General features: G+C 69.3%; 88 protein-coding genes, 1 tRNA gene and 2 pseudogenes (2 of these 91 only partly in view). 61 read left to right on the top strand and 30 right to left on the bottom strand.

Annotated features, from left to right (window positions below):
* Positions 1-603, top strand: partial view of a dephospho-CoA kinase gene (gene coaE / locus H7J89_RS01385; RefSeq protein ID WP_264035774.1) — the 3' end only. The gene continues 612 nt to the left of window position 1, outside the view; 603 of the gene's 1,215 nt are visible here — the last part of the coding sequence; the start codon falls outside the window, past its left edge; it ends in the stop codon at positions 601-603.
* A 6-nt stretch (positions 604-609) separates the two neighbouring features.
* Here the strand turns inward: coaE and H7J89_RS01380 are convergent, their stop codons facing one another.
* A complete protein-coding gene (locus tag H7J89_RS01380) occupies positions 610-1,026 on the bottom strand; it encodes a hypothetical protein (RefSeq protein ID WP_264035953.1) in 417 nt (138 codons plus the stop codon).
* Between the two features lie 41 nt (positions 1,027-1,067).
* A complete protein-coding gene (ligD, locus tag H7J89_RS01375) occupies positions 1,068-2,072 on the bottom strand; it encodes a non-homologous end-joining DNA ligase (protein WP_264035773.1) in 1,005 nt (334 codons plus the stop codon).
* A 134-nt stretch (positions 2,073-2,206) separates the two neighbouring features.
* Between ligD and H7J89_RS01370 the strand changes: the two genes are divergently transcribed.
* Complete coding sequence (locus tag H7J89_RS01370) at positions 2,207-2,608, top strand: toll/interleukin-1 receptor domain-containing protein (RefSeq protein ID WP_264035772.1); 402 nt, start codon at positions 2,207-2,209, stop codon at positions 2,606-2,608.
* A gap of 28 nt (positions 2,609-2,636) precedes the next feature.
* Complete coding sequence (locus tag H7J89_RS01365) at positions 2,637-3,896, top strand: WD40 repeat domain-containing protein (protein ID WP_264035951.1); 1,260 nt, start codon at positions 2,637-2,639, stop codon at positions 3,894-3,896.
* Here the strand turns inward: H7J89_RS01365 and H7J89_RS01360 are convergent.
* The 3 genes from H7J89_RS01360 to H7J89_RS01350 form a co-directional block, all read right to left on the bottom strand.
* Positions 3,893-5,581, bottom strand: a complete 1,689-nt coding sequence (locus H7J89_RS01360) for an HAD hydrolase family protein (RefSeq protein ID WP_264035771.1) — start codon at positions 5,579-5,581, stop codon at positions 3,893-3,895. The two genes, H7J89_RS01365 and H7J89_RS01360, sit on opposite strands and share 4 nt — an antisense overlap.
* A gap of 116 nt (positions 5,582-5,697) precedes the next feature.
* A complete protein-coding gene (locus H7J89_RS01355; RefSeq protein WP_264035770.1) occupies positions 5,698-6,138 on the bottom strand; it encodes a ribonuclease FAU-1 family protein in 441 nt (146 codons plus the stop codon).
* A gap of 75 nt (positions 6,139-6,213) precedes the next feature.
* On the bottom strand, positions 6,214-8,874 hold the full coding sequence (locus H7J89_RS01350; RefSeq protein WP_264035769.1) for an FHA domain-containing protein: 2,661 nt from the start codon (positions 8,872-8,874) through the stop codon (positions 6,214-6,216).
* Positions 8,875-9,155: 281 nt separating this feature from the next.
* Here H7J89_RS01350 and H7J89_RS01345 point away from each other — a divergent pair, with 281 nt between their 5' ends.
* From H7J89_RS01345 to H7J89_RS01335, 3 genes are all read left to right on the top strand, one after another.
* Positions 9,156-11,213, top strand: coding sequence for a serine/threonine-protein kinase (locus H7J89_RS01345; protein ID WP_264035768.1), 2,058 nt, complete (start codon positions 9,156-9,158; stop codon positions 11,211-11,213).
* Positions 11,214-11,298: 85 nt separating this feature from the next.
* The gene (uvrB, locus tag H7J89_RS01340) at positions 11,299-13,464 is read left to right on the top strand and encodes an excinuclease ABC subunit UvrB (protein ID WP_264035767.1); all 2,166 of its coding nucleotides are present in this window, start codon (positions 11,299-11,301) and stop codon (positions 13,462-13,464) included.
* Positions 13,465-13,521: 57 nt separating this feature from the next.
* Positions 13,522-14,931: an MFS transporter gene (locus tag H7J89_RS01335; RefSeq protein ID WP_264035766.1), complete on the top strand. Its 1,410-nt coding sequence runs from the start codon at positions 13,522-13,524 to the stop codon at positions 14,929-14,931.
* A gap of 124 nt (positions 14,932-15,055) precedes the next feature.
* Here H7J89_RS01335 and H7J89_RS01330 read toward each other — a convergent pair whose 3' ends face one another.
* Positions 15,056-16,627: a mannosyltransferase gene (locus H7J89_RS01330; RefSeq protein ID WP_264035765.1), complete on the bottom strand. Its 1,572-nt coding sequence runs from the start codon at positions 16,625-16,627 to the stop codon at positions 15,056-15,058.
* 285 nt (positions 16,628-16,912) lie between these two features.
* On the opposite strand from H7J89_RS01330, the gene H7J89_RS01325 reads away from it, so the two are divergent.
* Positions 16,913-17,356, top strand: coding sequence for a universal stress protein (locus H7J89_RS01325; protein WP_066953138.1), 444 nt, complete (start codon positions 16,913-16,915; stop codon positions 17,354-17,356).
* Between the two features lie 9 nt (positions 17,357-17,365).
* On the opposite strand, the gene H7J89_RS01320 is transcribed toward H7J89_RS01325, so the two are convergent.
* Positions 17,366-18,052: an MBL fold metallo-hydrolase gene (locus H7J89_RS01320; protein WP_264035764.1), complete on the bottom strand. Its 687-nt coding sequence runs from the start codon at positions 18,050-18,052 to the stop codon at positions 17,366-17,368.
* A 111-nt stretch (positions 18,053-18,163) separates the two neighbouring features.
* Here H7J89_RS01320 and uvrA point away from each other — a divergent pair, with 111 nt between their 5' ends.
* Positions 18,164-21,070, top strand: coding sequence for an excinuclease ABC subunit UvrA (uvrA, locus tag H7J89_RS01315; protein WP_264035763.1), 2,907 nt, complete (start codon positions 18,164-18,166; stop codon positions 21,068-21,070).
* A gap of 7 nt (positions 21,071-21,077) precedes the next feature.
* Here the strand turns inward: uvrA and H7J89_RS01310 are convergent, their stop codons facing one another.
* From H7J89_RS01310 to lysX, 5 genes are all read right to left on the bottom strand, one after another.
* Positions 21,078-22,817, bottom strand: a complete 1,740-nt coding sequence (locus tag H7J89_RS01310; RefSeq protein ID WP_264035762.1) for a serine/threonine-protein kinase PknH/PknJ — start codon at positions 22,815-22,817, stop codon at positions 21,078-21,080.
* Positions 22,818-22,847: 30 nt separating this feature from the next.
* The gene (locus H7J89_RS01305) at positions 22,848-23,081 is read right to left on the bottom strand and encodes a hypothetical protein (RefSeq protein WP_264035761.1); all 234 of its coding nucleotides are present in this window, start codon (positions 23,079-23,081) and stop codon (positions 22,848-22,850) included.
* Positions 23,082-23,094: 13 nt separating this feature from the next.
* On the bottom strand, positions 23,095-23,523 hold the full coding sequence (locus H7J89_RS01300; RefSeq protein ID WP_264035760.1) for a DUF6653 family protein: 429 nt from the start codon (positions 23,521-23,523) through the stop codon (positions 23,095-23,097).
* A gap of 7 nt (positions 23,524-23,530) precedes the next feature.
* Positions 23,531-25,012: an alpha/beta hydrolase gene (locus tag H7J89_RS01295; protein ID WP_264035759.1), complete on the bottom strand. Its 1,482-nt coding sequence runs from the start codon at positions 25,010-25,012 to the stop codon at positions 23,531-23,533.
* Between the two features lie 76 nt (positions 25,013-25,088).
* Positions 25,089-28,424 (bottom strand): bifunctional lysylphosphatidylglycerol synthetase/lysine--tRNA ligase LysX, encoded by a 3,336-nt coding sequence (lysX, locus tag H7J89_RS01290; RefSeq protein WP_264035758.1) that lies wholly within the window; start codon positions 28,422-28,424, stop codon positions 25,089-25,091.
* 437 nt (positions 28,425-28,861) lie between these two features.
* Between lysX and infC the strand changes: the two genes are divergently transcribed.
* The 4 genes from infC to H7J89_RS01270 all read left to right on the top strand — a co-directional run bounded on the left by infC (position 28,862) and on the right by H7J89_RS01270 (position 30,985).
* Positions 28,862-29,467: a translation initiation factor IF-3 gene (gene infC, locus H7J89_RS01285; RefSeq protein WP_082939437.1), complete on the top strand. Its 606-nt coding sequence runs from the start codon at positions 28,862-28,864 to the stop codon at positions 29,465-29,467.
* A gap of 40 nt (positions 29,468-29,507) precedes the next feature.
* A complete protein-coding gene (gene rpmI, locus H7J89_RS01280; protein WP_066953125.1) occupies positions 29,508-29,702 on the top strand; it encodes a 50S ribosomal protein L35 in 195 nt (64 codons plus the stop codon).
* 77 nt (positions 29,703-29,779) lie between these two features.
* Positions 29,780-30,175: a 50S ribosomal protein L20 gene (gene rplT / locus H7J89_RS01275; protein ID WP_046184507.1), complete on the top strand. Its 396-nt coding sequence runs from the start codon at positions 29,780-29,782 to the stop codon at positions 30,173-30,175.
* A gap of 18 nt (positions 30,176-30,193) precedes the next feature.
* A complete protein-coding gene (locus tag H7J89_RS01270; protein WP_264035948.1) occupies positions 30,194-30,985 on the top strand; it encodes a TrmH family RNA methyltransferase in 792 nt (263 codons plus the stop codon).
* Here H7J89_RS01270 and H7J89_RS01265 read toward each other — a convergent pair.
* Positions 30,972-32,015, bottom strand: coding sequence for an oxygenase MpaB family protein (locus H7J89_RS01265; protein ID WP_264035757.1), 1,044 nt, complete (start codon positions 32,013-32,015; stop codon positions 30,972-30,974). The two genes, H7J89_RS01270 and H7J89_RS01265, sit on opposite strands and share 14 nt — an antisense overlap.
* 191 nt (positions 32,016-32,206) lie before the next feature.
* On the opposite strand from H7J89_RS01265, the gene H7J89_RS01260 reads away from it, so the two are divergent.
* The 17 genes and pseudogenes from H7J89_RS01260 to H7J89_RS01180 all read left to right on the top strand — a co-directional run bounded on the left by H7J89_RS01260 (position 32,207) and on the right by H7J89_RS01180 (position 64,343).
* Positions 32,207-33,097: an adenylate/guanylate cyclase domain-containing protein gene (locus H7J89_RS01260; protein ID WP_264035756.1), complete on the top strand. Its 891-nt coding sequence runs from the start codon at positions 32,207-32,209 to the stop codon at positions 33,095-33,097.
* Between the two features lie 17 nt (positions 33,098-33,114).
* A complete protein-coding gene (locus tag H7J89_RS01255; protein WP_264035755.1) occupies positions 33,115-33,921 on the top strand; it encodes a rhomboid-like protein in 807 nt (268 codons plus the stop codon).
* 123 nt (positions 33,922-34,044) lie between these two features.
* Positions 34,045-35,088, top strand: a complete 1,044-nt coding sequence (gene pheS, locus H7J89_RS01250; protein WP_264035754.1) for a phenylalanine--tRNA ligase subunit alpha — start codon at positions 34,045-34,047, stop codon at positions 35,086-35,088.
* The gene (gene pheT, locus H7J89_RS01245) at positions 35,088-37,574 is read left to right on the top strand and encodes a phenylalanine--tRNA ligase subunit beta (protein WP_264035753.1); all 2,487 of its coding nucleotides are present in this window, start codon (positions 35,088-35,090) and stop codon (positions 37,572-37,574) included. Before pheS ends, pheT begins: the two co-directional genes overlap by 1 nt.
* 40 nt (positions 37,575-37,614) lie before the next feature.
* Positions 37,615-38,674 (top strand): annotated as a pseudogene (gene argC, locus H7J89_RS01240) (N-acetyl-gamma-glutamyl-phosphate reductase).
* A complete protein-coding gene (gene argJ, locus H7J89_RS01235; protein ID WP_276041546.1) occupies positions 38,629-39,882 on the top strand; it encodes a bifunctional glutamate N-acetyltransferase/amino-acid acetyltransferase ArgJ in 1,254 nt (417 codons plus the stop codon). The pseudogene argC and the gene argJ overlap by 46 nt, the downstream one beginning before the upstream one ends.
* A gap of 77 nt (positions 39,883-39,959) precedes the next feature.
* Complete coding sequence (gene argB / locus H7J89_RS01230) at positions 39,960-40,841, top strand: acetylglutamate kinase (protein ID WP_372513684.1); 882 nt, start codon at positions 39,960-39,962, stop codon at positions 40,839-40,841.
* A complete protein-coding gene (locus tag H7J89_RS01225; RefSeq protein ID WP_264035750.1) occupies positions 40,838-42,031 on the top strand; it encodes an acetylornithine transaminase in 1,194 nt (397 codons plus the stop codon). Before argB ends, H7J89_RS01225 begins: the two co-directional genes overlap by 4 nt.
* On the top strand, positions 42,028-42,957 hold the full coding sequence (argF, locus tag H7J89_RS01220) for an ornithine carbamoyltransferase (RefSeq protein WP_264035749.1): 930 nt from the start codon (positions 42,028-42,030) through the stop codon (positions 42,955-42,957). Before H7J89_RS01225 ends, argF begins: the two co-directional genes overlap by 4 nt.
* A gap of 73 nt (positions 42,958-43,030) precedes the next feature.
* Positions 43,031-43,525, top strand: a complete 495-nt coding sequence (locus H7J89_RS01215; protein ID WP_264035748.1) for an arginine repressor — start codon at positions 43,031-43,033, stop codon at positions 43,523-43,525.
* Between the two features lie 16 nt (positions 43,526-43,541).
* The gene (locus tag H7J89_RS01210; protein WP_067210198.1) at positions 43,542-44,750 is read left to right on the top strand and encodes an argininosuccinate synthase; all 1,209 of its coding nucleotides are present in this window, start codon (positions 43,542-43,544) and stop codon (positions 44,748-44,750) included.
* Positions 44,747-46,165 carry an argininosuccinate lyase gene (gene argH, locus H7J89_RS01205; protein ID WP_264035746.1) on the top strand — a complete coding sequence of 473 codons (1,419 nt, stop codon included), beginning with the start codon at positions 44,747-44,749 and terminating at the stop codon, positions 46,163-46,165. Before H7J89_RS01210 ends, argH begins: the two co-directional genes overlap by 4 nt.
* Before the next feature lie 109 nt (positions 46,166-46,274).
* A complete protein-coding gene (locus tag H7J89_RS01200) occupies positions 46,275-47,336 on the top strand; it encodes a type III polyketide synthase (protein WP_264035745.1) in 1,062 nt (353 codons plus the stop codon).
* Positions 47,337-47,387: 51 nt separating this feature from the next.
* The gene (locus H7J89_RS01195) at positions 47,388-53,759 is read left to right on the top strand and encodes a type I polyketide synthase (protein WP_264035744.1); all 6,372 of its coding nucleotides are present in this window, start codon (positions 47,388-47,390) and stop codon (positions 53,757-53,759) included.
* A 7-nt stretch (positions 53,760-53,766) separates the two neighbouring features.
* Positions 53,767-60,105 carry a type I polyketide synthase gene (locus H7J89_RS01190; RefSeq protein WP_264035743.1) on the top strand — a complete coding sequence of 2,113 codons (6,339 nt, stop codon included), beginning with the start codon at positions 53,767-53,769 and terminating at the stop codon, positions 60,103-60,105.
* Between the two features lies 1 nt (position 60,106).
* Positions 60,107-63,154: a type I polyketide synthase gene (locus H7J89_RS01185; RefSeq protein ID WP_264035742.1), complete on the top strand. Its 3,048-nt coding sequence runs from the start codon at positions 60,107-60,109 to the stop codon at positions 63,152-63,154.
* A gap of 127 nt (positions 63,155-63,281) precedes the next feature.
* Entirely contained in the window at positions 63,282-64,343 is a 1,062-nt protein-coding gene (locus tag H7J89_RS01180) for a type III polyketide synthase (protein ID WP_264035741.1), read from the top strand.
* A 9-nt stretch (positions 64,344-64,352) separates the two neighbouring features.
* Here H7J89_RS01180 and H7J89_RS01175 read toward each other — a convergent pair whose 3' ends face one another.
* From H7J89_RS01175 to H7J89_RS01140, 8 genes are all read right to left on the bottom strand, one after another.
* The gene (locus H7J89_RS01175) at positions 64,353-66,131 is read right to left on the bottom strand and encodes an ABC-F family ATP-binding cassette domain-containing protein (protein ID WP_264035740.1); all 1,779 of its coding nucleotides are present in this window, start codon (positions 66,129-66,131) and stop codon (positions 64,353-64,355) included.
* A 19-nt stretch (positions 66,132-66,150) separates the two neighbouring features.
* Positions 66,151-66,879, bottom strand: a complete 729-nt coding sequence (locus tag H7J89_RS01170; protein ID WP_264035739.1) for a PAS and ANTAR domain-containing protein — start codon at positions 66,877-66,879, stop codon at positions 66,151-66,153.
* A 75-nt stretch (positions 66,880-66,954) separates the two neighbouring features.
* Positions 66,955-68,061, bottom strand: coding sequence for an enolase C-terminal domain-like protein (locus H7J89_RS01165; protein ID WP_264035738.1), 1,107 nt, complete (start codon positions 68,059-68,061; stop codon positions 66,955-66,957).
* Positions 68,058-69,065 carry an SDR family oxidoreductase gene (locus H7J89_RS01160; RefSeq protein WP_264035737.1) on the bottom strand — a complete coding sequence of 336 codons (1,008 nt, stop codon included), beginning with the start codon at positions 69,063-69,065 and terminating at the stop codon, positions 68,058-68,060. The genes H7J89_RS01165 and H7J89_RS01160 overlap by 4 nt, the downstream gene beginning before the upstream one ends.
* A gap of 19 nt (positions 69,066-69,084) precedes the next feature.
* A complete protein-coding gene (locus H7J89_RS01155) occupies positions 69,085-70,878 on the bottom strand; it encodes a glycoside hydrolase family 15 protein (RefSeq protein ID WP_264035736.1) in 1,794 nt (597 codons plus the stop codon).
* Positions 70,871-72,574: a GMC family oxidoreductase gene (locus H7J89_RS01150; protein ID WP_264035735.1), complete on the bottom strand. Its 1,704-nt coding sequence runs from the start codon at positions 72,572-72,574 to the stop codon at positions 70,871-70,873. The genes H7J89_RS01155 and H7J89_RS01150 overlap by 8 nt, the downstream gene beginning before the upstream one ends.
* Positions 72,574-73,320, bottom strand: coding sequence for a gluconate 2-dehydrogenase subunit 3 family protein (locus tag H7J89_RS01145; RefSeq protein ID WP_264035734.1), 747 nt, complete (start codon positions 73,318-73,320; stop codon positions 72,574-72,576). The genes H7J89_RS01150 and H7J89_RS01145 overlap by 1 nt, the downstream gene beginning before the upstream one ends.
* A gap of 5 nt (positions 73,321-73,325) precedes the next feature.
* Positions 73,326-73,805, bottom strand: a complete 480-nt coding sequence (locus tag H7J89_RS01140; RefSeq protein ID WP_264035733.1) for a hypothetical protein — start codon at positions 73,803-73,805, stop codon at positions 73,326-73,328.
* 410 nt (positions 73,806-74,215) lie between these two features.
* Between H7J89_RS01140 and H7J89_RS01135 the strand changes: the two are divergent.
* Positions 74,216-75,744, top strand: a pseudogene (locus tag H7J89_RS01135) (HNH endonuclease signature motif containing protein).
* A gap of 5 nt (positions 75,745-75,749) precedes the next feature.
* On the opposite strand, the gene H7J89_RS01130 reads toward H7J89_RS01135, so the two are convergent.
* A complete protein-coding gene (locus H7J89_RS01130; RefSeq protein ID WP_264035943.1) occupies positions 75,750-76,430 on the bottom strand; it encodes an MspA family porin in 681 nt (226 codons plus the stop codon).
* Between the two features lie 391 nt (positions 76,431-76,821).
* Between H7J89_RS01130 and H7J89_RS01125 the strand changes: the two genes are divergently transcribed.
* Together H7J89_RS01125 and H7J89_RS01120 are read left to right on the top strand one after the other, a co-directional pair.
* Positions 76,822-79,809 carry an acyl-CoA synthetase gene (locus tag H7J89_RS01125; RefSeq protein WP_264035732.1) on the top strand — a complete coding sequence of 996 codons (2,988 nt, stop codon included), beginning with the start codon at positions 76,822-76,824 and terminating at the stop codon, positions 79,807-79,809.
* Positions 79,802-80,017 (top strand): Trm112 family protein, encoded by a 216-nt coding sequence (locus H7J89_RS01120; RefSeq protein ID WP_264035731.1) that lies wholly within the window; start codon positions 79,802-79,804, stop codon positions 80,015-80,017. The genes H7J89_RS01125 and H7J89_RS01120 overlap by 8 nt, the downstream gene beginning before the upstream one ends.
* Here the strand turns inward: H7J89_RS01120 and H7J89_RS01115 are convergent.
* From H7J89_RS01115 to H7J89_RS01100, 4 genes are all read right to left on the bottom strand, one after another.
* A complete protein-coding gene (locus H7J89_RS01115) occupies positions 79,983-80,606 on the bottom strand; it encodes a TetR/AcrR family transcriptional regulator (RefSeq protein ID WP_264035730.1) in 624 nt (207 codons plus the stop codon). The genes H7J89_RS01120 and H7J89_RS01115 overlap by 35 nt on opposite strands.
* Positions 80,607-80,676: 70 nt before the next feature.
* A complete protein-coding gene (locus H7J89_RS01110; RefSeq protein ID WP_264035729.1) occupies positions 80,677-81,495 on the bottom strand; it encodes an ABC transporter permease in 819 nt (272 codons plus the stop codon).
* On the bottom strand, positions 81,429-82,184 hold the full coding sequence (locus H7J89_RS01105; protein WP_264035728.1) for an ABC transporter ATP-binding protein: 756 nt from the start codon (positions 82,182-82,184) through the stop codon (positions 81,429-81,431). Before H7J89_RS01105 ends, H7J89_RS01110 begins: the two co-directional genes overlap by 67 nt.
* A gap of 39 nt (positions 82,185-82,223) precedes the next feature.
* Positions 82,224-83,501, bottom strand: a complete 1,278-nt coding sequence (locus tag H7J89_RS01100; protein ID WP_264035727.1) for an ammonium transporter — start codon at positions 83,499-83,501, stop codon at positions 82,224-82,226.
* 71 nt (positions 83,502-83,572) lie between these two features.
* On the opposite strand from H7J89_RS01100, the gene H7J89_RS01095 reads away from it, so the two are divergent.
* The gene (locus H7J89_RS01095) at positions 83,573-84,184 is read left to right on the top strand and encodes a DNA-3-methyladenine glycosylase (RefSeq protein WP_264035726.1); all 612 of its coding nucleotides are present in this window, start codon (positions 83,573-83,575) and stop codon (positions 84,182-84,184) included.
* A gap of 51 nt (positions 84,185-84,235) precedes the next feature.
* Here the strand turns inward: H7J89_RS01095 and H7J89_RS01090 are convergent, their stop codons facing one another.
* Positions 84,236-85,126, bottom strand: coding sequence for a bile acid:sodium symporter family protein (locus H7J89_RS01090; RefSeq protein ID WP_264035725.1), 891 nt, complete (start codon positions 85,124-85,126; stop codon positions 84,236-84,238).
* Positions 85,127-85,254: 128 nt separating this feature from the next.
* Between H7J89_RS01090 and tyrS the strand changes: the two genes are divergently transcribed.
* The 14 genes from tyrS to H7J89_RS01020 all read left to right on the top strand — a co-directional run bounded on the left by tyrS (position 85,255) and on the right by H7J89_RS01020 (position 98,578).
* The gene (tyrS, locus tag H7J89_RS01085) at positions 85,255-86,535 is read left to right on the top strand and encodes a tyrosine--tRNA ligase (protein ID WP_264035724.1); all 1,281 of its coding nucleotides are present in this window, start codon (positions 85,255-85,257) and stop codon (positions 86,533-86,535) included.
* A 75-nt stretch (positions 86,536-86,610) separates the two neighbouring features.
* The gene (locus H7J89_RS01080; protein WP_264035723.1) at positions 86,611-86,985 is read left to right on the top strand and encodes a DUF732 domain-containing protein; all 375 of its coding nucleotides are present in this window, start codon (positions 86,611-86,613) and stop codon (positions 86,983-86,985) included.
* A 28-nt stretch (positions 86,986-87,013) separates the two neighbouring features.
* The gene (locus H7J89_RS01075; RefSeq protein WP_264035722.1) at positions 87,014-87,796 is read left to right on the top strand and encodes a tetratricopeptide repeat protein; all 783 of its coding nucleotides are present in this window, start codon (positions 87,014-87,016) and stop codon (positions 87,794-87,796) included.
* 1 nt (position 87,797) lies between these two features.
* The gene (locus tag H7J89_RS01070; RefSeq protein WP_264035721.1) at positions 87,798-88,808 is read left to right on the top strand and encodes an HAD-IIA family hydrolase; all 1,011 of its coding nucleotides are present in this window, start codon (positions 87,798-87,800) and stop codon (positions 88,806-88,808) included.
* Positions 88,809-88,831: 23 nt separating this feature from the next.
* Complete coding sequence (locus tag H7J89_RS01065) at positions 88,832-89,014, top strand: hypothetical protein (protein ID WP_264035720.1); 183 nt, start codon at positions 88,832-88,834, stop codon at positions 89,012-89,014.
* Between the two features lie 8 nt (positions 89,015-89,022).
* A complete protein-coding gene (locus H7J89_RS01060) occupies positions 89,023-89,826 on the top strand; it encodes a TlyA family RNA methyltransferase (protein WP_264035719.1) in 804 nt (267 codons plus the stop codon).
* Positions 89,823-90,755, top strand: a complete 933-nt coding sequence (locus tag H7J89_RS01055) for an NAD kinase (RefSeq protein ID WP_264035718.1) — start codon at positions 89,823-89,825, stop codon at positions 90,753-90,755. The genes H7J89_RS01060 and H7J89_RS01055 overlap by 4 nt, the downstream gene beginning before the upstream one ends.
* Entirely contained in the window at positions 90,756-92,522 is a 1,767-nt protein-coding gene (recN, locus tag H7J89_RS01050; RefSeq protein ID WP_264035717.1) for a DNA repair protein RecN, read from the top strand.
* A 113-nt stretch (positions 92,523-92,635) separates the two neighbouring features.
* Positions 92,636-93,817 carry a putative cytokinetic ring protein SteA gene (gene steA / locus H7J89_RS01045; RefSeq protein ID WP_264035716.1) on the top strand — a complete coding sequence of 394 codons (1,182 nt, stop codon included), beginning with the start codon at positions 92,636-92,638 and terminating at the stop codon, positions 93,815-93,817.
* Between the two features lie 9 nt (positions 93,818-93,826).
* Positions 93,827-94,771 (top strand): copper transporter, encoded by a 945-nt coding sequence (locus H7J89_RS01040; protein WP_264035715.1) that lies wholly within the window; start codon positions 93,827-93,829, stop codon positions 94,769-94,771.
* Positions 94,772-94,891: 120 nt separating this feature from the next.
* Positions 94,892-96,643: a CTP synthase gene (gene pyrG / locus H7J89_RS01035; RefSeq protein WP_264035714.1), complete on the top strand. Its 1,752-nt coding sequence runs from the start codon at positions 94,892-94,894 to the stop codon at positions 96,641-96,643.
* Complete coding sequence (locus H7J89_RS01030; RefSeq protein ID WP_264035713.1) at positions 96,636-97,259, top strand: NUDIX domain-containing protein; 624 nt, start codon at positions 96,636-96,638, stop codon at positions 97,257-97,259. Before pyrG ends, H7J89_RS01030 begins: the two co-directional genes overlap by 8 nt.
* Entirely contained in the window at positions 97,256-98,197 is a 942-nt protein-coding gene (gene xerD / locus H7J89_RS01025; RefSeq protein WP_264035712.1) for a site-specific tyrosine recombinase XerD, read from the top strand. Before H7J89_RS01030 ends, xerD begins: the two co-directional genes overlap by 4 nt.
* Positions 98,198-98,365: 168 nt before the next feature.
* Positions 98,366-98,578: a hypothetical protein gene (locus tag H7J89_RS01020; RefSeq protein WP_264035711.1), complete on the top strand. Its 213-nt coding sequence runs from the start codon at positions 98,366-98,368 to the stop codon at positions 98,576-98,578.
* 12 nt (positions 98,579-98,590) lie between these two features.
* Here H7J89_RS01020 and H7J89_RS01015 read toward each other — a convergent pair whose 3' ends face one another.
* A complete protein-coding gene (locus H7J89_RS01015) occupies positions 98,591-99,343 on the bottom strand; it encodes an O-methyltransferase (RefSeq protein ID WP_264035710.1) in 753 nt (250 codons plus the stop codon).
* A gap of 172 nt (positions 99,344-99,515) precedes the next feature.
* Here H7J89_RS01015 and H7J89_RS01010 point away from each other — a divergent pair, with 172 nt between their 5' ends.
* From H7J89_RS01010 to H7J89_RS00950, 13 genes are all read left to right on the top strand, one after another.
* Positions 99,516-100,379, top strand: a complete 864-nt coding sequence (locus H7J89_RS01010; protein ID WP_067206001.1) for a ParA family protein — start codon at positions 99,516-99,518, stop codon at positions 100,377-100,379.
* A complete protein-coding gene (locus H7J89_RS01005) occupies positions 100,376-101,191 on the top strand; it encodes a segregation/condensation protein A (protein ID WP_264035709.1) in 816 nt (271 codons plus the stop codon). The genes H7J89_RS01010 and H7J89_RS01005 overlap by 4 nt, the downstream gene beginning before the upstream one ends.
* Positions 101,192-101,887, top strand: coding sequence for an SMC-Scp complex subunit ScpB (gene scpB / locus H7J89_RS01000; protein ID WP_264035707.1), 696 nt, complete (start codon positions 101,192-101,194; stop codon positions 101,885-101,887). It begins immediately after the preceding gene.
* Complete coding sequence (locus H7J89_RS00995) at positions 101,887-102,630, top strand: pseudouridine synthase (RefSeq protein ID WP_264035706.1); 744 nt, start codon at positions 101,887-101,889, stop codon at positions 102,628-102,630. The genes scpB and H7J89_RS00995 overlap by 1 nt, the downstream gene beginning before the upstream one ends.
* Entirely contained in the window at positions 102,627-103,310 is a 684-nt protein-coding gene (gene cmk, locus H7J89_RS00990; protein ID WP_264035705.1) for a (d)CMP kinase, read from the top strand. The genes H7J89_RS00995 and cmk overlap by 4 nt, the downstream gene beginning before the upstream one ends.
* Positions 103,307-104,707, top strand: coding sequence for a ribosome biogenesis GTPase Der (gene der, locus H7J89_RS00985; RefSeq protein WP_264035704.1), 1,401 nt, complete (start codon positions 103,307-103,309; stop codon positions 104,705-104,707). The genes cmk and der overlap by 4 nt, the downstream gene beginning before the upstream one ends.
* 202 nt (positions 104,708-104,909) lie before the next feature.
* Positions 104,910-105,695 carry an SDR family NAD(P)-dependent oxidoreductase gene (locus tag H7J89_RS00980; protein ID WP_372513682.1) on the top strand — a complete coding sequence of 262 codons (786 nt, stop codon included), beginning with the start codon at positions 104,910-104,912 and terminating at the stop codon, positions 105,693-105,695.
* 11 nt (positions 105,696-105,706) lie between these two features.
* Positions 105,707-106,537: a cyclase family protein gene (locus H7J89_RS00975; protein WP_264035702.1), complete on the top strand. Its 831-nt coding sequence runs from the start codon at positions 105,707-105,709 to the stop codon at positions 106,535-106,537.
* Positions 106,534-107,277 carry an IclR family transcriptional regulator gene (locus tag H7J89_RS00970; protein ID WP_264035701.1) on the top strand — a complete coding sequence of 248 codons (744 nt, stop codon included), beginning with the start codon at positions 106,534-106,536 and terminating at the stop codon, positions 107,275-107,277. The genes H7J89_RS00975 and H7J89_RS00970 overlap by 4 nt, the downstream gene beginning before the upstream one ends.
* Before the next feature lie 60 nt (positions 107,278-107,337).
* Positions 107,338-107,411, top strand: a tRNA-Pro gene (locus H7J89_RS00965).
* Positions 107,412-108,182: 771 nt separating this feature from the next.
* Positions 108,183-108,413 (top strand): DUF6400 family protein, encoded by a 231-nt coding sequence (locus tag H7J89_RS00960; RefSeq protein ID WP_264035700.1) that lies wholly within the window; start codon positions 108,183-108,185, stop codon positions 108,411-108,413.
* A gap of 268 nt (positions 108,414-108,681) precedes the next feature.
* Entirely contained in the window at positions 108,682-109,584 is a 903-nt protein-coding gene (locus tag H7J89_RS00955) for an alpha/beta fold hydrolase (RefSeq protein WP_264035699.1), read from the top strand.
* A gap of 651 nt (positions 109,585-110,235) precedes the next feature.
* On the top strand, positions 110,236-111,000 hold the full coding sequence (locus tag H7J89_RS00950; RefSeq protein ID WP_264035698.1) for an nSTAND1 domain-containing NTPase: 765 nt from the start codon (positions 110,236-110,238) through the stop codon (positions 110,998-111,000).
* Between the two features lie 137 nt (positions 111,001-111,137).
* On the opposite strand, the gene istB is transcribed toward H7J89_RS00950, so the two are convergent.
* Both istB and istA read right to left on the bottom strand, forming a co-directional pair.
* Entirely contained in the window at positions 111,138-111,944 is an 807-nt protein-coding gene (istB, locus tag H7J89_RS00945) for an IS21-like element helper ATPase IstB (RefSeq protein WP_264035697.1), read from the bottom strand.
* A complete protein-coding gene (istA, locus tag H7J89_RS00940) occupies positions 111,941-113,176 on the bottom strand; it encodes an IS21 family transposase (RefSeq protein WP_264035696.1) in 1,236 nt (411 codons plus the stop codon). Before istA ends, istB begins: the two co-directional genes overlap by 4 nt.
* A gap of 119 nt (positions 113,177-113,295) precedes the next feature.
* Here istA and H7J89_RS00935 point away from each other — a divergent pair, with 119 nt between their 5' ends.
* Positions 113,296-115,343, top strand: the 5' portion of a protein-coding gene (locus tag H7J89_RS00935) for an nSTAND1 domain-containing NTPase (protein WP_264035695.1). It continues 1,642 nt past the right edge of the window; only the first 2,048 of its 3,690 coding nucleotides appear in the window; its start codon is at positions 113,296-113,298; its stop codon lies off the right edge, out of view.

The raw sequence follows: 115,343 nt of genomic DNA, 5'->3' as shown, positions 1-115,343 counted from the left end.
CAGGTCGCGCGGGCGCCGGCGCGGTTGGTGCCGCCCGACCCGAGTTGGCAGGAGCAGGCGCGGCGGATCGTCAACCGGTTGCAGACCGCCTGCGGCCACCGGGCGATTCGCGTGGACCACATCGGATCGACCGCCGTCCCGGACTTTCCCGCCAAGGACGTGATCGACGTGCAGATCACCGTCGAATCCTTGGCGGCCGCCGACGAACTCGTCGAGCCCCTGCTGGGTGCCGGCTACCCCCGCATCGAGCGCATCACCTCCGATGTGGCCAAGCCCGATGCGCGCAGCGCGGTCGAGCGCTACAACCACAGTGACGATGCGGCGCTGTGGGACAAGCGGATTCACGCCTCGGCCGACCCGGGTCGCCCGACCAACGTGCATATCCGGGTCGATGGCTGGCCCAACCAGCAGTTCGCGCTGCTGTTCGTCGCCTGGCTGTCGGCCAGCCCCGAGGCGCGGGCCGACTACCTGTCCGTCAAGCAGTCGGCCGAAGCTCAGGCCGGCGGCGACACCGCATCCTATGTCGAGGCCAAGGAGTCGTGGTTCCTCGACGCCTACCGGCGCGCCTGGGAGTGGGCGGATTCGACGGGCTGGAAGCCCTAGCCCGGATCAGCCGGGCAGGGGTGCGCCGCACTGCAGCGCGCCGTTGTTGGGGTCGGCATTTCCGGGCGCCGGTTTGACCACTTGGTCGGCCTGGGTGAAAACGTTGTCGTCGACGTCGATCTCGCAGTGCACATTCGCCGAATACGGGAAACGAAGCACTATCCGCATGCCGGCCTGCTGCGGGTCGGGCAGCACCGTGTTGGCCTCGAATGCATTGCCGGGCATGGACGGAAGGTTGGTGGTGTTCGTCTGGCCGCCGTTGATGATGAAGGTGGCCTGACTGCCGGTGGTGAGTGCGTCGATGCGGGCGCGGTAGGTGATGTTATGCAGGTCCGCCCGCGCGGTCGCCGGACTCAGTTGGGAGCCAACGGCGATGATCGTCACCGCGGTGATGGGCAGCAGCCTGCGGCCGGTGCAGCTCATAGTTGCCGACATTACGTCAACGTTATCGATGGGCCAAGCGGTCAGGCCCCGGTCTCCCGTACCACCTCGCCGGCGTCCTTGTCGGTGCGGACACCGAGGTAACGCGGGTGGCGCAGCTTCCCGTCACGGGTCCACTCGGTGAAACCGATCTGCACCACCAGTTCGGGGCGCGCCCAATGGGCGCCGGCTTCGCGGACCAGGCCGCGGGTGAAGGGCGGCGTCTCCCGGGTGATCGCCGAGAGCCGCTCGTGCAGCCGGTGCAGCGTGGCCTCGTCGAAGCCCGTACCCACCTTGCCGGCGTAGACCAGTTCGCGGCCCTCGTAGTAGCCCAGCAGCAGCGCGCCCAACTCGATCCGGCTGCCCTTGGGGCTGGTGTAGCCGCCCACCACGAATTCCTGGTCGCGCACGCACTTGAACTTCAACCAATTCTTCGACCGCCCGCCGTCGTAGGTCGACTCGGCCAGCTTCGCGATCACCCCTTCGTCGCCTCGCTCGCAGGCCGCGCGGTAGGCGGCCAGGCCGTCGGTAACCCGGTGCGGCGTGTAGCGCAGCGGGCCGCCGAATTCAATCGCATTGCGTAGCAGCCGCTTCCGCCACAACAGCGGCGCGTCAACCGTCGACTTCCCGTCGAGGTGCAACAGGTCGAAAACGTAATAGAAGACGCGGACCGGCGATGCGCGCGCCAGCTCGGGGTCGGTGATGCCCAGGCGGCCCTGCAGCCGGGCGAAGCTGGTGCGGCGACCCTCGAACGCCACCACCTCGCCGTCCAGCACGAAGCGGGTGGTGTGCTGAGCCGCGAGCGCGTCGACCAGTTCCGGGTAGGTCCCGTTGAGCGGCTGGCGATTTCGCGACAGCAGCCGCACCCGGGCGCCGTCACGAAACGCCAGGCAGCGCATCCCGTCGAACTTGCGCTCGAAGACCCACCGCGGATCGGAGAACCGCTTGTCGGTCAGGGTGGCCAGCGTGGGAGGTCGCCAGTCTGGCACCGGCTCGTCGTGCAGGAGGCTTCGAACCTCGTCGGGCAGGGCCCAATCCGGAGCGGCCATGATTTTCGTCCTTGCGTCGCGCGCCGTTTCGATGGCGGCACTGAGACCGCCGCATTCGGGTCGAAAGACCCTGTTCTCGGTCGACCGATGCGATCGAACATACAGCAGCAGCCCGTCGATATTGGGGGTCCGAAATGCCCATCGGCAGCGCACTACGTGCAGAGCCGCCAACTCGGCGTCACGAAGCGTCGTTCACCTATGACGCCTTCCTGTCCTACAGCCATCGTGACGGGGAGGCCGTGGCCGGGATCCAGAAGGGCTTGCACCACATCGGTCGTCGCGTGGGCCAGCTGAACGCGCTACGGGTGTTTCGGGATAGCACCGACCTGGCCGCCAATCCGAACTTGTGGGGCAAGGTCAGCAACGCGATGGACCAATCGCGCTATCTGATCGTGGTGCTTTCGTCGTCGGCGGCGGGCTCTCATTGGGTCAACCAGGAGGTCGCCTACTGGCTGGAGCGGCGCGGTCCCGACCAGCTGTTGGTGGTGGTGGTGGAAGGGCCAGCTGTGCTGGGACGGCGACAACCGCCGGTTTGATCCCGGCCGGTCGGATGTTGCGTTGCCAGTGCTGACCCAGCCTGGGGTGCTGCCCGCGGAACCGCTTTATGTCGACATCAGCGGCGACGCGCCATGGGATCCGCACGGGCACGCCTTCCGGGACAAGGTCACCGATCTCGCCGCCCCGATCCACGGGAAGTCCAAGTACGAGCTGGCCAGCGACGATCTGCGCGAACAGCGGCGCTTCCGGCGCTTTCGCCGAGCCGCGATCGCGGGACTGGTTTTCCTTACCATCCTCGCGGTGGTAGCGGCGTCAATCGCGGTCGTGAAACAACGAGAAGCGAATCACCAACGACAAGAAGCCCTACTCCAGCGCAACCAGGCGATAGCTCAGCGCAACCAAGCGATAGCACTCAAATTGACCTCGCAAGGACAGTCCATGCTTGCCGGTGTCGAGGGTGGCGGTGATGTGCGGGCGCTGCAGCAGATCCTGGCCGCGCCGCGCGTCTCGCCGAATGCCGACACCGGCGCGCTGTTCACCGGAGTGGTCGCGCAGCGCAGCACCGCCAAGATCATCCAGACGGCCGGCTTCGTGATCAGTGTGGCGTTCAGCCCGGATGGGCGGCGCATCGTCTCCGGCAGCCGCGACAAGACACTGCGATTGTGGGATGCCGGCACCGGCGCGCCGATCGGCACACCGCTGACCGGGCACACCGGCGGGGTGCTCAGTGTGGTGTTCAGCCCGGACGGGCGGCGCATCGTCTCCGGCAGCTGGGACAACACGCTGCGGTTGTGGGATGCCGGCACCGGCCAGCCGATCGGCGCGCCGCTCACCGGGCACACCGACTGGGTGCGAAGCGTGGCGTTCAGCCCGGATGGGCGGCGAATCGTCTCCGGCGGCGACGACACGACGGTGCGGTTGTGGGATGCGGCCACCGGCCAGCCGATCGGCGCCCCGCTGGCCGGGCACGCCGGCGCAGTAGAAAGTGTGGCGTTCAGCCCGGATGGGCGGCGAATCGTCTCCGGCGGCGACGACACGACGGTGCGGTTGTGGGATGCGGCCACCGGCCAGCCGATCGGCGCCCCGCTGACCGGCCACACCGACGCGGTATTCGGCGTGGCGTTCAGCCCCGACGGGCAGCGCATCGTCTCCGGCAGCCACGACAGGACGCTGCGGCTGTGGCCCGCGCCGCCCGAAGCGGACTGGGCCGCCCTGCTATGCGACAAGCTCGCCGCGAACATGAGCCACCGGCAGTGGAACGACTGGGTCTCACCGGATGTCCCCTACATCGCGGTCTGCCCCGGCCTCCCGGTCGCGCCGGACTAGCCGCTCCCCGGAGCGGGTGGCTGGTGACCCTCGGTGGCGTCGTGCAGCAGATACCGTTCTTCCACCGCGCGGATCAGTTCGTGTCGGATGTGTTCCACGTCGGCGGCGCGGCGGGCCAGCACCTCGTCCTCCCAGGCTGCGACCTGCTTTGCCAAGTCCCTGTCGGTAATGGTCGAGGCGAGCCAGCGGGAGAAATCCCCGCGTTCGAGATGATACTGCAGCGCCTCGTAATCGATATGGCTTATCGCGGAACGGAATTCGTGCATCGTCGCAGCCGGCCGGACGAATCGGTCATTGATGGTGTGGAAGTAGAACCGGCGTTCATCCGGAAGCCGGACATCGGCATATTTGTGGCGGTGCCGCACGTGGCCGGTCTGGCGGTCAGCGATGGTGAATGCCCGGGACGGCCCGCCGCCGAAGCTGACCGTGGCCCGTCGCACCGCGGTCAGGGCTGCGGTGTCGCCACTGGCGGTGAGGGTCAGCACCACGTCGCTGTTGTCGATCTCCTGGGCGGGCAGTGCGGCGGGCGTGAACGACGACAACACATAGCCGCCGCGTCGTGCCCAGCGTGCTTCCTCGGTGGTGCCGAGGAGTTGCGCCTCGTCGTAGATCACCCAATGCGGGAATCCGTGTTCTTCACGGTGCGCCTCCGCGGTCGATCGCAGCAGGTGCAAGTACTCGGCCTTGGCGGGCTCGGTGATCCCGGACATGTCCACCACCACACTGGAATGCGGGTTGAGCCTGTTGACCAATTCGGTGGGTTCGGGAAGGTGGCTGCGGCCATCGATCACCTCGACCCCGTTGAGTTCCCGTAGTTGCGAGTGGTCGCCTTCGGGATCGATGACCAGGACGCAGTAGCCGGCCGAAATCCATCGCTCAGCCAGCAGGCCGACGAGGTAGCTCTTTCCCGAGCCGGCAGGGCCGGTCACGAGGATGCGGCCCTGGCTGCCCGGCACCCGGGTGGGGGTGTGGTCGTCGAAGGTGCCGATGTCGATCCATCGTCGCGGCGGGCACCAGCGTTGCGCCCCACTGAGGTACGGCCCGGTCAGCAGCTCGACGACGCCGGCGCCGTCCGGTTCGGCAAGCACGAGATCGGCCCGGCGGCGCACGGACGAAATGGCATTAGCCACCGCGGCGCCGATCTCCGCGACGCCGAACAGCGACAAGTCGTTCTCCGCATCGCCGATAGCGACGGTGTTGTGCGGTGACATGTTCAGTTTGGCCAGCACCGCGCGTAGCCCGGTGCCTTTGGTGACACCCGCCGGCAGCACCATGAGTGCGGACCGGTTCCGGATGACCTGGCAGTCCAGTTCCAGTTCGCCGATCACGTCCAGGACGGTCGAGGCGTGCTCACCGTCGGTGGCGACCATGACCTCGCCCCGGCGGGACGGCACCCATCGTTCACCGAGCGCGTCGTCAAGGCTGCTGTCCACCGGCTCGGCCAACCTCGACGTGCGCCCGTTGACCACCATCACGGCACCGTTTTCCAGCACCAGCGCGTCGAAGTGGTCCGCGATGTGAGGGAATTCCGCCTGCAGTTCAGTTCCGATGCGGCCGGTGACCAGGACGGCGGTCAATCCTTTGCGCCGAGCACCGTAGATGGCGTCCAGCGTTTGGGGTGACAGCTGGCCGTCCAATGTCAATGTGCCGTCGAGATCGACTGCTATCACTTGGAAAAACGCCACGGCTTCCTCAGATCCGTTCGCCGGACGTCGGCGTTTGTCGGCTGGCACTGCCGAAATTAGGGCCGTCGGCGCCCCCACGCTAGGGCCGTTAGGCCTTGGTTCAGCGTGGCCGCCGCTTACCTCTCACGCCAGGTGAGTTCCATCCCGTGGCCGGCCAGCCAGCGGGACAGGTCATAACCGTTGCGGGCCAAACCCGCCACGGCGTCCACGGCGCGCCGCACCGCCCGCTCGGCGTCGTGCGGGGTCAGCAAGCCGTGCCGGACGGCATCCAGCAACTCGTCGACGTCGGTCAGGTCGGCGCCGTCGCCGGTGCGGACCTCGATGTCGAGGTAGTGATCTTCGGAACGCCAGACGTCGGGGCCGGGCGTGTACTCACCGACATCGAGGTAGTAGTCGTGGTCGCGCTCATGGCCCGGGTTGAAGTAAAAGACCGTGGCGCGCAAGCCGAGCGACGGCAGCAGCCACGACTCCAGGTAGCGGAACTGGGCGCGGCCGGGAGTGGGCCGGGCCACGTAGAGGCCCCAGGGCCGCACGACGTACTCGTCGACGGCCCGCACGATGCCCTTGGGATCGGTGTTGGTGCGGGCGATGAGGTCGAACGTCTCGTGCTTCGGCGGATGGATGATGCAACTCTATCGCCGCAGCCGGATTCTCCACCGCACGAAACCGGCATAGAACAGCGACAACGCCGCGAGCATGCCCATGTCGAGCAGCCAGACCTTCGACGTGTGCTGCCAGAACCGGTCCTGGGACAGCAGCGAACCGGGCACCAGGTGCCGCAGGTCGACCGTCGACGCCGCCGCGGCGTAGCCCCACCGCGCGGGCATCCCGAAGGACAGCTGGTCCAGCCCGAGCCGGCCGGTCACGGGGACCATGCCGCCGCACAGCACCAGCTGAGCCATCACCGTCACCACGAACAGCGGCATGATCTGCTCGCTCGAGCGGACCAGCGACGAAATCGCCAGGCCGAGAATCGCCGAGGCCACACAGGTCGCCGCCACGGTGGCGAACAGTTCGACCGTCGCGCCGATGGTCGAATGGCCGAGCAGGACGCCGCCGCGCGTCGGAGCGCTCTTGCCGATCACCACGATCGCGGTGATGATCGCCGACTGCAGGACCGCGAACCCGCAGTACACGGTGGTCTTCGCGAGCAGATAGGCCGTGGTCGACAGCCCCACCGCTTGCTCGCGCTGGAAGATCGGGCGTTCGCCGACCAGGTCGCGGATGGTCAGTGCGGTGCCCATGAACGCCGCGGCCGGCATCAGCAGGGCGAGGATCTGCGCCGCTTCGTCGGGTGTCCCGGCGTTCACGCTGGGCAGATGGAAACCGTTGCTGCCGGGAACGGTCAGGGACAGCGAGCCCAGGATGAACGGCAACAGCGCCAGGAAGATGAAGTATGCCCGGTCGGCGACCACCAAGCGGATCTGCCGGCGGGCGACCGTCGAAATCTGGCGCCGCACACTGGTATGCACCGGTTCGCCCAGGGCCCCAGGCTCATCGGCCTTGTCCGGCAACAGTTTCTGCGGCCGCCTCTCGGCGTCACGTTGCTCCACGAAGCGCCGGTTGGCCTCTTCGGGGTCGGCGCCCACCTTCGTGAAGATCTTCGCCCAGTTGGTGGTTCCCATGGCCTCGCCGATCTGGTCCGGCGGGCCGCAATAGGCGGTCTTGCCGCCCGGGGCCACCAACAGCAGCTGGTCGCAGGTCTCCAGGTAGGACAGCATGTGCGTCACCACGATCACCACCCGACCGGCGTCGGCCAGCTGCCGCAGCATCATCATGACCTGGTGATCGAGCGCCGGGTCGAGGCCGGAAGTCGGCTCGTCGAGGATCAACAGCGATGGGCCGGTGAGCAACTCGAGCGCCACCGAGGCGCGCTTGCGCTGACCGCCGGACAGCTTGTCCACCCGGGTGTCGGCGTGTTTGGTCAGGTCGAGCTCTTCGAGGACCTGAGCGACGATCTTCGCGCGGTCGGATTTGCTGGTGTCGGGTGGCAGGCGCAGTTCGGCGGCGTAGCCGAGCGCCTGGTTGATCGTCAGCTGCCGGTGCACCACGTCGTCCTGCGGGACCATGCCGATGCGGCTGCGCAGCGACGCGTACTCGGTGTGAATGTCGTGGCCCTCGAACGTAACCGAGCCGGAGCTGGGGGTGGTGTAGCCGGCGATGAGCCTGGCCAGGGTGCTCTTGCCGGCGCCTGACCCGCCGATGACGGCGGTCAGCGTGCCGGGTCGCGCGATCAGCGAGATGTCGTCCAGCAGTTGTTTGCCGTTGTCGACGACGTACTTGACGTTGCGCACCTCGAGACCGCCGGTGCGCGTCGCGGCCTCGCTGCGTGGGGTCAGGGTGCCGTCACGGAAAACGAGGTCGACGTTGCCGATGGTGACGACGTCGTCATCGGACAGGATCGCCGACCCTACCCGGGTGCCGTTGACGAAGGTTCCGTTGATGCTGTTGTCCCGGATTTCGGTGCCGAGCGGCGTCTGCACCAACGTCGCATGCTGGCGTGAGGCCAGCACGTCGGAAACCACGATGTCGCTCTCCGCGGCCCGGCCGATCGTCATGGCGCCCGGGGTGCCCGCGGCGGCCGACGAGCGCGGTGAGAGCAGCTTCACAAACCGCGTCGCGAGGTTCGACACGTCGGCCGTCTTGGCGTCGACCACGGTGAGTTCGGTGGGCGGCGTCGCGACCGGCTGGGGTGCCGCGGCGTGCACGACGGTCCGCTCGTCGAGCGGTGTGCCGCGGACGCCGGGCGCGGGCACGGGCCTGCGCGGCACCTGACGGGATGGCGAAACCGGCTGGCGCGGCGGCGAATTCGGCGGCCCCCCTGACGGCCTGGGCGGCACCGGCCGCGCGGGCGCCGCGTTCGCGCCGCCCCGGCCCGGATTCCTGACCGGATTCGTTTGCTCGGGAAGCGCCGACCACGCCAGCGTCGGCGGCCCGGCCTCCGGGCTCGGCCGCGACCTGCCCGGCCGGTCGGTGTAGCCCCGCTGCGGCCCGATGGCGAAGGTCAGCCGCGGTCCGCGCGGATTGCCGACGTGAATGCTCTGCCCGTCGTGGATGTCGATGACCGGCATCCGGTAGCCGTTGAGATAGGTGCCGTTCAGCGACCCGTTGTCTATTGCCAGCCAGCGGCCTTGGTCGAAACGTAGGATCAGGTGGGCCCGCGAGATCCGTGGATCGGCGATGCGCACGTCGGCCTGGTCGTCGCGGCCGATGACGACCTCGTGGCCGGCCGCGAAGGATCGTTGGGACCCGTCGTGCCGAATCGTCAGGATGGGCGGGGCGGGTCGAGTCACTCCACAAGTATCGGTGCGTCGGGTGAGTGGTCTCTATTGGGATCGCCTGTGATTTCCCTATGTTTCGGTTCGGCCACTCATAACCGTTTCATAGCTTGCTGAGGCGAACCCCCCACCGGGATCCGGCATGATCTGAACGTAGGGGGAGTTTCGGGGCGCGCCGGGCACACCGTGGTGCCGGCCCGCAGCGCCGAGGCGACGCACGGCCCCAATCGTGATGCAGGTGCCCAGGAGGCGCGCCGCGTCGGAGGCCGGAGCAGCGGAGAGGGACGAGGGGATAGATGGATGAACACAAGGGGACTACCCGGCGCATCGGCGCCGGGCGCCGGCTGCTGAGCAACCCACGTCAGGCCGGTGCCGCGGTGCGCGCGGGCTTTCACTCGCTGCCCGCGGTGACGATCGCCCATCTGTTCCGCCGCGTTCCCCCGGTCAGCTCGAGCCCTAGCATCGACCCCGAGGCCGCGCGGCGGGACGACGGGTCCCGCCCGTCGATAACCGGCGGGGCGCCGTTCGCGGGCTACACGATTCTGCGGCAGCTGGGCGCCGGGGGCATGGCCGAGGTTTATCTGGCCCTGCACCCCCGGTTGCCGCGCCGCGACGTGATCAAGGTGCTGGCGGAGGCGGTCACGGCCGATCCCGAATTCCGCGAAAGGTTCAACCGCGAGGCCGATCTCGCCGCGACGCTGTGGCATCCCCACATCGTCGGCGTGCATGACCGCGGCGAATTCAACGGCCACCTTTGGATTTCCATGGACTACGTCGAGGGCACCGACGCCTCCCGGCTGGTGAAAGAGCGCTACCAGGACGGGATGCCGATCCAGGAGGTGTGCGCCATTGTCCAGGCCGTCGCGGGCGCTCTCGACTACGCCCATGACCGCGGGCTGCTGCACCGCGACGTCAAACCGGCCAACATCCTGCTCACCCATCCGGAAGACGGTGAACGCCGAATCCTGTTGGCGGACTTCGGTGTCGCACGTCACCTGGGCGACATCAGCGGAATTACCGAGACCAACGTCGCCGTGGGGACGGTGGCCTACGCCGCGCCGGAGCAGTTGACGGGAGCCAACATCGACGGGCGCGCAGACCAATATGCCTTGGCCGCAACGGCTTTCCATCTGCTCACCGGAACCCCGCCGTTTCAGCACTCGAATCCGATCGCGGTGATCAGCCAGCACCTGCACGAGAATCCGCCCCGGCTCAGCGATTACCGCCCGGAGCTGGCGCATCTCGATGAGGTGTTCCACCAGGCCCTGGCCAAGCAACCCGGGGACAGGTTCCAGCGGTGCCGCGCGTTTGCCGCCGCCGTCAGCGAGGGATCAGACGGTGTCGCCCAAGCCGGCACCGGGGCCCGGCCCCGAACCGCGGCGTTGACGGCTCCTCAGCGCGGCCCGCGCGTCGTCGCTGCGGCGATGAACCACCGGCTCTCGTCGCGGACGCGGTGGGCGGTCGGGTTGGTGTGCGCGATGCTGATCGCCGTGGCGGCCACCTGGTCGGTGTTGTATTCGTTCGAGCCGGACACCCCGCCGGGCAACCCGGCCCTCGCGTCCAAGCCGTCCGTCCCCGCGCCGAGTGCCGCGCCGGCCAGGTCCGGCGGACCGGTGCTCAACGGGAGCTACAAGCTGGACTACGACCAGAGCAAGCGCACCACCAACGGCGTCGCGATCCGTCACGACGGCCCCGCCACCGGCTGGTGGGCTTTCCGCTCGGCGTGCACCACCAACGGATGCGCGGCCACCGGGACCCGGCTGGACAACGCCACCCACCAAACGGCCGACGGGGGCAAGACGGACACGCTGCACTTTGTCGGCGGCTATTGGCAGGGCGCCCCCCAACAGGACCGGCTGGGCTGCACCCAACCGAACGGCCAGGCCAAGGCCACCCAGCAGGAGACGCTCGCCTGGTCGCTGGCACCCCAGGCCGACGGCACCCTGCGCGGCACCGTGACCGAGACCGTGCTCAGCAACGAGTGCGGTGCGCAGGGCGCGGTGGTGCGGGTGCCCGTGGTGGCGACCCGGGTCGGCGACGTGCCGGCCGGCGTGAACCTGAGCGACCCCGCCCAGGCGGTCAGCACCTCGACGGCCGCATCGGCCCCGGTACCGCCCGTGCTCGGCGGGCTGTGCAGCGACATCGGCAAGCTGGCCTACGACCCCACCAACAGCGAGCAGATCGTGTGCGAGGGCAACAGCTGGGCCAAGGCCCCGATCACAATGGGCGTGCACGCTTCCGGCAGCTCGTGCGACCGACCGGGCACTTCGGTGTTCGCCATGACCACCTCGAACGACGGCTACCTGCTGCAGTGCGACCCCGTCACCCGCACCTGGACCCGCCCGGCGGGGTAGCGGCGCGCGCGGCGTGTGCCCCGCCGCTACGGAAATCCGCTATAAGCGATCTGCTCTTGTCGGTGGACGGTTCTACCCTGGTGGCATGGCTTTCGCCACGGAACATCCGGTACTCGCCCATTCGGAATACCGCGCGGTCGACGAGGTCGTGCGCGTCGGCGGCCACTTCGAGGTGGTCAGCCCGCACGCGCCCGCCGGCGACCAGCCGGCCGCCATCGACGAGCTGGAACGCCGCATCAGGGCGGGGGAGCGCGACGTGGTGCTGCTCGGCGCCACCGGCACGGGGAAGTCGGCCACCACCGCCTGGCTCATCGAGCGGCTGCAGCGGCCCACGCTGGTCATGGCGCCGAACAAGACGTTGGCCGCCCAGCTGGCCAATGAACTGCGAGAGATGTTGCCGCACAACGCTGTTGAGTACTTCGTGTCGTACTACGACTATTACCAGCCCGAGGCGTACATCGCGCAGACCGACACCTACATCGAGAAGGACAGCTCGATCAACGACGACGTGGAGCGGCTGAGGCATTCCGCGACGTCGTCACTGTTGTCGCGGCGCGACGTCGTCGTGGTGGCCTCGGTCTCGTGCATCTACGGCCTCGGCACGCCGCAGTCGTATCTGGACCGCTCCGTCGAACTGAGCGTGGGTACCGAGGTGCCCCGCGACGCGCTGCTGCGGCTGCTGGTCGACGTGCAGTACACCCGCAACGACCTGTCCTTCACGCGCGGCTCGTTCCGGGTGCGCGGCGACACCGTCGAGATCATCCCGTCCTACGAGGAGCTGGCGGTGCGCATCGAGTTCTTCGGCGACGAGGTGGAGGCGCTGTACTACCTGCACCCGCTGACCGGCGACGTTATCCGCCAGGTCGACTCGCTGCGGATCTTCCCGGCGACCCACTACGTCGCGGGCCCGGAGCGGATGGCCCACGCGATCTCCACGATCGAGGAGGAGCTGGCGGCGCGGCTGGCCGAGCTGGAGGGCCAGGGCAAGCTGCTGGAGGCGCAGCGGCTGCGGATGCGCACCAACTACGACATCGAGATGATGCGCCAGGTCGGCTTCTGCTCGGGCATCGAGAACTACTCGCGGCACATCGACGGTCGCGGCCCGGGCTCGCCACCGGCGACCCTGCTCGACTACTTCCCGGACGACTTTCTGCTCGTCATCGACGAGTCGCACGTCACGGTGCCGCAGATCGGCGGCATGTACGAGGGCGACATGTCCCGCAAGCGCAACCTGGTCGAGTACGGCTTCCGGCTGCCCTCCGCGTGCGATAACCGCCCGCTGACGTGGGAGGAGTTCGCCGACCGGATCGGGCAGACGGTGTACCTGTCGGCCACCCCCGGTCCGTACGAACTCAGCCAGGCCGGTGGCGAGTTCGTCGAGCAGGTGATCCGGCCGACCGGACTGGTGGACCCGAAGGTGGTGGTCAAGCCGACCAAGGGGCAGATCGACGACCTGATCGGGGAGATCCGCAAGCGCACCGCGGCCGACGAGCGGGTGCTGGTCACGACGCTGACCAAGAAGATGGCCGAAGACCTCACCGATTACCTCCTGGAAATGGGCATCCGGGTGCGCTATCTGCACTCCGAGGTCGACACCCTGCGCCGGGTGGAACTACTGCGCCAGCTGCGGCTGGGCGACTACGACGTGCTCGTCGGCATCAACCTGCTCCGGGAGGGTCTGGACCTTCCCGAGGTGTCGTTGGTGGCGATCCTGGACGCCGACAAGGAGGGCTTCCTGCGGTCCTCGCGCAGCCTGATCCAGACCATCGGCCGGGCCGCCCGCAATGTCTCCGGCGAAGTGCACATGTACGCGGACTCCATCACGGATTCGATGAAGGAGGCGATCGACGAGACCGAACGCCGTCGGGCCAAGCAGGTCGCCTACAACGAGGCTCACGGCATCGACCCGCAGCCGCTGCGCAAAAAGATCGCCGACATCCTCGACCAGGTCTATCGCGAGGCCGCTGATACTGGGGCCACCGAGGTGGGGATTGGCGGCTCCGGACGCAACTCCTCCCGGGGCCGGCGCGCCCAGGGCGAGCCGGGCCGCGCCGTCAGCGCCGGCGTGTTCGAGGGCCGCGACACGACCAGCATGCCGCGCGCCGAACTGGCAGACCTCATCAAGGACCTCACCGCGCAGATGATGGCCGCCGCGCGCGACTTGCAATTCGAGCTGGCCGCGCGCTTCCGCGACGAGATCGCCGACCTGAAGAAGGAACTGCGGGGGATGGACGCCGCCGGCCTGAAATGAGTTTGCTGGCAGCGGATCTCGGATCATCACTCTCGCGATACCCCATACGGTAGAGGGGTGACCGACACCGCGACCGTCACCGGCGGCTGGGATCAGCTGCTGGGAGCCAGGTATCGGAGGACTTCCATCCTGCTGGCCGGCGGCGTGGCCCTGTACGCGACCAACGAGTTCCTGACCACCAGCTTGTTGCCCAACACCATCGCCGAAATCGGCGGCAGCCGGCTCTACGCCTGGGTGACGACCTTGTACCTGGTCGGGTCGGTGGTCGCGGCGGCGATGGTCAATCCGATGCTGCTGCGCGCGGGGGCGCGCTCGTCCTACCTGACCGGACTCGCCGTGTTCGGTCTCTCCAGCCTGGTTTGCGCGGCGGCGCCGAACATGCAGGTTTTGATAGCTGGGCGCGCCCTGCAGGGCGTGGCCGGTGGGCTGCTGGCCGGCCTCGGATACGCCCTGATCAATTCCGCCCTGCCGCGCGCCCTGTGGACGCGTGGTTCGGCACTGGTGTCGGCGATGTGGGGCGTGGCGACGGTGGTCGGCCCCACGACGGGTGGTTTGTTCGCGCAGCTCGGCTTGTGGCGCTGGGCCTTCGTGGCGATGGCGGTGCTGACCGGCCTGATGGCCATGTTGGTGCCGGTCGCGCTGGCCCGTGTCGAGCCCAGCACCGCCATGCCGTCGAAAAAGGTGCCGGTGCGGTCGCTGCTGCTGATCGGTGCTGCCGCGCTGGCGGTCAGCGTCGCCCAGATTCCCCGCAACACGCTGGCGACGTTCGCGTTGCTCGCGGCCGGCATCGCGCTGGTGGGGGTGTTCGTGGTCGTCGACTGGCGGACGCACGCGGCGATATTGCCACCCAGCGTGTTCGGTCCCGGGCCGTTGAAGTGGATCTACCTGACCATGGGCGCGTTGATGGGCGCCGCGATGGTGAACACCTACGTGCCGCTGTTCGGCCAGCGGTTGGCGCATCTGACCCCCATCGCGGCCGGGTTCCTGGGAGCCGCGCTGGCGCTCGGCTGGACGGTCAGCGAGATCGTCAGCGCGTCGTGGGAGAGCCCGCGCATGATCGCGCGGGTGATTGTGGCGGCGCCTGTCGTCGCCGCGTCCGGCCTGGCCCTGGCCGCGGTCGCACGGCGCGGCGACACGACCCCGTGGACGGCCGCGTTGTGGGCGGTGGCGCTGCTGGTGGCCGGGACCGGGATCGGCATGGCCTGGCCGCATTTGTCGGCGCGCGCGATGGCCTCGGTCGACGACCCCGCCGAGGGCAGCGCCGCCTCGGCGGCCATCAACACCGTCCAGCTGATTTCCGCGGCGATCGCCGCCGGTCTGGCGGGGGTGGTGGTCAACACCGCAAAGGGCGGCGACGGGATGGCGGCACACTGGCTGTTCACGGTGTTCACCGCGCTCAGCGCCGCCGGTGTGGCGGTTTCCTACCGCGCCACCCGCGGCGTGCGCGAGGCGCTGCCGGTCGGCTAGTCCGCGCCGAACAGTTCGACGAGGTGCCGGATAGCCTTGTACGTTGCGCCCGGGCGCGGCGCGGCCAGCCGGCTCTGCATACCCACCCAACAATTGGCGGTTCACGCCGTCGGCAAAGCGGCAATCACCGCGTGGACTTCACCACCTGCGAGTAATGGAACTGCCAACGTTCGACAATCCGGAAACCGAGATAACTCGGAAACCGATAAGCCGGTGCGCGCCCGAATGCGGGTCCCGGCGGCAAAGACGGTCCGGATTGATGGTCGGGCAGTGATGGTTCTTTATTGGTAATTGTCCAGATCGTGGGACATTTGTTGATTTTGGCCGTCGTCAGCCACACGGCGACGTGGCCGTCCCACAGCGACCCCACCTTCGGGCCGTAGGCGCCGCGTTCGACATCGATGAGCGACCGGAAGGCCGTGGGCCGGGTGGCCAGCAGGGCGCGGATCGGCCCGGGCCGCCACGGCACGGTGTTGTCCACCAGCAGGCAGTCGCCCGGGGCGGCATGGGAGCTGATCAGATCGGCCACCTGGCTGTAGTCCCAGCCCTCTTTGGCGTACGGCCAGCGCTGGACGAACAGGTAGTTCGGCACCGCGGCGACCGCGCAGGCCAGCACCACTCCGGCGATGGGCCAGGGTTTGCGGGCGATCGTCACAATGCAAACGGCCAGGACGACGGCCATCGCGGGCGCGGTGAAGATCAGGTAGCGCGGGTAGTAGATCGGCTCGCTGACGGCCGAATAGATGACCACGAGCGCGGTGGGGATGACCAGCCACGCCGAGCAGATGATCAAGAGCCGACGCGTGTCGCCGGCCGGGGGCCGGACGCCGGCCAGCCGGACCGCGACCGCCGCCACGATGAGGACGGCGGACAGGATGGCGAACGGGACGCTGTGGTCGAAATACTGGCGCAGAATGATGTCGAACGCGTAATGCCAGCTGACCGGGTAAATCCAGTTGACCTGCCATACCTGCGCGTGGGCGAACACGATGAACGGCGTCATGGCCGCGACCGCGACGGACGAGCTGATCGCCCACCGAATAGTCGCGGATTTGCGCGCCTGCTCGGGCGCCAACAGCGGCACCATTACGGCGTAAACCGGCACCAACAGCACCATGTTCAGATTGAGCAGAATCGAGAGCATCAAGGCCAGCGCGTAGCAAACCCACAGTCGCGATCTGTTGCGCCGGGCGGCGACGACGAGCAATACGGTCAGCCAGGCCGCCGCGGCGGCCGCGAAGGCGTAGGGCCGCGCTTCCATGCCCGCCCAGGTGGTGCGCGGCAGGATGGCGAATATGACACCCGCGCAGACCGCGGCCGGCCGTGTCGAAAACTGCCTGGTGAATACCGTGACGCCCGCGGCGGCGGCGCCCACCGCCAGGGCACTGGGCGCTCGCGACCAGAACTCCGTCGGCGGGAACAGCGCGAACCATCCGTGCATCAGCAGGTAATAGAGCCCGTGCACGGCGTCGATGTGGCCCAGCAGCCGCCACAACTCCGCCAGGGTCCGGCTCCCGGCGGCCGAGATCGTCGCCCCCTCGTCGAACCACAGGGAGGGCCTGCAGGCCCACGCGCCGCTGACCACGGCCGCGAACGCGGCGATCGCCCACGGATCGAGCAACCGCCCGGGCGAACGCGCGGGCGCGGGCTCCTCGACTCCGTCCGCGACGCGCTGCTCGACGGTGGGCATGGACATGATGCTTGTCACTGTAAAGCGCAATCGCGGGGCCGGCTCACAAATCGCCTCCCGCCCATTCGCCCCGGGCGCTCTCATTCGGCGAAAAGCTGCGTTATGCAACGCTTTCCGCCTCGGGCCCGAGCATTTGATTGTTTTGCCATCGGCGATATTGTCCGCTGGCGCGGCATAGCCCCGCAAATTGTCGACACGCCGCGCCACGCGGTGTCGCTAATCTGTTCCCTCTGCAACGGGCAAACGCGATAGTGTCTTGGGTTGGCTGGCCAACCGAAACTGGGAGGGTTAATGGGCGCCTATCAGACTGTAGTGGTGGGAACCGACGGCTCGGACTCGTCAATGCGTGCGGTGGACAAGGCGGCGCAGATCGCCGGGCCGGACGCCAGGCTGATCGTCGCTTCGGCGTACCTGCCCCAGCATGAGGACAGCCGGGCCGCCGACGCACTCCGCAACGAGAGCTACAAGGTGTCGGGCACCGCGCCGATCTACGCGATCCTGCAGGACGCCAAGGAGCGGGCGCACAAGGCCGGGGCCAAGAACGTCGAGGAGCGCCCGATCGAAGGCGCCCCGGTCGACGCGCTGGTCAAGCTGGCCGAGGACGAGAAGGCCGACCTGCTGGTCGTCGGAAACGTCGGCCTGAGCACGATCGCGGGCCGGCTGCTCGGATCGGTGCCGGCCAACGTGTCGCGGCGCGCCAAGGTGGACGTGCTGATCGTGCACACCACGTCGTAGCGCAGGGCCTCACCAGCCTCGTTCGCGCCATTCGCCCAGGTGAGGGCGTTCGGCGCCGAGCACCGTGTCGTCGCCGTGGCCGGGGTAGATGACGGTGGAGTCGTCGTACACGTCGAACACCCGGGTGGTGACGTCGTCCAGTAGCTGCGCGAAATCGCCAGGCTGCCAGGTCTTGCCGACGCCGCCCGGGAACAGGCAGTCGCCGGTGAACAGCTGGGTGACCCCGCCCGCGGCGGGCCCGTCGAGGGCGAGCGCGATCGAGCCGGGCGTGTGCCCGCGCAGGTGGATGACGTTGAACTGCAGCTCGCCGATCTGCACGGTGTCGCCGCCCGCCAGCAAACGGTCCGGTTTGACCGGCAGCGCCTCGGCGTCGATCTCGTTGGCGGCGGTCGGCGCACCGGTGGCCGCGGCGACGGCCTCCAGCGCCTGCCAGTGGTCGAAGTGCTGATGGCTGGTCACGATCAGCGACACCCTGGGTGCGTTCTGCCGGATCAGACCGATCAGGACGTCGGCGTCGTTGGCGGCGTCGATCAACAACGTCTCCCCGGTCGCGGAACACGTCACCAGATACGCATTGTTGTCCATAGGGCCCACCGACACCTTTAGGATCGTGGCGCCGGGTAGGGTCCGGCGGGCCGCAGTGCCAGGGTCGACGTGTCCGGTGTAGTTGTCGCTCACCTTGTCGGGGGCAGTCATAGCGGCCACGTTACTGGTCAAACGTCTCTTGTCGGTACGGGCACATAGCATGGAATGCGCCGTGCGCATTACCGGCTGCAGTACCTAAAAGATCCACTGAGAGAGGGCAGCGTGGCTGACCGCCTGATCGTCAAGGGCGCCCGCGAACACAACCTGCGGGGCGTCGACCTCGACCTACCGCGTGATGCGCTGATCGTCTTCACCGGGCTGTCGGGCTCCGGCAAATCGTCGCTCGCGTTCGACACGATTTTCGCCGAGGGCCAGCGCCGGTACGTCGAGTCGCTGTCCGCCTACGCCCGCCAGTTCCTGGGCCAGATGGACAAACCGGACGTCGACTTCATCGAGGGTCTGTCCCCGGCGGTGTCGATCGACCAGAAGTCGACCAACCGCAATCCCCGGTCGACCGTCGGGACGATCACCGAGGTGTACGACTACCTGCGGCTGCTCTACGCGCGCGCCGGCACGCCGCACTGCCCGGTCTGCGGCGAGCGGATCGCCCGCCAGACGCCCCAGCAAATCGTCGACCAGGTGCTGGTGATGCCGGAAGGTACCCGCTTCCTGGTGCTCGCCCCGGTGGTGCGCACCCGCAAGGGCGAGTTCGCCGACCTGTTCGAGAAGCTGAACGCGCAGGGCTACAGCCGGGTCCGGGTTGACGGCGTGGTGCACTCGCTGACCGATCCGCCGAAGCTCAAGAAGCAGGAAAAGCACGACATCGAGGTGGTGGTCGACCGCCTCACCGTCAAGGCCAGCGCCAAGCAGCGGCTCACCGATTCCGTGGAGACCGCGCTGAACCTGGCCGACGGCATCGTGGTGCTGGAGTTCGTCGACCACGAGCACGACGCGCACAACCGGGAGCAGCGGTTCTCCGAGAAGCTGGCCTGCCCCAACGGGCACGCGCTGGCGGTCGACGATCTGGAGCCGCGATCGTTCTCGTTCAACTCGCCCTACGGCGCCTGCCCGGAGTGCACCGGCCTGGGGATCCGCAAGGAGGTCGACCCCGACCTGGTGGTGCCCGATCCCGAACGCACGCTGGCCGAGGGTGCGGTCGCCCCATGGTCGACGGGCCACACCGCGGAGTACTTCACCCGGATGATGGCCGGGCTCGGCGACGAGCTGGGCTTCGACGTCGACACGCCCTGGCGCAAGCTGCCGGCCAAGGCGCGCAAGGCGATCCTGGAGGGCTCCGACCATCAGGTGCACGTGCGCTACCGCAACCGGTACGGCCGAACCCGTTCGTACTACGCCGATTTCGAGGGTGTGCTGGCGTTCCTGCAGCGCAAGATGGCCCAGACCGAATCCGAGCAGATGAAGGAACGCTACGAGGGCTTCATGCGTGACGTGCCCTGCCCGGAGTGTGAGGGCACCCGGCTCAAGCCGGAGATCCTGGCGGTCACGCTGGCCGCCGCGGGAGACCGGGGCGCCAAGTCCATCGCCGAGGTCTCCGAGCTGTCGATCTCGGACTGCGCGGACTTCCTCAACGCACTCACCCTGGGTCACCGCGAGCAGGCGATCGCCGGGCAGGTGCTCAAGGAAATCCAGTCGCGGCTCGGCTTTCTGCTCGACGTGGGGCTGGACTACCTGTCGTTGTCGCGTGCGGCGGCCACGCTGTCCGGCGGTGAGGCGCAGCGCATCCGGCTGGCCACCCAGATCGGGTCCGGCCTGGTGGGCGTGCTCTACGTGCTCGACGAGCCGTCGATCGGGCTGCACCAGCGTGACAACCGTCGCCTCATCGAAACCCTCACGCGGCTAAGGGATTTGGGCAACACGCTGATCGTCGTCGAGCACGACGAGGACACCATCGCGCACGCCGACTGGATCGTCGACATCGGTCCGCGGGCCGGTGAGCACGGCGGCGAGATCGTGCACAGCGGGACGTACGCCGAGCTGCTGGCCAACAAGGACTCGATCACCGGCGCCTTCCTGTCGGGCAAGGAGGCCATCGAGATGCCGGCGATCCGGCGTCCCGTCGACCGCAAGCGTCAGCTCACCGTTGTGGGCGCGCGCGAGCACAACCTGCGCGGCATCGACGTCTCGTTCCCGCTCGGCGTGCTCACCTCGGTGACCGGCGTGTCCGGCTCCGGGAAGTCGACGCTGGTCAACGACATCCTGGCCACGGTGCTGGCCAACCGGCTCAACGGTGCCCGGCTGGTCCCGGGCCGGCACACCCGGGTGACGGGCCTGGACCACCTGGACAAGCTGGTGCGGGTCGACCAGTCGCCGATCGGTCGCACGCCGCGGTCCAACCCGGCCACCTACACCGGCGTGTTCGACAAGATCCGGACCCTGTTCGCGGCCACCACGGAGGCCAAAGTCCGTGGCTACCAACCGGGCCGGTTCTCGTTCAACGTCAAGGGCGGCCGCTGCGAGGCGTGCACCGGTGACGGCACCATCAAGATCGAGATGAACTTCCTGCCCGACGTGTACGTCCCCTGCGAGGTCTGCCACGGTGCGCGCTACAACCGCGAAACCCTGGAAGTGCACTACAAGGGCAAGACCATCTCCGAGGTACTGGACATGTCGATCGAGGAGGCGGCGGAGTTCTTCGAGCCCATCACCGGCATCCACCGCTACCTGCGCACGCTCGTCGACGTCGGCCTGGGCTACGTCCGGCTGGGCCAGCCCGCCCCGACGTTGTCCGGTGGCGAGGCGCAGCGCGTCAAGCTGGCCGCCGAACTGCAGAAGCGCTCGACAGGGCGGACGGTCTACATCCTCGATGAGCCCACCACCGGGCTGCATTTCGACGACATCCGCAAGCTGCTGACCGTCATCAACGGGCTGGTGGACAAGGGCAATACGGTCATCGTCATCGAGCACAACCTGGACGTCATCAAGACGTCGGACTGGATCGTCGACATGGGGCCCGAGGGTGGCGCCGAGGGCGGAACCGTTGTCGCCGAGGGCACTCCGGAGGACATCGCCGCGGTGCCGGAAAGCTACACCGGGAAATTCCTCGCCGAGGTCATCGGACGCGCGGCCCCGCCGCGGCGGTCGACCCGGCGGCGCAAAGCCACCGCCTGAGCGGCCCTCAGCCGGGAATCTTGGTCGCCATCTGGTTGGCGATCAGCCTGGCCTGGTTGATGGTTCCCGGTGCGCAGACGTTGACGTCGAGGACCACGTTGGACACCGCCTGCATGACGTGCTGGCACACCACCGCGGTGTTGGCCAGCGTGCGCTGCAGGGCGATGTTGGGCGGGTTGCCGCTCAGCTGCCCGAAGGTCCATTCGAACGGGGCCTTGTCGCCGGGCTGGGTCACGGATTTCCCCGCGCAGTCCCGCCATCGGTTCGACTGGTCGTTCACGAATCCCCGGGCCTGGTCGGCGGAGGCGAAGATCACCGCGCCCTGGGCGACGACGTAGGCCGGATTGCTTTGCGGCTTCTTCATCAGCTGGGCGAGCATCGCGGTGTAGCCGCTGCTTTTGTAGGTCCGGGTTTGGAAACCGATCAGCGCTCCGAGGCACTTGTCGTCCGACAGCGTGTTGCCCGGGCCGGGGTCGGTCATCTCGGTCACGTTGTGGTCGACGATGATCCCGGTGGTGCCGACCAGCGTGTTGATCTGGTCGACCGGAAGCAGAAGCGAATCCAATTGTGCGGGAACCACTGTCGGGGCGGCGCTGCTGGTCACGGTGCTCGTGGTGGAGGGAGCGACGGTGGCCGTCGTTGAGGAGGCGTCGGGCGGGGAATCACCGGACTTGCTGACTGCCAACCACACCCCGGTGCCCGCGATGACCGCGACGATGAGCGCGAGAGCGCCGATGACCAGCCCCAGCCTGCGCTTGGGTGGGGTGGGCGGCGCCCAGGGCGGCGCGGGCGGAGTGGCGACCCAGGCCGGATGGGCCGGCGCGGGCTGGGGCCGGAACTGCTCCACCCGCGGCGGCGGCGCGAAATGCCGGCTGTGCTCGATCAGCTCGGTCGCCTGGTGTCGCTCGGGCGTACTCAGCGCCTGCAGGGCCGCTTTCGCGAGATCGCCCGCCGTGACGTAACGGTCGCCTGCGTCCTTGGCCATCCCCCGCGCGATGACCTCGTCGAAAGCCGCCGGGACGGCGGGATTGCGTTGGCTGGGGCGCGGGATGGGCTCGACCAGGTGTGCAGCCATCAGCGCGCTGAGGCTGGTGGTTTGGAAAGGCCTTGTGCCCGTGAGGCATTCGAATAGCAGGCAGGCCAGTGCGTAGATGTCGACGCGGTAGGTGATCTCGTCGTCGCCGAACCGCTCGGGGGCCATGTAGTTCCAGCTGCCGATGGCTGCGCCGGTCTTGGTCAGCCGTTGATCGGTGGCCGCCGCGGCGATGCCGAAATCGACCAGATAGGCGAAGTCGCCCTCGGTGAGCAGGATGTTCTCGGGTTTGATGTCGCGGTGAACGACGCCGGCGCGGTGCGCTGCGTCGAGCGCGGCGGCGACTTGTTCGACGATCGCGACCGCGCGCGGGGGTGGCAACGGCCCGGTGCGGCTCAGCACGGTGCCCACATCCCGCCCATCGATGAAGCGCATGTCGATGAACACCTGGCCGTCGAGTTCGCCGTAATCGTGTATCGGCACGATGTGCGGTTCCTGCAGCCGGCCCGCGGTCCTGGCCTCGCGTTGCATGCGCAGGCGAAAGGAGTCATCGGAGCTGACTTGCTCGGAGACCAGCTTGAGCGCCACCACGCGATCCTTGACGGTGTCGTAGGCCTCGTAGACCTCGCCCATTCCGCCGCGGCCCAGCAGTCGGCGCAGTCGATAGGGCCCGACCTGGCTCCCGATCCGCGAACCGGGCTGCGTTTCACTCATCGACGTCCCCCCGACGCTAAGCCGGCTGCCCTAGTCCTCATCCGTGCGCATCGACTCGCGGATCTCGGCCAACCGTTCGGCCGCAGCGCGCTCGCGCTCGTCGTATTGCTCGGTGACAGAGCGGCCCTCGGGCGATTCGGCATCCAATTCCGCGTCGCCCAAGGATGTCGCGTAGCGGTTTTCGATCTTCTCGCGGACGGATTCGAAGGTCGGCACACCGGCGCTGTCGTACCCCGGATCGGGTGGGGTTGGTTCGTCGGGCATGGAGGTCACGCTACTAAAGGCCCGCCCGCCGCTCGCGCTCCAGATAGCGCACCATTTGCTCCCAGTACACCAGCGTCAACGCCATCTGCACCGCGATGGCAGTCGCCGCGGGCAGCAGGCGACGGCGGCGCGCGGCGACGACGGCGCCGAGCGCGGCCACCGATGTCAGGGCGCTGACCACCATGGCCGCGTCGTGGGGGCGACGGCTGATCCACAACTCCTCGCCCAGCATCGCCCGCGTCGACCACGCCCGCTCGTGCGCCGGCTTGCCGAAAACGAACGGGTTGACGGCCAGCCACAGCCCGATCCACGCCGCATGGCTCCAGCGCCGCGTCCACGGTGGCACCAGGATCAGCGGGGTGCTCGCCCAGCGGGTCCCGGCGCTCCACGGATTGCAGTGCCGCGCAAAGATCGCGCGCCGGACCCGCGCAACGGAAAACACCGGCGGGCTACCGCCTGGCGGGCGAATGGTCGGCCGGGATGATGACCGGGGTGGCGGGCGCGGGCGAGGCGGCACCGGGCAACGCGGTCCGCGGGATTCCCGGCGTGCCCAGCCGGCCGGCCAGCCATGGCAGCGCGGCGGCGAAGACCCGGTCGGCGAACGGCCAATCGTGTTTGCCCGGCTGCGCCAGCACCGCGCAGTCGATCCCGTTGGCGCGTCCGAGTGCGCACAGCGAGTACGCGGCCGCCGTCTGGTTGCCGGGGTCGGCGGCCGCTTCCCGGCTGGCGAGACGGATCGCGCCGCTGTCGGTCATCATCGGGTCGTGGCCCGTGGCGGGCGGGCGGTCGGAGGAGATGGCGAACCAGCCGGCGACGTCGCTATAGGGGCCGTGCCGGCTGATCACCGTGGTTGGGTCGAATGCCGCCCACGCGTCGGCGTTCCCGCCGAAGAGCCGCGCGATGGTTTGGGTCCGGTTTCCGGCGTTGGGGAAGAAGTCGCCCGCGACGTCGACGAACGCGCTGAACATGTCGGGGTGCATGACGGTCAGGTCGACCGCGCAGGTGCCGCCCATCGACCAGCCCGCGACGCCCCAGTGCGACCGGTCGCGGCTGACGCCGAACTTGGAAACCAGGTACGGCACAACGTCTTTGGTCAAATGGTCGGCGGCGTTACCGCGGACGCCGTTGACGCATTCGGTGTCGTTGTTGAAGGCCCCGCCGGAGTCGACGAAGACCAGCACCGGGGCCTTGCCGCCGTGGGCGGCCGCGAAGTCGTCGATCGTCTTGACCGCGTTGCCCGCCCGGGTCCAGTCGGCCGGGGTGTTGAACTGGCCGCCGATCATCATGACCGTTGGCAGCGCCGGCGGCGGGCTGCTGGTGAACCACTCGGGCGGCAGGTAAACCAGCTCACCGCGGTGCTTGAAATGCGAGGCGTCAGAGGGGATCACCACCGGAACCACGCTGCCGTGCGGTGGCCGCGCCCGTTTGGCGGCCATCGCGGTGACGGTGGCCGGGTCGGTCTGGTCGGGCAGGGGACCGGAGGTGATCTGGTTCCACGCGGCCTGCACGGTGGGGAAGTAGCCGACCCACAGGTTGAGCACCAGCGCGGCACACAGCGCGCACAACGGCACGGCCAGCAGCCCTGCCCCGCGCCGCCAGCGGCGAGCGCCGCGCCACCCCAGGACCAGCACCGCCACCGCCGTGCCGGTCAACGTGATCCAGAGCCACAGTGCCACCGGCGCGGGTTCGTCGGACAGGCCGCGGTCGACGATGTACCAGTGCGTCAGGTAGGCCACGGCAGCACCGGCCAGCGCAGCCGCCGGCAACCACACGGTCCGCCAGCGACGCGACCGCCAGCCGACGGCCAGGGTCAGCACGACCGCGGTCACCACCTGGATCGTGGTGGGCACCCAGCCGTGCATCAGCGAGGTGTGGCTACTTGCCAGCAACTGCGTCGTGGCATTGATCGTCGACGCGGTCACGGCATTCATTGTGATCCATTGTTAACCGGCCTGGAACATATTCACCGAATGTTCGCCATGGGACCGCCCGCGCGTCGCGGGCCGCCTAATGGGGCTTGGCCAGCGGAAATGGCAGGGTTTCGCGGATGCTTCGGCCGGTTATGAGCATGACGAGCCGATCGATGCCCATGCCGAGCCCGCCGGTGGGCGGCATCGCGTACTCCATGGCCTGCAGGAAGTCCTCGTCGAGCTCCATGGCCTCGGGGTCGCCGCCGGCGGCCAGCAGCGACTGCTCCTGCAGGCGGCGGCGCTGCTCCACCGGGTCGGTGAGCTCGCTGTACGCGGTCCCCAGCTCGACCCCCCAGGCCACCAGGTCCCACCGCTCGGCGACGCCGCGCCGGCTGCGGTGCGGCCGGGTCAACGGTGAGACGGACGTCGGGAAGTCGATGTAGAAGGTCGGCCGCTCGGTCCGGTCCTCGACCAGGTGCTCGTAGAGCTCGAGCACCACCGCGCCGGCGTCCCACTGCGCCCGATACGGAATGTGGGCGGCGTCGGAGAATTTGCGCAAAACGGACAACGGGGTGTTGGGATCGATGTGTTCCCCGAGCGCCTCGGACACCGCGTCGTGCACGGTCTTCACCGGCCAGTCTCCGGAGATGTCGACCGGTTCCAGGCGGCCGTCGGCGCCGGGCCGCAGCACGGTCTGCTCGCCGTGGGCGGCCTGCGCGGCGTTTTGAATGAGCTCCCGGCTGCCGTCGATCCACACCATGTAGTCGGCATGCGCCTGGTAGGCCTCCAGCAGCGTGAACTCCGGGTTGTGGCTGAAGTCGACCCCCTCGTTGCGGAAGGCCCGGCCCAGCTCGAACACCCGCTCCACGCCGCCGACGCACAACCGCTTCAGGTACAGCTCCGGCGCGATCCGCAGGAACAGGTCCATGTCGTAGGTGTTGATGTGGGTGACGAACGGGCGGGCGGTGGCTCCGCCGTGGATCTGCTGCAGGATCGGCGTCTCGACCTCGATGAACCCCTTGGCGAACAACGTTTCCCGGACGGAGCGCAGGACGCTGCTGCGGGCCGTGACCAGCTCGCGCGACTCGGGATTGACCGCCAGGTCGACGTAGCGGGTCCGCACCCGCGCCTCGGGGTCGGTCAGCCCCTTCCACTTGTTCGGCAGCGGCCGCAGGCATTTACCGATCATCCGCCAGTCGCGCACGATCAACGAGCGGGTTCCGTTCTTGGAAAAGCCCATGTGCCCGGCCATCTCGACCAGGTCGCCGAGGTCGATTGCCGCGGTGAAGTCCGCGGTGCGGCCGTGCTCCAGGCGTGAATTGTCCAGCAGCACCTGCAATTCGCCCGACCAGTCCCGCAGCTGGGCGAACAGCACCCCGCCGTAGTCGCGTATCCGCAATATCCGGCCCGCCACGGAGACCGTTTCCTGATCGTCGGCGTCCAACGCACGGGAGACGGTGTGGCTGGGTGGGGATCCCACCGGGTAGGCATCAATGCCGTTGCGCCGCAATATCTTCAGTTTGGCCAGGCGCACCCGCACCTGCTCGGGCAAGCGGGCCCTGGACTCCTCGAGTTCCGCGTCGTCGCGTCGTTGTTGCAGCTCGCTGACGTCGGGCGCCGAGCCGTCGTGGTGCAGCAGGCCCGACTCCGCCAGCCTGGGCGGCACGGCGGGGTGATGGCCGGTGTGCACCTTGTCGCGCCGGGTGAACGGCAGCACCAGGAAGCCCTCGGCGATCACCGAGGCGACGCCGACCCGGGGGATCAGGCGCGCGTCCTCATAGCAGGCGTAGCGCGGAACCCATTCCGGTTGGTACTTCATGTTCGACCGGTACAGCGTCTCCAGCTGCCACCACCGCGAGAAGAACAGGAGCAGCCCCCGCCACAGCCGGGCGACCGGGCCTGCGCCGAGTTGCGCGCCCTGTTCGAAAGCCGAGCGGAACATCGCGAAGTTCAACGAAATGCGGCTGATGCCAAGGGTTTCGGCGGTCAGGGCGAGCTCGCTGACCATGAGCTCGATGGTGCCGTTGGGGGATTGCGGCGAGCGGCGCATCAAGTCCAGGGAGACCCCGGTGGTTCCCCACGGGACCAGTGAGAGCATCGCGACGACGGCGCCGTCGCGGTCCAGCGCTTCGACCAGCAGGCAATCCCCATCCGCCGGATCGCCGAGCCGGCCCAGCGCCATGGAAAAGCCGCGCTCGGTCTGGGTGTCGCGCCAGGCGTCCGCGCGGGTGATGGTCTGGGCCATCTCCTCGGCCGAGATGTCGCGGTGCCGGCGGATGCGCAGGGTCAGCCCGGCCCGGCGCGCCCGGGTGACGGCTTGGCGCACCCCGCGCATGTCGGGACCGGACAGCCGGAAATCGGCGGTCCGCAGGATCGCCTCGTCGCCCAACTCGAGCGCGTTCAGCCCGGCCTCCCGGTAGACGCGCGCCCCCTGCGTGCTGGCGCCCATGACGCCCGGCGCCCAGCCGTACGCCTGGCACAGCCCCAGCCAGGAGTCGATGGCCTGCGGCCACGCCCGCGGGTCGCCGATCGGGTCACCACTGGCCAGGCATACGCCGACCTCGACGCGGTAGGTGATGGCGGCGCGGCCGCTCTGCGCGAACACCACCGACTTGTCGCGGCGGGTCGCGAAGTATCCGAGCGAGTCGTGCTTGCCGTACAGCTCGAGCAGCCCGCGGATGGCCGACTCGTCCTCGCCGGTGAGCGCATTCTCGGCACGCTGGGATTGGAAGAGCACGATGGTTGCCAGGATCAGCGCCAGCGCTCCGAACAGGCCGAAGATCGCGTTGAGGAACACGTGCGGCTTGCCGGTGAACAGATCCGGATCGGCCAGGGCGAATCCGACGACCCGGTTGGCCACGTAGGGCAGGCGGTCCGGGCGCGCCAGCGTTCCGGGCCACAACTCCACCAGACCCCACGAGACCAGGATTCCGACCACGTCCCCCGCGACCAGCACCGCGGCCGCCTTGACCATGGCGCCTTTGCGCACCTTGGCCCAGAACTCCCGGTATGCCAGCACCAGCAGCACGATCGCGACGATGTGCACCGCGAAGCCGAGGTTCTCCCCGAAGGTCTCGGCCGCGGTGTTGTCGCCCGCGGCCATGTCGGCGACGTTCAGGCCGGCGGCAAGGATCATCTGGCCGAGCAACACCAGCCAGGCGATCCGTTTCCGGGCGGTCAGGGCCGCGGCGAGCAATGCGAGCACGAACGACCACGCGATGCTGGTGTCGGGGAAGTTGAACAGGTAGTTGTTGATGAACTCGCGGGGGACCTTGATCAGCCACCGGATAGCCGGGGACACGCTGGCCAGCAGGGACACGGTGGCGATGACGCCCACGATCCACCCGGCCGCCGCCGGTACCCAGCGATACCGGGATTGCGACCGGCCGCGAGCCCCCGAACGGGACCCCGAACGAGATGAAGCGAGTGTCACAGACCGCGAGGATATGCCCTCAATCCGTGAAAAGCTTGGCGAAGCGCGAAGAGGGGCTGGCAATAATCGGTCCGGTCGCGCAAGCGTGCTCGTACGCGCCGGACGGGGCTGGGGCGAAGTGCAAAAAGCCGCCCCGTGGCTGCTAAACTTGCGTCCGCGACCATCCCGGCGAAGGCCAGGAACAGTAAGTGGAGTCCCACTCCCACCGCGTGCCACGAAGTTTTCTTCAAGGCTTGGCGGTCCGGTCACAGGCATCGCGCATGTCTGTTCCGCGGGCAACGCGGGCGGCTTGACCAGTTGCAAGCCGTGATCGGTCGGCATTGGGCCCTGCTATTGCAGGGCTTTTCTGCTGGTGGTGTGGTGTTTCCGCCGCTGACTCCCGACCCAGACCCTGGCCGCGAGCGCAGGATATCTATAAGCCCAACAAGGGAGGCCCCATCAGCACTGAGACCCGCGTCAACGAGCGCATCCGCGTACCTGAAGTCAGATTGATCGGCCCCGGGGGAGAGCAGGTAGGCATAGTGCGCATCGAAGACGCACTTCGCGTCGCTGCGGATGCCGATCTCGACCTTGTCGAAGTTGCCCCGAACGCCAGACCCCCGGTCTGCAAGATCATGGACTACGGCAAGTTCAAATACGAGGCGGCGCAAAAGGCGCGCGAATCCCGCCGGAACCAGCAGCAGACCGTCGTCAAAGAGCAAAAACTGCGACCGAAGATCGACGATCACGATTACGAGACCAAGAAGGGTCACGTAATCCGCTTCCTGGAGGCGGGTTCGAAGGTGAAGGTCACCATCATGTTCCGCGGACGTGAGCAGTCGCGGCCCGAGTTGGGCTACCGCCTGTTGCAGCGGCTGGGCGCGGACGTCGCCGAATACGGCTTCGTCGAGACGTCCGCCAAGCAGGACGGCCGCAACATGACGATGGTGCTGGCCCCGCACCGCGGCGCGAAGACTCGTGCCAGGGCGCGGCACCCCGAAGGACCCGGGGACGGCGCCGCATCGGACGCCGACGCGGGCGCCGACACCCCTTCACCCAACTGACCTGAGACCAAATAGCGAGAATTTGAGAAGTAGAGGAAACATGCCCAAGGCCAAGACCCACAGCGGGGCTTCGAAGCGGTTCCGGCGCACCGGAACCGGCAAGATCCTGCGCGAAAAGGCGAACCGTCGACACCTGTTAGAGCACAAGCCGTCCACCCGGACTCGCCGGCTGGAAGGCCGCACGACCGTGGCGGCCAACGACACCAAGCGGATTAACAAGCTGCTGAACGGCTGATCTTCAACAAGCCGAGCGCCGGGACCCGTCGGTGCCGGCACCCGACCCATTGACTTAGAACGAGAGTAGGAACCCCCATGGCACGCGTGAAGCGGGCGGTCAACGCCCACAAGAAGAGGCGCAGCATTCTCAAGGCCTCGAAGGGCTATCGCGGCCAGCGCTCGCGGCTCTACCGCAAAGCCAAAGAGCAGCAGCTGCATTCGTTGAACTACGCCTACCGCGACCGCCGCGCGCGCAAGGGCGAGTTCCGCAAACTGTGGATCTCGCGGATCAATGCGGCGGCCCGCGCCAACGACATCACCTACAACCGGCTGATCCAGGGTTTGAAGGCCGCCGGTGTGGAAGTGGACCGCAAGAACCTGGCCGACATCGCGATCACCGATCCCGCGGCATTCACCGCGCTGGTCGACGTCGCCCGGGCCGCACTGCCCGAGGACGTGAACGCGCCCTCGGATTCCGGAGAGGCCGCCTAAACCGGCTTCCGGGTGCAGGTGCTGACCGAACGCTCGGCCCGGGTCGCCGCGGCGGCCAAACTGCATCGCCACGTCGGCCGGCGGCGGGCGGGCCGATTCCTGGCCGAAGGCCCCAACCTGGTCGAGGCGGCGGCCGCTCGCGGTCTGGTCCGCGACGTCTTCGTCACCGAAGCCGCGTCGCAGCGGTATGCGGCTTTGCTTGGCGCGCAGCGCTGTCCGGTCCATCTGGTCAGCGAGCGGGCCGCAAAGGCGCTGTCCGACACGGTCACCCCCGCCGGACTGGTCGCCGTCTGCGAAATGCCGGCGACCGGCCTGGCGGACGTGCTGGCCGGTTCGCCCCGGCTGATCGCGGTCGCCGTCGAGATCAGCGAGCCGGGCAACGCCGGCACGGTCATTCGCATCGCCGACGCCATGGGCGCGCAGGGCGTGATCCTCGGCGGGCACAGCGTCGATCCGTACAACAGCAAGTGTCTGCGCGCATCGACCGGCAGCATCTTCTCGATTCCGGTGGTCGCCGCGCCTGACCCGGCCGCCGCGCTGGCCGCCGTGCGCGCCGCCGGGCTGCAGGTGCTGGCGACCACAGTGGACGGCGAGACGCGCCTCGACGACGCCGCGGCACTGCTCGCCAGGCCGACCGCGTGGTTATTCGGGCCCGAATCGCAGGGTCTGCCAACCCAAATCGCGGCGGGGGCCGATCACCGCATGCGCATCCCGATGGCCGGCGGTGTCGAGAGTCTGAACGTGGCCTCCGCCGCGGCCATCTGCCTCTACCAGAGCGCGCAGGCGCTGGGCATGTTCAAGCGGCCCTGACGCGACCCCGGGCGGGCCGCAGACCCGCCAGCGACAGCGTCCCGTGCACCAGCGAGCCGGCGCGTTCCATGAGGGCCTTCGCGGGGTCGAGCGGCGACCGCGGACGGGGAGGGAAGTAATGCATGGGCAGGCCGCGGCGGTCGCGCGGCGGCGCCATGAACGGCGGAGCCTCCACCAACGGCGCGTTTCGGGGCAGCCGCCCCTCGGCCCGGCGGTACGCGGCCAGCGCGCGGGGGTGCAGCCGAATCTCGTCGGGAACCGCCAGGAAGGCCAGTTCGACGAACTTGCCGAACAGGCGCAGCAGCACCTCGTCTCCGGGCGTCCAGCGCATGCCCGCCTTCTCGCGAACCGCGGGCTCGAACAGGCCCGCCGCGATCCAGCGCTGGCCGGCGACAAGCGGCCTGAACATCTGGTCCCAGATCGGCGTCGGCACCAGCACGAATTTCGGCTTGGGGATCCGGATTTGGAAGATGTCCAGTGTCGCCTGGTTGATTTCCAATTCCTCGCGGCAGACCCGATCCCAGTACTCGCAGAACTCCTCCCAGGAGGTGGGCACCGGTCGCATGCTCATCCCGTACATCCGGTACCACCGCACGTGCTCGTCGAACAGCTGCCGCTTCTCGGCCTCGGTCAAGCCCCCGCAGAAGTACTCGGCCACCTTGATCACCAGCATGAAGAAGGTGGCGTGGGCCCAATAGAAGGTTTCGGGGTTCAGCGCGTGATACCGGCGGCCGGACGCGTCGACGCCCTTGATGGTGTGGTGGTAGCTCTTGATCTGCCGCCCCGTCTGGGCCGCCCGGTCACCGTCGTAGACGACGCCCATGATCGGGTACACCGAGCGGGCCACCCGCTGCAGGGGCTCGCGCAGCAGGATCGAATGTTCCTCGACGCCCGCGCCCAACTCCGGATACATGTTCTGGATCGCGCCGATCCAGACGCCCATCATTCCCGTGCGTAGATCGCCGAAGTACTTCCAGGTCAGGGATTCGGGTCCGAGCGGATCGTCGGATCTCGTTGGAATGGCAGTCATCTCGGCCTCCTCGGCTCACGATAACTTTGACAACGCGCGTTGTCTACGATTTCCGGCGTACGCGCCGGCGGGTGTTATGCAGCGTCCATAGCGGTGTGGCGTCCCTGTGATCAGGCGATACGTTGCGAGCTGTGACACAAACCGTGGGGCCTTCATTGCCCGGCTCCGCAGGAACCAAATAACCTGGCCAGGTGGAACTCGCGCGTCGCGACTCGGACTCGGGCGAGCCCGATTCGCCGCCGCAGTCCGCGGTCTCGGCGCACGGCGCCTCGCACTGGTTGCACAACCGGAATCACAGTCCCGGCGCGGTGGCGTTCATCCGCCGGGCGCGGCGTCTGCTACCCGGGGATCCCGAGTTCGGCGACCCGCTGTCCACGGCCGGCGAGGGTGGACCGCGCGCCGCGGCGCGAGCCGCCGACCGGCTGCTGGGGGATCGCGACGCGGTGTCGCGTGAAGTCAGCCTCGGGCTGTTGCAGGTGTGGCAGGCGCTGACCGAGTCGGTCGCCCGACGTCCCGCGAATCCCGAGGTGACATTGGTGTTCACCGACCTGGTCGGCTTCTCGTCGTGGTCCTTGCAGGCCGGTGACGAGGCGGCGCTCACCCTGTTGCGACAGGTGGCGCGGGCCGTCGAGCCGCCGCTGCTGGACGCCGGCGGTCACATCGTCAAACGAATGGGTGACGGCCTGATGGCCGTCTTCGGCGATCCCACCGTCGCGGTGCGGGCCGTCCTGGCCGCCAAGGAGGCGTTGAAGTCGGTCGAGGTGGCGGGCTACACGCCGCGGATGCGGGTCGGGATCCACACCGGGCGGCCCCAGCGGATGGCGGCGGACTGGCTCGGTGTCGACGTCAACATCGCCGCGCGGGTGATGGAACGGGCCACCAAGGGCGGGGTCATGGTGTCAGGTTCGACACTCGACCTGATCGCCCAGAGCGAACTGGACGCGATGGGCGTCGTCGCCAAACGTGCACGTAAACCGGTGTTTGCGGGCAAGACCCCTGGCGTCCCGGCCGACTTGGCGATATATCGTTTGCGCACTCATAGGGAGTTGACAGCGCCCGATCACACTTCCGAAACAAATTAGCCGACATAATGGAGGCAATGTTCGGGGGCATCTTCGCCCGGCTCGCCCGGGTCCAGTTCACGGTGGGATACGTGGCGATGCTGCTTGCCGTCAGCGGTGCCATCGTGGCGCTCGGGCCGCACGCGCATGACGTGCTCGTCGAGCGGGCCAGCACCAACCTGCACAACCTGGCCCATGGCCACGTGGGCACGCTGCTGGGCAGCGCGCTGGTGGTCGACGCCGGGCCGCTCTACTTCTGGTTACCGTTCCTGACCTGCCTGCTCGCGCTCGGCGAGCTACACCTGCGCACCATCCGGCTGGTGGTCGCGTTCCTTGTCGGTCACATCGGCGCGACGCTGCTCGTGGCCGCCGCCCTGGCCGCCGCGGTCGAGTTCGAGTGGATGCCGGTGTCGATCACCCGGGCCAGCGATGTCGGGATGAGCTACGGCGCCCTGGCGGTGCTGGGGGCGATGACGGCGGTGATTCCCCAGCGCTGGCGGGCCGCCTGGGTCGGCTGGTGGGTGTCGGCCGGCATTGCCTCGGCGATCATCGGCGGCGATTTCACCGACGCCGGGCACACCGTCGCCGTGGTGTTGGGCGTGCTGGTCTCCGCCCGGCTCCGCCAGCCCATCCACTGGACGCCGGTGCGCATCATGATGCTGGCCGCCTCGTCGGGCTTCGGCTTCCTGCTGCTGGCCCACCACTGGGGAACGATGGCCGCGGCGCCCGCCTTCGGCGTCCTGGGCGCGCTGGCCGCGCACAAGCTCGTGCAGTTCGTCACCGGGCGCAGCGCGGTGCTGGACGAGCACGCGCTGACCGGTGCGCAGCCCGTCACAACCGGCTAAGCGAGCCGCCCGCCGTTAGTCCGAAGCGCCCGCCGGGCTGCACGCACCGCATCACTATGATCGGCACTTGCCGCTGGGCAAGCTTCCTCCCCAGCCCTTCATCAGCAAGGAGAGTGTCGCCGCGTGGGTGCTCAGCCCGTCGACCTGTCACCGGACGCCTTGGCCACGGCGGTCGGCGCCGCCCGGGAGGCGATCGCGCTCGCCGGCGATCTGGACGCGCTGGCGCGCGTGAAGACCGAGCACCTCGGTGACCGCTCACCGCTGGCGCTGGCCCGCCAGGCGCTGGGCACCGTCCCCAAGGACGAGCGGGCCGATGCCGGCAAGCGGGTCAATTCCGCGCGAACCGAAGTCCAGCGCAGCTACGAGGATCGACTGGCGGCGCTGCGCGCCGAACGCGATGCGGCGGTGCTGGCCGCGGAGGGCATCGACGTCACCCTGCCGTCGAGCCGGCAGCCGATCGGCGCCCGGCACCCGATCACCCAGCTCGCCGACCACATCGCCGACACCTTCGTCGCGATGGGGTGGGAGCTGGCCGAGGGGCCGGAAGTCGAGACGGAGCAGTTCAACTTCGACGCCCTCAACTTCCCCGCGGACCACCCGGCGCGCAGCGAGCAGGACACCTTCTACATCGCGCCGGACGACTCCCGGCAGCTGCTGCGCACCCACACCTCGCCGGTGCAGGTGCGCACCCTGCTGGCCCACGAGCTGCCCGTCTACATCATCTCGATCGGCCGCACCTTCCGCACCGACGAGCTCGACGCCACCCACACGCCGGTCTTCCACCAGGTCGAGGGGCTGGCGGTGGACCGGGGATTGTCCATGGCGCATCTGCGGGGCACCCTCGACGCGTTCGCCCGGGCCGAGTTCGGCCCGGAGGCGCGCACCCGGATCCGCCCGCACTTCTTCCCGTTCACCGAGCCCTCCGCCGAGGTCGACGTGTGGTTCGTCGGCAAGAAGGGCGGCGCCGGCTGGGTGGAGTGGGGCGGCTGCGGCATGGTGCACCCGAACGTATTGCGGGCCGCGGGGATTGACCCGGACGTCTACTCCGGATTCGCGTTCGGCATGGGCCTGGAACGCACCCTGCAGTTCCGCAACGGCATACCCGACATGCGCGACATGGTCGAGGGCGATGTCCGGTTCTCGTTGCCGTTCGGGGTGGGTGCCTGATGCGCATCCCCTACAGCTGGCTGCGGGAAGTGGTAGCGGCGGGCTCGCCGGGCTGGGACGTCGCCCCCGGTGATCTCGAGCAGGCGCTGGTGCGCATCGGCCACGAGGTCGAGGAGGTCGTCACCCTCGGCGCGGTCGACGGGCCGCTGACGGTGGGACGGGTGACGAGCATCGAGGAGCTCACCGGCTTCAAGAAGCCGATCCGCGCCTGCCGGGTCGATGTCGGCGGCGGCGCGGAGCACGACATCGTGTGCGGAGCAACGAATTTCGTTGTCGATGATCTGGTGGTCGTGGCGTTGCCCGGCACCACACTGCCGGGCGGGTTCGCCATCACGGCGCGCAAGACCTACGGCCGCGACTCGGACGGCATGATCTGCTCGGCGGCCGAACTCGGCTTGGGCGCTGATCATTCCGGGATCCTGGTGCTGCCGGCCGGCACGGCCGAACCGGGCGCCGACGGCGCCACGGTGCTCGGGTTGGACGACGTGGTCTTTCACCTGGCGATCACCCCCGACCGGGGCTACGGCATGTCGGTGCGCGGGCTGGCCCGCGAGATCGCCTGCGCCTACGACCTGAACTTCGTCGACCCCGCGGACATCAAGCCGTTGCCGGCCGAAGGGGAGGCGTGGCCGCTCGCGGTGGACGCCGAGACCGGCGTGCGCCGGTTCGCCCTGCGGCCCGTCACCGGGATCGACCCCGCGGCGGTGTCGCCGTGGTGGCTGCAACGGCGGCTGCTGCTGGCCGGCATCCGCGCGACGTCGCCGGCGGTGGACGTCACCAACTACGTGATGCTCGAACTCGGTCACCCCATGCACGCGCATGACTGCGACCGCATCTCCGGGGGCCTGGTCGTGCGGTTCGCGCGGGCCGGCGAGACGGTCGTCACCCTGGACGACGTCGAGCGCCGGCTCGATCCGGCCGACGTCCTGATCGTCGACGACCGGGCGACCGCGGCGATCGGCGGCGTGATGGGCGCGGCGAGCACCGAGGTACGCGCCGACTCCACCGAAGTGCTGCTGGAGGCCGCCGTCTGGGACCCGGCGGCCGTCTCGCGCACCCAGCGCCGGTTGCACCTGCCCAGCGAGGCCGCCCGGCGCTACGAGCGCGGGGTGGACCCGGCCGTCTCGGTGGCCGCACTGGACCGCTGCGCGGCGCTGCTCGTCGAGATCGCCGGGGGAGCGGTATCGGAGAAGCTGACCGATTGGCGGGGCGACCCGCCGACCGACGACTGGTCGCTACCGCCGATCCGGATCCCCGCCGACCTGCCCGACCGCGTCGCCGGGGTGGCCTACCCGCCGGGCACCACCGCGCGGCGCCTGACACAGATCGGGTGTTGCGTGACCGGCGACGGCGACACGTTGACCGTGACGCCGCCGAGCTGGCGACCCGACCTGCTGCAGCCCGCCGACCTGGTCGAGGAGGTGCTGCGGCTGGAGGGGCTGGAGGCCATCCCGTCGGTGCTGCCCGCGGCCCCGGCGGGCCGCGGCCTCACCGCTGGGCAGAAGCGTCGCCGCGCCATCGGCAAGTCGCTCGCGCAGTCGGGGTACGTCGAGATCCTGCCGACGCCGTTCCTGCCCGCGGGCGTGTTCGACCTGTGGGGCCTGCCGGAAGACGACCCGCGACGCGCCACCACGCAGGTGCTCAACCCGCTGGAGGCCGACCGCCCGCACCTGGCCACCACGCTGCTGCCCGCGCTGCTGGAAGCGTTGGTGCGCAACGTATCCCGCGGGCTGGTGGACGTCGCGCTGTATGCCCTGGCGCAGGTGGTGCAACCGACCGAGCAAACCCGCGGCGTGCAGCCCATTCCGGTGCACCGCCGGCCCACCGATCACGAGATCGCCCTGCTGGACGCCTCGCTGCCCCGGCAGCCGCAACATGTCGCGGTGGTGCTGGCGGGCCTGCGCGAACGGCGCGGCCCCTGGGGTCCCGGCCGCCGGGCCGAAGCCGCCGACGCGTTCGAAGCGGCGCGCATCATCGCCCGCGCCAGCGGCGTCGAGGTGAGCCTGCGGGCGGCCCAGCGCCTGCCATGGCACCCGGGGCGGTGCGCCGAGGTGCTCGTCGGGGAGACCGTCGTCGGTCACGCCGGGCAACTGCACCCCGCCGTGATCGAGCGGTCCAACCTGCCGAAGGGCACCTGCGCCGTCGAACTGAACCTCGACGCGATCCCCATCGTCCAGGCGTTGCCGGCGCCCAGGGTGTCGCCGTTCCCGGCCGTCTTCCAGGACCTCAGCCTGGTGGTGCCCGCGCACGTGCCCGCCCAGGCGGTGGCCGACGCCGTCCGGGACGGCGCCGGCGCGCTGCTGGAAGACCTGCAACTTTTCGACGTCTTCACCGGCCCGCAACTCGGGGAGGACCGCAAATCGCTGACCTTCGCCCTGCGTTTCCGCGCCCCGGACCGCACGCTGACCGAGGACGACGCCAGCGCGGCCCGCGATGCCGCGGTGCGACGCGCCGCCGAGGCGGTCGGTGCCGAACTGCGCGGCTAGCGATCCGCATTGGAATGGATTTGCAAAGCAATGCATAACCATGCAGAATCGGCGGAATGGCCGACGTATTGAGGGTGGCGATCGCCGGGGCCAGCGGCTATGCGGGCGGTGAAATCCTGCGGCTGTTGCTCGGGCATCCGGCCTACGCCGACGGCCGCCTCGTCATCGGTTCGCTGACAGCCGCGACCAGCGCCGGCAGCATGCTCGGCGAGCACCATCCGCACCTGACGCCGCTGGCCCAGCGCGTGGTCGAGCCGACCGAACTCGCCGTGCTGGCCGGCCACGACGTGGTGTTCCTGGCCCTGCCGCACGGGCATTCGGCGGCGCTGGCCGCACAACTCGGCCCCGACACCTTGATCATCGACTGCGGCGCCGACTTCCGGCTCACCGACGCCGGCGCCTGGGAACGGTTCTACGGCTCCCCGCACGCCGGCAGCTGGCCCTACGGGCTGCCCGAACTGCCCGGCGCGCGCGAGCGGTTGCGCGGGGCGCGCCGCATCGCCGTCCCGGGTTGCTATCCGACCGCGGCGCTACTGGCGTTGCTGCCCGCGGTGGCCGAGGACCTGATCGAGCCCGCCGTCACGGTGGTCGCCGTCAGCGGCACCTCCGGGGCCGGCCGCGCCGCCAAGACCGATCTGCTCGGCTCCGAGGTCATCGGATCCGCGCGGGCCTACAACATCGCGGGCGCCCACCGGCACACCCCCGAGATCGCCCAGGGCCTGCGGGCCGTCACCGACCGCGACGTCACGGTGTCGTTCACCCCGGTACTCATCCCGACCTCGCGCGGCATCTTGGCCACCTGCACCGCGCGCACCCGTACGCCGCTGTCGCAGCTACGGGCCGCCTACGAAAAGGCTTACGACGCCGAACCTTTCATCCACCTGCTACCCGAGGGTCAGCTGCCCCGCACCGGATCGGTGATCGGCAGCAACGCGGCGCACCTGGCCGTCGCGGTGGACGAGGCCGCGGAGACCTTCGTGGCCATCGCCGCCATCGACAACCTGGTCAAGGGCACCGGCGGCGCGGCGGTGCAGTCGATGAACCTGGCGCTGGGATGGCCGGAGACACAAGGCCTTTCGATGGTCGGGGTGGCACCGTGACCCGCACCACCGAGGCTCGCCTGGTGCGCGAACAGGGCGTCACCGCGCCGGCCGGGTTCCGGGCCGCCGGCATCGCCGCGGGCATCAAGGCGTCGGGCAACCGCGACCTGGCCCTGGTTTTCAGCGAGGGGCCCGACTACGCGGCGGCCGGCGTGTTCACCCGCAACAAGGTCAAGGCCGCGCCGGTGCTGTGGACCCAGCAGGTGCTGACCACCGGGGCGCTACGCGCCGTGATCCTCAACTCCGGCGGTGCCAACGCCTGCACGGGGCCGGGTGGCTTCCAGGACGCCCACGCCACCGCCGAGGCGGTCGCGGCCGCGTTGTCCCACTGGGGGACCGAGACCGGCGCCGTCGAGGTCGCGGTCTGCTCCACCGGGTTGATCGGCGACCGGTTGCCGATGGACAAGGTGCTCGCCGGGGTGCGGACCATCGTGCAGGACATGGCCGGTGGGCTCGGCGGCGGTGACGAGGCCGCCCGCGCGATCATGACGACCGACACGGTGCCGAAACAGGTTGCGCTGCACCACCCGGGCAACTGGACGGTCGGTGGGATGGCCAAGGGCGCGGGGATGCTGGCGCCGTCGCTGGCCACCATGCTCTGTGTGCTCACCACCGACGCGGCCGCCGAACCGGCCGCGCTCGACCGCGCGCTGCGCCGCGCCACCGCGCTCACCTTCGACCGGCTCGACATCGACGGTAGCTGTTCGACCAACGACACGGTGCTACTGCTGGCCTCCGGGGCCAGCGGGATCGCCCCCGCGCAGGCGGATCTCGACGACGCCGTGCTGCGGGTGTGCGACGACCTGTGCGCGCAGCTGCAGGCCGATGCCGAAGGCGTGACCAAGCGCGTCACCGTCACCGTCACCGGGGCCGCCTCCGACGACGACGCGCTGACCGCGGCGCGGGTGATCGCCCGCGACAGCCTGGTCAAGACCGCGGTGTTCGGGTCCGACCCCAACTGGGGGCGCGTGCTGGCCGCCGTCGGGATGGCGCCGGTCACGCTCGATCCGGATCGGATCACTGTGTCGTTCAACGGCTTTGCCGTTTGCGTCGACGGGGTCGGGGCGCCGGGCGCGCGCGAGGTGGACCTGTCCGGCGCGGACATCGACATCACCGTCGACCTCGGCGTGGGTGGCGGCTCCGCGGCCGTGCGCACCACCGACCTGTCGCACGCCTACGTCGAAGAGAACTCGGCATACAGCTCATGAGCAGCACCGGCGACGATGCAGAACGCAGTGATGAGGTGGGGGCACCTCCCGCTTGCGGGGGAGAGCGGCGCATATCCGTGCGCACGCAAGGGCTGCCGACCGGGGTCAAAGCCCAGGTGCTGGCCGAAGCGCTGCCCTGGCTCAAGCAGCTGTACGGCAAGATCGTCGTCATCAAGTACGGCGGCAACGCCATGACCGACGACACGCTGCGGCACGCCTTCGCCGCCGACATGGCCTTCCTGCGCAACTGCGGCGTCCACCCCGTCGTCGTGCACGGCGGCGGCCCGCAGATCACCGCCATGCTGCGGCGCCTCGGCATCGCGGGAGACTTCAAGGGCGGCTTCCGGGTCACCACGCCCGAGGTGCTCGACGTGGCGCGGATGGTGCTGTTCGGCCAGGTGGGCCGCGAACTGGTCAACCTGATCAACGCGCACGGCCCCTACGCCGTCGGCATCACCGGCGAGGACGCGCAACTGTTCACCGCCGTGCGGCGCAGCGTCACCGTGGACGGCGTGGCGACCGACATCGGTTTGGTCGGGGACGTCGAGCGGGTCAACACCGCCGCGGTGCTGGATTTGATTGCGGCGGGCCGCATTCCGGTGGTGTCGACGCTCGCCCCGGACGCCGGGGGCGTGGTGCACAACATCAACGCCGACACCGCCGCGGCGGCGCTCGCCGAGGCCCTGCGGGCCGAAAAGCTGTTGATGCTCACCGATGTCGAGGGTCTCTACACCAGCTGGCCGGACCGCGAATCGCTGGTCAGCGAAATCGACACCGCCACACTCGCGCAACTGCTACCCACCCTGGAGGCGGGCATGATCCCCAAGGTCGAAGCGTGCCTGCGGGCCGTGACAGCGGGTGTGCCCAGCGCGCACGTCATCGACGGCAGGGTCGAACACTGCGTACTGGTCGAGCTTTTCACCGATGCGGGCACCGGCACCAAGGTGGTGAGCCAATGAGTGAATCCGAAGCGATCAAGCAGCGCTGGGAAGCCGTGATGATGAACAACTACGGCACCCCGCCGCTTGCGCTGGCCAGCGGTGACGGCGTCGTGGTCACCGACGTGGACGGCAACACGTACCTGGACCTGCTCGGCGGCATCGCGGTCAACGTCCTCGGCCATCGCCACCCCGCGGTCATCGAGGCCGTCACGCGGCAGATGACGACGCTGGGCCACACCTCCAACCTGTATGCGAGCGAACCGGGTATCGCGCTGGCCGAGGAGCTGGCGGCCCTGCTGGGCTCCGACAAGACCGGCGCGCCGCCGCGGGTCTTCTTCTGCAACTCCGGGACCGAGGCCAACGAGGTGGCGTTCAAGCTGTCGCGGCTGACCGGACGCACCAAACTCGTTGCGGCGCAGGGTGGTTTCCACGGCCGCACCATGGGCGCGCTGGCGCTGACCGGTCAGCCGAGCAAGCGGGCGCCGTTCGAGCCGCTGCCGGGTTACGTCACGCATGTGCCCTACGGCGACACGGAGGCGCTGGCCGCCGCGGTCGACGACGCCACCGCCGCGGTGTTCCTCGAACCGATCATGGGGGAGGGCGGCGTCGTCGTCCCGCCCGAGGGCTATCTGACCGCCGCCCGCGAGATCACCGCGCGGCACGGCGCGCTGCTGGTCCTGGACGAGGTGCAGACCGGGATGGGCCGCACCGGAGCGTTTTTCGCCCATCAGCATGACGGCATCACCCCGGACGTCGTGACCATGGCCAAGGGGCTGGGCGGCGGGCTGCCCATCGGCGCGTGCCTGGCCGTCGGGCGGGCCGCGGACCTGATGGCGCCCGGCCTGCACGGCAGCACGTTCGGCGGCAACCCGATCTGCGCGGCGGCGGCGCGGGCGGTGCTGCGGGTGATCGCCGACGAGGACCTGGTCCGGCACGCCGACGTATTGGGCAAGTCGGTGCGCCACGGCATCGAATCCCTGAACCACCCGCTGATCGACCACGTGCGTGGACGTGGCCTGCTGCAAGGCATGGTGCTGACCGCGCCACGCGCCAAGGAAGCCGAAAACGCCGCGCGGGAAGCCGGTTTCCTGGTCAACGCCGCCGCACCCGAGGTCATCCGGCTGGCACCGCCACTGATCGTCACCGAAGCCCAGCTCGAAACCTTCGTCGCCGCGCTGCCGGGCATCCTGGACAGGGCCGCCGAATGACCCCCCGCCACTTTCTGCGCGACGACGACCTGTCGCCCCAGGAGCAGGCCGAGGTGCTGCAGCTGGCCGCCGACCTGAAGAAGGACCCGTTCAGCTGCCGGCCGCTGGAGGGGCCCCGCGGCGTCGCGGTGCTCTTCGACAAGAACTCCACCCGCACCCGGTTCTCCTTCGAGGTGGGCATCGCCCAGCTCGGCGGGCACGCCGTCGTCGTCGACGCCCGCAGCACGCAGCTGGGCCGCGACGAGACGCTGCAGGACACCGCGCGGGTGCTGTCCCGCTACGTCGAGGCCATCGTGTGGCGGACATTCGAGCAGGACCGACTCGAGGCCATGGCCGAGGTGGCCACCGTGCCGGTGGTCAACGCGCTCTCCGACGAGTTCCACCCCTGCCAGGTGCTCGCCGACCTACAGACCATCGCCGAACGCAAGGGATCGCTTGCCGGACTGCGGATGTCCTACTTCGGCGACGGCGCCAACAACATGGCCCACTCGCTCCTGCTCGGCGGCGTGACCGCCGGCATCCACGTCACCATCGCCGCGCCGGACGGCTTCGCCCCCGCCCCCGCCTTCACGGCGGCGGCACGCGAGCGCGCCGACACCACCGGCGGCTCGGTCACCCTCACCACGGACGCCGACGCAGCCGCGACCGGTGCCGACGTCCTGGTGACCGACACGTGGACGTCGATGGGGCAGGAGGGCGACGGCCTGGACCGCCTCACCCCGTTCCGGCCGTTCCAGGTCAACCAGCGACTGCTGGGCCTCGCCGATCCGGAAGCCATTGTGCTGCACTGTCTTCCGGCCCACCGCGGCGACGAGATCACCGACGAGGTGATGGACGGGCCGGCCAGCGTGGTGTGGGACGAGGCCGAGAACCGGCTACACGCCCAGAAGGCGCTGCTGGTGTGGCTGCTGGAGCGGCGCTCATGACCCCCGGCCGCGACGATGCAGTGGGGGCACCTCCCGCTTGCGGGGGACGCAGCGATGAGGAGGAGCGGGCGCAATGACCCGCAGCAAGACCACCCCCGAGACCACCCGGGCCGGCCGGCAGGACCGCATCGTGGCGATCCTGTCGTCGGCGGCGATCAGCAGCCAGAGCGAGCTGGCGGCCCGGTTGGCCGACGAGGGCATCGAGGTCACCCAGGCCACGCTGTCGCGCGACCTCGAGGAGCTGGGCGCGGTGAAGCTGCGCGGCGCCGACGGCGGCGTGGGCGTCTACATCGTTCCCGAGGACGGCAGCCCGGTGCGCGGCGTCTCCGGCGGCACCGCGCGGCTGTCCCGGCTGCTTAGTGAACTCCTGGTCTCCGCCGACGCGAGCGCCAATCTCGCGGTGCTGCGCACCCCGCCCGGCGGCGCCAACTATTTGGCCAGCGCGATCGACCGCGCGGCGTTACCGTACGTCGTCGGCACCATTGCCGGCGACGACACGGTCTTCGTGGCCGCCCGAGAGCCGATGACCGGCGCCGAGCTGGCCCGCACCCTAGAAGAGCTCACCTAAAAAAGGAGATTGGTTCATGTCAGATCGCGTCATTCTGGCGTATTCCGGCGGTCTGGACACCTCGGTCGCGATCAGCTGGATCGGCAAGGAGACCGGCCGCGAGGTGGTGGCGGTGGCGATCGACCTCGGCCAGGGCGGCGAGGACATGGAGGTCGTCCGCCAGCGGGCCCTGGACTGCGGCGCGGTCGAGGCCGTCGTCGTCGACGCCCGCGACGAGTTCGCCGAGGGATTCTGCCTGCCCACCATCATGAACAACGCGCTGTACATGGACCGCTACCCGCTGGTGTCGGCCATCAGCCGGCCGCTGATCGCCAAGCACCTGGTGGCTGCCGCCCGCGAACACGGCGGCAGCATCGTCGCGCACGGCTGCACCGGCAAGGGCAACGATCAGGTCCGGTTCGAGGTCGGATTCGCTTCGCTGGCACCGGATTTGGAGGTGCTGGCGCCGGTCCGCGACTACGCGTGGACGCGGGAGAAGGCGATCGCGTTCGCCGAGGAGAACGCCATCCCGATCAACGTCACCAAACGTTCGCCGTTCTCCATCGACCAGAACGTATGGGGCCGTGCGGTGGAAACCGGTTTCCTGGAACACCTTTGGAACGCGCCCACCAAGGACATCTACTCCTACACCGAAGACCCGACCATCAACTGGAACACGCCCGACGAAGTGATCGTCGGGTTCGAGCGCGGCGTTCCGGTGTCCATCGACGGCAAACCGGTGTCCGTGCTGGCTGCCATCGAGGAACTCAACCGCCGCGCGGGCTGCCAGGGGGTGGGGCGCCTGGACGTGGTCGAGGACCGGCTGGTGGGCATCAAGAGCCGCGAGATCTACGAGGCGCCCGGGGCGATGGTGCTGATCACCGCCCACACCGAGCTCGAGCACGTCACGCTGGAGCGCGAACTGGGCCGCTTCAAGCGCCACACCGACCAGCGCTGGGCCGAGCTCGTCTACGACGGCCTCTGGTACTCGCCGCTGAAAACCGCGCTGGAAGCCTTCGTCGCGAAGACCCAGGAGCACGTCACCGGCGAGATCCGAATGGTGTTGCACGGCGGCCACATCGCCGTCAACGGCAGGCGCAGCGCGCAGTCGCTCTACGACTTCAATCTGGCCACTTACGACGAGGGCGACAGCTTCGACCAGTCGGCCGCCAAGGGCTTCGTCTACGTGCACGGGCTGTCGTCCAAGATCGCGTCCCGCCGGGACCTGGCTGCCGACGAAGCGTGAGCACGCGCGAGGGCTCGTTGTGGGGCGGGCGGTTCGCCGACGGCCCGTCGGACGCGCTGGCCGCCCTGAGCAAGTCCACCCACTTCGACTGGGTCCTGGCCCCCTACGACATCGTCGCCTCGCGGGCCCACACCGTGATCCTGTTTCACGCGGGACTGCTCGATGAGGAGCAGCGTGACGGGCTGCTGGCCGGCCTGGACAGCCTCGCCGAGGACGTGGCCGATGGCAGCTTCACCCCGCTGGTGACCGACGAGGACGTGCATGCCGCGCTGGAGCGCGGGCTGATCGACCGGGTCGGCCCCGACCTGGGCGGCCGGCTGCGGGCCGGGCGGTCGCGCAACGACCAGGTGGCCACCCTGTTCCGGATGTGGCTGCGCGACGCGGTGCGCCGAGTGGCCGACGGGGCGCTGGAGGTGGTGGCCGCGCTGGCCGGCCAGGCCGCCGAGCACCCGACGGCGATCATGCCGGGCAAGACGCATCTGCAGTCCGCGCAGCCGGTCCTGCTGGCCCACCACCTGCTCGCACACGCGCACCCGCTGCTGCGCGACGTCGACCGCATCGTCGACTTCGACCGGCGCGCCGCGGTGTCCCCGTACGGCTCGGGGGCGCTGGCCGGCTCGTCGCTGGGGCTGGACCCGGACGCCATCGCCGCCAAGCTGGGTTTCGCGGAGGCCGCCGACAACTCCATCGACGCGACCGCTGCCCGGGATTTCGCCGCCGAGGCCGCCTTCATCTTCGCGATGATCGCCGTCGACCTGTCGCGGCTGGCCGAGGACATCATCCTGTGGAGTTCGACGGAGTTCGGCTACGTCAGGCTGCACGACTCGTGGTCCACCGGCAGCTCGATCATGCCGCAGAAGAAGAACCCGGACATCGCCGAGCTGGCCCGCGGCAAGTCCGGGCGGCTGATCGGCAACCTGGCCGGGCTGCTGGCGACCCTGAAGGCCCAGCCGCTGGCGTATAACCGCGACCTGCAGGAGGACAAGGAGCCGGTGTTCGACTCGGTCGCCCAGCTGGAGCTGGTGCTGCCGGCGATGGCCGGCCTGGTGGCCAGCCTGACGTTCGACGTCGAGCGGATGGCGGCCCTGGCTCCGGCCGGCTACACGCTGGCCACCGACATCGCCGAATGGCTGGTGCGCCGGGGAGTGCCGTTCCGGGCTGCGCACGAGGCCGCCGGGGCCGCCGTGCGGGCGGCCGAGGGCCGCTCGGTCGGGCTCGACGAGCTGACCGACGACGAGCTGGCCGCGATCAGCCCCGAGCTGACGCCGCAGGTCCGTGAGGTGTTGACGATCGAGGGGTCGGTGGCGTCGCGCGACCGGCGGGGCGGCACCGCGCCGGTCCGGGTCGCCGAGCAGCTCGAAGCCGTCCTCGCCGAGTCCGAGGAGCTCAAATCGCGGCTCGGCGGCAGGGAATGAGAGGACTTTGGTTTCTGTGCCGGGCGATGGCATCCCGACTAAACTGCCCGCAGAAAGTGATCCGGGTGAACATTTCGGGGCTGATCTTCGTCGTCAAGGGGTGGGAGCAATGAGCGTCGTCGCGGGCGTATCCGGCGCCTTGCCGCCGTATCGCTACTCCCAGCGCGAGCTCACCGACTTCTTCGTCAGCATCCCGGAGTTCGAGGGCTACGAGGACATCGTCCGGCAGTTGCACGCCAGCTCGAAGGTCAACAGCCGGCACCTGGTGTTGCCGCTGGAGCGTTATCCCTCCCTGACCGACTTCGGCCTGGCCAACCGGATCTTCATCGAAAACGCGGTCAACCTGGGCTGCGAGGCCCTCTCGGGCGCGCTCGACGAGGCCGGCCTGCGGCCGCAGGACCTGGACGTGCTGATCACCACGACGGTCACCGGCCTGGCCGTGCCCTCCCTGGACGCCCGGATCGCCGGGCGGCTGGGGCTGCGCGAGGACGTGCGCCGGGTGCCGCTGTTCGGCCTGGGCTGTGTTGCCGGCGCCGCGGGCGTGGCCCGGCTCAACGACTACCTGCGGGGGGCGCCCGACGCCGCCGCGGCCCTGATCTCGGTCGAGCTCTGCTCGCTCACTTACCCGGGCTACAAGCCGTCGCTGCCGGGGCTGGTCGGCAGCGCGCTGTTCGCCGACGGGGCCGGTTCCGTGGTCGCCGTCGGCGAGCGCCGCGCCGAACGGATGGGCGCCGGCGGGCCCGCCATCCTCGATTCGCGCAGCACGCTCTATCCCGATTCGCTGCGGACCATGGGCTACGACGTCGGCGCCGCCGGATTCGAGCTCGTGCTGGCCAAGGACCTGGCCCAAGTGGTCGAGGAGCACATCGAGCGGGACGTCACGGGGTTCCTCGGTGCGCACGGGCTGACGACGAGCGACATCGGGGCGTGGGTGAGCCATCCCGGCGGTCCGAAGATCATCGATGCGATCAACGCGAGCCTGAGCCTGCCGCCGGATGCGCTGGAACTGACGTGGCGCTCGCTGGGTGAGATCGGCAATCTCTCGTCCGCGTCCGTGCTGCACGTGTTGCGGGACACCCGGGCCAAGCCGCCACCCAGCGGCAGCCCCGGCTTGATGATCGCGATGGGTCCCGGATTCTGTTCCGAACTCGTATTGTTGCGCTGGCACTGAGCTAAGGCATCGCCTCTTGCACCCCGTAATTTCTCGCCCAGGCCGTGTCCCGTGAGCAGCAACCCCGAGGATCTCGTCAGGGCCCTCCGCGCATCGCTGAAGGAAAACGAGCGCCTGAAGCGCGAGGCCCGCGAATACCTCGCCGCGGCAACCGAACCCGTGGCGGTGGTCGGTATGGGTTGCCGGTATCCCGGGGGAGTGGATTCCCCGGAGGCCCTGTGGCAGATGGTGGTTGAGGGCCGCGACGTGGTCTCCGATTTCCCCGCGGACCGCGGCTGGAACCTGTCCGGGCTGTTCGATCCCGACCCCGACGCGGTGGGGAAGTCCTACGCCCGGTCGGGCGGCTTCCTGGCCGATGTGGCCGACTTCGACGCCGCGTTCTTCGGCATCGCACCCAGCGAGGCGCTGGCGATGGACCCGCAGCAACGTTTGTTGCTGGAGGTGTCCTGGGAGGCGTTGGAGCGGGCCGGGATTGACCCCGCCGACCTGCGGGGCTCGGCGACGGGTGTGTTCGCGGGAATCTTTCACGGTTCGTACGGCGGCCAGGGGCGGGTGCCGGGACACCTGGAGCGCTACGGGCTACGCGGGTCGACGCTGAGCGTGGCCTCGGGCCGGGTGGCCTACGCGCTGGGTTTGGAGGGTCCGGCCGTGTCGGTCGACACGGCCTGTTCGTCGTCGCTGGTGGCCATGCATCTGGCGGCCCGGTCGCTGCGCGCCGGCGAATGTGACCTGGCGCTGGCCGGCGGCGTGACGGTGATGGCGACGCCGGCGATGTTCATCGAGTTCAGCCGGCAGCGGGCGCTGGCCTCCGACGGGCGGTGCAAGGCCTACGCGGGCGCCGCCGACGGGACGGGTTTCTCCGAAGGCGTCGGCGTGCTGGTGCTGGAAAGGCTTTCCGACGCGCGTCGTCTGGGGCATCCGGTGCTGGCGCTGCTGCGCGGGTCCGCGGTCAATCAGGACGGCGCCTCGAACGGGCTGGCGACACCCAACGGGCCGTCGCAGCAGCGGGTTATCCGCGCCGCGCTGGCCGATGCGCGGCTGCGCACGGCCGACGTGGATCTGGTCGAGGGGCATGGCACGGGTACCACCCTCGGGGATCCGATTGAGGCGCAAGCGGTTCTGGCGACGTATGGGCAGGACCGGCCGGCGGACCGGCCGCTGTGGCTGGGGTCGATCAAGTCCAACATGGGCCACACCTCGGCGGCCGCGGGCGCCGGCGGCGTGATCAAGATGGTGCAGGCGCTCCGGCACGGCGTCATGCCCAAGACGCTGCACGTGGATGTGCCCACGCCGCATGTGGATTGGTCGGCGGGCGCGGTGTCGCTGCTGACCGAGGCGCGGGAGTGGCCGGCGCAGGACCGGCCGCGCCGCGCGGGGGTGTCGTCGTTCGGGATCAGCGGCACCAACGCTCACGTCATCGTGGAGCAGCCGCCGCTGGAGCCCGAAAGCCCCGCGCCCGCGGGCGATGACGCGCCGGCGCCGTGGGTGCTGTCGGCCCGATCGGCCGACGCCCTGGCCAACCAGGCGTCCCGGCTCCTGGCGCGGGTGAACGACGACCCGGGTCTGCGGGCGGTCGACGTCGCGTGGTCGCTGGTCTCGACGCGGTCGCTGTTCGAACACCGGGCCGTGCTGGTTGGCGCGGACCGCGAGCGCCTGCTGGCGGAGCTGGCCGGGGTGGCCGCCGGCGCGCCGGGCGCGGGCGCGGTGGTGGGCCGGGCGCAACCGGTGGGTAAGACGGTGTTCGTGTTTCCCGGGCAGGGCTCGCAATGGCTCGGCATGGGCGCCGAATTGCTGGACAGTTCGGCGGTTTTCGCCGAACACCTGCAGCGCTGCGAGAAGGCGCTCGCCGAACACGTGGAGTGGTCGTTGGTCGACGTCCTCCGCGGGGCGCCGGGTGCGCCCGGGTTGGACCGGGTGGACGTGGTGCAGCCGGTGTTGTGGGCGGTGATGGTGTCGCTGGCCGAGTTGTGGCGTTCGGTGGGCGTGGTCCCCGATGCGGTGATCGGTCACTCGCAGGGCGAGATCGCGGCGGCCTACGTGGCGGGCGGGCTTTCGCTGGAGGACGCCGCCAGGGTGGTGGCGCTGCGGAGCCGGCTGCTGGTGGGATTGTCGGGTGCGGGCGGCATGGTGTCGCTTGCCTGCGGCGCGGCCCGCGCCGAGGAATTGATCGCCGAATGGGGCGATCGGCTGAATATCGCTGCGGTCAACGGTGTTTCCGCGGTGGTGGTGTCCGGCGAGGTGGATGCGCTCGACGAAGTGATGCGGCACTGCGAGGCCGGCGGCGTGCGCGCCCGCAGGATCGACGTCGACTACGCCTCCCACTCCCGGCACGTCGACGCGATCCGCGCGGAGCTGGCCGAGGCGCTGGCCGGCATCGCGCCGCGGACGTCCCCGGTTGCCCTGTTCTCCACCGTGACCGGTGACCCGCTGGACACCGCGGGCCTGGACGCCGACTACTGGTACCGAAGCATCCGGCAACCGGTCCAGTTCGAACGGGCGGTGCGCAATGCGTGCGGCGCCGGGTATGGCGTGTTCGTCGAATGCAGCCCGCACCCCGTGCTGCTCGCCGCCGTCGAAGAGACGGTGGCCGATTGCGGCGGCGACGCGTTCGTGGTCCCGTCGCTGGGCCGCGATGACGGTTCGCTACAACGATTTTGGCTCTCGGCGGGCCAGGCCCACGTGGCCGGAGTGCCGGTCGACTGGCGGGCCGCCATAGCCGGCCTCGGCGGACGGCGCGTGGACTTGCCGACGTACGGGTTTGTGCGGCAGCGATTTTGGCTACCGGGAGGATCGACGGGTTCGGGCGACGTGGCCACCCTCGGGCTGGCCGGGGCGCGGCACGCCCTGCTGGGCGCGGTGGTGCAGCGGCCCGATTCCGGCGGGGTGGTCCTGACGGGCCGGCTGTCGACGGCCGCGCAGCCGTGGCTGGCCGACCACGCGGTCGGCGGCACGGTGTTGTTCCCCGGTGCGGGATTCGTGGAACTGGCCATCCGCGCCGGTGACGAGGTCGGATGTGCGGCGCTCGAGGAGCTGACGTTGTCGGCCCCGCTGGTGCTGGCGGCGGCGGACGGCGTGCAGGTGCAGGTGGTGGTCGGCGCCGCGGCCGGATCGGGACAGCGCGAGTTATCGGTGTATTCGGCCGGCGCCCAGTCGGACTGGGTGCTGCACGCCCAGGGCCTGGTGCGGCCAGCGGCGGTGCCACCGGCCGGGGATCTGTCGATGTGGCCGCCGGTGGGGGCGACACCGGTGGACGTGGCCGACGCGTACGCGCGGCTCGCGGAGCGGGGCTATGAGTATGGCCGGGCCTTCCGCGGCCTGCGGGCGATGTGGCGTCGGGGCGAGGAGATCTTCGCCGACGTCGCGCTGCCGGACGACGCCGGCGCGCAAGACGGTGGCTTCGGCATCCACCCGGTGTTGTTGGACGCCGCGCTGCACGCGCTAGGCGTCGCCGCGGGACAGGGCCAGACCGTGTTGCCGTTCTCCTGGCAAGGGGTGTCGTTGCACGCGGCGGGCGCATCGCGGGCGCGGGTCCGGCTGGCGCCCACCGGCGCCGGGGCGGTGTCGGTGGAATTGGCCGACGGCGGCGGGCTGCCGGTGTTGTCGGTGCGCTCGTTGGCGATGCGCCCCGTCTCGGCCGGGCAGCTGTCGCTCGCGGCCGCGCCCACCGAAGGGTTGTTCGAGGTGGCGTGGTCACCGATACCGTTGACCGGCAACGACATCGATCACGAAGCTACGCTGTGGGAGCCGGGCGCCCACGGCGACGATGTGGTGCGGTCGGTGCACGCGGCCACCACCGAGGCTTTGGGCGAGCTGCAATCCTGGTTGCGCGACGAGGGATCCGGGACGCTGGCGGTGCAGACCCGCGGGGCGGTCGCGCTCGCCGGTGAGGACGTCGCGGACCTGGCCGGTGCGGCGGTGTGGGGGCTGGTGCGATCCGCCCAGGCCGAGCATCCGGGCCGGGTGGTGCTCATCGACTCCGACGGATCGCTGGACGCCCGCGCGGTGATCGGCTGCGGCGAAACGCAATTGGCGGTCCGCGCCGGTGTGGCCTACGCCGCCCGGATGCGGCCGGCGCGACGGGCAGCGGTGCTGCGGCTGCCGTCGGGGGGCTGGCGGCTGGACGCCGGCGGCGGGGGCACGCTGGAGGACCTGGTGGTCAGCCCGTGCCCGCCGGTGGAACTGGAGGCCGGGCACGTCCGGGTGGCCGTGGCCGCGGTCGGGGTGAACTTCCGGGATGTGTTGGTGGCCTTGGGCATGTATCCCGGCGGTGGTCAGTTGGGGGCCGAGGGCGCGGGCGTGGTCGTCGAGGTCGGGCCCGGCGTGACGGGCCTGACGGTCGGCGATGCGGTGATGGGGCTGCTGGGGGTGGTCGGTTCCGAGGCGGTGGTGGATCAGCGGTTGGTCACCCGGGTACCGGAAGGCTGGTCGCTGGTCACGGCCGCGGGAGTGCCCGTGGTGTTCCTCACCGCGCTCTACGGGTTGTCGGTATTGGCCGGGCTGCGCGCCGGTGAGCGTGTGCTGGTGCACGCCGCCACCGGCGGGGTGGGCATGGCCGCGGTCCAGCTCGCGCGGCACTGGGGCGCCGAGGTCTTCGCCACCGCGAGCCGCGGCAAGTGGGACACCTTGCGCGCGATGGGATTCGACGAGGACCACATCGGCGATTCGCGGACGCTGGACTTCGAGGAGAAGTTCTCGTCGGCTACCGGCGGGGCCGGGGTCGACGTGGTGCTCAATTCCCTGGCCGGAGAGTTCACCGACGCGTCGCTGCGGCTGCTGGCCCCCGGTGGGCGGTTCATCGAGATGGGCAAGACCGACGTCCGCGATCCGGACGTCATCGCCGAACGATATCGGGGCGCGCGGTATTGCGCCTTCGATCTGTTGGAAGCCGGCGCCGACCGCACCGCGGCGATGCTGACGCAGATCGTCGGGCTGCTGCGGGACGGCGCCTTGACGCCCCTGCCGCTCAAGACCTTTGATGTGCGATGCGCCTCGGCCGCGTACCGGTTCGTCAGCCAGGCCCGCCACATCGGCAAGGTCGCGCTGACCATCCCGTCGGGGCCCGGGGCGGTGCTGAGCGGGTGCGGCGGGCTGGCCGGCGGCAGCGTGGTGATCACCGGTGGCACCGGCATGGCCGGCTCGGCGCTGGGCCATCACCTCGTCGACCGCTATCGCGTCGCCCATGTGGTTCTCGCCAGCCGCGCCGGCGCTGAGGCCGCGGGGGTGGCGGATGTGGTAGATCGCCTGCAGGAGGCCGGGGCCGAGGTGTCGGTGGTGGCGTGCGACGTCTCCGACCGCGACGCGGTCGCGGCGATGCTGGCGCAGATACCGGCGCAGTATCCGCTGCGCGGTGTGGTGCACGCGGCCGGCATCCTCGACGACGGGTTGGTCTTGTCACTGACGCCCGACCGGGTGGACGCGGTGCTGAGGGCCAAGGTCGACGGGGCCTGGCACCTGCACGAGCTGACCCGGGAGCTGGATTTGTCCGCGTTCGTGGTGTTTTCGTCGATGGCCGGCATCGTCGGCACCCCGGGCCAGGCCAATTACGCGGCGGCCAACAGTTTCCTCGACGGGCTGGTCGCGTACCGGCGGTCGCACGGGCTTCCGGGCCTGTCGCTGGCGTGGGGTCTGTGGGAGCAGGCCTCGGCGATGACGGCCCACCTCGGGGAGCGCGACAAGGCCCGAATGAGCAGGCTCGGCATCGCGCCGCTGTCCACCGAGCAGGCGCTGGAGTCGTTCGATGCCGCCATGCTGGTCGATGCCCCGGTGCTGATGGCCGCCCGGGTGGATCGGGTTGCCTTGTCCGACAACGCAGCCGCGCTGCCCCCGCTGCTGAGCGAGCTGGCCGCTCGCACCACCCGGCGCGTCATCGACGACGCCGATACCACCGCCCTGATGACCGGTCTCGCCGCGCGGCTGCACGGCCTGGCCCCGGACGCGCGCCACCGTGAGCTGACCGACCTGGTCTGCGGCAACGCGGCGACGGTGCTGGGGCTGCCCAACCCCGCCGACATCAACCCCGCCCGCGCATTCGGTGACCTGGGCTTCGATTCGCTGACCGCCGTCGAACTGCGCAACCGGCTGAAAACGGCCACCGGGCTGACGCTTTCGCCCACGCTGATCTTCGACTATCCGACGCCGGTGGTGCTGGCCGGGCACCTGGACACCCAACTGGCCGGCACGGGGGCGAGCGACCAGCCGGACCTGATGGCCCGCTTCACCGACATCACCCGGGAATTGCAGGCGCTACTGAGCCAACCCGACTGGGCTGCGGGCGACAAATCGGCGCTGCGGGCCCGCCTGCACAACCTGCTCGCCGCCCTGGGCCCCGCCGACCACCCCGCCCCGGACGGCCTCGACGCCGACCTCGATGCCGCCAGCGAAAGCGAACTCTTTGCCATCCTCGACGAAGAACTCGGCCACTGAGACCACGATGCCGGATACCTCGCAGCACGTCGACTACCTGAAGCGCCTGACGGCGGATCTCAGGCGGGCCCGGCGACGCGTCTCGGAGCTGGAAGGCCGGCTGTCCGAACCGATCGCGGTGGTGGGCATGGCGTGCCGCTACGCGGGTGGGGTCGATTCGCCGGAGACCCTGTGGGACATGGTCAATGAGGGCCGCGACGCCGTGTCGGACTTCCCGGCGGACCGCGGCTGGGATGTCGAGGGGCTGTACGACCCGGACCCCGACGCGGCCGGCAAGATGTACACCCGCCAAGGCAGCTTCCTGCGCGATGCGGCGGACTTCGACGCCGGATTCTTCGGGGTCGGGCCCAGCGAGGCCCTGGCGATGGATCCCCAGCAGCGGCTGATGCTGGAGATCTCGTGGGAAGCGTTGGAGCGGGGGGGTATTGACCCGCTGGGGCTGCGCGGCTCGGCGACCGGGGTTTTCGCCGGTGTCATCCACGCCGGCTACGGCGGCGAGGTCAAGGGCGAACTGGAGGGCTACGGGCTGACCGGCTCCACCCTGAGCGTGGCCTCGGGCCGGGTGTCCTACGTGTTGGGCCTGGAAGGCCCCGCGGTGTCAGTGGATACGGCGTGTTCGTCGTCGTTGGTGGCCATGCATCTGGCGGCGCAGTCGCTGCGTTCCGGGGAGTGCGACCTCGCGCTGGCCGGTGGTGTGACCGTGATGGCCACGCCCGCCGCGTTCGTCGAGTTCAGCCGGCAGCGGGCACTGGCCCCGGACGGCCGGTGCAAGGTGTACGCCGGCGCCGCGGACGGGACGTCGTGGTCGGAAGGCGCGGGGGTCCTGGTGCTGGAGCGGCTGGCCGACGCGCGGCGACTGGGCCATCCGGTGGTCGCGGTGCTGCGCGGTTCCGCGGTGAACCAGGACGGCGCCTCCAACGGGCTGACCGCGCCCAACGGGCCGTCGCAGCAGCGGGTGATCCGTGCCGCGCTGGCCAACGCCGGGTTGACCGCGGCGGACGTCGACGTGGTCGAGGGCCACGGCACGGGAACGGTTTTGGGCGACCCCATCGAGGCCCAGGCCCTGCTGGCGACGTACGGGCAGGACCGGCCGGCGGACCGGCCGCTCTGGCTGGGATCGATCAAATCCAACATCGGTCACACGTCGGCCGCGGCGGGAGTGGCCGGAGTGATCAAGATGGTGCAGGCGATGCGGCACGGGGTGATGCCCAAGACGCTGCACGTGGACGTGCCGTCGCCGCACGTGGATTGGTCGGCGGGCGCGGTGTCGGTGTTGACCGAACCCCAGCCCTGGCCATGCGATCCGGCGCGGGACGGGCAGCGCCGCGCGGGGGTGTCGTCGTTCGGGATCAGCGGGACGAATGCCCACGTCATCGTCGAGCAGCCGCCGGCGGAGCCGGAACATCCTGCGCCGCAAGGTGATCGCTGCGATGCGGTGATCCCGTGGGTGGTATCGGCCCGGTCGGCCGACGCGCTGACCGCCCAGGCGGAGCGGCTGCTGGCGCACCTCGAGGCCGAGGCGGAGCTGCGTGCCGTGGACGTGGGCTGGTCGCTGGCCACCACCCGGGCGGCTCTCGAGCACCGCGCGGTGGTGGTGGGGAGCGATCGTGACACCCTGACGGCCGGGCTGGCCGGGGTGGCTTCCGGGGAACCGGGCCCGGGCGTGGTCGTCGGGCGCAGCCGCCCGGTCGGCAAGCGTGCGTTCGTGTTTCCCGGTCAGGGGTCGCAGCGGCTCGGGATGGGACGGGAACTGTATCAGCGCTTTCCGGTGTTCGCCGGGGCCTTCGACGAGGCCGTCGCGGCGGTGGATACCCATGCGCGGTTGCCGCTGCGCGAGGTGATGTGGGGCACCGACCCGGAGTTGCTGGAGAGCACCGAGTTTGCGCAGCCGGCGCTGTTCGTGCTCGAGGTCGCCCTGGCGGCGCTGTGGCAGTCCTGGGGTGTGACGCCCGATGTGGTGATCGGCCATTCGGTGGGGGAGATCGCCGCGGCCTGTGTGGCCGGGGTGCTGTCACTGGCCGACGCCGCGCGGGTGGTGGCGGCCCGTGGGCGGCTGATGGCGGCGCTGCCGGCGGGCGGGGTCATGGTCGCGGTGACGGCGAACGAGGCCGAGGTCGCACCGTTGCTGAACGACAACGTGAGCGTCGCGGCGGTCAACGGCCCCGACGCGGTCGTGCTGTCGGGCGAGCGGGCCGCCGTGACGGCCGCGGCAGATCGGCTGGCCGACTGCGGGAGGCGGGTGCGGCAGCTGGCCGTCTCGCACGCGTTCCACTCGCCGCTGATGGAGCCCATGATCGAGGAGTTCTCCGCAATGCTGGCCGGGGTGTCACCCGGTGCGCCGCGAATCGACTTGATTTCCAACGTGACCGGGCAGTTGGCCGGACCCGGATACGGGTCCGCCGGCTACTGGGTCGAGCACGTGCGCCGGCCGGTGCGGTTCGTCGACGGGGTGCGGTCGGCCGAATCGCTGGGTGCCGGAGCGTTCCTCGAAGTGGGGCCCGGCGCGGCGTTGACCGCCGCGGTGGAACAGTCCCTGGCGACCGAGCCGGCCGTTTCGGCGGTGTCGATGGCCAAGGACCGCCCCGAAGTCGAGTCGCTGCTGCTGGCGGCCGGGCGGCTGTTCGCGTCCGGCGCCGACGTGGACTGGGCCGCGGTCTTCGACGGCCTGGACGCGCGCCGGGTCGGCCTGCCGACGTATGCCTTTCAGCGGCGCAGGTTTTGGCTGCCGACCGAGTCGGTGGGCGCGCGGGACACCGCCGGCCTGGGTCTGGCCGCGGCCGGGCATGCGCTGTTGGGCGCCGTGGTCGAACGCCCCGATTCGGGCGGGGTGGTGCTCACGGGCCGGCTGTCGACGGCGGCCCAGCCGTGGCTGGCCGATCACGCGGTGACCGGCACGGTGTTGTTCCCGGGTGCCGGGTTTGTGGAGCTGATGCTGCGGGCCGGCGACGAGGTCGGCTGTCCGGTGATCGAGGAGCTGACGCTGTCGGCCCCGTTGGCGCTGCCGAGCAGCGGCGCGGTGCGCGTGCAGGTGGTGGTGGACGCCGCCGGCGAGGACGGATCCCGGGCGGCCGCGGTGTACTCGCAGGCCGGCCTGGACTGGACGCTGCATGCCCAGGGGGTGTTGGGCGAAGGCTCGCCGTCGCCGGACGCGGATCTCTCGGTGTGGCCGCCGGTCGGTGCCACGGCGGTCGATGTGGCCGGCGCCTACGACGATTTGGCGGCGCGCGGCTATGGGTATGGCCCGGCCTTCCGGGGGCTGCGCAAGGTGTGGCGCCGGGGTGACGAGACCTTCGCGGAGGTCGAGGCCCCGCAGCACGCCGGTGTGACGGTGGGCGGCTTCGGAATTCATCCGGTGGTGCTGGACGCGGCCCTGCACGCACTGGGGGTGGCCGACGAGCGGGCCGAGACCGTCCTGCCGTTCTCCTGGCAAGGGGTCTGTCTGCACGCGGCCGGGGCGTCGCGGGTCCGGGTTCGGCTGGCGCCGGTGGGCAAGGGCGCCGTGTCGGTCGAGGTGGCCGACTCGTCGGGTTTGCCCGTGCTGTCGGTCCGCGAGGTGGTGACGCGTCCGGTCTCGGCCGCGCAGCTGTCGGCGGCCGCCGCGGCGCGCGCCGGTGGCGGCGAACTGCTGGAGGCGGTGTGGTCCCCGGTTGCGTTGTCGGACAACGGTATCGACGTGTCCCCCGAGGTGTGGCAGCCGCCGGCGAGCGGCCCGGGCGTGGTCGGATCGGTCTACGCCGCCACGCATGAGGCGTTGGGCGTGTTGCAGTCCCGGGGTGACGGGTCCGGGCCGTTGGTGGTGCTGACCAGCGGGGCGGTGGCGCTGCCCGGTGAGGACGTGTCGGACCTGGCCGGTGCGGCGGTGTGGGGGCTGGTGCGGTCGGCGCAGGCCGAGCATCCCGGCCGGGCGGTTTTGGTCGACTCCGACGGCTCCCTCGACCTCCGGTCCGTAATCGGCTGCGGTGAACCGCAATTGATCGTGCGGGAGGGCGTCGCCTACGGTGCCCGGCTGAAGCCGGTCAAGGCGCACCCGGTGTTGCGGTTGCCCGAAGCGCCGTCGGTCTGGCGGCTGGCCGCCGGTGACGCCGGGACGCTGGAGGACCTGGCGGTGGTATCCGGGCCGGCGGCGGAACTGGCCGCCGGTCAGGTGCGGGTGGCGGTGGCCGCGGCCGGGGTGAACTTCCGCGACGTGCTGGTGGCCCTGGGCATGTATCCGGGTCTCGCGCAGTTGGGCGCCGAAGGCGCCGGACTGGTGACCGAGATCGGCCCCGGCGTCACCGATTTGGCCGTCGGGGACGCGGTCATGGGCATCCTGGGCCTGACGGGGTCGGAGGCGGCCGTCGATCGGCGGCTGGTGACCCGGGTGCCGCCGGGCTGGTCGTTCGCCGCGGCGGCGGGTGTGCCGGTGGTGTTCCTGACGGCGTATTACGGGCTGTCGGACCTCGGCGGCCTGCGGGCCGGCGAGCGGGTACTGGTGCACGCCGCCACCGGCGGGGTGGGCATGGCTGCGGTGCAGCTGGCCCGGCATTGGGGCGCCGAGGTCTTCGCGACGGCCAGCCGCGGAAAGTGGGACACCCTGCGCGCCATGGGCTTCGACGACGACCACATCGCGGATTCGCGAACCCTGGACTTCGAGGAAAAGTTCTCCGCCGCGACGGGCGGCGCCGGCATGGACGTCGTGCTCAACTCGCTGGCCGGTGACTTCACCGACGCCTCGCTGCGGTTGCTGAGTCCCGGCGGGCGCTTCATCGAGATGGGCAAGACCGACCTGCGTGACCCGGGCGCGATCGCCCAAACCTACCGTGCGTTCGATCTGATGGAGGCGGGCCCGGACCGCATCGCGGAGATGTCGGCGGAATTGGTGCGGCTGTTCGCGGCCGGAGCTTTGAAGCCATTGCCCGTCAAGGCCTTCGATGTGCGTTGCGCCGCGGACGCTTACCGGTTTGTCAGCCAGGCCCGCCACATCGGCAAGGTCGTGCTCACCATGCCCGACGGGCCGGCCGGGCTGTCCGGCGGCACCGCATTGATCACCGGTGGGACCGGCATGGCCGGCTCGGCGGTGGCCCGGCATCTGGTCGAGCGCTATCGCGTGCCACACGTCATGTTGGTCAGCCGCGGCGGTGAGCAGGCGGATGGCGTGCCCGCGTTGGTCGCCGAGCTGCGCGAGGCCGGGGCCGAGGTGTGCGTGCTGGCCTGCGATGTCGGTGACCGCGACGCCCTGGCGTGGTTGCTGGCGCAGGTGCCGGCTCGTTTCCCGCTGCGCGGCGTGTTCCATGCCGCCGGGGTGCTCGACGACGCGGTGATCGCGTCGCTGACGCCGGAGCGCATCGACACGGTGCTGCGGTCCAAGGTCGACGGGGCGTGGCACCTGCACGAGCTGACCCGGGAGCTGGATCTGTCGGCGTTCGTGATGTTTTCGTCGATGGCGGGGATCGTGGGCGCCCCGGGCCAGGGCAACTACGCGGCCGCCAACAGCTTCCTCGACGCCCTGGCGGCGTTCCGCCACGCCCACCGCCTGCCCGGCTTGTCGATCGCCTGGGGGATGTGGGAACAGGAGTCGGCCATGACCCGCAACCTCGGCGACCGCGACAAGGCACGGATGGGCCGCGCCGGGCTGGCCCCGCTGTCCACGCGCCAGGCGCTCGACCTGCTCGACGCCGCGCTGCCGGCCGAACCGCCCGTCGTCGTGGCCACCCGCCTCGATACCGTCGCGCTGGCGCACGGCGGCGCCTCGCTACCGCCACTGTTGAGCCAGCTGGCCACCCGGCCGGCGCGGCGGGTCCTCGACCCGACCGACATGGTGTCGCTGACGGGCCTGCGGGCGCGGCTGGAAGGCCTGGCCCCCGAGCAGCGGCGGCGCGAGCTGGTGGAGCTGGTCTGCGGCAACGCCGCCACGGTGTTGGGCCACAGCACCGCGGACGTCAACGGCGAGCAGGCCTTTCAAGACCTCGGCTTCGACTCGCTGACCGCGGTGGAGCTGCGGAACAGGCTCAAAATCGCGACCGGACTGACCCTTTCGCCCACGCTGATCTTCGATTACCCCACCCCGGCGGCCCTGGCCGAGCACCTCGACGCCCAGCTGACCACCGGGGCAAGCGGCGAGCCGCCCGACCGCATGGCCCGCTTCAACGACGTGGCCCGCGAATTGCAGGCACTGCTCGGCCAATCCGGCTGGAGCCCCGGCGACAGGGCGCAGCTCGTCACCCGGCTGGAAGGCCTGCTGAACAGCCTGACCGGCCCGGCGGAAGTCCCCTACCCGGAGCATCCCGACGACCCGTTCGACGACGACATCGCCACCGCCACCGAAAGCCAGCTCTTCGCCATCCTCGACGAAGAGATGGGCCCCTAGCATGACGGACGTCGCGGTCATCGGTCTCGCGTGCCGATTCCCCGGCGCGGCAAGCCCGCGCGAGTTCTGGGACCTCATCCGCGAGGGCCGCGAGGCTACGCAACTGCCCGGGGACGTCGCCGAGTTCGACGCCGACTTCTTCAACCTCTCGCCGCGCGAGGCGTCCGCGATGGACCCCCGGCAACGATTGGCGCTCGAACTGACGTGGGAAGCCTTCGAAGACGCGTTCGTGGTGCCCGAAACGGTGCGCGGGACGGCCATTTCGGTGTACTTCGGGGCGATGGCCGACGACTACGCCGTCCTCACCCTGCGCGATATCGCCGACAACCTCGACCACCACTCGTTCGCCGGCATCAGCCGGGGGATGATCGCCAACCGGGTCTCGTATGCCTTCGGGTTGCAGGGGCCCAGCATGACGGTCGACTCCGGTCAATCGTCCTCATTGGTCGCCGTGTACCTGGCCTGCGAAAGCCTGCGCGCGGGCGAGTCGGCGCTGGCGATAGCCGGCGGGGTTCACCTCAACCTGGCCGCCGAAACGGCGATGCTGGAACGAGAATTCGGCGCACTGTCGACGTCGGGCCACACCTACGCGTTCGATCGGCGCGCGGACGGCTACGTCCGCGGCGAGGGCGGGGGACTGGTGCTGCTGAAGCCGCTGCCCAACGCCCTGCGGGATGGGGACCGCATTCACGCCGTCATTCGGGGCAGCGCGGTGGGTAACTCCGGGCACAGCGCCGCCGGCCAGACCGTTCCCTCGGTTTCCGGTGAGGCCGACGTGATCCGGCGGGCGCTTGTCGCCGCCGGCCTGGGCAGCGCCGACATCGACTACGTCGAGGCCCACGGCACCGGCACGAAGGTCGGCGACGCGGTCGAGGCCCGGGCGCTGGGTGAGGTGTTCGGCGCGCGCGAGCATCCGGTGCAGGTGGGGTCGGTCAAGACCAACATCGGCCACGCCGGGGGCGCCGCGGGAATTGCGGGCCTGCTCAAGACCGTGCTGGCCGTGCGGCATTCGGTGCTTCCGCCGAGCCTCAACTACGCCGACGCGAGTCCCGACCTCGAACGCCTGCGGGTCAACGTCGACGCGCTGCGCTGGCCGGCGGCGGGCCGTCCGCGCCGTGCCGGGGTGTCGTCGTTCGGCATGGGCGGCACGAACGCGCACGTCATCGTGGAACAGGCTCCCGCGCAACCGGATCCGCCCGCCGATGCGTGTGACGGGTCAGTTGCGTGGGTGCTGTCGGCCCGCTCGGAGCAGGCCCTGGCCAACCAGGCGCGCCGGCTGGCGGAGCGGGTGGCCCACTCCGGGGTTTCCGCGGCGGACGTGGGCTGGTCGTTGGCGACGACGCGCTCGGTGTTCGAGCATCGGGCGGTGCTGGTGGGCCCCGATCGCGACGCGCTGACGCGTGGTCTGGCCGGACTGGCGGCCGGGGGGCCCGCCCCCGGTGTGCTGGTGGGCCGGGCCGGGCCGGCGGGCCAGACGGCCTTCGTGTTCCCCGGTCAAGGCTCGCAATGGCCGGGAATGGGCCGCCAACTCCATCAACGGTTTCCGGCCTTCGCCCAGGCTTTCGACGAGGCGGCGGCGGCGATGGACGCCCACCTGCGGTCGCCGGTGCGCGAGGTGATGTGGGGCACCGACGCCGAGCTGTTGCAGGGCACGGAGTTCGCGCAGCCGGCGTTGTTCGTCCTCGAGATCGCGCTCGCCGCGTTGTGGCGGTCCTGGGGCGTGACACCCGATGTGGTGCTGGGTCATTCGGTGGGGGAGATCGTCGCGGCGTGCGTGGCGGACGTGTTGTCGCTGGACGACGGGGCGCGCATCGTGGCGGTCCGCGGGGAATTGATGGCGGCGTTGCCGGCCGGCGGGGCGATGGTGGCGGTGAGCGCCGGCGAGGCCGAGGTCGCGCCGCTGCTGTACGACGGTGTGAGCATCGCGGCGGTCAACGGGCCCAATTCGGTGGTCCTGTCCGGTGAGCGGTCCGCGGTGGGTGCCGTGGCCGACCGGCTGACGGGCACCGGTCGGCGGACCCACCGGTTGGCGGTCTCGCACGCGTTTCATTCGGCGTTGATGGAGCCGATGCTCGACGAGTTCGCCCATCGGGTGGCCGACATCCGGCCGCGACAGCCACGAATCTGCTTGGTTTCCAACGTCTCCGGCGAGCCGGCCGAACCCGGATACGGGTCGGCGCGGTACTGGGTCGAGCACGTGCGCCGGCCGGTGCGTTTCCTCGACGGCGTGCGCGCCGCCGAGGCCCTGGGAGCGACGGCTTTCGTCGAGGTCGGCCCGGGCGGTGGGTTGAGCGTGGCGGTCGACCAGTCGCTGACCACCGAGCGACCGCTCTCGGTGGTCTCCGTGCCCAAGGACGCCCCGGAGATCGAGTCGCTGCTCAGCGCGGCCGGCCGGCTCTTCACCGCCGGAGTGGGCGTGAGCTGGCCGGCCGTGTTCGCCGGCTCGCACGCGCGCCGGGTCGAACTGCCGACGTATGGCTTTGCCCGGCAACGATTCTGGCTCGGCGACGAGCATAATGCGGTGCCCGCCAAGGCAACCCGGTCGCCGGGTCTGGCTGAACAATTGCACGCCCTGGGCCCCGCGGAGCAGCGGAGAAGGCTTGCCGAGCTGGTATGCGAGCACACGGCCGTCGTATCGGGGCATCCGGATGGCCGCGCCATCGACCGCGATCGCGCCTTCGCCGACCTCGCGTTCGACTCGCTGACCGGCGTGGAACTGCGCAACCGGCTGACGACGGCCACCGGGCTGGCGCTGTCGCGGACCCTGATCTTCGACTATCCCACCCCCGCGGCGCTGGCCGATCATCTGCGACGGCAGTTGTTCCGCGGCGATGACGACGAATCGGACGAGGAAAAGGTGTGGTCAACGCTGCGCAGCATCCCGCTCGCCGAGCTTCGGAGAACCGGATTGCTCGACAAACTTCTGTTGCTCGCCGGGGAACCGGAAAGCGTTGTCGCCGAACCGGTCATCGACATGATCGACTCGTTGAGCCCCGACGCTCTGATCGCGATGGCGCTGAACTCCGGCGACGATGAGGACGCGGAATGACGGAATCCACAAGCAATACAACACATGTCGAATACGCCGAATCTTTGCCGGGCTACTCAGAGCGGCTTAGACTTCGGGAATTGATGAAAGTCCCTGTTGAGCTGGGACGCAACCAAGAGGGTTGGGCATGAGCGTCATCGCGGGCGTGTTCGGAGCGTTGCCGCCGCATCGTTACAGCCAGGCCGAAATCACCGACCAAATCGTCGAACTCCCCGCATTGAAGGAACACGAAGAGGTGGTTCGGCGGTTGCACGCCGCGGCCAAGGTCAACAGCCGCCACTTGGTCCTGCCGCTGGAGCGATACCCGTCGCTGACCGATTTCGGCGAAGCCAACGAGGTCTTCATCGAACACGCCGTCGAACTCGGCTGCGAGGCGTTGCTGGGCGCGCTGGACGAGGCGGGCCTGCGGCCGCAGGACATCGACATGATCGCCACCACCACGGTCACCGGCGTTGCCGTGCCGTCGCTCGACGCGCGGATCGCCGGACGGCTCGGGCTGCGCCCGGATGTGCGCCGGGTGCCCCTGTTCGGCCTGGGCTGCGCGGCCGGGGCGGCGGGGGTGGGCCAACTGCACGACTACCTGCGCGGCGCGCCGGACGGCGTCGCGGTCCTGGTGTCGGTCGAGCTGTGCTCGCTCACCTTCCCCGCGGTCAAGCCGACCGTCTCGGGTCTGGTGGGAACCGCCATGTTCGGCGATGGGGCCGCCGCCGTGGTCGCCGTCGGCGACCGTCGCGCCGACCGGCTGAGCGCCGGCGGCCCCGACATCGTCGACTCCCGCAGTCGCCTCTATCCCGAATCGCTGCACATCATGGCCTGGAACGTCAGCTCGACCGGGCTGCACCTGGTGATGTCACCCGAGCTGACCAACCTCATCGACCGCCACCTGGCCGGCGACGTGAACCGATTCCTCGGCGCGCACGGTCTGACGAAGGACGACGTCGGCGCCTGGGCGGCGCACCCCGGCGGTCCCAAGGTCATCAACGCGATCGGCACCAGCCTCGGGTTGGCGCCGGACGCCCTCGAGCTGACCTGGCGCTCGCTGGGCGAGATCGCGAACCTGTCGTCGGCCTCGGTGCTGCACATCCTGCGTGACACCATCGCCAAGCCACCGCCCGGCGGCGGCCCCGGGCTGATGCTCGCGATGGGCCCGGGATTCAGCTCCGAGCTCGTGCTCCTGCGCTGGCGCTGAGCAGACGCCTCACTCCAGCGCCTCGGACAGATTCAGCCAGCGGCTCTCCGTCGCGGCCACCTCGTCTTCCAGCGCGCGCAATTCCTTGGTGAGCCGCGCGATGCCGACGTGGTCCGACTGGTCGTGCTCGGCCAGCTCGTGGTGTTTGTCCGCGATCCGGTCGGCCAGCCGCGCCAGCTGGCGGTCGACGCCGGCCAGCTCCTTCTCCGCCGCCCGCCGCTCGGCTCCCGACATCCCCNCCGGCTCGACCGGAGCGACCGTGGTGGGCGGCGCGGCCGCGGCGACGTCCCGCCGCGCCAGCCGCAGGTACTCGTCGATGCCGCCGGGCAGGTGCCGCAACCGGCCGTCGAGAATGGCGTACTGCTGGTCGGTGATCCGCTCGAGCAGGTAGCGGTCGTGGGAGACGACGATCAGGGTGCCCGGCCAGGAGTCGAGCAGGTCCTCCATGGCGGCGAGCATGTCGGTGTCGACGTCGTTGGTCGGCTCATCGAGGAGCAACACGTTGGGCTCGGAGAGCAGCGTGAGCATCAGCTGCAACCGCCGTCGCTGCCCGCCCGAGAGTTCCCCGATCCGAGCGGATAGCTGCCCTTTGCCGAAGCCGAGCCGCTCCAGCAGTTGGGCGGGCGTCACCTCGCGGCCCTCGACCTCGTACCCGCCCGGCAACCGGCCCAGCACGTCGGCGATGCGGTCGTCGGCGAGCGCGGCCAGGGTGTCACCCTGCTGGTCGAGCACGGCCAGCTGGACGGTCTTGCCGCGCTTGACGCGCCCGGTGTCCGGCTTGATGCTCCCGGCGATCAGTCCGAGCAGCGTCGATTTCCCGGCGCCGTTGGCGCCGACGATGCCGGTTCGTTCGCCCGGGGCGATCCGCCACTCGACGTCGCGCAGCACCGGGTGGCCGCCGAGGGCCACCGACACGTCGAGCAGGTCGATGACGTCCTTGCCGAGCCGGGCGGTCGCCAGCTTGGCCAGCTCGACGTTGTTCCGCAGCGGCGGCACATCGGCGATCAGCTGGTTGGCGGCCTCGATGCGGAACTTGGGCTTCGAGGTGCGGGCCGGCGCGCCGCGACGCAGCCAGGCCAGCTCCTTGCGCATCAGGTTCTGCCGCTTGGCTTCGGTGGCGGCGGCCATCCGGTCACGCTCGACGCGCTGCAGCACGTAGGCCGCGTAACCGCCCTCGAACGGCTCCACGATCCCGTCGTGCACCTCCCACGTCGTGGTGGCGACCTCGTCCAGGAACCAGCGGTCGTGCGTCACCAGCAGCAGCCCGCCGGTATTGCGCGCCCAGCGCTGCCGTAGGTGTTCGGCGAGCCACGCGATGCCCTCGATGTCCAGGTGGTTGGTGGGCTCGTCGAGCGCGATGACGTCCCACTCGCCGGCCAGCAACCTGGCCAGCTGGACGCGCCTGCGCTGGCCGCCGCTCAACGTCGATATCGCGGCGTCCCAGCCGATGTCGGAGACCAGGCCGCCGACCACGTCGCGCACCCGCGCGTCACCGGCCCACTGGTGTTCGGCCGCATCGCCCACCAGCGTCCAGCCCACGGTGTGGTCCGGTTCCAGGGTGTCCGCCTGGCTCAGCGCGCCCACCCGCAAGCCGCTGCGGCGGGTGACACGGCCGGAGTCGGGCTGCAACTGGCCGGTGAGCAACCGCAGCAGGCTGGATTTGCCGTCCCCGTTGCGTCCGACGATGCCGATGCGTGCGCCGTCGTTGACGCCCAGCGTGACCGATCCGAATACCAACTGGGTCGGGTATTCGAGGTGGATGGCCTCGGCTCCCAATAGGTGTGCCACCGGCCCGACCCTACTGCGGCTATTCGAGGGTCAGCAGCGCCCGGTCGACTTCGCTCTGGGTCTCCGCCGATGCCTTGCTGGCCACCGCGTCCAGGAAGCGGCTGGCGAGATCGCGCAGCTTCAGGTTGGTTTCCTGGGATCGCCAGACCAAGATGTCGAACGCCCGCTCCGCGGAGATGCCATAGGCGGCCATGAGCACCCCCTTCGCCTGCTCGATTCGGGCGCGGGCATCGGCGACCGCCGACAGCACGTTGTTGATGTCGGTCTGCAGCGAGTCGGTGACGTCGACATAGAAGCCCGACGTCCCGATCGGGGTGCCGTGGTCGTCGAGCATCCGGTCGCCCGCGACGACGACACAGCGGGTGCGGCCCCCGGTGTCGATGATGCGGTGGCGACTGCTGAACGGCTTGCCCTGCATCACCCGTTCCAAGACGGCGGCGACGCGCTCGCGGTCGTCGGGGTGCTTGTGCTTGAGCAGCAGTTCCGTGGTGGGCTGCACCCGTCCCGGCTTGTACCCGTGCATGCGGGCGACGGCGTCAGACCACTCCCAGCGATGCCCGTCGAGGAAAAACCGGAAGCGGCCGACGCGCTGCGGTTCGCCGAGCCCCAAAACCAGGTCGACCGCGTTGAGGTCTTCTTCCTCGACGACGTCGGACATGAGCTCCTCCGACGCCGGAGCCGCCGATCCGTCCTCGGCCGCCTGCGCGTCGCGGCGCCGGATGGTTTCGTCTTCAAAGTTCACGGACATCTCGCGCTGCCCTTCAGATCCGTAACTATGTCCCCCGCATATCAATGCCCACTTTCGGGTGGGTCCATTCATGGATCAGGCTTTTCGATACGGCTCGGCGTCGGCGCGTTTGAACTCGAGGCCCAGCCCGGGCCGTTCCTGGTCCGGCCGCAGCGCCCCGCCGTCGGGTGGCAGGGCGCCGTCGAACAGCATGTGTTCGATGCGGTGGTGATCGTGGAAGTACTCCAGGTGGCGCAGATTCGGGATCGCGCTGGCCACGTGGGCGTGCAGGTTGGGGGCGCAGTGGCCGGACACGTCGACGTTGTGGGCGGCGGCCACGGCGGCGGCGCGCAGCCAGTCGGTGATGCCGCCGCAGCGGGTGACGTCGATTTGCAGGCAGTCGACCGCGTCCGCGGCGAGCATCCGGTCGAAGTAGGCCAGGTCGTAGCCGTACTCGCCGGCGGTGACGTCCGGGGTGACCTGATCGCGCACCTCCCGCAGCCCGGCCAGGTCGTCGGAGGAGACGGGTTCCTCGAACCAGGTGACGTCGTGGTCGGCCATCGCGTGGGCCATCCGGATGGCCTGCTTGCGGCCGTAGGCGCCGTTGGCGTCCACATACAGTTCCACATCCGGTCCGATCGCCTTGCGCGACAGCGCAATTCGGTCAAGATCGCGGCGCTCGTCGGAGCCCCACGACTCGCCGATCTTGATCTTGACGCGCGGGATCTTCCATTCGCCCACCCAGCGTTCGAGTTGGGCGCGGGTGGCGCGCTCGTCGTAGGTGGTGAAGCCGCCGCTGCCGTAGATCGGCACCCGGTCGTGCGCCGTGCCGAGCAGCCGGCATACCGGTAGGCCCAGGAGTTTGCCCTTCAGGTCCCACAGCGCGGTGTCGACCGCCGAGATCGCGCACGACACCAAACCCGGCCGCCCGTTGTTGCGCATCGCCCGGACCATCGCCTGCCAACGCCCGGTGATGTCGAGGGCGCTGTGTCCGGTGACCGTTCCGGCGAGCGGTCCGTTGATCAGCGTGCCGCACGCGCCGTCGGCATAGGTGTAGCCGATCCCGCGCCTCCCGTCCGCCGCAACCTCGGCCAGCACCAGGGTGGTCGACGACCAGGGCAGAGTGCCGTCGGCTTCCGGTGCGTCCGTGGGAATTTCGTAGACCCGCGCGGTGACCTCGTCGATGCGTGCGTCGAGGCTCATCGCGTCCACCGGCGCGCGGCGAGCCACGCGCCCAGTCCGGCCGCGCCCAGCGCGGTCGTACCGCTGACGACCGGGTGCTGCGACGCCCACACCTGCGGGCTCAGCGCGTGGGACTTGTCGTCGAATCCGCCGTGGGCGCCGTGGTCGCTGCCGGGTTCCTCGTCCAGCGGGTGCCACAGGTTGTGCGGCCGCCCCGGGCTGACGTGCTGCTCGGTCTGCTGCGAGTCATAACCGGTGCGGCCCAGGTAGCGGTCCAGCAGCGGTGCGACGAACTTCTGCGCCAGCAGCGTGACCATGGTGCTGTCGCCGACCCAATATTGTTTGCGCTCCGGATGATCGGCGGCATACAGGACGCCGCGGGCGGCGACCTCCGGCTGGTAGATCGGCGGCACGGGTTGGGGATGGCGTGGCAGCCGCGACAGCACCCAGGAGAACTGCGGGGTGTTGACCGCGGGCATCTGGGCCACCGTGATCCGCACCCTGGAGTGTTCGTGCAACAGTTCGCAGCGCACCGATTCGGTGAAACCGTTTATGGCGTGCTTGGCGCCGCAGTAGGCCGATTGCAGTGGGATGGATCGCTGGCTGAGTGCGGAGCCGACCTGCACGATGGTGCCGCGGTCGCGCGGCCGCATCTTCGCCAGCGCCGCCATGGTGCCGTGCACGTATCCGAGGTAGGACACCTCGGTCACGCGTTTGAACTCCTCGGCGCTGATCTCGCTGAACGGCGCGAACACGGAGGTGAACGCGACGTTCACCCAGACGTCGATCGGGCCGAAGGTCGCCTCGGTCTCGTCGGCGGCGGCGGCGACGGCCGCGTAGTCGGCGACGTCGGTGGGCAGGGTCAGCGCCTTGCCGCCGCCGGATTCGACGTCGCGGGCCGCGCCGTCCAGCCCCGCGGATCCGCGGGCGAGCAGGGCTACGTTCGCCCCGCGCTGCCCGAACAGTTGGGCGGTGGCCCGGCCGATGCCGGCGCTGGCTCCGGTGATCACCACTGTCTGTGTCATCTGGACATCTCCTTTCCGTTCAGTCATGGTGGACGGCGTCGTCGGCGAGGGTGGCCGTGCATTCCAGCATCAGCGCGTGCGCGAACGCCTGGGGGAGGTTGCCGCGGAGCTGGCGCTGCCGGACGTCGTATTCCTCGCAGAACAGCCCGGGCGGCCCGCAGGCGGCGCGGTTGCGTTCGAACCAGCGCATCGCGCAATGGGCATGTCCCAGTTGCTGTTCGGCGAGCGCCATCATGAATCCGCACAGTAGGAAGGCGCCTTCGGCGTCGCCGAGGTCGCGCTCGTAGTGCCGGAACCGGTACACGAAACCGTCGTGGCTGAGCTGCTTGCGGACGGCGTCCAGCGTGGCCCGGGTGCGCGGGTCGTCGGCGGGCACGGCGCCGCGCACCGGCGGCAGCAGCAGCGACGCGTCGACCCCGGGCAGCCGCGGGCTGCGTTGCCAATAGCCGCCCTGCGGGTGCAGGCTGCTGGCCGCGGTTTCGGCCAGGATCGCGTCGGCCAGCGAGGCGCAGGCGGCCACCTCGTGGCCGCCGCCGGAGACCTTGGCGATGGCGCGTAGCCCGGCGACGCACGCCAGGCGGGACTGCGTCCAGTGCTCGTCCTCGATCTCCCAGATGCCGGCATCCGCTTCGCGCCAGCGCTTTTCGATCGCGCCGATGGCGGCCTGCGCGGCGCGCCAGCCGTCGGCGTCGAGCCGGTCGGCGTTGCCCGCCCAGGCCAGCAGCTGTAGCGCCTCGCCGAAGACGTCGAGCTGAAATTGCTGGTTTACCCAGTTACCCACCTTGTCCGCCCCGCCGGGGTAGCCGGGCAGGTCGAGGGTTTCCTCGCCGGGCACGCTGTCACCCGTGGCGGTGTAGGCCGGCTTGAGGTCGGGGCCGTGTTCGAGCAATCGGGCCCCGACGAATTCGACCGCGCGGTCAAGCAACTCGGTCGCCCCGACGGTCGCGGCGGCGATACCGGCGTAGACCTGATCCCGGATCCACGCGTAGCGGTAGTCGTAGTTCTGGTTGGTGTGCGCGCGTTCGGGCAGGCTCATCGTGGCGGCGGCCACCATGCCGCCGCCGCTACTGGTCAGGCCGCGCAGCACCGCGTAGGAGTGACGCCCGTCGCGGGGCGCGATGGTGCAGTTCAGCTCGGGAATGCTGCGATGCCAGGCGGCTTCCGTTGCGTCCCAGGCGATGTCGGCGTCGGGCGGTTGATCGGGGAGAGTACGTTCGGATAGCTCGAGCACGAAATCGTGCTGATCGCCTTCGTCGATTGTGATCTCACACGTGAGCAGTTCGGCGCGGCCGCGCGCCCCCTGCACGGATCGCACGTCGCGGCCGCCCAGCCAGCGCCATCGCAACCGCCCCGATTTTCCGCTCCATACCCCGCCGTCGACGCTCATGTCGCCGGGACCGTGCCGGCCGAACTCGGCGCTCGGCTGCAGCACCACTCGCACCCGCGCGGTCCCGCGGCAGCCGACGAGTCGGCGCAGCAGCACCACCCGGTCGGGATCGCCCGGGAAGGCCAGCGCCTCACGGCATTCCACGATGCCGTCGCGGGTGATCCACCGACTGCGCCAGATCATGCTGCCCGGTTCGTAATAGCCGCCCCACACATGCCGCACGTCGGTCGGCGTGATCGCGTAGACGCCGCCGCCACCGATGAGATTCGAGAACACGCCGTCGGAATCCCAGTGCGGCGCACACATCCAGGCGACGTCACCCTGCGGCCCGATCAGGGCGCCCCGCTCGCCGTCGGCGAGCAGGGCGTACTCGCGCAACACCCGCGGCGAGAAGGTCGCCTCGATGTCGATCGTGCGGTCAGCCACGGACCCCCGCCTCCGATGGCCGCCTGGCCGGGGCGGTGCTGTCGATCTTTCCGGTCGCCATCCGTTCGGCGAGCCGCGACGCCAGCGCCATGATGGTCAACGCCGGGTTCGCCGAGCCCTGGGTCGGACACACCGAGCCGTCGGCCAGAAACAGGTTCGGCACGCCCCACACCCGGTGATCGGAGTCGACCACCGAGTTGTCCGGGCGGGTGCCCATCCGAGCGCCGCCGATCAGGTGGGCGAACCGCTCGATGGTGAGCACGTCCTGGGCGCCGGCGGCGTGCAGGATGTCGCCGATCACCTTGGTGGAGTAGGCCATGTTGGCCTTGTCGTTGTCACACAGCGTGTAATCGAACCGGGCCACCGGGATGCCGTAGCGGTCCCTCTCCTCGGCGAGGGTGACCCGGTTCTCGGGCAATGGCAACAGCTCGTTGAGCACGCCGATGGTCGCCCAGTGGTTGTAGTCGCGCATGTATTCGCGCAACGCCCGGCCCCAATGCCCGTCGGCCAGCACGTGTTCGGCCCATCCGATGGGCAACGGCGAAACCGTCTGGATGGAGAAGCCGCGGGCGAACCCGCGCGAGGAGTCGGTCTCGTAGAACTGCTCGGAGGACACCTCCGGGGGAGGGGCCTTGTACATCCGGACCTCTTCCGGCCACCGGCCCGCGGACTGCGTTGCGCCCTGCACCATCACGTAGCGACCGACCTGGTCGTCGTTGTTACCCAGCCCGTTCGGAAAGCGATCGCTCGCCGAGTTCAGCAGCAGGCGCGGCGTTTCGATGGAATACCCGGCGATCGCGACGACCTTGGCCCGCTGCAGCCGCTCGGTGCCGCCGGCCTCGTCGTAGTAGACCACCCCGCGCGCGGAGCCGGCCTCGTCGAGCTCGACGCGGGCGGCCATGCAGTTGGCGCGGATCTCCACGGCGTGGGCCAACGCGTCGGGCAGGTGCGTGACGTACGGGCTGGCCTTGGCGTTGACCTTGCAGCCCTGCAGGCAGTAGCCGCGGTAGATGCAGTGCGGGCGGTTACCGAATGTGCCGTTGACGATGCCGACGGGGCCGACCCGCATCTCGATGCCAAGCTGCATCGCCCCCCGCCACAGTTTGGCCGCGGCACCCGAAATCGGGTGCGGGGAAAAGGAATACCGATGCGGGTAGCCCCATGGCCAGTTCTGCCCGGCCACCGGCAACTCGAGCTCAATCCGCTCGTAGTGGGGGCGGACGTCTTCGTAGCGGATCGGCCAGTCCGCCCCGACCCCGTCGAGGGTGTAGGTGTGGAAGTCGCTGGGATGAAACCGCGGCGTGTAGCCGGCGTAGTGCACCATGGAGCCACCGACCCCTCGCCCGGAGTTGTTCTTGCCCAGCTCGATCGGGTCGTCGCCGCCGATGATGCGCTTCTGCGTCCAGTACAGGGAGTGCGAACCCGCCTCGTCGGAGACCCAGTCCTCGTCGGGGTGCCAGAACGGGCCCGCCTCGAGGATCACCACCCGCCAGCCGGCCCGCGCCAGCCGTTGCGTGAGCACGGATCCACCGGCGCCGGCGCCGACGACCACCAGGTCGACCTCGTCGTCGTCGCCGTAGCGCTGCATGGTCTTTTCGCCGGGCAGGTCGCGCGAATGCACGTCGAGCAGGAACCGGGATTCGTTGTCCTTCGGCCCGATCGCTCCCCTGAGGAGGCCGCGGAGTCGGTCGCCCATCACAACTCTCCCCGTTGGACCACGCGGACCGGGTCCTCGTCGGTGGCGCCCGGGGTCTCGAACGGCTCGCGCGCGGCGGCGGGGCCGGTGGCACCGCCGAGGCGCATGAACCCGCGCGGGTAGGCCGGTCCGCCGAATCCGATCTCGTTCCACGCCCACGGATGGGAGTAGAACCCGGACAACGTCATTCGCATGCACACCGACCACGCGCGTTTGACGTTGAGGTGCTCCCAGGTTCCGCCCGCCAAGGCTCCCTGCGAGAACTGGTCGATGATCGCCTCGCGGGTGTCGGGTTCGGCGTCGGCGAACGATGCCTTCCCGTACCGGCTGGACGCCGTCTCGTCGAGCGCGAGCAGCACCAGGCGCCACGTGTCGCGGTCGTCGGGCATGTCGGCGTACTGGTAGCCGTCGAGCCGGCCGTCGGCGAGCTTGGAATCGACGAACTCGGGCACGGGCACTCGCGGCTCGCGGTCCTGAGCCAGCACCGTGTCGCAGAACGCGCGCAGGCAGGGTTCCTCCTCCGGGCTGAAGAACCGCAGCGGGCCGGGTGGTTCCAGCCGGGCCAGCACCACCTTCTTGGTGGCTTCGTCCCACGTGTCGGTCGTTTCCAGCACGTCGTAATCCGGGTAGCGGCCGATCATTTGGGGCGTGACACCGCGGCGTTGCTTGGGCAGCCAGGACGGGTGCGGCGGTTTGCGGTCAGCGCGCAGGTTGGGCAGGTGGTCGGGGCGCGAGGTGTCGGCCATCGCGGTCAGCCCCGGAAGCGCTCGCGTCGCAGGATCGAGGCCAGCAGGCCCATCCCCCCGACCATGCACATCAACCCGGGCGCCGCGATCGGCGGACCCATGGGCACGTTGTAGGACGCGTTCTTCCACCCGCCCGGCTTGCGTGCGACCCCGCGGGCATGCAGGTATTCGCCCATCAGGCCGTTGGCGGTGTAGATGCCCGCGGTGATCGGCAGCCAGAGTTTGGCCCAGCGCCGCGAGAACACCCCGCCGACACCGGCGACCACCACCGGCGGTGTCACCACGATCGGGCTCCACATCCATTTGTTACCGAAGCTGGCCTTGTAGTGCTCGAAATAGATTTCCGCCGTCGTGACGAGGGCCGCGATGGCCGTCAGCCCGGACAGCGAGCGCTCGAAGCGACCGTGTGCGACGTCGTAGAGCGCCCGCTCGGCGAGCTGTTGGGCCTCGCCCGTGCGCCGTCCTGCGTTGCCTAACAACAACATTTGGCTTCCTTTCCTAGCTCGTCGATCCGCCCGCAATACTGGCTCGGTTCCGCGCACTGATCGACGCGGACATACCAGAGGTATTGCGAGGCAAGCACTGTCGGAATTTCGGCGATGGGAGCCGCGCGCAGAAAGAGTCTGCGGCCGTCTTGCCCATGCGTCACCTCACTTCTGAAACGAAACACGCTCAGGAAGCCACCGCGCGATGAAGACTCGCGATGACTGCCCAGAGAACTGGTAAGCGCCCAGCTGTGTGTTTCAACCGAGGTGGTCTCGACGGCGCGTCGTGACCGAAGCGCATGGGGTGCGTACCCGGTTTAAGTCGGCGCAAACCGTCCGGGTGGACGGCTGATCGGCGGCGCCTCGCGACCGTCTCGGACTTGTCAGACCCTCGGCCTATTATCGAACCTATGTTCGAATATGCGTTGGCGTCGCGGCCCACCCCGGAGTCGGCGGTGTTGCTGGCTCGGGTGCGTGAGGCGGGGCGTGCCGAGGCGCGGGCGGCCGCGGAACGGCTTGTGGCGGTGGGGGACTTGCTGGTGTTGCGGTGCCGCGATTCGGGGGAGCGGGCAGACTGGGCGGCCGATGCGTGGGATGCGGTGGCCGCGCAGGTGGGTGCGGCGTCGGGGTGCAGTGTGGCGATGGCGCACAGCTATTTGCGGTATGCGATGGCGATGCGCGAGCGGCTGCCGCAGGTGGGTAAGGCGTTTGCCGCCGGGGATATCGACTATCGGGCGTTTCAGACGATCGTCTTTCGCACCGATCTGATCACCGATCCAGAGGTGATGGCGCGGGTGGATGAGCGGTTGGCGGTGGTGATCTCCCGGCGCCCGTCGCTGACCCGCGCCGGGCTGGGCGCCGCGGTGGACCGGGTGGTGGCGCTGGTGGATGCCGATGCGGTGCGCCGGGCCAAGGAGGCGGTCGACGATCGGTTTGTCGAGGTCCAAGACAACGAGTCGGGGATGGCGTGGCTGACGGGCAGCGTGTTCGGCGCCGACGGGCACGCGCTGGATCGTCGCCTCGATGAGTTGGCCGCCGGCGTGTGTAGCGCCGATCCGCGCAGCCAGCGGCAGCGCCGCGCCGACGCGCTGGGTGCGCTGGCCGCCGGGTCGGACCGGTTGGGATGTCAATGTGGGATGCCGGCGTGTCCTGCCGGGGCGCGCACCACGAGCTCGGTGGTGATCCATGTGGTCGCCGAGGCGGCCACGGTCGCCGGGCGCGGCGCGGCCCCGGGGGTGTTGCCCGGCGTGGAGGGCCTGGTGCCGGCCGAGGTGGTTGCCGAGCTGGCCGGCTCGGCGAGGCTGGTGCCGGTGAGCGCCCCGACGCAGGCCGAGCCGCGCTACCTTCCGTCGGCGCGGCTGGCCGACTTCGTGCGGTGCCGGGATTTGACGTGTCGGGCGCCTGGGTGTGATCGGCCGGCCGTGGACTGCGATATCGACCATACGATCCCCTACGCCGATGGCGGTGCGACGCATCCGTCGAACCTGAAATGCCTGTGCCGCCAACACCATCTGCTGAAAACGTTCTGGGGCTGGCGCGATGAGCAGTTGCCCGATGGCACCCTGATCTGGCGCCTACCCGACGGACACAGCTACGTCACCACCCCGGGCAGCGCGCTGCTGTTCCCCAGCCTGAGCAGTTGCCCGATGGCACCCTGATCTGGCGCCTACCCGACGGACACAGCTACGTCACCACCCCGGGCAGCGCGCTGCTGTTCCCCAGCCTGTGCGCGCCCACCGGCGACCTGCCGGCCCCCGCGCCCGGCACCCAGCGCTGCGGCGAACGCAGCGCGATGATGCCGCTGCGCACCCGCACCCGCGCCCAGAACCGGGCCCAGCGCATCGCCACCGAACGCCACCACAACCGCCAAACCCGACTAGCCACCCAACCCACCCAAACCGGCCCCGCACCCCCAGACGACGAACCCCCACCCTTCTGATTGGGTCAGACGGATTTGGTGACGCCGACGTAGGACAGCACCACGTCGGATTCGTCGGTCCTTTGGGTCAACGTCGCGTAGGACCGGATGAACGACTGACCCACGCATCCATCGATTTTGACGTGGAATCCGGTGACGATGACCCGCGGATTCGGGCCCGTGAACTCTTTCTTGGCCACCGGCACTTCGACTACGACACCGGGCTTTAGGCCCACGGTGATCAAGCCGCCCATCGGGGTGGTGATCAACGGCACCGGCGTCGGCGTACCGGCAAACACGCCCGCCAAGCCCAAGCCCGGGGTTACGCCGGCGTTGCCACCGAGGGTGACGCCGTTGGAGGTGCTCATGTCGATTCCGCAGCCGATTTCGTAACCCACCTCGAGGACGCCGCGGGGCTGTTCGAGCCCGTCCAATGAGGCGGCGAACGTTCCGCGGGCGAGGTATTCGCGAGACGAGATTGCGGTGGTCAACGGTGCTATGGGAACTTGCGACTCGTCCCTCGCCGCGAGGGAAAGGGTCCAGCCTTCGGGCGTTGTGTAGGTCACCGGTTCAGACGAGGGCACCCGCCCGTCGTCCGACGTCACCGCGGCGGCGTTTTCGGCGTCGGGATCGGCCGCCGTCGGCGGAGCCGAGATCACTGAAACGACGACGCACAACGCGACCATCGCAGCGCGACGAACGACCACGGCTATCGGCCACACATGCGACACCGTATGTACGGCCCGATTCCGGACGCGGAATTTGCTGGTCGACCCGTCGAAGTCGTTGTGCGTTCGTAATCGTTACGGAATATAGGTCCGGGAGTCGGGGGATCGACGAAGATGGTTCCACCTAGGCTCCAACGCCGTTGGCATGTATGGCGAGAACCGATTCGCGCGGTGTCGGTAGCCGGATCGCCCGGAAGCACATCAACAACGGCCCCAGACCCGGCGGCGCCGGACGGCGCCGGACCCGGGTCGAAGGTCCACCCGCACGAGTGCAACGGTTGGCCGCCGCCGGCTAAATCGCCTGGCCAGGACCACCGAGCCCGCGGGTGTGCCATGATGTCGGAGCTGTCAAGACATTTAGGGAGCGGCCGTGGATCTCAACTTGTCGATTGTCACGCGACCGGTCGAGCGCCTGATAGCTACGGCGCAGAACGGGCTCGAGGTCTTGCGATTGGGGGGCTTGGAAACCGGCACCGTGCCGTCGCCGTCTCAGATCGTCGAGAGCGTACCGATGTACAAGCTCCGACGTTATTTCCCACCCGATAGCCGGCCAGACAAGCCGCGGGTCGGCCCGCCGGTGCTGATGGTGCACCCGATGATGATGTCGGCGGACATGTGGGACGTCACGCGCGAGGACGGCGCGGTCGGCATCCTGCACGCCAACGGGCTGGATCCCTGGGTCATCGACTTCGGCGAACCCGACAAGGTCGAAGGCGGCATGCGCCGCACCCTGGCCGACCACATCGTCGCGCTCAGCCAGGCGATCGACACCGTCAGGGACGTCACCGGAAGCGACATCCATCTGGTCGGGTATTCGCAGGGTGGCATGTGGTGCTACCAGGTCGCCGCGTACCGGCGTTCGAAAAGCCTTGCCAGCATCGTCACCTTCGGTTCGCCGGTGGACACTCTGGCCGCCCTGCCGATGGGCATCCCGGCGAACTTCGCCGCGCCCGCCGCCAACTTCATGGCCGACCACGTCTTCAGCCGGTTGGACATCCCCAGCTGGATGGCGCGCACCGGCTTTCAGATGCTCGACCCGCTCAAGACCGCCAAGGCGCGGGTGGACTTCGTGCGCCAGTTGCACGACCGCGAGGCGCTGCTGCCTCGCGAACAGCAGCGCCGGTTCCTCGAGCGCGAAGGCTGGATCGCCTGGTCCGGTCCGGCGATCTCCGAACTGCTCAAACAATTCATCGCCCACAACCGGATGATGACCGGCGGCTTCGCCGTCAACGGGCAGATGGTCACGCTCACCGACATCACCTGCCCGGTGCTGGCCTTCGTCGGCGAGGTCGACGACATCGGGCAGCCAGCCTCGGTGCGCGGCATCCGGCGGGCGGCCCCGGACGCCGAGGTGTACGAAAGCCGGATCCGCACAGGGCATTTCGGCCTGGTCGTCGGATCCAAGGCGGCGCAGCAGAGCTGGCCGACCGTCGCCGAATGGGTGCGGTGGCTCTCCACCGGCGGCGACAAGCCGGACAGCATCGACCTGATGGCCGACCAGCCCGAGGAGCACACGGACAGCGGCGTCGCGCTGAGCTCCCGGCTCGTGCACGGCATCGGGGAGGTCTCCGAGGCGGCGGTGGGCATGGTGCGGGGCGCAGCCAACACGGTGGTCGCGGCCAACAAGTCGATGCGCACCCTGGCCGTCGAAACGGCGCGCACGCTGCCGCGGCTGGTCCGGCTGGGACAGATCAACGACCACACCCGAATCTCCCTGGGCCGCATCATCGACGAACAGGCGCACGACGCCCCGCAGGGCGAGTTTCTGCTGTTCGACGGGCGCGTGCACACCTACGAGGCCGTCAACCGGCGCATCAACAACGTGGTCCGCGGTCTGATCGAGGTCGGGGTGCGGCAGGGCGACCGGGTCGGCGTGCTGATGGAGACGCGGCCCAGCGCGCTGGTCGCCATCGCCGCGCTGTCCCGGCTGGGCGCGGTCGCCGTCGTCATGCGGCCGGACGCCGACCTGGCGGCGTCCGTCCGGCTCGGGGGAGTGACCGAGCTGCTGACCGACCCCACCAACCTGGAGGCGGTGCTGGCGTCGGGCCGCGATGGGCTGCGGCAGGTGCTGGTGCTCGGCGGCGGCGAATCGCGGGACCTGCACCTGCCCGACGACAGCGACGTCATCGACATGGAAAGGATCGACCCGGACGCCGTCGAGCTGCCCGGCTGGTACCGGCCCAACCCGGGGCTGGCGCGGGACCTGGCGTTCATCGCGTTCAGCGCGGCCGGCGGCGAGCTGGTCGCAAAGCAGATCACCAACTACCGGTGGGCGGTGTCGGCGTTCGGGACCGCCTCGACCGCGGCGCTGGACCGCCGGGACACCGTGTACTGCCTGACCCCGCTGCACCACGAGTCGGCGCTGCTGGTGAGCCTGGGCGGCGCGGTGGTCGGCGGCACCCGCATCGCACTGTCCCGCGGCCTGGACCGCGACCGGTTCATTCAAGAGGTGCGGCAGTACGGCGTCACGGTGGTGTCCTACACCTGGGCCATGCTCCGCGAGATCGTCGACGACCCCGCGTTCGTGCTGCACGGCAACCATCCGGTGCGGCTGTTCATCGGGTCCGGCATGCCGACTGGCCTGTGGGAGCGGGTCGTCGACGCGTTTGCGCCCGCCCATGTCGTCGAGTTCTTCGCCACCACCGACGGACAAGCCGTGCTGGCCAATGTGTCCGGCGCCAAGGTCGGCAGCAAGGGCCGCCCGCTGCCGGGCGCCGGGCGCATCGAGCTGGCCGCCTACGACGCCGAACAGGACCTGATCCTGGAGAACGACCGTGGCTTCGTCCAGGTCGCCGAGCCGAAACAGGTCGGGGTGCTGCTCGCCGCCTCCAACGGCCCGATCGATCCCACGGCGTCGGTCAAACGGGGGGTCTTCGCCGCCGGCGACACCTGGATCTCGACCGAGTACCTGTTCTACCGCGACGACGACGGCGACTATTGGTTGGCGGGCAGGCGCGGCTCGGTGGTCCACACCGCGCGCGGCCTGGTGTATCCCGAACGGGTCACCGACGCGGTGGCGTGCATCAACGGCGTGGACCTCGCGGTCACCTACAACGTGCCGGTGGGTGACCGCGAGGTGGCGGTCGCGGCGGTTACGCTGCTTCCGGGGGCCACCATCACCGCGGCCGACCTGACCGACGCCGTGGCCAAGATCCCCATCGGCGTGGGTCCCGACATCGTCCAAGTGTGTCCGGAGATGACATTGAGCGCGACCTACCGTCCGACCGTCAGCGCCCTGCGCGCGGCGGGAATTCCCAAGCCGGGGCGCCAGGTGTGGTACTTCGACGCCGAGGGCAACTTCTTCCGGAAGCTGACCCCGAGCGTGCGGGCCGAGCTGAGTGGGCGCTCGGATGGTTGACGATTCACTGCTGCAAATCCTGGTCTGCCCGGCCGACCGGGGACCGCTGCTACTCGTGGACGACGAGTTCCTGTACAACCCGCGGCTGCGGCGCGCCTACCGCATCGAGGACGGCATCCCGGTGCTGCTCATCGACGAGGCCCGCGACGTCGACGAGGACGAACACGCCCGGCTTATGGCACAAGGCCGTCCGGCAGATCCCCGGTGAGGTAGCGCTGCAGGTTCGGCGCGATGGTTTGCGCGACCTGCTCGGCCGGTAGCGACGCGAACGGCTCCAATCGCAGGATGTAGCGCGCCATCACCACGCCGACCAGTTGCGACGCGACGAACTGGACGCGGATCAGTCCGCTCCCGGGCGGATTGTCAACGCGCGGACCCACTTCCACCCCGATCACGTCCTCGATGAACGTGCGGAACAGGTTGACCTCCGAGCCGGCCAGGATGGACCGCAGCGTCGCGATGAAACCCGTGCCCAGGTCGGAATCCCACAGCGGCAACAACATCGACGGCAGCCGGTAGCCCACTTCCTCGATCGGCACGTCGCGCAGCGGGCCGATGATGTCCATCGGGTCGATCGGGATGTGGACGGCGGCGGCGAACAGCTTCTCCTTGGTGCCGAAGTAGTGATGCACCAGTGCCGAATCCACACCGGCCGCGGCCGCGACCGCGCGGATCGATGTATTGCCGATGCCGTTGGTGGCGAACAACTCTCGGGCGCTGGCCAGGATGCGGTTGCGGGTGTCGGAGCCGCCGGCCGGCCGCCCGGGCCGCCTGCGCCCGGTGTTTGAGATCGCCACTAGGATCCCCCGCGGCGACCCGCCGCGCCCGGCTTCGCCGCGCTTGCGATCGCCACGCTTGCGATCGCCACTATGGGGTCCGCCGACGCAGCGTCGCCGCGGCCAGGGCCAGCGCGATGAGCGCGGAGCCGAGCACGACGACGATGTCGCGGCCCGCGATGTAGGTCAGCTGCGGGTGCGCACCCACCTGCTGCAGCGCCTCCAAGGCGTAGCTGGCCGGCATCACGTTGCTGACCCACTGCAGCCAGTGCGGCATGAGTGCGCGCGGCACGATGATGCCGGCCAGCAACAGTTGCGGCACCATCACCAGCGGGATGAACTGCACGGCCTGAAACTCGGTGCGCGCGAAGGCGCTACACAGCAGGCCCAGCCCCACACCGAGCACAGCGTTGACGATCGCGATCGCAAACACCCACGCCGGGCTGCCGGCGGTGTCGAAGCCGAGCAGCCAAAACGACACGATGCACGCCAATATGGCCTGTGCCGCAGCGGCCACCGAGAAGGCGCTGCCATAGGCGATCAGCAGGTCGAGCCGGCGCAGGGGAGTGGTCAGGATGCGCTCCAACGTCCCCGACGCCCGTTCCCGTTGCATCGTGATCGCCGTGATGATGAACATCACGAACAGCGGGAAAAGGCCGAGCAGGATCAGGCAGGCGTTGTTGAACGGCGCCGGCGTGCCGGGCCGGTGCGGCGCGTTCTGAAACATGAAGTACATCAACGTGATAACCAAGACCGGCACGAACAGGATCATCGCGACGCTGCGGTGGTCGGCCGCCAGCTGGCGCAGGATCCTGGCCGTGGTGGCGGTGTATCCCTTGAGCCCTAACCGGCTTGGCGCATGGTGTTGCGCTTGATGATGGACAGAAACGCGTCCTCCAGTGACGTGCATCCGGTGTCCTCTCGTAGTCGGTCCGGGGTGGTATGCGCGAGCAGGTGACCGTCGCGCATCAGCAGTAGGTCGCCGCAGTGGTCGGCTTCGTCCATGACGTGGCTGGACACCAGCAGCGTGGTGCCGGCGCGGGCGAGATCGGCGAACTGGTCCCAGAGATCCGCGCGCAGTACGGGATCCAAGCCCACCGTGGGCTCGTCGAGCACCAGCAGGTCGGGCTGGCAGACCAGCGCGCACGCCAGCGACACCCGGGTGCGCTGACCGCCGGAAAGGTTGCCGCAGAAGGCGGTTCGGTGATCATCCAGCCCGACCCGCTCGATCGCGGCATCGGCGGCCTGGCGGTCGAAACCGTACAGCGACGCGAAGTAGCGAACGTTGTCGACGACTCGCAGGTCGTTGTAGATGGTCGGGTCCTGCGGCAGGTATCCGACCCGTCGGTGCAGCGAGGCCGACCCGGCCGGATGGCCGAGCACGGTGACGGTTCCCGAGGTGACGATCTGGGTGCCGACGATGCACCGCATCAGCGTGGTCTTGCCGCAGCCGGACGGGCCGAGCAGGCCGGTGATGCTGCCGCGCCCGATTTGCACCGAGAGATCGTGCAGTGCGGGGCGCTTGCCACGTATCACCCGCAGGTGGTCGATCCGGACGGCCTGGTTCGCGATTAATTCATCACGTGATGAAGTCATCATATGATGAATATCGTCCTCTAGCGAGGCGCTGTCAAGGGTCTACGGGGAGCGTTCGGGCGAACCCGGGCGGCGCTGGGGCAGGTGCCCGTGCACGCCCTCGGCGTAGGCGGTCTCGGCGTGCTGGGTGAGGTCCACGCCGGTGGTCTCGTCCTCCGCGCTGAGCCGGAAACCCATCACCCGGTCGATCACCTTCGCCAGCACGAAGGACACCGTGAACGCGTACAGCGCGACGACGACGATCGCCAGCGCCTGCTTGCCCAGCTGGGCGAAGCCGCCCCCGTAGAAGAGGCCCCGCGGGCCCGACGTCATGACGGCCGTGGCGAGGAGCCCGATCAACGACACCCCGACGACGCCGCCGACGAAGTGCACGCCGACCACGTCCAGCGAATCGTCGTAGTTGAACCGGAATTTCGCGCTGACCGCGAACGAGCACACGATGCCCGCCGCGAGACCCACGACCGCCGCGCCGAGCGTGTTGACCGTTCCGCACGACGGCGTGATGGCGACCAGCCCGGCCACCACCCCGGACGCCGCGCCGAACGTGGTGGGCCGGCCGTCGCGGACCTGTTCGACCGAAAGCCAGCCGAGCATGCCGAGGCAACCCGCGACGAGTGTATTGAGGAAGATGGCCGCCGCGGTCCCGTTGGCCGCCAGCGCGGAGCCGGCGTTGAACCCGAACCAGCCGAACCACAGCAGGCCGACGCCGAGCAACACGAGCGGCAGATTGTGCGGCCGCATGGCTTCCTTCTTGAAGCCGATTCGGGGCCCCAGCACCAGCGCCAGGGCCAGCGCCGAACAGCCGGACACGATCTCGACGACGAGTCCGCCCGCGTAGTCCAGCACGCCCAACTTGGCCAGCCAGCCGCCGGGCCCCCACACCCAGTGCGCCACAACCGAATACACGACGACCGTCCATACCGGAACGAACACCATCCACGCGGCGAACTTCGCCCGGTCGGCGATGGCGCCGCTGACCAGGGCGGCCGTGATGATCGCGAACGTGACCTGGAACGTGGCGTACAGAAGTTCGGGAACCGCACCGTGCGCGGTGTCCGGGGTGATGCCCAGCATCCCGACGTGCCTGAGATTGCCGACGAACCCGCTGGCCCCGTCCTCGGAGAACGCGATGGTGTAGCCGAGCAACAGCCATGCCACCGTGACCAGCGGGATGGAGATGAAGCTCATCATGATCATGTTGAGCACGCCGGTGGTGCGGACCATGCCGCCGTAGAAGATCGCCAGGCCGGGCGTCATCAGGAGGACCAGCGCGGTGCTGGCCAGTAGCCACGCGGTGGCGGCGGGGTCGATCGGATGCATGATGCGTGCTCCTTCACAGGTCCCAAGACACCGGGATACTGCCATGGAAGCGCTGCCGGTAGGTTCGGTGGGTGGCCGCAAGCCAGCTGCTCGTCGACCCCGTCGCGGCCGCGCATCGGCTACTCGGCGCCACCCTCACCGGGCGGGGCGTCAGCGCCGTCATCGTGGAAGTCGAGGCGTACGGCGGCGTTCCGGACGGTCCATGGCCGGACGCCGCGGCCCACTCCTATCGCGGCATCAGCGGCCGCAACGCGGTGATGTTCGGACCTCCCGGCCGCCTCTACACCTATCGCAGCCACGGGATCCACGTCTGCGCCAACGTTTCCTGCGGGCCGGACGGGACCGCCGCGGCCGTCCTGTTGCGGGCCGCCGCCCTCGAGGACGGCACCGACACGGCGCGCACCCGGCGCGGCGAGCTGGTTCGCGCGGCCGCGCTGGCGCGCGGTCCCGGCAATCTGTGTTCGGCTCTCGGAATCACCATGGACGACAATGGGATTGACCTGTTCGACCCCGCCAACCCGGTGACCCTGAAACTCAACGAGCCGCTGACTCCCATGTCCGGCCCGCGTGTCGGGGTCAGCCAGGCCGCCGACCGGCCGTGGCGATTGTGGCTCCCCGGCCGCCCCGAAGTGTCGGCATACCGGCGCAGCCCGCGGGCGCCGGCCCCCGGCGCCAGCGACTAGTGGCGATCGCAAGCGCTGCGTAACCGGGCGTAGCGGGTCGCCACCATCGGACTAGGCCGCAGCGGGCACGTCGGGTTGGGCGACCGCGCGAAACGCGGGATCCACCCGCCGCGCCAGGAACACGAACGCCACGGCCAGCAGCGGCGCGACTGCACTGTATATCGCGGCCGGCGTGGCCATCTCGGCGCTGTTCAGTAGCTGCGGACTCAACGCGACGCCCATCGCCACCACGGCGTTGTGCATACCGACCTCCAGGCTGACCGCGACGGCCTGCCGCGGAGCCAGCCGCATGAGGCGCGGCGCCAGATAGCCGACCGTCAGGCTCACGGCGCAGAAGGCCACGACGGCTCCGCTCAGCAGGCCGAGGTTGTGCCACAGCGTCGTTCGCCCGCCGGCGATGGCCCCGAGCACGGCGAGGACGAGCAGCGTGAGCGCGACGATTCGCACCGGTTTCTGCAGTCGCCGGGCCAGTTCGGGGAAGCGGTGGCGGACTGCCACCCCGATCGCAATGGGAACGATGACCAGGCCGATCACCGCGAAGAACTTTTCCGGCTGCAGCGGGAGAAACCGCCCTTCGCCGAGGAACCACGTCATCGACACCGCCAGAATCGCGGGCAACGCCACGATGGACAGCACGGCGTTGATCGCGGTCAGCGTGAGGTTGAGCGCGAGGTCGCCGTTGAAGAGGTGGCTGAGGATGCTGGACATCGTCCCGCCGGGGGTGGCGGCCATCAGCATCAACCCGACGGCCAGGTGGGGCTCGAGGTGGAAGGCCTCGGCGATGGCCAGGCACAGCGTCGGGAGCAGCAGCGACTGGCAGACGAGCGCGACGACCAGCGGTTTGCGAAGCGTGGCGGCCCGCTTGAAGTCGTCGACCGTGAGCGTCAGCCCGAGCGCGAGCATGATGATCACGACCACCAACGGCCAATATCGGTTGTCCATGACGCTCCGCGTTGTTTGGTGAGCTGAGGGGAAAGGCGATGGCGCGACGATGCGCCGCGCCGTTAGCTTGCCTTATCGGGCAGCGCAGGAGCGAATCCTGGCCGCGGGACCGACTAAAGTCGGCGGCGATGTCTTCCGGGATCCTTGACGAGCTGGACTGGCGTGGGCTGATCGCGCAGTCCACCGACCTCGACGCGTTGGCCGCCGAGGCGCAGCGCGGGCCGTTGACGGTGTATGCCGGCTTCGACCCGACCGCGGCCAGCCTGCACGCGGGGCACCTGGTGCCGCTGCTGGCCCTGCGGCGTTTCCAGCGCGCCGGCCACCGTCCGATCGTGCTCGCCGGCGGCGCCACCGGCATGATCGGTGACCCGCGGGACGTCGGGGAGCGCTCCCTCAACGAGGCGGACGTCGTCGCCGACTGGACCGAGCGCATCCGCGGGCAGCTCGAGCGCTTCGTCGACTTCTCGGATTCTGGGGAATCGCCGACGGGCGCGGTCGTCGTCAACAACCTGGACTGGACGGCCCCGCTGTCGGCCATCGAGTTCCTGCGTGACCTCGGCAAGCACTTCTCGGTCAACGTCATGCTGGATCGCGACACCGTCCGGCGGCGGCTGGAGGGCGAGGGCATCTCCTATACGGAATTCAGCTACATGCTGTTGCAGGCCAACGACTACGTCGAACTGCACCGCCGGTACGGCTGCGCGCTGCAGATCGGCGGCTCCGACCAGTGGGGCAACATCATCGCCGGCGTGCGGCTGGTCCGCCAGAAGCTGGGCGCGACGGTGCACGCCCTTACCGTCCCGCTGGTGACCGCGGCCGACGGCACCAAGTTCGGCAAGTCCACCGGCGGCGGCAGCCTGTGGCTGGACCCGGCGATGACCACCCCCTACGCCTGGTACCAGTACTTCTTCAACACCGCCGACGCCGATGTGATCCGATACCTGCGCTGGTTCACCTTCCTGTCGGCCGACGAGCTGGCCGAACTGGAACAGGCCACCCAAGAGCGCCCCCAGCAGCGGGCCGCCCAGCGCCGGCTCGCCCGCGAACTGACCGTGCTGGTGCACGGCGAGGCCGCCACCGAGGCGGTCGAGCACGCCAGCCGGGCGCTGTTCGGGCAGGGCGAACTGGACCGGCTGGACGAGGCGACGCTGTCGGCGGCATTGCGCGAGGCCTCGGTCGCCGAGCTGAAGCCCGGTGGCCCCGACGGGATCGTCGACCTGCTGGTGGCCAGCGGCCTGTCCGAGAGCAGGAAGGCGGCGCGCCGCACCATCGGCGAGGGCGGGGTGTCGGTCAACAACATCCGGATCGACAGCGAGGAGTGGGCGCCGCAGCCCTCGGACTTCCTGCACGGCCGGTGGCTGGTGCTGCGCCGCGGCAAGCGCACCGTCGCCGGGATCGAAAAGGTCTAAAACCGCACCCGCAAAACGCGTTGCTGCGCAAACCTTTACCGCACCGTGTTGCGGTTGTGACCCGCACAGGCCAGGGTGGTCACGATGACGGCTTCCCGGCGTGTGGAACGGTCCCTGCTGCGCGTGCCGATCCTGGTCGCCTGCGTGGCGGCCCTGGCCGCCCAGCTGGCCGCGCCCGTCAGCGCCGACATGCGGGGCAACGCGTTCCTGATGGCGCTGACCAACGCCGGGATCACCTACCCGCACCCGGCCGGCGCCCTGGCGCTGGGCCAGTCGGTCTGCCCGATGATCGTCACGCCGGGCCAGTCCTTCGACTCGGTCGCCGCCGAAATGTCCGAGCGCAGTGGCCTGGGCTACGAGTCGGCCGGCCTGTTCACCATCGTCGCCGTCGCCAACTACTGCCCGGCGGTGATAGCGCCGCTGCTGCAGAACCGGCTCACGGCGTACTAGCGCGCCGGGCCCCCGTATCCTCGGCTGCGTGGTCGACGACAGGCAGCGGCAGCGGGGCGAACGGCGCCCGCGCCCGTCCGGCAACTGGTCGGGCCCGGGCCGCGCGCGGCCGGCCCAGCCGCAGCAGCCCGACGGCCACCGCACGCCGGAACCCGGGCCACCGATACCGCCGGGCGTGGAGGCCCGGCAGCTGGCGCCCGAAATCCGGGGCGAGCTGAGCACCTTGGACCGGGCCACGGCCGACGCGGTGGCGCGCCACCTAGTCGCCGCGGGTGAGTTGCTCGACGAGGACCCGGAGGCCGCGCTCAGTCATGCCCGCGCGGCGCGCGCCCGATCCAGCAGGATCGCCGCGATTCGTGAGGCGGTCGGCATCGCCGCCTATCACTGCGGCGACTGGGCCCAGGCGCTCGCCGAATTGCGTGCAGCCCGCAGGATGGGCAGCAAGTCCAACCTGCTCGCCCTGATCGCGGATTGCGAACGCGGGCTTGGCCGCCCGGAGCGGGCGATCGAACTCGCCCGCGGACCGGAGGCGGCCCAGCTCCAGGGCGACGACGCCGACGAGCTGCGCATCGTCGCGGCCGGCGCGCGTGCGGACCTCGGCCAGCTGGAGCAGGCGCTGACCGTCTTGTCCACGCCGCAGCTGGATCCCGGCCGCCGGGGCTCGACGGCGGCGCGGTTGTTCTACGCCTACGCGGACACGCTCCTGGCGCTCGGGCGCAATGATGAAGCGCTGCAATGGTTCCTGCGCTCGGCCGCCGCGGACGTCGAGGGCGTCACCGACGCCGAAGACCGGGCCAGCGAGATCGGCTGAGATGACCAGCGTTGCACGCCAATACGATTGCCTGCTGCTCGATCTGGATGGGACATTGTTTCGCGGTCGCCGGCCCACCGAGGGTGCCGTGCAGGCGCTGGCCGAGGTAAAAGGCCGCGCGTTCTTCGTCACCAACAACGCGTCTCGCAGTGCCGCCGAGGTCGCGGCGCACCTGACCGAGCTCGGCTTCACCGCCACCGCCGACGACGTCGCCACCAGCGCGCAGAGCGCGGCCCGGCTGCTGGCCGACCGGCTGCCGGCGGGGTCACCGGTGCTGATCGTGGGCACCGACGCACTGGCCGACGAGGTCAAGACGGTCGGGCTGCTACCGGTGCGCCGGTATGACGACGACCCCGTCGCCGTCGTGCAGGGCCTGTCGATGACGATCGGCTGGCCGGACCTCGCCGAGGCCGCGCTCGCCATCCGGTCCGGCGCGCTGTGGGTGGCGGCCAACGTCGATCCGACGCTGCCCACCGAGCGGGGCCTGCTGCCCGGGAACGGCTCCATGGTCGCCGCGCTGCGCGCGGCCACCGGCGCCGAACCCCAGGTCGCCGGAAAGCCGGCGCCCGGGTTGCTCACCGACGCGGCGGCCCGGGGCGACTTCCGCGCGCCCCTGGTGGTCGGCGACCGCCTGGACACCGACATCGAGGGCGCCAATGCGGCCAACCTGCCCAGCCTGATGGTGCTGACCGGCGTCAGTTCGGCCCGGGACGCCGTGTACGCCGATCCCGTGCACCGGCCCACCTACATCGGCCACGACTTGCGCGCCCTGCACCAGGACGGCGAGCGGCTCGCGGTCGGGCCCCAGCCGGGCTGGCGCGTCGACGTCGACGAGCGGGCGGTAACCGTCAGCGGCGACGGGCCCGACGACGGTGACGGGCTCTCGATCGTGCGCGCGGTCGCCAGCGCGGTCTGGGGTGCGCCGTCGGACGGACGGCCGATCAGCATCGAGGCCGCCGACGATCGGGCCCGCACCGCGTTGCAACGCTGGTCGTTGGTGCGCAGCGACTGACGGATGACTAGCGTAAGAGCGCAATGACTACCGATCCCGAACAGATTCGCGCCGAAATCGACGCCCTGCTGGCCCGGCTGCCCGAGCCCGGGGCCCCGGAAAACCCCGAGGACCCGTCGCTCACGGAGCTCGAAGAAATAGCCCGCCGCCTTTCCGAGGCGCACGACGTGCTGCTTGCCGCGCTGGAGTCGGCGGAGAAGGGCTGAGTGCGCGCATGTCTCGCCGCGCCCGCGTCGACGCCGAGCTGGTTCGGCGCGGACTCGCGCGATCGCGCCAGCAGGCCGCCGAGTTGATCGGCGCCGGACGGGTCAGCATCGACGGCCTGCCGGCCCGCAAGCCGGGCACCGCCGTCGCCGTCACCGCGGCCCTGACCGTCGCCGACGACGGCGAACGGGGCTGGGTCTCCCGCGGTGCGCACAAGCTGATCGGCGCCCTGGACACCTTCGGAATTCCGGTGGCGGGCCGCCGCTGCCTGGACGCGGGGGCGTCGACGGGTGGGTTCACCGAGGTCCTATTGGATCGGGGGGCCGCCGAGGTGGTCGCGGTGGATGTCGGATACGGGCAGCTGGCGTGGTCGCTGCGCTGCGACCCGCGGGTCGTCGTCGTCGAGCGAACCAACGCCCGTGACCTGTCCCTGGAGGCGATCGGCGGCCGGGTGGACCTGATTGTGGCCGACCTGTCGTTCATTTCGCTGGCCACAGTGTTGCCCGCGCTGGCTGGATGTGCTTCCCCCACTGCGGATATCGTTCCCATGGTGAAGCCGCAGTTTGAGGTGGGCCGGGCCCAGGTGGGCGCCGGCGGGGTGGTGCACGACCCCGCCCTGCGTGCCGATGCCGTGCTGGCGGTGGCACGGCGCGCCGCCCAACTGGGCTGGCACCCTGTGGGGGTCACCGCAAGCCCGCTGCCCGGCCCGTCGGGCAATGTCGAATACTTTCTGTGGCTGCGCGGCCAGACGGGATTGGCGGATGACGAGTTGATGGCAGCGGTGCAGCGCGCCGTGAGTGAGGGGCCGCAGTGAATCCGACGCCCGAGCATCGCACCGTGCTGCTGGTGGTCCACACCGGCCGCGCAGAAGCCACCGACACGGCGGCCCGTGTGCAGAAAGTGCTGGGGGACAACGATATCGGGCTTCGCGTCCTGTCCGCCGAGGCGGTCGACCGCGGTTCGCTGCAGGTGGCGCCCGACGACATCCGGGCGATGGGTGTCGAAATTCAGGTGGTCGACGCGGACCCGCAGGCCGCCGAAGGCTGCGAACTGGTGCTGGTGCTCGGTGGGGACGGCACGTTCCTGCGCGCGGCCGAACTGGCCCGCAACGCCGGGATCCCCGTGCTGGGCGTCAACCTGGGCCGAATCGGTTTTCTGGCCGAGGCCGAGGCGGAGGCCATCGACAAGGTGCTGGATCACGTTGTCGCCAAGGACTACCGGGTCGAGAACCGCTTGACGCTGGACGTGCTCGTGCGCGCGGGCGGACGCGAAATCGAGCACGGATGGGCGCTCAACGAAGTCAGCCTGGAGAAGGGCCCGCGACTGGGCGTACTGGGGGTGGTCGTCGAGATCGACGGCCGGCCGGTGTCGGCGTTCGGGTGCGACGGGGTGCTGGTGTCGACGCCGACCGGGTCAACCGCCTACGCGTTCTCCGCGGGCGGCCCGGTGTTGTGGCCGGACCTCGAGGCAATCCTGGTGGTGCCCAACAATGCTCACGCACTGTTCGGCCGGCCGATGGTCACCAGCCCCGACGCCATGATCGCGATCGAGATCGAGGCGGATGGGCACGACGCCCTGGTGTTCTGCGACGGCCGCCGCGAAATGCTGATCCCGGCCGGCAGCCGGATCGAGGTAAGGCGTTGCGACACACCGGTGAAATGGGCGCGACTGGACAGCGCGCCGTTCACCGACCGGTTGGTGCGCAAGTTCCGCTTGCCGGTCACCGGGTGGCGTGGAAAGTAGATGCTGACTGAGATCCGCATCGAGTCGCTGGGCGCCATCAGCGCGGCGGTCGGGGAGTTCGACCGTGGCCTGACGGTGCTGACCGGTGAGACCGGCACCGGCAAGACGATGGTGGTGACCGGGCTGCATCTGCTCGGCGGCGCCCGCGCCGACGCGACCCGAGTGCGGTCGGGAGCCGACCGCGCGGTCGTCGAAGGCCGTTTTATCACAACGGATCTCGAGGACGCCGCGGTCGCGCAGCTGGACGAGATGTTGGACGCGTCGGGAGCGGAGCGCGACGAGGACGGCAGCGTTATCGCGCTGCGCTCGGTCAGCCGCGAAGGGCCTTCGCGGGCCTATCTCGGCGGTCGCAGCGTGCCCGCCAAGTCGCTGGGCGACTTCACCGCCGAGCTTCTCACCCTGCACGGGCAGAACGACCAGCTGCGGCTGATGCGGCCCGAGGAGCAACGCGGCGCGCTGGACCGGTTCGCGAAAGCCGGCCCGGCGCTCGAGCGCTACCGCAAACTGCGCGACGAGTGGCTCACCGCGCGGCACGACCTGGTCGACCGCCGAAACCGCATGCGCGAACTCGCCCTCGAGTCAGACCGACTGAGCTTCGCGCTCAACGAGATTGACACCGTCGACCCGCAGCCGGGCGAGGACGATGCGCTGGTCGCCGACATCGTGCGGCTCTCCGAATTGGACACGCTGCGCGAGGCCGCGATCACCGCGCACGCGGCGCTCTCCGGGGCGCCCGACGACGCGGAGGCCTCCGGCCACAGCGCCGCCGACAGCCTGGGGCGGGCGCGCGCCGCCCTGGAATCGACCGATGACGCGAAGCTGCGGGCGCTGGCCGGACAGGTCGGTGAGGCGCTCACCGTGGTCGCCGACGCGGCCGGCGAACTCAGCGGCTTCCTGGACGAATTGCCGGTCGACGCCAGCGCGCTGGAAGCCAAGCTGGCCCGGCAGGCCGAACTGCGCACGCTGACCCGCAAGTACGCCGCGGACGTCGACGGGGTGCTCCGCTGGGCCGAGGAGTCGCGGCAGCGACTGGCCCAGCTCGACGTCACCGAGGAAGGTCTTACGGCGCTGGCCGCGCGTGTCGACGAGCTCGCGCGTGAGTTAGCCCAAGCCGCAGCCGATCTCAGCGGCATCCGGCGCAAAGCCGCCAAGCGGCTCGCCAAGGAGATCACCGCCGAGCTGTCCGGGCTGGCAATGGCCGACGCGCAATTCACCATCGACGTCAGCATTGATGTGGCCGCCGACAAGGAGGACCCGGCCGCGCTCGTGCTGCCGTCGGGCGAGCTGGCCCGGGCCGGTGCCGACGGCGTCGATGAAGTCGAGTTCGGCTTCGCGGCGCACCGCGGGATGGACCAGCTGCCGCTGGCCAAGAGTGCCTCCGGCGGCGAGCTGTCCCGGGTGATGCTGGCGCTGGAAGTCGTGCTGGCCGCCTCGCGAAGAATTTCAGAGGGCACCACCATGGTGTTCGACGAGGTCGACGCCGGCGTCGGCGGCCGGGCCGCGGTGCAGATCGGGCGGCGGTTGGCGCGGCTCGCCCGCACCCATCAGGTCATCGTGGTCACCCACCTGCCACAGGTCGCGGCGTACGCGGACGTGCACCTGGTGGTGCACAGCGCCGGGCCCAAGGGGACCAGCGTGGTGCGCCGGGTCTCCGGTGACGAGCGGGTCGCCGAGCTGGCGCGGATGATGGCCGGGCTGGGCGAGTCCGACAGCGGCCGTGCGCACGCCCGCGAACTCCTCGATGCGGCACAGAAAGATGAGATCTAACCGTCGGGAACACTTAATACAGATGTGACTAATGGGACTCTAGATAACTTCTGAGGCTGATGTTACGGCGCGCCTCCACGCGTCCCCCTTGCATCACCGACAGAATCGCCCCCATGAAGATGTCAGGCCTGCTAACCCGTAACACCACCCGGCCGGGCCTTGTCGGCACCGCCCGGGTGGACCGGAATATCGACCGATTGCTGCGCAGGGTGTGCCCCGGCGACATCGTGGTGCTCGACGTCCTGGATCTGGACCGCATCACGGCGGACGCCCTGGTGGAGGCCGATATCGCCGCGGTCGTCAACGCCTCGCCGTCGGTCTCGGGCCGCTATCCCAACATGGGCCCGGAGGTGCTGGTCAACAACGGGGTCACCCTGATCGACGAGACCGGGCCGGACATCTTCAAGAAGGTGAAGGACGGCGCCAAGATCCGGCTGCACGAAGGCGGGGTGTACTCCGGGGACCGCAGGCTCGTCCGCGGCACCGAGCGCACCGACCATGACATCGCCGACCTGATGCGGGAGGCCAAGAGCGGCCTGTCCGCCCACCTGGAGGCGTTCGCGGGCAACACAATCGAGTTCATCAAGAGCGAAAGCCCGCTGTTGATCGACGGCATCGGCATCCCCGACATCGACGTCGACCTGCGCCGCCGGCACGTGGTGATCGTCGCCGACGAACCCGGCGCCGAGGAGGACCTGAAGTCCCTCAAGCCGTTCATCAAGGAGTACCAGCCGGTGCTCTTCGGCGTTGGCAGCGGCGCGGACGTCTTGCGCAAGGCGGGCTATCGCCCCCAGGTCATCGTCGGCGACCCCGACCAGATCAGTGCCGACGCCCTCAAGTGCGGCGCCCAGGTCGTCCTGCCCGCCGACGCCGACGGCCACGCGCCGGGCCTGGAGCGCATCCAGGACCTCGGCGTCGGGGCGATGACCTTCCCGGCCGCGGGTTCGGCGGTCGACCTGGCCCTGCTGCTGGCCGATCACCACGGCGCCGCGCTGCTCGTGACCGCCGGCCACACCGCCAACATCGAGACGTTCTTCGACCGGACCCGTGCGCACACCAACCCCTCGACCTTCCTTACCAGGCTTCGGGTGGGCGAGAAGGTGGTGGACGCCAAGGCCGTGGCCACCCTGTACCGCAACCACATCTCGGCGGGCGCCATCGCGCTGCTGGCGCTGACGATGCTGATCGCGGTCATCGTCGCCCTCTGGGTGTCCCGCACCGACGGCGTGGTGCTGCACTGGGTCACCGACTACTGGAACCACTTCTCCCTCTGGGTTCAGCACTTGGTGAGCTAGGGGGAGAAGATGATCTCGCTCCGTCAACACGCTTTATCGCTGGCCGCCGTGTTTCTGGCGTTGGCCGTGGGAGTCGTGCTCGGTTCCGGCTTCCTGTCCGACACCCTGCTGTCCAGCCTGCGTGACGAGAAGCGGGACCTGCACACCCAAATCAACGGGCTCAACGACCAGAAGAACGTGCTGAACGAAAAGCTCAGCGCGGCAAACAATTTCGACACCCAACTGGTCGGCCGGATCGTGCACGACGCGCTCGGCGGCAAGTCGGTCGTGGTGTTCCGCACCCCGGACGCCAAAGACGACGACGTGGCCGCGGTGTCGAAGTTCATCGGCCAGGCCGGCGGCGCGGTGACCGGAACCGTGTCGCTGACGAGCGAGTTCGTCGAGGCCAATTCCGCGGAGAAGCTGCAGACCGTGGTGAACTCGTCGATCCTGCCCGCCGGTCAGCAGCTGAGCACCAAGCTCGTCGACCAGGGCTCGCAGGCCGGCGACCTGATGGGCATCGCGCTGTTGATCAACGCCAACCCGGCGGTCCCGCCGGTTGACGAGCCCCAGCGCGACACCGTGCTGGCGGCGCTGCGCGACACGGGTTTCATCACCTATCAGCCCAGCGATCACCTGGGCGCGGCGAATGCCGCGCTGATCGTCACCGGCGGCGCGCTTCCCCAGGACGCCGGCAATCAGGGCGCCAGCGTCGCCCGGTTCGCCGCCGCGCTGGCCCCGCACGGCTCGGGCACGCTGCTGGCCGGGCGGGACGGCTCGGCGACCGGTGGCGCGGCGGTCGCCGTGACGCGCGCCGACGCCGGGATGAACTCCGCGGTCAGCACCGTCGACGACGTCGACGCCGCGCCCGGCCGCATCACCGCGGTGCTGGGCCTGCACGACCTGATGAACGGCGGCCACGCCGGTCAGTACGGGACGGGTCACGGCGCGACATCGATCACGGTGCCTCAGTAGGGGCGTGTTCGCCGCGACACTTCGGTCGTGGATGTTAGGGTGGGTTTCCGTGGGTCGGCAGGCCCAACTAGTTATTCGCTAGAAACTTCGACGCCCTGCCCGTCTTCACGGAGGCCGCCTGTGCGAAAGCACCCGCAAACCGCCACCAAGCACCTCTTCGTCAGCGGGGGCGTCGCGTCCTCTCTGGGTAAAGGTCTCACCGCTAGCAGCCTCGGTCAGCTACTGACGGCCCGCGGGTTGTACGTGACGATGCAAAAGCTCGATCCGTACCTCAACGTCGACCCGGGCACCATGAACCCGTTCCAGCACGGCGAGGTGTTCGTCACCGAGGACGGCGCCGAGACCGACCTCGATGTCGGCCACTACGAGCGGTTTCTGGATCGCGACCTGTCCGGCTCGGCGAATGTCACGACGGGCCAAGTGTATTCGACGGTCATCGCCAAGGAGCGCCGCGGCGAATACCTCGGTGACACCGTGCAGGTGATCCCGCACATCACCGACGAGATCAAGAGCCGGATCATGGCGATGGCCCAGCCGGACGCCCAGGGCAACCGCCCGGACGTGGTCATCACCGAAATCGGCGGCACCGTCGGCGATATCGAATCACAGCCGTTCCTGGAGGCGGCGCGCCAGGTCCGCCACGACCTGGGCCGGGAGAACGTTTTCTTCCTGCACGTCTCGCTGGTGCCGTACCTGGCTCCGTCGGGCGAACTCAAGACCAAGCCCACCCAGCACTCGGTGGCTGCCCTGCGCAGCATCGGTATCACCCCGGACGCGCTGATCCTGCGCTGCGACCGGGACGTCCCCGAAGCGCTGAAGAACAAGATCGCGCTGATGTGTGACGTCGACATCGACGGCGTCATCTCCACCCCGGACGCACCGTCGATCTATGACATCCCGAAGCGGCTGCACCGCGAGGAGCTCGACGCGTATGTGGTGCGCCGGCTCAACCTGCCGTTCCGCGACGTCGACTGGACCGAGTGGGACGACCTGCTGCGCAGGGTGCACGAGCCGCACGAGACCGTACGAATTGCCTTGGTGGGCAAGTACGTTGAACTCTCCGACGCCTACCTGTCGGTCACCGAGGCGCTGCGTGCCGGTGGGTTCAAGCACCACGCCAAGGTGGAGATGCAATGGGTGGCCTCCGACAACTGCGAGACCGCGGCGGGCGCGGCGGCGGCGCTGGGCGACGTGCATGGCGTGCTGATCCCGGGCGGCTTCGGCATCCGCGGGATCGAGGGCAAGATCGGCGCCATCCGCTACGCACGGTCGCGTGGGCTGCCGGTGCTGGGCCTGTGCCTCGGCCTGCAATGCATCGTGATCGAGGCCGCACGCACGGCGGGGCTCGACCAGGCCAACTCTGCCGAATTCGACCCCGAGACACCGGATCCGGTCATCTCCACTATGGCCGACCAGGTCGACGCCGTGGCGGGCCAGGCCGACCTGGGTGGCACCATGCGGCTGGGCGCCTATCCCGCCGTCCTGCAGCCGGATTCGATTGTCGCCCGGGCGTACGGCACCACGCAGGTGTCGGAGCGGCACCGGCACCGCTACGAGGTCAACAACTCCTACCGCGACAAGATCGCCGAGAGCGGCCTACGGTTCTCCGGAACCTCGCCCGACGGGCATCTGGTGGAGTTCGTCGAATACCCACCGGAGGTGCATCCGTTCATCGTCGGGACCCAGGCGCACCCGGAGCTCAAGAGCCGGCCCACCCGGCCGCACCCGTTGTTCGTCGCATTCGTCGGGGCGGCCCTCGACTACCAGTCAGGCGAGCTGCTGCCAGTGGAGATCCCCGAGCACGGCTCCAACGGCAACCAGCAGCGGGACGGCGTCAGCCAGTCGTTACCTGAGCCCGCTGCCCGTGGCTGAACACGATTTCGAGACGGCGTCATCCGAAACGCTGTACACGGGAAAGATTTTCGCGCTACGCAGTGACCAAGTCCGAATGCCGGGCGGTACCACCGCGATTCGTGAAGTCGTCGAGCACTACGGGGCCGTCGCCATCGTGGCGTTGAACTCCGACGACAACATCGCGATGGTCTACCAATACCGCCACGCGTTCGGCCGGCGATTGTGGGAGCTTCCGGCCGGGTTGCTGGATGTGGTGGGGGAGCCGCCGCAGCAGACGGCGGCCCGAGAACTCCAGGAAGAGGTCGGCCTGCAGGCCGGCACGTGGCAGGTGCTGGTCGACCTGAATTCCGCACCGGGCTTCAGTGACGAATCGGTGCGCGTGTATCTGGCTACCGAGCTGACCGAAGTGGCGCGCCCCGAGGCGCATCACGAGGAAGCCGACATGACGATGCGCTGGGTTCCCGTCGCCGAGGCTGTCCGCCAGGTGTTCAGCGGTGAGATCGTGAATTCCATTGCGATTGCCGGGATTTTGGCCGCCCACGTGGTAACCGAGGGCGTCGCCGAACCGCGGCCGGTGGACAGCCCGTGGACCGACAAGCCCACGGCGTTCGTCGCCCGGAAGGCCAAACAATGACAACGGTGGCCCTTGACACCCAAGTGCAGGGCTACCTCGACCACCTCACGATCGAACGGGGCGTCGCGGCGAACACCCTCAGCTCCTATCGCCGCGACCTGCGCCGCTACGCCAAGCACCTGTCGGACCGCGGAATTCACGACATCGCCAAGGTAGGCGAGGACGACGTGAGCGAATTCCTGGTGGCGTTGCGTCGCGGCGACCCCGACTCGGGAAGCCCGGCGCTCTCCGCGGTGTCGGCGGCGCGTGCCCTGATCGCGGTGCGCGGCCTGCACCGGTTCGCCGCGGCCGAAGGCCTCGCCGAGCTGGACGTGGCACGCGCGGTCCGCCCGCCCACCCCGGGCCGTCGGCTCCCCAAGAGCCTGACCATCGACCAGGTGCTGGCGCTGCTGGACGGTGCGGGAGGCGACAGCGCTTCCGACGGCCCGCTCACGCTGCGCAACCGGACGCTGCTGGAACTCCTGTATTCGACCGGGGCGCGCATCTCGGAGGCCGTCGGGCTCGACGTCGACGACATCGACACCCGGGCCAGGTCGGTGCTGCTGCGCGGCAAGGGCGGCAAGCAGCGGCTGGTGCCGATCGGGCGGCCCGCGGTGCACGCGCTGGACGCCTATCTGGTGCGCGGCCGGCCGGACCTGGCCCGTCGTGGCCGCGGCATACCGGCCATCTTCCTCAATGTGCGCGGTGGGCGGCTGTCGCGGCAAAGCGCGTGGCAGGTGCTGCAGGACGCCGCCGAGCGCGCCGGGATCACATCGGGCGTGTCGCCGCACATGCTCCGGCACTCGTTCGCGACCCACCTGCTCGAGGGCGGCGCCGACGTGCGGGTGGTGCAGGAGTTGCTGGGGCACGCCTCGGTGACGACGACGCAGATCTACACGATGGTCACGGTGCACGCGCTGCGCGAGGTGTGGGCGGAAGCGCATCCGCGCGCGCAGTAATTTGGGACCGGTAGCAATTCGGGGCGGCAGGGTCGTCGCCATGCCACACAATCAAGCCATGAAGAAGAAGATCGCCGGGGCGCTGCTATCGGGCGGCCTCGCGATCGCCGGATTGGGCTTCGCCGCGGCGACCGCTCACGCGGACAACGGTTTCGGTCCGCACCACTGGTGCCCGGGACAGCGACACGATCCACCGACGGGCCGGGCGACGTGGTTTGGGACTGGAACGTCTGCCACACCTTCTATTTCACCAACTACGCGATGGGCAACGTCCCGCTCGCCTACAACGGCAAGACGTCCGACGTCTGGGACGGCGACAACCCGCCACCGGAGGCCATCACCCCCCGGCAGTGCCCGCCGATCGCGTTCATGTGCCCGTGAGGCCGAGCTGACCTAGCCCAGGTATTCCGACTCCAGCACCAGGTCGGACACCATCGACTGGTATTCCAGGTGCGCCTTGTGCTCGACGGTGTTCCATTGCTTGCCCTGCTGCTGGCGCATGTACTCGCGGTACTTCGGGGCGCCCGGCACCCGGACGTTGTCGGCGACCACGATCGCGCCCGGGCGTAGCCAGCCGCGCGCCATGATGCTGTGCAGGTCGTTCAGGTAGGCGTCCTTGTCGTGGTCGAGAAACGCGAAGTCGAGGGCGCCGGACGCGAACCCGTGCTCGTCGGCCAGCGCGTCCAGGGTGCGCCCGCCGTCACCGATGGTCCCGACGACACACGTCACCCGGTCGGCGACGCCGGCGTGGGCCCAGATCCGTCGGGCGTTGGCGGCGTTGGCCTCGGCGAGTTCGACCGAGTACACCGTGGCGTTCGGGGCGGCGCGGGCGATGCGCAGCGCGCCGTATCCGACGTAGGTGCCCAACTCCAGCGCCACTGCCGGGTCGGCGCGGCGCACCGCGGCGTCGAGGAGTTGCCCCTTCTCGTCGCCGACGTTGATCAGCATCGACTTCTCGTAGGCGAACTTGTCGATGGTGGCCAGCACGTCGTCGATGTCGCCGGACTTGGCGTTGCGCAGGACGTAGTCCACCGCGGCGGCTTCGCGTCCGTCGCCGATCTGGCCCGTCGTGGTGATGTTGCGCGCGCCCGTCGCCATCCGCCAGACCGACCATCGCAGCAGGGGGATTCGTCGCTTGAGGTCCATGAGGCACCACGATAGGCGGCATCGAGGGCTACTGCTGGTGCTGGTGTGACGCAAGTGACTCGTTGCAGGTAGGCGGCCATATTCGCTGGTGAAACGCTCTGCGGGTCGCCCGGTTTCGGCGCTCGAACCCGTTAGACTTTCGGTCGATGTTCACCTCCCGAACACCCCCGCCATGACTGAGCAGCCGGACAGCGGCGTCGAGCTCGGTCTGACCGGGCGGCCGCCGCGGGCGATCCCGGAACCGCAGCCGCGCACCTCGCACGGCCCGGCGAAGGTCGTCGCGATGTGCAACCAGAAGGGCGGCGTCGGGAAGACCACGTCGACGATCAATCTGGGCGCCGCGCTCGCCGAATACGGCCGGCGGGTACTGCTGGTGGACATGGACCCGCAGGGTGCGCTGTCCGCCGGGCTCGGCGTCCCGCACTACGAGCTGGAGAAGACCATCCACAACGTGCTGGTCGAGCCGCGCGTGTCGATCGACGACGTGCTGATGCAAACCCGGATCAAGTATTTGGACCTGGTGCCCAGCAACATCGACCTGTCCGCCGCCGAGATCCAGTTGGTCAACGAGGTGGGCCGCGAGCAGACGCTGGGCCGGGCATTGCATCCGGTACTGGACCGCTACGACTACGTCCTGATCGATTGCCAGCCGTCGCTGGGGTTGCTCACCGTGAACGGTCTGGCCTGCTCGGACGGCGTGGTGATTCCCACCGAATGCGAGTTCTTCTCACTGCGCGGCCTGGCGCTGCTGACGGACACCGTCGACAAGGTGCGCGACCGGCTCAACCCCAAGCTGGAGATCAGCGGGATCCTGCTGACCCGGTATGACCCGCGCACCGTCAACTCGCGTGAGGTGATGGCGCGGGTGGTGGAGCGGTTCGGTGACCTGGTGTTCGACACCGTCATCACCCGGACCGTCCGATTCCCGGAGACCAGCGTGGCCGGCGAGCCCATCACCACCTGGGCCCCGCGCTCGACGGGTGCCGTCGCCTACCGCGCCCTGGCCCGCGAGTTCATCGACCGATTCGGCGCGTGACGGCCAGCGCGAACGGTGAGGCGCCACCCAAGAACGGTTTTCAAGTCCGCCTGACCAACTTCGAGGGGCCGTTCGATCTGCTGCTGCAGCTGATCTTCGCCCACCGCCTCGACGTCACCGAGGTGGCCCTGCACCAGGTCACCGACGACTTCATCGCCTACACCCGCGAGATCGGCTCCCAGCTCGACCTGGAGGAGACGACCGCGTTCCTGGTGGTGGCCGCGACCCTGCTCGACCTCAAGGCCGCGCGGCTGCTGCCGGCCGGCCAGATGGACGACGAAGAGGACCTCGCGCTGCTGGAGGTGCGCGACCTGCTGTTCGCCCGGCTGCTGCAGTACCGGGCGTTCAAGCACGTCGCGGAGATGTTCGCCGAGCTGGAGGCGACGGCCCTGCGCAGCTACCCGCGCGCCGTGGCGCTGGAGGACCGGTTCACCGAGCTGCTGCCCGAGGTGATGCTGGGCGTCGACGCCGAACGGTTCGCCCAGATCGCCGCGATCGCGTTCAGCCCGCGTCCCGTGCCCACGGTGGCCGTCGGGCACCTGCACGAGGTGGCGGTATCGGTGCCCGAGCAGGCCAAGAAGTTGCTGGCGATCCTGGAGTCTCGCGGCCGCGGTCAGTGGGCGACGTTTTCCGAGCTGGTCGCCGACTGCGAGGCGCCGATGGAGGTTGTCGGGCGCTTCCTGGCGCTGCTCGAGTTGTATCGGAGCCGGGCGGTAGCATTCGACCAGTCGGAGCCCCTTGGCGTGCTCCAGATTTCTTGGACCGGGGAACGTCCGGCCAGCGAAGCCTTGGTAGAAGTGCGGGACGAATAGATGACTGAGTACGAGCCCGACGTCGATCTCGACGCGGGTATCCCGGAGATCGCCGAGGCGGCCCCCATGGACGCCGAGGAACTCGGCTCCGTGCTGGAGGCGCTGCTGCTGGTGGTCGACACCCCGGTCACCGCCGAGGCACTGGGCTCGGCCACGCAGCAACCCGTCTACCGGGTCGCCGCCCGGCTGCAACAGATGGCCGACGAACTCACCGAACGCGGCAGCGGCATCGATCTGCGCCAAACCAGCGAGGGCTGGCGGATGTACACCCGCTCCCAGTTCGCGCCGTACGTGGAGAAGCTGCTGCTGGACGGCGCGCGGTCCAAGCTGACCCGGGCCGCGCTGGAAACCCTGGCCGTGGTGGCCTACCGCCAACCGGTGACCCGGGCGCGCGTCAGCGCGGTCCGCGGCGTCAACGTCGATGCCGTCATGCGCACGCTGTTGGCGCGCGGCCTGATCACCGAGGCCGGGGTCGACGACGACACCGGCGCGGTCACGTTCGCGACCACCGACCTGTTCCTGGAGCGGTTGGGGTTGACGTCGCTCGCCGACCTTCCCGACATCGCCCCGCTGCTGCCNGACGTCGACACGATCGAGGATCTGAGCGAATCCCTGGACAGCGAGCCGCGTTTCATCAAGCTGTCGGGCGGTCAGGCGCCCGAGCAGGCGCTGACGTTCGACGTGGACCAGGATTGATGGTCGAGACTGAGGGGATCCGCCTGCAAAAGGTGTTGTCCCAAGCCGGAATTGCGTCGCGCCGTGCGGCCGAGAAGTTGATCATCGACGGCCGCGTCGAGGTCGACGGGCAGGTGGTGACCGAGCTGGGCACCCGGGTCGACCCCGACGCCTCGGTGATCCGCGTCGACGGCGCCAGGGTCGTCCTCGACGAATCGCTGGTGTACCTGGCGCTGAACAAGCCGCGGGGCATGCACTCGACCATGTCGGACGATCGCGGCCGGCCATGCATCGGCGACCTGGTGGAACGCAAGGTGCGCGGCAACAAGAACCTCTTTCACGTCGGGCGGTTGGACGCCGACACCGAGGGGCTGATCCTGTTGACCAACGACGGCGAGCTGGCGCACCGGTTGATGCATCCCTCGCATGAGGTGCCCAAGACGTACCTGGCCACGGTTTCCGGGTCGGTGCCGCGCGGGCTGGGCAAAAGACTCAAGGCGGGAATCGAATTGGACGACGGCCCCGTGCGCGTCGACGAATTCGCCGTGGTGGACGCCATTCCGGGCAAGACGCTGGTGCGGGTGGTGTTACACGAGGGGCGCAATCGCATCGTGCGCCGGCTGCTGGCCGCGGTCGGCTTTCCGGTGGAGGCGCTGGTGCGCACCGACATCGGGCCGGTGTCGCTGGGCAAGCAGCGACCGGGCAGCTTCCGTGCGCTGAACCAGGGCGAGGTCGGACAGCTGTATAAGGCGGTCGGGTTGTGAATCCTGTGGTGGTGGCCATCGACGGACCCGCCGGGACCGGAAAGTCCTCGGTGTCAAGGGGACTGGCGCGTGCGCTGGGCGCCCGCTACCTGGACACCGGGGCGATGTACCGGATGGTGACCCTGGCGGTACTGCGCGCCGGCATCGACCCAGCGGACGCCGAAGCCGTCGGGCGCATCGCGGCGACGGCGCAGCTGTCGGTGGACTACCACCCCGAGGGTGGCCGATACTTCCTTGCGGGAGAGGATGTTTCGATCGAGATCCGCGGCGACGAGGTGACCCGCGCGGTGTCGGGGGTGTCGTCGGTCCCGGCCGTGCGGGCGCGCCTCGTCGGTTTGCAGCGCGAAATGGCCGGGGGTCCGGGCAGCGTCGTCGTCGAGGGACGCGACATCGGAACCGTCGTCCTGCCCGACGCCCCCGTGAAGATCTTCCTGACCGCGTCGGCCGAAACCCGCGCGCGGCGCCGCAACGATCAGAACGTCGCCGCCGGGCTGACCGGCGACTACGACGCGGTGCTGGCCGACGTCCGGCGGCGCGATCATCTGGACTCCACCCGGGCGGTGTCGCCGCTGCGCGCCGCGCCCGACGCGGTGGTGGTCGACACCAGCGAGATGACCGAGGCGCAGGTCATCGACCACCTGCTGGAGCTGGTCGAGCAGCGAAGCGGGGCGGTGCGGTGACTTCCGACGGCACCTGGACAGACGAAAGCGATTGGGAATCGGTCGAATCCGAGCTCGAAGAGCTGGCCGAAGCCGGGCCCGCGCCCGTCGTGGCGGTGGTCGGAAGGCCCAACGTCGGCAAGTCGACGTTGGTCAACCGGATCCTGGGCCGGCGCGAGGCGGTGGTGCAGGACATTCCCGGAGTGACCCGCGACCGCGTGTCCTATGACGCGCTCTGGACCGGTCGCCGCTTCGTCGTGCAGGACACCGGCGGGTGGGAGCCCGACGCCAAGGGCCTGCAACAGTTGGTGGCCGAACAGGCATCGGTGGCCATGAGCACCGCCGATGCGGTGATCCTGGTGGTCGATGCCACGGTCGGCGCGACCGCCGCCGACGAGGCCGCCGCCCGCATCCTGTTGCGGTCGGGCAAGCCAGTCTTCCTGGCCGCCAACAAGGTTGACAGCGAGAAGGGCGAAGCCGACGCGGCCGCGTTGTGGTCGCTCGGCCTCGGCGAGCCGCACGCCGTCAGCGCGATCCACGGCCGCGGCGTCGCCGACCTGCTCGACCAGGTGCTGGCCGCGCTGCCGGAGGTGTCCGAGGCGACGCCCGCACCGGGCGGCCCCCGGCGCGTCGCCCTGGTCGGCAAGCCCAATGTGGGGAAGAGCTCGCTGCTGAACAAGCTGGCCGGGGACGAGCGCTCGGTGGTGCACGATGTCGCCGGGACGACCGTGGACCCGGTGGACTCGCTGATCGAATTGGGCGGCAAGGTATGGCGATTCGTCGACACCGCCGGCCTGCGACGCAAGGTCGGCCAGGCCAGCGGGCACGAGTTCTACGCCTCGGTGCGCACCCACTCGGCAATCGACTCGGCCGAGGTGGTGGTGGTGCTGATCGACGCCTCGCAGCCGCTCACCGAACAGGACCAGCGGGTGCTGTCCATGGTCATCGAGGCCGGCCGGGCGCTGGTGCTGGCCTTCAACAAGTGGGACCTGGTGGACGAGGACCGGCGCGAATTGCTGGAGCGCGAGATCGACCGCGAGCTGGTGCAGCTGCGGTGGGCGCAGCGGGTGAACATCTCCGCCAGGACGGGCCGCGCGGTGCAGAAGCTGGTGCCCGCGATGGAGACGGCGTTGGCGTCGTGGGATATGCGCATTCCGACGGGTCCGTTGAATGCCTGGCTCAAAGAGGTGGTGGCGGCGACGCCGCCGCCCGTGCGCGGAGGCAAGCAGCCGCGCATCCTGTTCGCCACCCAGGCCACCGCCCGCCCACCGACGTTCGTGCTGTTCGCCACGGGGTTCTTGGAGGCCGGCTACCGGCGCTTCCTGGAGCGGCGGCTGCGCGAGGCCTTCGGATTTGAGGGCAGCCCGATCCGGATCAACGTGCGGGTGCGCGAAAAGCGGGGCACCAAGCGGCGCTGAGCGCTTGGCCCGTTGGGCCTCTTCCTGCCAATAGGCGACCCTCGAATTTGATATCGCCCGCGATATCACTCGCCCGTAGTCCCACAATTCGGTATCTGAAAGCTACATCACAGGACTATCGCGTTGACTTACGCGCCTCGTCCTCCTTACCGTTCTTGCATGACGGGCATTATGGCCCGTATCGCGGGATTTGGAGGCCATCGTGAACATCGCACAGGAAGCGCCCACCGCCGCGCGCTTCAGCGTCGAAGGCAAGTCGATCCTGATCACCGGTGCGACCGGCGCGTTGGGCAGCGTCGCGGCCCGGGCGCTGGCCGACGCCGGAGCCCGGCTGACCTTGACCGGCGGCAACGCCGCAAGACTGGACGACCTCGCCATCGACGATGCCGCAGTGGTTGCCCGCCGCCCCGACACCCCGGCCGACGCCCGGGCCATGGTGGAGGCGGCGCTCGCCCGGCACGGGCGGCTCGACGGCGTCCTGGTGGCGTCGGGCATGAATCACGTCGCGCCCATCACCGAGATGGCCGTCGAGGACTTCGACAAGGTGATGGACGCTAACGCGCGGGGCGCCTGGCTGGTATGCCAGGCGGCCGGGCGGGTGATGCTCGAACAGGGAACCGGCGGCAGCGTCGTGCTGGTGTCATCGGTGCGGGGCTCACTCGGTCACCCCGCCGGCTATAGCGCCTACTGCCCGTCGAAGGGCGCCACCGACCTGTTGGCCAAAAGCCTGGCGGCCGAGTGGGGCGCCGCGTGCATCCGGGTGAACGCGCTTGCCCCAACGGTTTTCCGTTCGGAGCTCACGGAGTGGATGTACGCCGACGACGAGAAGGGCCGCGCCACCCGTGAAGCGATGTTCGCCCGAATCCCGTTGCGCCGCTTCGCCGAGCCCGAAGACTTCGTCGGCGCGCTGATCTACTTGCTCAGCGACGCGTCGAGCTTCTACACCGGCCAGGTGATGTACCTGGACGGCGGATATACAGCCTGCTGAAAGGAACCGACATGGACATGAACTGGCCGCTCGGCGAAGCCGAATCGAAGCTGGAGTTCTACGACCTGTCGCACCCGTGGGGCCACGGGGTGCCGGCCTGGCCGTACTTCGAGGACGTCAAGATCGAGCGCCTGCACAACATGGCACGGAGCCGGGTACTCACCCAAAAGATCACCACCGTAATGCATTCCGGCACCCACATCGATGCCCCCGCACACGTCGTGGAGGGCACGCCGTTCCTGCACGAGATCCCGCTGAGCGCCTTCTTCGGCACCGGCGTCGTCGTGTCGATCCCCAAGGACAAGTGGGGAGTGGTCACCGCGGAGGATCTGGAGAATGCCACGCCGGAGATCCGCCCCGGCGACATCGTCATCGTCAATACCGGCTGGCACCACAAATACGCCGACAGCGCCGAGTACTACGCCTATTCACCGGGCTTCTACAAGGAGGCCGGCGAGTGGTTCGCCGCCAAGGGCGTCAAGGCCGTTGGCACCGACACCCAGGCGCTGGACCACCCGTTGGCCACCTCGATCGGCCCGCACGGCCCTGCCGCACACACGGGAGGTCTATTGCCCTGGGCGGTAAAGGAATACGAAGAGCAAACCGGTCGCCGCGTGCTCGACGATTTTCCGGAGTGGGAACCGTGCCACCGGGCGATCCTGTCCAACGGCAGCTACGGCTTTGAGAACGTCGGCGGCGATCTGGACAGGGTCACCGGCAAGCGGGTCACCTTCGCAGCGTTTCCGTGGCGCTGGGTTGGCGGCGACGGCTGCATCGTGCGGCTGGTGGCGATTGTGGACCCCACCGGGAGCTACCGCATCGAGACGGGGCGGGCGGCGTGAGTTCCGACGGCGCCGGCGTTCAGGTCATCGCCCGCGCGGCGGAAATGCTGCGCCTGCTGCAGGCGCACCCGGGTGGACTCACCCAGGCCGAGATCGGCGACCGGCTCGGCATGGCGCGCTCCACGGTCAGCCGGATCCTCAACGCGCTGGAGGACGAAGGTCTGGTGGCCGCGCGCGGGGGCCGTGGCGGCTACCGGCTGGGGCCCGAGATCGCCCGCATGGCCACCACCGTGCGCCTCGGTGTCGTGATGGATGTGCACCCGTTCATGGAGGAGTTGTCGCGGGAGCTGGGGGAGACGGTCGACCTGTCCATATTGGACGGGGACCGCGCGACGTTCGTCGACCAGGTCGTCTCGCCGCACCGGTTGCGCGCCATCAGCGCGGTGGGCGAGTCATTTCCGTTGCACTGCTGCGCCAACGGCAAGGCCCTGCTGGCCGGCCTGCCGCCCGAGCAACTGCCGAACCGACTGGCGCCGCTCACCCCGAACACCATCACCAGCCCGGCGGCGCTGCGCAAGGAGCTCGAGCGGATTCGCACCGAGGGCGTCGCCTATGACCGGGAGGAGCAGACCGAGGGTGTCTGCGCGGTCGGCGCGGCGCTCAAGGGTGTGACGGGCCATGCGGTGGCGGTCAGCGTGCCCGTACCGGCCCAGCGGTTCTACGGCCGAGAGCCCGAACTCGCCGGGGCGCTGCTGAACTGGGTCGACGAGGTCGCCGCCCGGTTGGCGAAGGTCGATTAGGGGAGTGGCCGGTCGTCTACGGTAGGCTTTCGACCTGCTGCCGCCGATGCCGGCGGCATCCGGGCTGTGGCGCAGTTTGGTAGCGCACTTGACTGGGGGTCAAGTGGTCGCAGGTTCAAATCCTGTCAGCCCGACGCAGGTCGGAAGATATTTTCGGTTCCGAGCCCCAAGAGTCGCTGTGCTCGCACCACCCGACGCAATTAAGCGCAGCCGCCTGACTGATCGGGCTTACGACGGCGGGGGTGGCACTACCGGTTCGCACGCGTTGGGTCCCGGGTTCCACCAGTTGCCGGGGCCGCAGTCCGGCGGTGGTGCCGGTGTTACGGGTTGGCAGGCGTTGGCTCCTGGGTTCCACCAGTTGCCGGGGCCACAGTCGGGCGGTGGCGGCGCGACGGGTTGGCAGGCGTTGGCTCCTGGGTTCCACCAGTTGCCGGGGCCACAGTCCGGCGGTGGTGCCGGTGTTACGGGTTGGCAGGCGTTGGCTCCCGGGTTCCACCAATTGCCGGGACCACAATCCGGGGGCTGAGCCGAGCTGATCCCCGGAGACACCGCTGCCATGTAGGTCATGGGCGCTAACGCCACCGCGACGGCGCCCGCCACGCTGCGAACACGAATTCTCATCGAAGGCCCTCCCATCAACGAATGTGAGACCTCAAGAATTGACCCTGACCCGGAGTTTTAAACTGCCCGGCTCGCTTCGGCGCCGCCCTCACCGTTAGGGGGCAAATCTCAGCAAACGACCATCCGGGATGGCTCCGGTATCGCTACCGCCGCGTGTAGCCGCCGCTCATTCGGGGCCCAATGTGACGAATTCTAAGTGGGAAGAGTGACGTGCGTCATAGCCTGACCAGCATTTATTAGTGCATCCTAACCATTCGTTCGGATATCTAACGGCTGGGAGTGCGATGACCAACCTTGACTTTGCCTATGACCTGACCCTCGACGAGGCGCGGCGGCGCAGCGCGGTGCTCGAAGCGATCGGTGAGGACTGGGATCCTGTCGCCGTGCTCGCCGAGGAAGAGCAGGCCTACGACATGCTGTACTCGAATCTGGACGCGGAGCAGCAGCGGGTCTACGACCAGTTGGTCCGCGCCGGCGTCCTGCCCTTACGGACGGCCGATCGTGTTACCGATTGATCCGACCGCCGACCGTAGCCGCCGCGCGTGGCTGCCTTGCCCGCGCTGCCATCACCGCGCCGACTGTGGTGATTGCCGGGACCGGCGAAACTGCGATACGCACTGGCAGTACCTGCTGAGCAACAGGGGAACGCTGGTGCACCTGCAGTGCTCGGATTGCGGTCATCTCTGGTCGACCGACACGCATAACCGCCGGCGCACCGCCTGACCCCGCGGAGATCACCGCGCGAACCAAGCGATGCGCTCAGGCCGAGGGGATGATGACCCCATGGACGCTGAACTGCACCGCTGGCTGGCGGCCGGGGAGTATTTCGACTACCTCGGCTTCGACATCTTCTACCGCGTGGAGGGCAGCGGGCCTCCGCTGCTGCTGATCCACGGTTATCCGTTCAATTCCTTTGACTGGGCGCGGATCTGGCCGGCGCTGTCGCAACGGTTCACCGTCATCGCACCGGACATGATCGGCATGGGGTTCTCCGAAAAACCGGTGGTTTACGAGTACTCGGTGGGAGACCACGCCGACATGCACGAAGCTTTGCTAGCCCACCTGAACATCCGCAACGTGCACATCCTGGCGCACGACATCGGCGATTCGGTGGGCCAGGAGATGTTGGCTCGTCACGAGTTCGGTCAGCAAGCCTATGGCGCGCTGCGCATCGACTCGATCACCTGGCTCAACGGCGGAATGTTCATCGAGGCATACAAGCCCAGAACGGCGCAGAAGCTGATGTCTGGCACGCCGTTGGGTGACGTATTCAGTCACGTACAGGGCAGTCCGGTGTCCCGCCGGCTGCTGGAGCCCACGCTGCGCGAGATGTTCGGCCCGAACACCAAGCCGACCCGGCACATGATGGACGTGTTCAACCAGATCCTGGACTACAACGATGGCCGCCGGGTGCTGCACAAAGTCGGCCGTTTCATTAACGATCGCTACACGCACCGAAACCGATGGGTGCGTGCCATGCGGCAGACCGCGGTCCCCATGCGATTGATCGATGGGCCGGTCGACCCCAACTCGGGTGCCCACATGGCGCGCCGCTATGCCGAGGTGATACCCGAAGCGAATGTGGTGATGCTCGCCGACGACATCGGACACTGGCCACAACTCGAGGCACCCGATGCGGTGTTGACGCACTTCCTCGCCCACATCGACCGCGTCGCCGCGGGCTGAACTGCTCGTTCGTCAGCTGGCGTCATTCCATCCGACCGCTAGCTAGGCAATGAACGAATGGCGACTGACCGTAGCGATGGCGGGGCCAAGAGTTGTCCGACGTGGAGATAAGTAAAGGTGAACGAGCGGAATCAGGAGGAGTGTCCGGGTTACGGTTTTGGCGAGCAAGACTGCTTGAAATCATTGCAGCCCAACAAATTCACACTATGAACGGCTTGGAGTCAAAGTCGTTGCAGGTTCAGAACCAGTCAGGCCGAGGCCCTAGGTCCGACACAGATCAGACCTCATCAATGAATTATCGCTACCAGCGGCTATCGGGTAGCCGGTGCTCGAGTGAATCCAGTTCATCCGCGCCCCCCGTGGCCGCACGATACGTCCGGAGCGTTTGCGTGCGGGTGCGGGCCGATATACCGAGGGCATATTTGTTTATCGGTTCCGTTTTCGTCGGCTCGTGAAACATCTACCATAGACCCATTGTTGGTGATCCGGGTTGCGCCGGGATATGAAGAACTCACTGTCGTATTTGTCGAGCGCGGAATTGAGAGTGGGGTTGCCGGCGGCAGCCCGTGGACAAGGCCGCGTTAGCGCGCATAACGGTGCAGCTGTGCACGCGCCTTCTGAGGTAATCAATTATGGCGGGACCGGTGGGCTATGGCACGCATCTTTTTGAGCCATTCAAGCGTCGACAACGCCTCTGCAGTTGCCATGCGCGACTGGCTCGCGGCCGAAGGCTGGGATGACGTATTCCTCGACCTCGATCCCGATCGGGGGCTCGTTGCGGGCGAACGTTGGGAGCGCGGACTAGTTGACGCAGCGTCGCGCTGCGAAGCCGTGTTGTTCTTGATTTCACGTGCGTGGCTCCAATCGGGCTGGTGCCACAAAGAACTTTCACTCGCACACAAGCTCGGCAAGCGGCTCTTTGGCGTGTCGATAGAGGACTTTTCACCCTCCGAGTTGCCGGAGGAGCTCACCAGTACATGGCAAGCCGTCAATCTGGCGGCCGGAGTCGACCACAGGACGTTTCGGGTCACGTTGCCGCGCACCCATGAGGAATGCCACGTCACGTTTTCGCGGGAGGGTCTCAAGCGGCTTCGCGCCGGGCTGGTCAAGGCCGGCCTAGACCCGACATTTTTCGAATGGCCGCCAGAAGCCTACCCTGACCGCCCGCCCTATCGGGGACTGAAGCCGCTGGAGGCCGAAGACGCGGGCATCTTCTTCGGACGCGACGCTCCGATCTTCGAAGCGCTCGACCAACTGCGAACGTTGCGTGAGAAGTTGCCTCCTCGCCTAATGGTGATCCTGGGGGCTTCCGGCGCCGGCAAATCGTCATTCCTGCGTGCGGGCCTTTTCGCTCGGATGACCCGCTACTGTCAACGGCGGCTGAAAATTGACCCCGTTTCGTCGGTTGAAAATTGACCCCCTCGGTGTTCATTCTTCGGTTGTCGAGCCCGGGACTCTCCCGAGGTCGCGGTCTTTGATGCGGTAGGAGTCGCTGTCAACGGCGGCTGAAAATTGACCCCGTTTCGTCGGTTGAAAATTGACCCCCTCGGTGTTCATTCTTCGGTTGTCGAGCCCGGGACTCTCCCGAGGTCGCGGTCTTTGATGCGGTAGGAGTCGCCTTTGAGGGCGATCACTTCGGCGTGGTGGACGAGGCGGTCGATCATGGCCGCAGCAACCACGTCGTCGCCGAACACTTCACCCCAGCGGCCGAACGGTTTGTTCGAGGTGACGATCAGCGAAGCACGTTCGTAGCGGCTGGAGACCAGCTGGAAGAACAGGTTGGCCGCTTCGGGTTCGAACGGGATGTAACCGACCTCGTCGACGACGATCAGCGGGTAACGCCCGAGCCGGACGAGTTCTTGTTGGAGCCGCCCGCTGTGATGCGCTTCGGCGAGGCGGGCCACCCATTCCGACGCGGTGGCGAACAGGACCCGGTGGCCGGCCTGGCAGGCCCGGATCGCGATTCCGATCGCCAGGTGGGTCTTGCCGGTGCCCGGTGGTCCGAGGAACACGACGTTGTCCTTGGCGGCGACGAAGTCCAGAGTTCCCAGGTGCGCGATCAGATCCCGTTTGAGGCCACGGGCATGATCGAAGTCGAACTCCTCCAACGACTTGCGCGACGGGAACCGCGCGGCACGGATGCGACCCTCACCGCCATGGGACTCGCGGGCGGAGACCTCGCGTTGCAGACAGGCCACCAGGAACTCCTCATGGCTCCATGACTCGGCGCGGGCCCGTTCGGCCAGCCGGATGACGGCTTCACGCATCGTGGGCGCCTTCAGCGCCCGGGTCAGGTAGGTGATCTCGGCGCTTAGATCCCGGTTGGCCGCCGAGGCCGCCCTGGCGGTCTTGGTGGTCATGACGCGAACCCGCCGTCGCCGAGGTCGATGCCCAGGGCGGTNTCGTAATCAGTCAGCGACCGCTGCTGCACACACAGCTCGTCGTCGTGTTCCCGAACCGGACGCAGAGCACTGATCCGGTTGTGACGCAACAGGTTCGCCGCCTGACGATGCTCTGGATCGGTGATCGTCTGGTGCCACGCCCAGACCCGCTCATGATCGGCCACGACCTTCCCCTCGCAGAACACCTGCACGCGGTCAAGGTCGGCGATCACCTCGATGCGCCGTCCGATCACCCCGGGGTGCACCGAGTAGTCATTGGAGTCCAACCGGATGTAGTGATCGCGGGCCAACCGCGTCGCGTTGCGCCAGCCCACCTCCGGGGCCACCGGCGGCAACGCCAGCATCGCCTGCAGATCGGCGCCGATCCGATCGGCTGGGGCACACCCCAGTGCACGACGCTGACGGTCATTGACCACAGCCAGCCACCTCTGCATCTGATGGTTGAAATCCCCAGGCCCGGTGAAGCTGCGCCCAGGCAGAAACGACCGTTCGAAGTAATCGTGGGCCCGCTCGATGATGCCTTTGTGCTCAGGCTCGCCCGGTTTGAGGACCACCACCTTGGCGCCCAGCACCCCACGAAACGCCTGGCAATCCCGGGTTAATTCGGTGCGCCCGGCCCGGCAGCGCCCGATCGCGCCCTCGCCATCCCAGACCAAGGTGCGCGGCACCGCACCCAAAGCGCTGATCAACTTCCACCACCCGGCGAACAGATCCTCGGCCCGCCGGGACGGGATCAGGATCGCCGACAGCCAGCGCGAGTACCCCAGCACCATGGTCAGCACCGGCAGCTGCGTCGGGGTGCGGACCTGGCGGTAGCCGACCGGGATGCTCGTCGGCGGGAACCACAAGTCGCACTGCGCGACATCCCCGGCGTCATAGCTGGTGCGTCCGGCGGGATCCGGCGGCAGATACGCCGGGCGCAGCTCCCGGACCCGCTCCTTGAACACCGTCATGCCCCGGGTCCAACCGACCCGCTCGGCAATCACCGTGGCCGGCATCGTCGGCACCGCCGTCAGCTGGGCCCGAATCGCGTCCTCGAACGCGTCCACCGCCGACCCCGCCGGCTTGCGCACATACTTCGGCGGCCCCTCAGAGGCCACCGCCGACCGCACCGTGTTGCGCGAAATCCCCAACGTCCTGGCAATCAACTTGATCGGCAACCCCTCGGTCCTATGCAACACTGACAACAACTCCCTTCTCCTCTCGGCTCGTAAGCCGAGACTCAGACGAAGGGGGTCAAAATTCACCCGTCGACACGGGGTTAGTTTTCAGGCGACGCCGACACCGCTACGACCGAGATTTTCTACCGTTGCCGATCGTCCGGCCGGAGCGTGCGGCCATCCTCGGTGAAAGCGGCTTGATGCGCGCCCTTGAAGCCGCACGGGATACCGCACAGATCAAGTTGCCCCGCACCAAACTTCGGGCGGCCGTCAACGGGGGCGCAGACACGCTGCGTCCCGTGCTACAGCAACTTGTCGACGCGGCGACAATGACGACCAACGAAGTCGACGGTCCGACGAAGCCGCCGACCCTGGTCATCTCGATTGACCAAGGAGAGGAGCTATTCCGCGCCGAAGGACAGGACGAAGCCGAACGCCTCTTGGCCCTGCTGGGAGGCCTGCTTGGTGATGCCGCTCCCTCGCTGATCGTGGTGATCGCGATTCGGTCTGACTCCTATGCCCAGTTGCAGGAAGCCAAGGCGCTGGAGGGTCTTCAGAAGATCCCCTTTGACCTCGGTCCCATGCCGCATGGTTCCTACGCCGGGGTCATTAAGGGCCCGGCGACCAGGCTGGAAGAATCAACGCGCCCACTCAGAATCGACGACGCGTTGGTCGACGTGCTACTGGAGGACATTGAGGCCGGCGGGTCCAAAGATGCGCTTCCGTTGCTCAGCTTCACGATGGAGCGTCTCTACCTCGAGAATCTGGGAAGCGGTGGCCTCACTCTCACCGACTACCGGAACCTCGGCGGTATCAAAGGCTCGATCGAGGAAGCCGTCGAGCAGGCACTTTCAGCGGACACCGATCCGCCTCTGCCGAAAAATCGCACCACGCGGCTGGCACTGCTGCGTCGCGGGATGATCCCGTGGCTGGCCAACATCGATCCCGACACCGGCGCACCACGGCGTCGCGTCGCACGTTATTCAGAGATTCCTGCTGACTGCCGACCGCTGCTGCAAAGCCTGGTCGACCAGCGCCTGCTGACAACCGACCGCGTCGGCCGCACGGGCGAGATCACCATCGAGCCGGCTCATGAGGCACTACTGCGGCAGTGGAGTCTGCTTGAGGATTGGCTGACTGAGGACGCCGAGCTGTTGGCGGTGCTGGAGGGTGTGAAGCGCGCTTCACTCGAGTGGAGGAAGTCGAACAAGAGCAGAGCCTGGCTCATTCACGCTGCGGATCGACTCGCGGCCGCCGAGCAGCTCAGCGCGCGGACCGATTTGGCAGCAAGTCTGGAGGAGCCCGATCGCGAATATCTGGCAGCATGCCGCACGGCTGAGAACGAACGTTTGGCCGCCGAGAAACGACAGAGGGAAGCCGAGCTTGAAGCGACCAAGAAAATCGCGGCCGCCGAAAGCCACCGCGCGTCCGAAGCCCAGGCTCACGCCGCGGTTCTGCGCAAGCGCTCGCGCGTCCTGCGCGCCGTGCTGGCGTGCACGGTCATCGTTGCTGTAGTGGCCGTAATCGGATTCTTCCGGGCGCACGAGCAGAAGCGGCTCGCCCAGGGGAACGCTCAGGAGGCGGTCGCGCGCAAGCTGGTCTCTGAGGCGCTGGCGATTCTGGCTGGTGCCAACACGGCCGGCGACGATGCCCGAGCGTTTCAGGAGCTGCTCGCCGCCCAAAAACTGTCGACGAAGCTGAGCGACGAACCCCTGCTCGATGCTTTGGTCAACAGGTCGAGCACTGAGCTCATTTTGAATGGGACTACTCCGGTGGTCGGGGTGGCCTTCGCCGACGGCGGCCAGCGTCTGGCCGTAGCAGACTACAAAAGCGTGCGGGTCTGGGATACGCGTTCCAAGACGTGGTGGGAAGACCTCCGCACGAGCGACCCCGCTGGCGAAACCAAAGCGGACCTGTTGGGTTGTCACCGCCCTCACTGCTTCCCTCTTTCTGCGGGAGAAAAGGCCCTGACAAATGTCGCGATCAGTGCCGACGGGCAGGTAGTGGCTGCCGGCAATGTCGACGGAAAGGTACTGGTATGGAACCTCAACGATGCGCAACCCATTCCGAAGTCTCTTCCGCAGCCGCACCAGGGACGCGTCAGCGGCATCGCATTAAGCCGCGACGGGCACTGGCTTGCCTCAGTTGGTGCCGACGGATTTATCGACATCTCGCGCTCGGACGGGACCGATATGCA

The organism is Mycobacterium paraffinicum (assembly GCF_025822865.1).
Lineage (GTDB): Bacteria > Actinomycetota > Actinomycetes > Mycobacteriales > Mycobacteriaceae > Mycobacterium > Mycobacterium paraffinicum.
This window is presented reverse-complemented; position numbering and strand designations above follow the sequence as displayed.

What these genes read in the sequence shown, in the direction of transcription:
- H7J89_RS01380 (WP_264035953.1), bottom strand. Translation starts at nt 1,026, where the DNA reads ATGAGCTGCACCGGCCGCAGGCTGCTGCCCATCACCGCGGTGACGATC.
- ligD (WP_264035773.1), bottom strand. Translation starts at nt 2,072, where the DNA reads ATGGCCGCTCCGGATTGGGCCCTGCCCGACGAGGTTCGAAGCCTCCTG.
- H7J89_RS01370 (WP_264035772.1), top strand. Translation starts at nt 2,207, where the DNA reads ATGCCCATCGGCAGCGCACTACGTGCAGAGCCGCCAACTCGGCGTCAC.
- H7J89_RS01345 (WP_264035768.1), top strand. Translation starts at nt 9,156, where the DNA reads ATGGATGAACACAAGGGGACTACCCGGCGCATCGGCGCCGGGCGCCGG.
- uvrB (WP_264035767.1), top strand. Translation starts at nt 11,299, where the DNA reads ATGGCTTTCGCCACGGAACATCCGGTACTCGCCCATTCGGAATACCGC.
- H7J89_RS01330 (WP_264035765.1), bottom strand. Translation starts at nt 16,627, where the DNA reads ATGTCCATGCCCACCGTCGAGCAGCGCGTCGCGGACGGAGTCGAGGAG.
- H7J89_RS01325 (WP_066953138.1), top strand. Translation starts at nt 16,913, where the DNA reads ATGGGCGCCTATCAGACTGTAGTGGTGGGAACCGACGGCTCGGACTCG.
- H7J89_RS01320 (WP_264035764.1), bottom strand. Translation starts at nt 18,052, where the DNA reads ATGACTGCCCCCGACAAGGTGAGCGACAACTACACCGGACACGTCGAC.
- H7J89_RS01310 (WP_264035762.1), bottom strand. Translation starts at nt 22,817, where the DNA reads ATGAGTGAAACGCAGCCCGGTTCGCGGATCGGGAGCCAGGTCGGGCCC.
- H7J89_RS01305 (WP_264035761.1), bottom strand. Translation starts at nt 23,081, where the DNA reads ATGCCCGACGAACCAACCCCACCCGATCCGGGGTACGACAGCGCCGGT.
- H7J89_RS01295 (WP_264035759.1), bottom strand. Translation starts at nt 25,012, where the DNA reads ATGAATGCCGTGACCGCGTCGACGATCAATGCCACGACGCAGTTGCTG.
- rpmI (WP_066953125.1), top strand. Translation starts at nt 29,508, where the DNA reads ATGCCCAAGGCCAAGACCCACAGCGGGGCTTCGAAGCGGTTCCGGCGC.
- rplT (WP_046184507.1), top strand. Translation starts at nt 29,780, where the DNA reads ATGGCACGCGTGAAGCGGGCGGTCAACGCCCACAAGAAGAGGCGCAGC.
- H7J89_RS01265 (WP_264035757.1), bottom strand. Translation starts at nt 32,015, where the DNA reads ATGACTGCCATTCCAACGAGATCCGACGATCCGCTCGGACCCGAATCC.
- H7J89_RS01255 (WP_264035755.1), top strand. Translation starts at nt 33,115, where the DNA reads ATGTTCGGGGGCATCTTCGCCCGGCTCGCCCGGGTCCAGTTCACGGTG.
- pheT (WP_264035753.1), top strand. Translation starts at nt 35,088, where the DNA reads ATGCGCATCCCCTACAGCTGGCTGCGGGAAGTGGTAGCGGCGGGCTCG.
- argJ (WP_276041546.1), top strand. Translation starts at nt 38,629, where the DNA reads ATGGCCGGAGACACAAGGCCTTTCGATGGTCGGGGTGGCACCGTGACC.
- H7J89_RS01225 (WP_264035750.1), top strand. Translation starts at nt 40,838, where the DNA reads ATGAGTGAATCCGAAGCGATCAAGCAGCGCTGGGAAGCCGTGATGATG.
- argF (WP_264035749.1), top strand. Translation starts at nt 42,028, where the DNA reads ATGACCCCCCGCCACTTTCTGCGCGACGACGACCTGTCGCCCCAGGAG.
- H7J89_RS01215 (WP_264035748.1), top strand. Translation starts at nt 43,031, where the DNA reads ATGACCCGCAGCAAGACCACCCCCGAGACCACCCGGGCCGGCCGGCAG.
- H7J89_RS01210 (WP_067210198.1), top strand. Translation starts at nt 43,542, where the DNA reads ATGTCAGATCGCGTCATTCTGGCGTATTCCGGCGGTCTGGACACCTCG.
- H7J89_RS01200 (WP_264035745.1), top strand. Translation starts at nt 46,275, where the DNA reads ATGAGCGTCGTCGCGGGCGTATCCGGCGCCTTGCCGCCGTATCGCTAC.
- H7J89_RS01190 (WP_264035743.1), top strand. Translation starts at nt 53,767, where the DNA reads ATGCCGGATACCTCGCAGCACGTCGACTACCTGAAGCGCCTGACGGCG.
- H7J89_RS01185 (WP_264035742.1), top strand. Translation starts at nt 60,107, where the DNA reads ATGACGGACGTCGCGGTCATCGGTCTCGCGTGCCGATTCCCCGGCGCG.
- H7J89_RS01180 (WP_264035741.1), top strand. Translation starts at nt 63,282, where the DNA reads ATGAGCGTCATCGCGGGCGTGTTCGGAGCGTTGCCGCCGCATCGTTAC.
- H7J89_RS01170 (WP_264035739.1), bottom strand. Translation starts at nt 66,879, where the DNA reads ATGTCCGTGAACTTTGAAGACGAAACCATCCGGCGCCGCGACGCGCAG.
- H7J89_RS01165 (WP_264035738.1), bottom strand. Translation starts at nt 68,061, where the DNA reads ATGAGCCTCGACGCACGCATCGACGAGGTCACCGCGCGGGTCTACGAA.
- H7J89_RS01160 (WP_264035737.1), bottom strand. Translation starts at nt 69,065, where the DNA reads ATGACACAGACAGTGGTGATCACCGGAGCCAGCGCCGGCATCGGCCGG.
- H7J89_RS01150 (WP_264035735.1), bottom strand. Translation starts at nt 72,574, where the DNA reads ATGGGCGACCGACTCCGCGGCCTCCTCAGGGGAGCGATCGGGCCGAAG.
- H7J89_RS01145 (WP_264035734.1), bottom strand. Translation starts at nt 73,320, where the DNA reads ATGGCCGACACCTCGCGCCCCGACCACCTGCCCAACCTGCGCGCTGAC.
- H7J89_RS01140 (WP_264035733.1), bottom strand. Translation starts at nt 73,805, where the DNA reads ATGTTGTTGTTAGGCAACGCAGGACGGCGCACGGGCGAGGCCCAACAG.
- H7J89_RS01120 (WP_264035731.1), top strand. Translation starts at nt 79,802, where the DNA reads ATGGTTGACGATTCACTGCTGCAAATCCTGGTCTGCCCGGCCGACCGG.
- H7J89_RS01110 (WP_264035729.1), bottom strand. Translation starts at nt 81,495, where the DNA reads ATGCACGTCACTGGAGGACGCGTTTCTGTCCATCATCAAGCGCAACAC.
- H7J89_RS01105 (WP_264035728.1), bottom strand. Translation starts at nt 82,184, where the DNA reads ATGATGACTTCATCACGTGATGAATTAATCGCGAACCAGGCCGTCCGG.
- H7J89_RS01100 (WP_264035727.1), bottom strand. Translation starts at nt 83,501, where the DNA reads ATGCATCCGATCGACCCCGCCGCCACCGCGTGGCTACTGGCCAGCACC.
- H7J89_RS01090 (WP_264035725.1), bottom strand. Translation starts at nt 85,126, where the DNA reads ATGGACAACCGATATTGGCCGTTGGTGGTCGTGATCATCATGCTCGCG.
- tyrS (WP_264035724.1), top strand. Translation starts at nt 85,255, where the DNA reads ATGTCTTCCGGGATCCTTGACGAGCTGGACTGGCGTGGGCTGATCGCG.
- H7J89_RS01070 (WP_264035721.1), top strand. Translation starts at nt 87,798, where the DNA reads ATGACCAGCGTTGCACGCCAATACGATTGCCTGCTGCTCGATCTGGAT.
- H7J89_RS01065 (WP_264035720.1), top strand. Translation starts at nt 88,832, where the DNA reads ATGACTACCGATCCCGAACAGATTCGCGCCGAAATCGACGCCCTGCTG.
- H7J89_RS01060 (WP_264035719.1), top strand. Translation starts at nt 89,023, where the DNA reads ATGTCTCGCCGCGCCCGCGTCGACGCCGAGCTGGTTCGGCGCGGACTC.
- recN (WP_264035717.1), top strand. Translation starts at nt 90,756, where the DNA reads ATGCTGACTGAGATCCGCATCGAGTCGCTGGGCGCCATCAGCGCGGCG.
- steA (WP_264035716.1), top strand. Translation starts at nt 92,636, where the DNA reads ATGAAGATGTCAGGCCTGCTAACCCGTAACACCACCCGGCCGGGCCTT.
- H7J89_RS01040 (WP_264035715.1), top strand. Translation starts at nt 93,827, where the DNA reads ATGATCTCGCTCCGTCAACACGCTTTATCGCTGGCCGCCGTGTTTCTG.
- xerD (WP_264035712.1), top strand. Translation starts at nt 97,256, where the DNA reads ATGACAACGGTGGCCCTTGACACCCAAGTGCAGGGCTACCTCGACCAC.
- H7J89_RS01015 (WP_264035710.1), bottom strand. Translation starts at nt 99,343, where the DNA reads ATGGACCTCAAGCGACGAATCCCCCTGCTGCGATGGTCGGTCTGGCGG.
- H7J89_RS01010 (WP_067206001.1), top strand. Translation starts at nt 99,516, where the DNA reads ATGACTGAGCAGCCGGACAGCGGCGTCGAGCTCGGTCTGACCGGGCGG.
- H7J89_RS00995 (WP_264035706.1), top strand. Translation starts at nt 101,887, where the DNA reads ATGGTCGAGACTGAGGGGATCCGCCTGCAAAAGGTGTTGTCCCAAGCC.
- H7J89_RS00975 (WP_264035702.1), top strand. Translation starts at nt 105,707, where the DNA reads ATGGACATGAACTGGCCGCTCGGCGAAGCCGAATCGAAGCTGGAGTTC.
- H7J89_RS00960 (WP_264035700.1), top strand. Translation starts at nt 108,183, where the DNA reads ATGACCAACCTTGACTTTGCCTATGACCTGACCCTCGACGAGGCGCGG.
- H7J89_RS00955 (WP_264035699.1), top strand. Translation starts at nt 108,682, where the DNA reads ATGGACGCTGAACTGCACCGCTGGCTGGCGGCCGGGGAGTATTTCGAC.
- H7J89_RS00950 (WP_264035698.1), top strand. Translation starts at nt 110,236, where the DNA reads ATGGCACGCATCTTTTTGAGCCATTCAAGCGTCGACAACGCCTCTGCA.
- istB (WP_264035697.1), bottom strand. Translation starts at nt 111,944, where the DNA reads ATGACCACCAAGACCGCCAGGGCGGCCTCGGCGGCCAACCGGGATCTA.